This is a genomic window from Mesorhizobium oxytropidicola, from assembly GCF_056174625.1.
Map to the genome: position 1 here is coordinate 5,651,533 of NZ_CM149692.1, position 113,587 is coordinate 5,765,119.

At 62.7% G+C, this 113,587-nt stretch carries 101 protein-coding genes, 1 tRNA gene and 8 pseudogenes (2 of these 110 running past the window's edge); 46 read left to right on the forward strand and 64 right to left on the reverse strand.

Going from position 1 to position 113,587, the window contains the following annotated elements:
- A protein-coding gene (locus tag AC0V8S_RS28520; RefSeq protein ID WP_475434785.1) for a putative bifunctional diguanylate cyclase/phosphodiesterase crosses the window boundary here: on the forward strand, positions 1–1,296 show its 3' portion. Its footprint begins 846 nt before the window's first position; only the last 1,296 of its 2,142 coding nucleotides appear in the window; the start codon falls outside the window, past its left edge; the stop codon is at positions 1,294–1,296.
- Positions 1,297–1,319: 23 nt separating this feature from the next.
- Here the strand turns inward: AC0V8S_RS28520 and AC0V8S_RS28525 are convergent, their stop codons facing one another.
- Positions 1,320–2,240, reverse strand: a complete 921-nt coding sequence (locus AC0V8S_RS28525) for a LysR family transcriptional regulator (protein ID WP_183457812.1) — start codon at positions 2,238–2,240, stop codon at positions 1,320–1,322.
- Positions 2,241–2,334: 94 nt separating this feature from the next.
- On the opposite strand from AC0V8S_RS28525, the gene AC0V8S_RS28530 reads away from it, so the two are divergent.
- Positions 2,335–3,090, forward strand: a complete 756-nt coding sequence (locus AC0V8S_RS28530; protein WP_475438713.1) for an SDR family oxidoreductase — start codon at positions 2,335–2,337, stop codon at positions 3,088–3,090.
- Positions 3,091–3,149: 59 nt separating this feature from the next.
- On the opposite strand, the gene AC0V8S_RS28535 is transcribed toward AC0V8S_RS28530, so the two are convergent.
- Positions 3,150–4,040, reverse strand: a complete 891-nt coding sequence (locus AC0V8S_RS28535; protein WP_475434787.1) for a fatty acid desaturase family protein — start codon at positions 4,038–4,040, stop codon at positions 3,150–3,152.
- Positions 4,041–4,153: 113 nt separating this feature from the next.
- Between AC0V8S_RS28535 and AC0V8S_RS28540 the strand changes: the two genes are divergently transcribed.
- Positions 4,154–5,071: a LysR substrate-binding domain-containing protein gene (locus AC0V8S_RS28540; RefSeq protein WP_475434789.1), complete on the forward strand. Its 918-nt coding sequence runs from the start codon at positions 4,154–4,156 to the stop codon at positions 5,069–5,071.
- 18 nt (positions 5,072–5,089) lie between these two features.
- Here the strand turns inward: AC0V8S_RS28540 and AC0V8S_RS28545 are convergent, their stop codons facing one another.
- The 18 genes and pseudogenes from AC0V8S_RS28545 to rpoZ form a co-directional block, all read right to left on the reverse strand.
- Complete coding sequence (locus tag AC0V8S_RS28545; protein WP_475434790.1) at positions 5,090–5,362, reverse strand: DUF3303 domain-containing protein; 273 nt, start codon at positions 5,360–5,362, stop codon at positions 5,090–5,092.
- Positions 5,363–5,438: 76 nt separating this feature from the next.
- Positions 5,439–6,905: a RimK family protein gene (locus AC0V8S_RS28550; protein WP_475434791.1), complete on the reverse strand. Its 1,467-nt coding sequence runs from the start codon at positions 6,903–6,905 to the stop codon at positions 5,439–5,441.
- Positions 6,902–8,008 (reverse strand): peptidase C39 family protein, encoded by a 1,107-nt coding sequence (locus AC0V8S_RS28555; protein ID WP_475434792.1) that lies wholly within the window; start codon positions 8,006–8,008, stop codon positions 6,902–6,904. The genes AC0V8S_RS28550 and AC0V8S_RS28555 overlap by 4 nt, the downstream gene beginning before the upstream one ends.
- Positions 8,009–8,216: 208 nt before the next feature.
- Complete coding sequence (locus AC0V8S_RS28560; RefSeq protein ID WP_475434793.1) at positions 8,217–9,008, reverse strand: anti-sigma factor family protein; 792 nt, start codon at positions 9,006–9,008, stop codon at positions 8,217–8,219.
- A complete protein-coding gene (locus tag AC0V8S_RS28565; protein WP_056563409.1) occupies positions 9,005–9,523 on the reverse strand; it encodes an RNA polymerase sigma factor in 519 nt (172 codons plus the stop codon). Before AC0V8S_RS28565 ends, AC0V8S_RS28560 begins: the two co-directional genes overlap by 4 nt.
- A gap of 174 nt (positions 9,524–9,697) precedes the next feature.
- Positions 9,698–12,442, reverse strand: coding sequence for a DUF2339 domain-containing protein (locus AC0V8S_RS28570; RefSeq protein WP_475434795.1), 2,745 nt, complete (start codon positions 12,440–12,442; stop codon positions 9,698–9,700).
- Positions 12,443–12,642: 200 nt separating this feature from the next.
- Positions 12,643–13,404 carry a DNA repair protein RecO gene (recO, locus tag AC0V8S_RS28575; protein WP_183457804.1) on the reverse strand — a complete coding sequence of 254 codons (762 nt, stop codon included), beginning with the start codon at positions 13,402–13,404 and terminating at the stop codon, positions 12,643–12,645.
- Between the two features lie 132 nt (positions 13,405–13,536).
- Positions 13,537–14,715 carry a porin gene (locus AC0V8S_RS28580; protein ID WP_183457801.1) on the reverse strand — a complete coding sequence of 393 codons (1,179 nt, stop codon included), beginning with the start codon at positions 14,713–14,715 and terminating at the stop codon, positions 13,537–13,539.
- A gap of 598 nt (positions 14,716–15,313) precedes the next feature.
- Positions 15,314–16,205: pseudogene (locus tag AC0V8S_RS28585) on the reverse strand (aminoglycoside phosphotransferase family protein).
- A complete protein-coding gene (era, locus tag AC0V8S_RS28590; protein WP_096456325.1) occupies positions 16,206–17,138 on the reverse strand; it encodes a GTPase Era in 933 nt (310 codons plus the stop codon).
- The gene (gene rnc / locus AC0V8S_RS28595) at positions 17,123–17,836 is read right to left on the reverse strand and encodes a ribonuclease III (RefSeq protein WP_183457799.1); all 714 of its coding nucleotides are present in this window, start codon (positions 17,834–17,836) and stop codon (positions 17,123–17,125) included. The genes era and rnc overlap by 16 nt, the downstream gene beginning before the upstream one ends.
- Positions 17,837–17,838: 2 nt before the next feature.
- Positions 17,839–18,588, reverse strand: coding sequence for a signal peptidase I (gene lepB / locus AC0V8S_RS28600; RefSeq protein ID WP_475434796.1), 750 nt, complete (start codon positions 18,586–18,588; stop codon positions 17,839–17,841).
- A gap of 77 nt (positions 18,589–18,665) precedes the next feature.
- A complete protein-coding gene (gene acpS, locus AC0V8S_RS28605; RefSeq protein ID WP_172230668.1) occupies positions 18,666–19,079 on the reverse strand; it encodes a holo-ACP synthase in 414 nt (137 codons plus the stop codon).
- A complete protein-coding gene (locus AC0V8S_RS28610) occupies positions 19,076–19,675 on the reverse strand; it encodes a DUF2062 domain-containing protein (RefSeq protein WP_183457797.1) in 600 nt (199 codons plus the stop codon). The genes acpS and AC0V8S_RS28610 overlap by 4 nt, the downstream gene beginning before the upstream one ends.
- 263 nt (positions 19,676–19,938) lie before the next feature.
- Positions 19,939–20,319: a VOC family protein gene (locus AC0V8S_RS28615; protein WP_475434797.1), complete on the reverse strand. Its 381-nt coding sequence runs from the start codon at positions 20,317–20,319 to the stop codon at positions 19,939–19,941.
- Positions 20,320–20,332: 13 nt separating this feature from the next.
- Positions 20,333–20,911, reverse strand: coding sequence for an orotate phosphoribosyltransferase (pyrE, locus tag AC0V8S_RS28620; protein WP_183457795.1), 579 nt, complete (start codon positions 20,909–20,911; stop codon positions 20,333–20,335).
- A 30-nt stretch (positions 20,912–20,941) separates the two neighbouring features.
- On the reverse strand, positions 20,942–23,170 hold the full coding sequence (locus AC0V8S_RS28625; protein WP_183457794.1) for a RelA/SpoT family protein: 2,229 nt from the start codon (positions 23,168–23,170) through the stop codon (positions 20,942–20,944).
- A gap of 128 nt (positions 23,171–23,298) precedes the next feature.
- Positions 23,299–23,700 (reverse strand): DNA-directed RNA polymerase subunit omega, encoded by a 402-nt coding sequence (rpoZ, locus tag AC0V8S_RS28630; RefSeq protein WP_183457793.1) that lies wholly within the window; start codon positions 23,698–23,700, stop codon positions 23,299–23,301.
- A 325-nt stretch (positions 23,701–24,025) separates the two neighbouring features.
- Here rpoZ and AC0V8S_RS28635 point away from each other — a divergent pair, with 325 nt between their 5' ends.
- Together AC0V8S_RS28635 and AC0V8S_RS28640 are read left to right on the forward strand one after the other, a co-directional pair.
- A complete protein-coding gene (locus AC0V8S_RS28635; protein WP_056563452.1) occupies positions 24,026–24,607 on the forward strand; it encodes a LabA-like NYN domain-containing protein in 582 nt (193 codons plus the stop codon).
- An 11-nt stretch (positions 24,608–24,618) separates the two neighbouring features.
- On the forward strand, positions 24,619–25,275 hold the full coding sequence (locus AC0V8S_RS28640; protein ID WP_475434799.1) for a uracil-DNA glycosylase: 657 nt from the start codon (positions 24,619–24,621) through the stop codon (positions 25,273–25,275).
- A 7-nt stretch (positions 25,276–25,282) separates the two neighbouring features.
- Here the strand turns inward: AC0V8S_RS28640 and AC0V8S_RS28645 are convergent.
- Positions 25,283–26,297: pseudogene (locus AC0V8S_RS28645) on the reverse strand (zinc-binding alcohol dehydrogenase family protein).
- Between the two features lie 110 nt (positions 26,298–26,407).
- On the opposite strand from AC0V8S_RS28645, the gene AC0V8S_RS28650 reads away from it, so the two are divergent.
- Positions 26,408–26,770 carry a winged helix-turn-helix transcriptional regulator gene (locus tag AC0V8S_RS28650; RefSeq protein ID WP_183457790.1) on the forward strand — a complete coding sequence of 121 codons (363 nt, stop codon included), beginning with the start codon at positions 26,408–26,410 and terminating at the stop codon, positions 26,768–26,770.
- Positions 26,771–26,923: 153 nt separating this feature from the next.
- Here AC0V8S_RS28650 and AC0V8S_RS28655 read toward each other — a convergent pair whose 3' ends face one another.
- From AC0V8S_RS28655 to dapA, 3 genes are all read right to left on the reverse strand, one after another.
- Positions 26,924–27,634, reverse strand: coding sequence for a glycoside hydrolase family 25 protein (locus AC0V8S_RS28655; protein ID WP_475434801.1), 711 nt, complete (start codon positions 27,632–27,634; stop codon positions 26,924–26,926).
- Positions 27,635–27,720: 86 nt separating this feature from the next.
- Entirely contained in the window at positions 27,721–28,200 is a 480-nt protein-coding gene (gene smpB / locus AC0V8S_RS28660; protein WP_006202221.1) for an SsrA-binding protein SmpB, read from the reverse strand.
- A gap of 25 nt (positions 28,201–28,225) precedes the next feature.
- Positions 28,226–29,107, reverse strand: coding sequence for a 4-hydroxy-tetrahydrodipicolinate synthase (gene dapA, locus AC0V8S_RS28665; protein ID WP_202359458.1), 882 nt, complete (start codon positions 29,105–29,107; stop codon positions 28,226–28,228).
- Positions 29,108–29,355: 248 nt separating this feature from the next.
- Between dapA and AC0V8S_RS28670 the strand changes: the two genes are divergently transcribed.
- The gene (locus AC0V8S_RS28670) at positions 29,356–31,386 is read left to right on the forward strand and encodes a lytic transglycosylase domain-containing protein (protein WP_475434803.1); all 2,031 of its coding nucleotides are present in this window, start codon (positions 29,356–29,358) and stop codon (positions 31,384–31,386) included.
- Between the two features lie 108 nt (positions 31,387–31,494).
- A complete protein-coding gene (locus AC0V8S_RS28675) occupies positions 31,495–32,385 on the forward strand; it encodes an alpha/beta fold hydrolase (RefSeq protein WP_475434805.1) in 891 nt (296 codons plus the stop codon).
- A 144-nt stretch (positions 32,386–32,529) separates the two neighbouring features.
- Here the strand turns inward: AC0V8S_RS28675 and AC0V8S_RS28680 are convergent, their stop codons facing one another.
- The 3 genes from AC0V8S_RS28680 to AC0V8S_RS28690 form a co-directional block, all read right to left on the reverse strand.
- Entirely contained in the window at positions 32,530–32,895 is a 366-nt protein-coding gene (locus tag AC0V8S_RS28680) for a YbhB/YbcL family Raf kinase inhibitor-like protein (RefSeq protein ID WP_475434807.1), read from the reverse strand.
- Positions 32,896–32,993: 98 nt separating this feature from the next.
- On the reverse strand, positions 32,994–34,046 hold the full coding sequence (locus tag AC0V8S_RS28685; protein WP_475434808.1) for a tyrosine-type recombinase/integrase: 1,053 nt from the start codon (positions 34,044–34,046) through the stop codon (positions 32,994–32,996).
- Between the two features lie 240 nt (positions 34,047–34,286).
- Positions 34,287–35,468 (reverse strand): porin, encoded by a 1,182-nt coding sequence (locus AC0V8S_RS28690; RefSeq protein WP_475434810.1) that lies wholly within the window; start codon positions 35,466–35,468, stop codon positions 34,287–34,289.
- A 450-nt stretch (positions 35,469–35,918) separates the two neighbouring features.
- Here AC0V8S_RS28690 and AC0V8S_RS28695 point away from each other — a divergent pair.
- From AC0V8S_RS28695 to AC0V8S_RS28710, 4 genes and pseudogenes are all read left to right on the forward strand, one after another.
- Positions 35,919–36,008: transfer RNA gene (locus AC0V8S_RS28695), tRNA-Ser, on the forward strand.
- Positions 36,009–36,101: 93 nt separating this feature from the next.
- Positions 36,102–36,353, forward strand: a complete 252-nt coding sequence (locus AC0V8S_RS28700) for a GIY-YIG nuclease family protein (RefSeq protein ID WP_183457785.1) — start codon at positions 36,102–36,104, stop codon at positions 36,351–36,353.
- Between the two features lie 97 nt (positions 36,354–36,450).
- On the forward strand, positions 36,451–37,632 hold the full coding sequence (locus tag AC0V8S_RS28705) for a porin (RefSeq protein ID WP_475434812.1): 1,182 nt from the start codon (positions 36,451–36,453) through the stop codon (positions 37,630–37,632).
- A gap of 373 nt (positions 37,633–38,005) precedes the next feature.
- Positions 38,006–39,117, forward strand: a pseudogene (locus AC0V8S_RS28710) (pyridoxal phosphate-dependent aminotransferase).
- Here AC0V8S_RS28710 and AC0V8S_RS28715 read toward each other — a convergent pair.
- Positions 39,114–39,644 carry a MarR family winged helix-turn-helix transcriptional regulator gene (locus tag AC0V8S_RS28715; RefSeq protein WP_183457781.1) on the reverse strand — a complete coding sequence of 177 codons (531 nt, stop codon included), beginning with the start codon at positions 39,642–39,644 and terminating at the stop codon, positions 39,114–39,116. The pseudogene AC0V8S_RS28710 and the gene AC0V8S_RS28715 sit on opposite strands and share 4 nt — an antisense overlap.
- Before the next feature lie 182 nt (positions 39,645–39,826).
- Between AC0V8S_RS28715 and AC0V8S_RS28720 the strand changes: the two genes are divergently transcribed.
- From AC0V8S_RS28720 to AC0V8S_RS28770, 11 genes and pseudogenes are all read left to right on the forward strand, one after another.
- Entirely contained in the window at positions 39,827–40,111 is a 285-nt protein-coding gene (locus tag AC0V8S_RS28720; RefSeq protein ID WP_183457779.1) for an acylphosphatase, read from the forward strand.
- 82 nt (positions 40,112–40,193) lie between these two features.
- On the forward strand, positions 40,194–40,835 hold the full coding sequence (locus tag AC0V8S_RS28725) for a TetR/AcrR family transcriptional regulator (protein WP_183457777.1): 642 nt from the start codon (positions 40,194–40,196) through the stop codon (positions 40,833–40,835).
- Between the two features lie 73 nt (positions 40,836–40,908).
- Positions 40,909–42,073: pseudogene (locus AC0V8S_RS28730) on the forward strand (isovaleryl-CoA dehydrogenase).
- Between the two features lie 2 nt (positions 42,074–42,075).
- Positions 42,076–43,683: a carboxyl transferase domain-containing protein gene (locus tag AC0V8S_RS28735; RefSeq protein ID WP_475434815.1), complete on the forward strand. Its 1,608-nt coding sequence runs from the start codon at positions 42,076–42,078 to the stop codon at positions 43,681–43,683.
- 1 nt (position 43,684) lies between these two features.
- On the forward strand, positions 43,685–44,215 hold the full coding sequence (locus AC0V8S_RS28740) for an O-acetyl-ADP-ribose deacetylase (RefSeq protein ID WP_475434817.1): 531 nt from the start codon (positions 43,685–43,687) through the stop codon (positions 44,213–44,215).
- 231 nt (positions 44,216–44,446) lie between these two features.
- A complete protein-coding gene (locus AC0V8S_RS28745; RefSeq protein WP_348524629.1) occupies positions 44,447–44,713 on the forward strand; it encodes a hypothetical protein in 267 nt (88 codons plus the stop codon).
- A 323-nt stretch (positions 44,714–45,036) separates the two neighbouring features.
- Positions 45,037–47,001: an acetyl/propionyl/methylcrotonyl-CoA carboxylase subunit alpha gene (locus AC0V8S_RS28750; protein ID WP_475434820.1), complete on the forward strand. Its 1,965-nt coding sequence runs from the start codon at positions 45,037–45,039 to the stop codon at positions 46,999–47,001.
- Between the two features lie 382 nt (positions 47,002–47,383).
- Positions 47,384–47,880 (forward strand): annotated as a pseudogene (locus AC0V8S_RS28755) (Csu type fimbrial protein).
- Between the two features lie 25 nt (positions 47,881–47,905).
- Positions 47,906–48,622 carry a fimbrial biogenesis chaperone gene (locus tag AC0V8S_RS28760; RefSeq protein ID WP_183457763.1) on the forward strand — a complete coding sequence of 239 codons (717 nt, stop codon included), beginning with the start codon at positions 47,906–47,908 and terminating at the stop codon, positions 48,620–48,622.
- A pseudogene (locus tag AC0V8S_RS28765) lies at positions 48,594–51,015 on the forward strand (fimbria/pilus outer membrane usher protein). The gene AC0V8S_RS28760 and the pseudogene AC0V8S_RS28765 overlap by 29 nt, the downstream one beginning before the upstream one ends.
- Positions 51,016–51,029: 14 nt before the next feature.
- Positions 51,030–51,968 carry a Csu type fimbrial protein gene (locus AC0V8S_RS28770; protein WP_475434822.1) on the forward strand — a complete coding sequence of 313 codons (939 nt, stop codon included), beginning with the start codon at positions 51,030–51,032 and terminating at the stop codon, positions 51,966–51,968.
- 71 nt (positions 51,969–52,039) lie between these two features.
- Here AC0V8S_RS28770 and AC0V8S_RS28775 read toward each other — a convergent pair whose 3' ends face one another.
- Complete coding sequence (locus tag AC0V8S_RS28775; protein ID WP_475434824.1) at positions 52,040–53,161, reverse strand: branched-chain amino acid ABC transporter substrate-binding protein; 1,122 nt, start codon at positions 53,159–53,161, stop codon at positions 52,040–52,042.
- A 419-nt stretch (positions 53,162–53,580) separates the two neighbouring features.
- On the reverse strand, positions 53,581–53,847 hold the full coding sequence (locus AC0V8S_RS28780) for an SEL1-like repeat protein (RefSeq protein WP_010915070.1): 267 nt from the start codon (positions 53,845–53,847) through the stop codon (positions 53,581–53,583).
- Between the two features lie 438 nt (positions 53,848–54,285).
- Here AC0V8S_RS28780 and AC0V8S_RS28785 point away from each other — a divergent pair, with 438 nt between their 5' ends.
- The 5 genes from AC0V8S_RS28785 (at position 54,286) to AC0V8S_RS28805 (ending at position 57,957) form a co-directional block, all read left to right on the forward strand.
- Positions 54,286–54,627, forward strand: a complete 342-nt coding sequence (locus tag AC0V8S_RS28785; RefSeq protein WP_475434828.1) for a DUF2147 domain-containing protein — start codon at positions 54,286–54,288, stop codon at positions 54,625–54,627.
- A 223-nt stretch (positions 54,628–54,850) separates the two neighbouring features.
- Positions 54,851–55,003 carry a hypothetical protein gene (locus AC0V8S_RS28790; RefSeq protein WP_179298143.1) on the forward strand — a complete coding sequence of 51 codons (153 nt, stop codon included), beginning with the start codon at positions 54,851–54,853 and terminating at the stop codon, positions 55,001–55,003.
- A 39-nt stretch (positions 55,004–55,042) separates the two neighbouring features.
- On the forward strand, positions 55,043–55,237 hold the full coding sequence (locus tag AC0V8S_RS28795; RefSeq protein WP_095203188.1) for a hypothetical protein: 195 nt from the start codon (positions 55,043–55,045) through the stop codon (positions 55,235–55,237).
- Positions 55,238–55,353: 116 nt separating this feature from the next.
- Entirely contained in the window at positions 55,354–56,814 is a 1,461-nt protein-coding gene (locus AC0V8S_RS28800; RefSeq protein WP_475434831.1) for an AMP nucleosidase, read from the forward strand.
- A gap of 132 nt (positions 56,815–56,946) precedes the next feature.
- Entirely contained in the window at positions 56,947–57,957 is a 1,011-nt protein-coding gene (locus AC0V8S_RS28805) for an endonuclease/exonuclease/phosphatase family protein (RefSeq protein WP_475438714.1), read from the forward strand.
- Positions 57,958–57,987: 30 nt separating this feature from the next.
- Here AC0V8S_RS28805 and AC0V8S_RS28810 read toward each other — a convergent pair whose 3' ends face one another.
- Together AC0V8S_RS28810 and AC0V8S_RS28815 are read right to left on the reverse strand one after the other, a co-directional pair.
- On the reverse strand, positions 57,988–58,584 hold the full coding sequence (locus tag AC0V8S_RS28810) for a DUF922 domain-containing Zn-dependent protease (RefSeq protein ID WP_475434833.1): 597 nt from the start codon (positions 58,582–58,584) through the stop codon (positions 57,988–57,990).
- Positions 58,585–58,720: 136 nt separating this feature from the next.
- A complete protein-coding gene (locus tag AC0V8S_RS28815; protein ID WP_475434834.1) occupies positions 58,721–60,400 on the reverse strand; it encodes an electron transfer flavoprotein-ubiquinone oxidoreductase in 1,680 nt (559 codons plus the stop codon).
- A 219-nt stretch (positions 60,401–60,619) separates the two neighbouring features.
- On the opposite strand from AC0V8S_RS28815, the gene AC0V8S_RS28820 reads away from it, so the two are divergent.
- Genes AC0V8S_RS28820 through AC0V8S_RS28830 form a run of 3 tightly spaced genes read left to right on the forward strand, consistent with a single transcriptional unit; the run spans position 60,620 to position 63,054 of the window.
- Positions 60,620–61,264 (forward strand): hypothetical protein, encoded by a 645-nt coding sequence (locus tag AC0V8S_RS28820; protein ID WP_183457737.1) that lies wholly within the window; start codon positions 60,620–60,622, stop codon positions 61,262–61,264.
- Between the two features lie 51 nt (positions 61,265–61,315).
- Positions 61,316–62,188 carry a uracil-DNA glycosylase gene (locus AC0V8S_RS28825; RefSeq protein WP_475434836.1) on the forward strand — a complete coding sequence of 291 codons (873 nt, stop codon included), beginning with the start codon at positions 61,316–61,318 and terminating at the stop codon, positions 62,186–62,188.
- 53 nt (positions 62,189–62,241) lie between these two features.
- A complete protein-coding gene (locus AC0V8S_RS28830) occupies positions 62,242–63,054 on the forward strand; it encodes a helix-turn-helix domain-containing protein (RefSeq protein ID WP_475434838.1) in 813 nt (270 codons plus the stop codon).
- Here AC0V8S_RS28830 and AC0V8S_RS28835 read toward each other — a convergent pair whose 3' ends face one another.
- On the reverse strand, positions 63,055–64,020 hold the full coding sequence (locus AC0V8S_RS28835; protein ID WP_475434840.1) for a DMT family transporter: 966 nt from the start codon (positions 64,018–64,020) through the stop codon (positions 63,055–63,057).
- 194 nt (positions 64,021–64,214) lie between these two features.
- On the opposite strand from AC0V8S_RS28835, the gene pepN reads away from it, so the two are divergent.
- On the forward strand, positions 64,215–66,860 hold the full coding sequence (gene pepN, locus AC0V8S_RS28840; RefSeq protein WP_475434842.1) for an aminopeptidase N: 2,646 nt from the start codon (positions 64,215–64,217) through the stop codon (positions 66,858–66,860).
- A gap of 200 nt (positions 66,861–67,060) precedes the next feature.
- Entirely contained in the window at positions 67,061–69,382 is a 2,322-nt protein-coding gene (locus AC0V8S_RS28845; RefSeq protein ID WP_475434844.1) for a PAS domain-containing sensor histidine kinase, read from the forward strand.
- A gap of 45 nt (positions 69,383–69,427) precedes the next feature.
- Here AC0V8S_RS28845 and AC0V8S_RS28850 read toward each other — a convergent pair whose 3' ends face one another.
- The 19 genes and pseudogenes from AC0V8S_RS28850 to AC0V8S_RS28940 form a co-directional block, all read right to left on the reverse strand.
- Positions 69,428–69,904 carry an EF-hand domain-containing protein gene (locus AC0V8S_RS28850; protein WP_183457723.1) on the reverse strand — a complete coding sequence of 159 codons (477 nt, stop codon included), beginning with the start codon at positions 69,902–69,904 and terminating at the stop codon, positions 69,428–69,430.
- 50 nt (positions 69,905–69,954) lie between these two features.
- Positions 69,955–72,916, reverse strand: a pseudogene (locus AC0V8S_RS28855) (bifunctional [glutamine synthetase] adenylyltransferase/[glutamine synthetase]-adenylyl-L-tyrosine phosphorylase).
- A complete protein-coding gene (locus tag AC0V8S_RS28860) occupies positions 72,916–74,397 on the reverse strand; it encodes a sensor histidine kinase (RefSeq protein WP_475434846.1) in 1,482 nt (493 codons plus the stop codon). Before AC0V8S_RS28860 ends, AC0V8S_RS28855 begins: the two are co-directional and overlap by 1 nt.
- Before the next feature lie 8 nt (positions 74,398–74,405).
- A complete protein-coding gene (locus AC0V8S_RS28865) occupies positions 74,406–75,080 on the reverse strand; it encodes a response regulator transcription factor (protein WP_027041628.1) in 675 nt (224 codons plus the stop codon).
- 365 nt (positions 75,081–75,445) lie between these two features.
- Positions 75,446–76,999, reverse strand: a complete 1,554-nt coding sequence (locus tag AC0V8S_RS28870; protein ID WP_183457719.1) for a Do family serine endopeptidase — start codon at positions 76,997–76,999, stop codon at positions 75,446–75,448.
- A gap of 133 nt (positions 77,000–77,132) precedes the next feature.
- Entirely contained in the window at positions 77,133–77,600 is a 468-nt protein-coding gene (locus AC0V8S_RS28875; RefSeq protein ID WP_183457717.1) for a cytochrome c-type biogenesis protein, read from the reverse strand.
- The gene (locus AC0V8S_RS28880) at positions 77,597–79,588 is read right to left on the reverse strand and encodes a heme lyase CcmF/NrfE family subunit (RefSeq protein WP_475434849.1); all 1,992 of its coding nucleotides are present in this window, start codon (positions 79,586–79,588) and stop codon (positions 77,597–77,599) included. The genes AC0V8S_RS28875 and AC0V8S_RS28880 overlap by 4 nt, the downstream gene beginning before the upstream one ends.
- Positions 79,589–79,626: 38 nt before the next feature.
- Complete coding sequence (gene ccmE / locus AC0V8S_RS28885; RefSeq protein WP_475434851.1) at positions 79,627–80,070, reverse strand: cytochrome c maturation protein CcmE; 444 nt, start codon at positions 80,068–80,070, stop codon at positions 79,627–79,629.
- A gap of 2 nt (positions 80,071–80,072) precedes the next feature.
- Positions 80,073–81,212 (reverse strand): c-type cytochrome biogenesis protein CcmI, encoded by a 1,140-nt coding sequence (gene ccmI, locus AC0V8S_RS28890; protein ID WP_183457711.1) that lies wholly within the window; start codon positions 81,210–81,212, stop codon positions 80,073–80,075.
- Positions 81,213–81,329: 117 nt separating this feature from the next.
- Entirely contained in the window at positions 81,330–81,767 is a 438-nt protein-coding gene (locus AC0V8S_RS28895) for a hypothetical protein (RefSeq protein WP_183457709.1), read from the reverse strand.
- A gap of 209 nt (positions 81,768–81,976) precedes the next feature.
- The gene (locus tag AC0V8S_RS28900; protein WP_183465214.1) at positions 81,977–83,347 is read right to left on the reverse strand and encodes an ATP-binding protein; all 1,371 of its coding nucleotides are present in this window, start codon (positions 83,345–83,347) and stop codon (positions 81,977–81,979) included.
- Positions 83,348–83,387: 40 nt separating this feature from the next.
- A complete protein-coding gene (locus AC0V8S_RS28905) occupies positions 83,388–84,053 on the reverse strand; it encodes a response regulator transcription factor (protein WP_095203169.1) in 666 nt (221 codons plus the stop codon).
- Positions 84,054–84,160: 107 nt separating this feature from the next.
- On the reverse strand, positions 84,161–84,460 hold the full coding sequence (locus AC0V8S_RS28910) for a hypothetical protein (protein WP_475434854.1): 300 nt from the start codon (positions 84,458–84,460) through the stop codon (positions 84,161–84,163).
- A 173-nt stretch (positions 84,461–84,633) separates the two neighbouring features.
- Entirely contained in the window at positions 84,634–85,041 is a 408-nt protein-coding gene (locus tag AC0V8S_RS28915) for a DUF3168 domain-containing protein (RefSeq protein ID WP_475434855.1), read from the reverse strand.
- A gap of 365 nt (positions 85,042–85,406) precedes the next feature.
- Positions 85,407–86,213, reverse strand: coding sequence for an ABC transporter permease (locus AC0V8S_RS28920; protein ID WP_475434857.1), 807 nt, complete (start codon positions 86,211–86,213; stop codon positions 85,407–85,409).
- Entirely contained in the window at positions 86,213–87,046 is an 834-nt protein-coding gene (locus tag AC0V8S_RS28925; protein WP_095203164.1) for an ABC transporter permease, read from the reverse strand. The genes AC0V8S_RS28920 and AC0V8S_RS28925 overlap by 1 nt, the downstream gene beginning before the upstream one ends.
- A 22-nt stretch (positions 87,047–87,068) precedes the next feature.
- Entirely contained in the window at positions 87,069–88,181 is a 1,113-nt protein-coding gene (locus AC0V8S_RS28930; protein ID WP_475434858.1) for an ABC transporter substrate-binding protein, read from the reverse strand.
- Between the two features lie 69 nt (positions 88,182–88,250).
- Positions 88,251–89,345, reverse strand: a complete 1,095-nt coding sequence (locus tag AC0V8S_RS28935; RefSeq protein WP_010915037.1) for an ABC transporter ATP-binding protein — start codon at positions 89,343–89,345, stop codon at positions 88,251–88,253.
- A gap of 136 nt (positions 89,346–89,481) precedes the next feature.
- Positions 89,482–90,369 carry a LysR substrate-binding domain-containing protein gene (locus tag AC0V8S_RS28940; protein WP_095203162.1) on the reverse strand — a complete coding sequence of 296 codons (888 nt, stop codon included), beginning with the start codon at positions 90,367–90,369 and terminating at the stop codon, positions 89,482–89,484.
- A 75-nt stretch (positions 90,370–90,444) separates the two neighbouring features.
- On the opposite strand from AC0V8S_RS28940, the gene AC0V8S_RS28945 reads away from it, so the two are divergent.
- From AC0V8S_RS28945 to AC0V8S_RS28965, 5 genes are all read left to right on the forward strand, one after another.
- Positions 90,445–92,031: a zinc-binding metallopeptidase family protein gene (locus AC0V8S_RS28945; protein WP_475434860.1), complete on the forward strand. Its 1,587-nt coding sequence runs from the start codon at positions 90,445–90,447 to the stop codon at positions 92,029–92,031.
- A gap of 40 nt (positions 92,032–92,071) precedes the next feature.
- Positions 92,072–93,004 (forward strand): dimethylarginine dimethylaminohydrolase family protein, encoded by a 933-nt coding sequence (locus tag AC0V8S_RS28950; RefSeq protein WP_475434862.1) that lies wholly within the window; start codon positions 92,072–92,074, stop codon positions 93,002–93,004.
- Between the two features lie 222 nt (positions 93,005–93,226).
- A complete protein-coding gene (locus AC0V8S_RS28955; protein WP_183457693.1) occupies positions 93,227–95,380 on the forward strand; it encodes a transglycosylase domain-containing protein in 2,154 nt (717 codons plus the stop codon).
- 109 nt (positions 95,381–95,489) lie between these two features.
- The gene (locus AC0V8S_RS28960) at positions 95,490–96,074 is read left to right on the forward strand and encodes a DUF1214 domain-containing protein (RefSeq protein WP_183457691.1); all 585 of its coding nucleotides are present in this window, start codon (positions 95,490–95,492) and stop codon (positions 96,072–96,074) included.
- A complete protein-coding gene (locus AC0V8S_RS28965) occupies positions 96,067–96,636 on the forward strand; it encodes a DUF1254 domain-containing protein (protein WP_475434863.1) in 570 nt (189 codons plus the stop codon). The genes AC0V8S_RS28960 and AC0V8S_RS28965 overlap by 8 nt, the downstream gene beginning before the upstream one ends.
- Before the next feature lie 62 nt (positions 96,637–96,698).
- On the opposite strand, the gene AC0V8S_RS28970 is transcribed toward AC0V8S_RS28965, so the two are convergent.
- The gene (locus AC0V8S_RS28970; RefSeq protein WP_244661601.1) at positions 96,699–96,884 is read right to left on the reverse strand and encodes a hypothetical protein; all 186 of its coding nucleotides are present in this window, start codon (positions 96,882–96,884) and stop codon (positions 96,699–96,701) included.
- A 188-nt stretch (positions 96,885–97,072) separates the two neighbouring features.
- On the opposite strand from AC0V8S_RS28970, the gene AC0V8S_RS28975 reads away from it, so the two are divergent.
- Positions 97,073–98,107, forward strand: a complete 1,035-nt coding sequence (locus AC0V8S_RS28975) for a hypothetical protein (protein ID WP_475434865.1) — start codon at positions 97,073–97,075, stop codon at positions 98,105–98,107.
- Here AC0V8S_RS28975 and AC0V8S_RS28980 read toward each other — a convergent pair.
- The 3 genes and pseudogenes from AC0V8S_RS28980 to AC0V8S_RS28990 form a co-directional block, all read right to left on the reverse strand.
- Positions 98,085–98,430: pseudogene (locus tag AC0V8S_RS28980) on the reverse strand (DUF1491 family protein). The gene AC0V8S_RS28975 and the pseudogene AC0V8S_RS28980 sit on opposite strands and share 23 nt — an antisense overlap.
- Positions 98,431–98,500: 70 nt before the next feature.
- On the reverse strand, positions 98,501–99,301 hold the full coding sequence (locus AC0V8S_RS28985; protein ID WP_475434867.1) for a peptidoglycan-binding domain-containing protein: 801 nt from the start codon (positions 99,299–99,301) through the stop codon (positions 98,501–98,503).
- Positions 99,276–101,024: a sensor histidine kinase gene (locus AC0V8S_RS28990; RefSeq protein WP_475438715.1), complete on the reverse strand. Its 1,749-nt coding sequence runs from the start codon at positions 101,022–101,024 to the stop codon at positions 99,276–99,278. Before AC0V8S_RS28990 ends, AC0V8S_RS28985 begins: the two co-directional genes overlap by 26 nt.
- 533 nt (positions 101,025–101,557) lie before the next feature.
- Between AC0V8S_RS28990 and AC0V8S_RS28995 the strand changes: the two genes are divergently transcribed.
- Positions 101,558–101,908 (forward strand): DUF5330 domain-containing protein, encoded by a 351-nt coding sequence (locus tag AC0V8S_RS28995; RefSeq protein WP_095204286.1) that lies wholly within the window; start codon positions 101,558–101,560, stop codon positions 101,906–101,908.
- Between the two features lie 119 nt (positions 101,909–102,027).
- Positions 102,028–102,456 (forward strand): SufE family protein, encoded by a 429-nt coding sequence (locus AC0V8S_RS29000; RefSeq protein WP_322418504.1) that lies wholly within the window; start codon positions 102,028–102,030, stop codon positions 102,454–102,456.
- 90 nt (positions 102,457–102,546) lie between these two features.
- On the opposite strand, the gene AC0V8S_RS29005 is transcribed toward AC0V8S_RS29000, so the two are convergent.
- Positions 102,547–102,972: a Ros/MucR family transcriptional regulator gene (locus AC0V8S_RS29005; RefSeq protein WP_010915014.1), complete on the reverse strand. Its 426-nt coding sequence runs from the start codon at positions 102,970–102,972 to the stop codon at positions 102,547–102,549.
- Between the two features lie 443 nt (positions 102,973–103,415).
- Positions 103,416–103,784, reverse strand: a complete 369-nt coding sequence (locus tag AC0V8S_RS29010) for an SH3 domain-containing protein (RefSeq protein ID WP_202353810.1) — start codon at positions 103,782–103,784, stop codon at positions 103,416–103,418.
- A 112-nt stretch (positions 103,785–103,896) separates the two neighbouring features.
- On the opposite strand from AC0V8S_RS29010, the gene AC0V8S_RS29015 reads away from it, so the two are divergent.
- The 3 genes from AC0V8S_RS29015 to AC0V8S_RS29025 all read left to right on the forward strand — a co-directional run bounded on the left by AC0V8S_RS29015 (position 103,897) and on the right by AC0V8S_RS29025 (position 107,186).
- The gene (locus AC0V8S_RS29015) at positions 103,897–106,020 is read left to right on the forward strand and encodes a S9 family peptidase (protein WP_475434870.1); all 2,124 of its coding nucleotides are present in this window, start codon (positions 103,897–103,899) and stop codon (positions 106,018–106,020) included.
- Positions 106,017–106,643, forward strand: a complete 627-nt coding sequence (locus AC0V8S_RS29020) for a LysE family translocator (protein ID WP_183457679.1) — start codon at positions 106,017–106,019, stop codon at positions 106,641–106,643. Before AC0V8S_RS29015 ends, AC0V8S_RS29020 begins: the two co-directional genes overlap by 4 nt.
- Before the next feature lie 153 nt (positions 106,644–106,796).
- On the forward strand, positions 106,797–107,186 hold the full coding sequence (locus AC0V8S_RS29025) for an SET domain-containing protein (RefSeq protein WP_095204295.1): 390 nt from the start codon (positions 106,797–106,799) through the stop codon (positions 107,184–107,186).
- Between the two features lie 7 nt (positions 107,187–107,193).
- Here AC0V8S_RS29025 and AC0V8S_RS29030 read toward each other — a convergent pair whose 3' ends face one another.
- The 4 genes from AC0V8S_RS29030 to AC0V8S_RS29045 form a co-directional block, all read right to left on the reverse strand.
- Positions 107,194–108,138, reverse strand: a complete 945-nt coding sequence (locus AC0V8S_RS29030) for a cytochrome c (RefSeq protein ID WP_475438716.1) — start codon at positions 108,136–108,138, stop codon at positions 107,194–107,196.
- 9 nt (positions 108,139–108,147) lie between these two features.
- Positions 108,148–108,585, reverse strand: a complete 438-nt coding sequence (locus AC0V8S_RS29035; RefSeq protein WP_183457677.1) for a c-type cytochrome — start codon at positions 108,583–108,585, stop codon at positions 108,148–108,150.
- 161 nt (positions 108,586–108,746) lie between these two features.
- The gene (locus tag AC0V8S_RS29040) at positions 108,747–109,346 is read right to left on the reverse strand and encodes a superoxide dismutase (protein ID WP_475434872.1); all 600 of its coding nucleotides are present in this window, start codon (positions 109,344–109,346) and stop codon (positions 108,747–108,749) included.
- Between the two features lie 175 nt (positions 109,347–109,521).
- A complete protein-coding gene (locus tag AC0V8S_RS29045; RefSeq protein WP_475434874.1) occupies positions 109,522–110,400 on the reverse strand; it encodes a branched-chain amino acid aminotransferase in 879 nt (292 codons plus the stop codon).
- Positions 110,401–110,554: 154 nt separating this feature from the next.
- On the opposite strand from AC0V8S_RS29045, the gene AC0V8S_RS29050 reads away from it, so the two are divergent.
- Both AC0V8S_RS29050 and AC0V8S_RS29055 read left to right on the forward strand, forming a co-directional pair.
- Positions 110,555–111,217: a haloacid dehalogenase type II gene (locus tag AC0V8S_RS29050; protein WP_183457671.1), complete on the forward strand. Its 663-nt coding sequence runs from the start codon at positions 110,555–110,557 to the stop codon at positions 111,215–111,217.
- A gap of 168 nt (positions 111,218–111,385) precedes the next feature.
- A complete protein-coding gene (locus AC0V8S_RS29055) occupies positions 111,386–112,216 on the forward strand; it encodes a L,D-transpeptidase (RefSeq protein ID WP_183457669.1) in 831 nt (276 codons plus the stop codon).
- A gap of 83 nt (positions 112,217–112,299) precedes the next feature.
- Here the strand turns inward: AC0V8S_RS29055 and AC0V8S_RS29060 are convergent, their stop codons facing one another.
- Positions 112,300–113,112, reverse strand: a complete 813-nt coding sequence (locus AC0V8S_RS29060; RefSeq protein ID WP_183457667.1) for a 3-methyl-2-oxobutanoate hydroxymethyltransferase — start codon at positions 113,110–113,112, stop codon at positions 112,300–112,302.
- Between the two features lie 10 nt (positions 113,113–113,122).
- Positions 113,123–113,587, reverse strand: the 3' portion of a protein-coding gene (locus AC0V8S_RS29065) for a hydroxypyruvate isomerase family protein (protein ID WP_183457665.1). It continues 318 nt past the right edge of the window; only the last 465 of its 783 coding nucleotides appear in the window; its start codon lies beyond the right edge, outside the window; it ends in the stop codon at positions 113,123–113,125.

Here is a 113,587-nt window from a genome sequence, read left to right on the forward strand (position 1 = left end):
ATGATCCATCTTGCACATCATGACACGCTGACCGGACTGCCCAACCGCTCGATGTTCCGCGAACGGCTCGACCTGGCGCTGGAGGATGCGGCGGCTGCGCCATTGGCAATCTTCTCGCTCGATCTCGACCGCTTCAAGGCGATCAACGACACCTGGGGACATCCTGCCGGCGACTGGCTGTTGAAGAGCGTGGCCGAGAGGCTGCAGCGTTGTGTGCGCAATGAAATAGACATCGTCGCCCGCTTCGGTGGCGACGAGTTCGTCGTCATGCAGTTCAATTCCAGGGGCATTGCCGATGCTGAAAAACTGGCGAAACGCATCGTCGAGGCAATCGCAAAGCCATTTCGCGACAAGAGCCGGGACATGCATGTCGGCATCAGCCTGGGCATTGCCGTTTTCCCCGAAGACGGCAGGGACGTCGATACGCTGCTGAAAAATGCCGATACCGCGCTCTATCGGGCCAAGAGCGAAGGGCGCAACCTGTATCGCTTCTTCGAACCCGCAATGGACGCCATAGTGCAGGCCCGCCGGGCGCTCGAGGTTGACCTCGACGCGGCGCTGCCGCGCCAGGAGTTCGATCTCGATTTCCAGCCCATCATGAACATCGCCTCCGGCGAGATCATCGGCGCGGAGGCCTTGATGCGCTGGCATTCGCCAACGCGCGGCACGGTCGCGCCGGACGCTTTCATTCCGGTCGCCGAAGAAACCGGACTGATCGTGCCGCTTGGCGAGTGGGCGCTGAGGAAGGCCTGCACGGCGGCGGCAAGCTGGCCTCCCGGCTTGCGCATCGCGGTCAATGTCTCGGCCGTGCAGCTCAAAAGCGGTGGGTTTGCCCGCAGCGTCATCTCGGCTCTGGCCTTTTCCGGTGTGCCGGCCGGACAGCTGGAACTGGAAATCACCGAAACCGTGCTGATGGACGAAAGCAAAGCCGTGTTGAAGACGCTGCGCCAGCTGCGCGATCTCGGCATCCGCATCGCGCTGGACGATTTCGGCACCGGCTATTCCTCGCTCGGCTATCTCAGGCGTTTCCCGGTCGACAAGATCAAGATCGATCGCTCCTTCATTCACGACATGGGCAATCGCGACACGGCGGCGATCGTTCGCACCATTATCGGGCTCGGTACCGAGCTTGGCATTGTCGTCACTGCCGAAGGCGTCGAGACCGAGGTGCAACTTGACATGCTGCGCGACAATGGTTGTGCCGAGGCGCAAGGCTATCTGATCGGCGTGCCGTCGAAGGCTACGGACATCCAGCGCCTGCTGAAGTCGCGTGCGCTGCACAGCCACGCCGGCTGATTCGTCCGAGGGCGCCCTGCCCTCTATTGATGGATCGGTTGCCAGCTCGGTTTTGACAGGTGGGCAGCCATGAAACCGGCGACGGCCTCGACTTTGGCCGGGCGCGCGCGGGCCGACGGCGTTACAAAATACAGCGCGCCCCTGGGCAAAGTCCAATCGGTCAGGATCGCTTCCAGACGCCCGTCGGCAAGATACTCGCTGGCAATGAACTCCGGCAGTTCGGCGATCGCAGTTCCGGCCAGCACGGTCGGAACAAGGGCGTCGGAATTGGTGACCCGCAACGGTCCGGACGGTGTGACAACCTCTTCATCGCCCGCAGCATTGCTGAAATGCCAAACGTCCTGCCGCGGCCGATAGGCGTAGCCAAGACAGTGATGTGCGTCGAGTTCGCGTGGCGTGCTCGGCCGGCCATGCCTGGCAAGATAGGATGGCGCCGCAACGATGAACGGCGCAATGTTGCACAAGCGCCGGGCAACCAACGAGGAATCCGGCAACACGGCAATCCGCAAAGCTGCATCGAACCCCTCGCCGATCAGATCGACGACCGCATCGCTTAGATGCATGTCGATCGACACGTCAGGATAGAGCTTGAAGAAATCAGGAAGCAGCGGCGCCACCCACCTCAGCCCGAACGACATTGGAACGGCCAGACGTACAAGGCCGCGAGGACTGGCCGACAGTTCTCGCACCGCGTTCTCGGCATCCTCCGCGTCGCGGTAAAGGCGAGACGCACGCTCGGCGAGTCGATGACCGAAATCCGTGAGGGCCAGGCGGCGCGACGTCCGGTTGAAAAGCCGCGCGCCAAGCCGCTCCTCCAGGCGGCTGACGCCACGTGACACCGTCGCCACCGACAGGCCAAGCACACGTGCCGCGGCGGCAAAGGATCGCTCCTCCGCGACCTTGGCAAACATTGCCAAACCTTCAAAATCCGGGGCTTTCGACATTAGCAATCCTGCAATGATTGTTTGCAAGCATTGCTATTTCGAAAGGATCGACCTGTCCATATGTCTCTGTCACCCACAACAAGGAGTGACGAAAATGACAAACAAACTCGAAGGAAAGATCGCCGTGGTTACCGGCGGCAGCAGCGGTATCGGCCTTGGCATTGCCAAGCGCTTCGCCGCGGAAGGTGCGCATGTCTACATTACCGGACGGCGACAGGCCGAGATCGACAAGGCCGTCGCGGCAATCGGCAAAAACGCCACCGGTATCCAGGCCGACTCGACCAGTTTCACCGATCTCGACCGTCTCTACGCTCAGGTGAAAGCGCAAAGCGGCCGTATCGATGTGCTCTCGGTTAACGCCGGCGGTGGTTCCATGCTGCCGCTCGGCCAGATAACCGAACAGCACTTCGACGAGACATTCGACCGCAACGTCAAGGCGGTACTGTTCACGGTGCAGAAAGCGCTCGCACTGTTGGCCGACGGTGCCTCGGTGATCCTGACCGGTTCGACCGCCGGCTCAACCGGCGCGGCGGCGTTCAGCGTCTATAGCGCGTCGAAGGCTGCGCTGCGCAATTTTGCCCGAAGCTGGATAATCGACCTTAAGGAGCGACAGATCCGCGTCAACATCCTCAGCCCCGGTCCGACCCGTACGACAGGTCTCGCCGAGCTTGCCGGACCCGAAGCCGAACAGCAAAAGGGTTTGCTTGATTTCCTCGCTACCCAGGTGCCGATGGGGCGGCTCGGCGACCCTGACGAGATCGGCAAGGCGGCAGTGTTCCTGGCCTCTGATGATTCCAGCTTTGTCACCGGAGCCGAGCTGTTCGTCGACGGCGGCACCGCCCAGGTCTAGCCCATCACGCCGGTCGCGTCCTCAAGCGGGGGCGACCGGCTGCCGACTGCGCATCATCATCAACGCAGCGCTTCCAGATATTTCTCGTGGAAGCTGACATAGCCCGGCTCGACCACCTTCAGATGCCGCTCGATCAACGCGTGAAACTGCGGCAGTTGATGAAACGGCACGCCGGGATAGGCATGATGCTCGGCATGGAACGGCATGTTCCAGGCCAGCTTGCGCACCACCCAGTTGGTCAGCGTGGTTCTCGTGTTCTCCAGCATGTTGGCAACGAACGGACAGCGGCCATGCTCGGCCAGAAGATAGAGGCGCAGAAACGGCTGGCCGAGCAGAGCGGGAATGATCCAGACATAGAGAAGCACGGAGAGCCGGAAATAGGCGGCGAGCAGAAGGACGACGGCGTAGAAGGCGATCATGGCGCGCGCCTCGGCCCGCACCTTGGGCCGGCCTTTCGGCGGCACATAGCTTTCCTGGTTGTCACCAAAGGCATTGGCGTAGAGCGTCTTGAGATGGCCCCACCACAGCGGGATGCCGGAAACATGCACGAGGTACTGCCGCAGCGTTTCCGGTTTGGGAAAGGCCAGCTCCGGATCGCTTTCGGGATCCTGGGTGAAACGGTGATGGGCGAAATGAAAATAGCGGAACCAGTCGGCCGGGAGCGCCAGCGCCAGGCTGCAGACCCGCGCCACGGCGTCATTCAACCATTGCGTCTCGAAGGCCGTGCGATGAACCGTTTCGTGCAGCAGCGTGAACAAGAAGACGATCAGGATGCCTTGCGGCAGCATCAGCAGCGGCCAGAATGCCACTTTCGCGGCGATCAGCGATCCAATGATCACAATCGCACCCCAATGGGCGCCGAGTTGCACGAAACCCGCGACATCGGATTTGGCGGTCAGGCGACTGCGCTCTTCAGGGGTCAGTGACGCGATGATGTCGCGATGGTCCATCGGCTTCGATCCAGGCTGGCGATTTGATAAGGCCTACTCTAGTCGTTGAAAAAGCTTTCCAAAAACGACGATTCCTGCGATTTGGATAAGCTTATCTTATCTATCGGGCAATCATGGTCACATCTCCATCCCTGAAAGGACTTCAAGCTTTCGAGGCCGCGGCGCGCACGGGCAGCTTTGCCGCGGCGGCGGAAGAGCTTTCGGTCTCCGCCGCCGCCATCAGCCAGCTTATCCGCACCGTCGAGGAACAGATGGGGCGCAAGCTGTTTCATCGGGTCAACCGCAGGGTCGTGCTCACCGAGGCCGGCGTGGAAATGCTGCCGCGGCTGACCATGGCCTTCCAGGAAATCGGCAGTGTCTCGCGCGAGCTGGGCGGTGATGCCTTCCGCCCGCGCCTGGTGGTCTCGGTGCCGCCATCCATGGCCATGGGTTGGCTTTCGCAGTGTCTCGCCCGCTTCGTCGCCAGCCACGGCGCCGCCGATATATCGCTGCGGGGTGACGACGACCCGGTGCCGTTCGACCGCGAGCTGATCGACATCAGGCTCTCCTACGGTCCGCATTATCGTGAGCACCCGACCGAGGACATTGTCCGGGACGCCGTCTATCCCGTCTGCGCACCGGAGCTTGCCAGCGCAATCAAGGCAGACGGCGGTCCGCTCGCCGGGCTGCCGCTGATCCATACCGACTGGGGACCGACCGGCGCCTCGTTTCCGTCCTGGCGCAACTGGTTCGAAGCTGCCGGTGTCCAGCCCGACCGGGCGGCGCAGCGCGGCCTGTCGGCCAACTCGTCGCGTGCGGCCCTCGACCTCGCCGTTTCGGGGCTGGGTGTGGCGCTGGCGCAAGGGGTCTATTGTGCGCAAGCGGTGGAGGACGGCAGGCTGGTCCGCCCCGCCGTCAGGGCGATCGCGTTGCGCCAGCCCTATTGCCTGACGATTCCCGAGCGCAGCGCCAGGCGCGATGTCGTGGCGGCGTTCCGCGATTGGCTGATCAACGAATGCCAGCGCGCGGTGGGCTCGCCGGCGCTGCGTTGATCTGACAGACTGCGATGATCAGAGGTGCCCGCTCAAGGCTGTCACCATGTCCTTGTTCGTCGCCACGGGAATGATCTCGAACTCGACCAGATCAGCCCATTCGATGACCCAGCGCTGCAGCAGCGTGACGTCGTCCGTCTCCACCAGCAGGAAGCAGCGGCTCATATCCGCCGCGATCCAGCTGTGGTGCACGACAAGCTCCTCCGGCTTCAGGCGGCCCCGATCGCGGAAGCGGCGATAGATATCCTTGCGATCGCAGCTGGTGAAATCCTCAATCACGATGAACTGCATGTTTCTCCCCCGAGCAATTCCAGGAAAAGTGTGAAGCGGATTCCGCCCGGAATTGTTTCAAAACAAAGATATAGAACTATTGTCGTCCTGGCCGGTCGAGCCGCTCCAGGAACCACTGCGTCAACCGCACCCAGACCTCGTCCTTCTCGCCGGAATCCTCCCAGCCATGGTCGAGATTGGGGTTGTCGTTGACCTCGATGACGAAGACGCCGTCCTTGGTCTCCTTGAGGTCGACGCCGTAAAGGCCATCGCCGATGCAGCGTGCCGCCTTGACCGCGGTCTCGACGACATGGGGCGGCGTCTCCTTCAGCGTGAAGGTCTTGATACCGCCCTGATCGGGCTTGCCATTGGCCTTGTGGTTGACGATCTGCCAGTGCTTCTTGGCCATCAGATAGTGTACGGCAAACAGCGGCTGGCCGCCGAGCACGCCGACGCGCCAGTCATATTCGGTTGGAATGAATTTCTGGGCGATGAGGAGGTCGGAATCCTCCAGCCATTCGGTCGCAAGCCGTGTCAGTTCCTCGAGATTCTCGCATTTCTTGACGCCGCGCGAGAAGGAGGAGTCCGGGATCTTCAGCACCAGCGGGAAGCCGAGCGTCTGTGCCGCCAGTTCGAAGTCAGAGGTGCCAGCGATCATCACTGTCGGCGGCACCGGCACCTTGTTGTAGGACATCAGTTCGTTCAGATAGACCTTGTTGGTGCAACGGATCATCGACAGCGGATCGTCGATGACCGGCATGCCCTCCTGCTGGGCGCGGCGGGCGAAGCGATAGGTGTGGTTGGAGATCGAGGTGGTCTCGCGGATGAACAGCGCATCGTAGTTCGCGAGCTTGGCGAGATCCTTTTTGGTGATCGGCTCGATTTCGACGCCCATCTTTTCGGCGATCTTGGCCCAGTAGCGCAGCGATGAGATTTCCGACGGCGGCAATTCCTCATGCGGATCGACCAGCGTGGCGAAAGTGTAGCGCGCCGGCGTGCGCCCCTTGGTGTCGCGCCATTCGCGGTTGGTGTAGGTCTCCAGGCACTGGATGAAGTTCTTTTCTTCGTCCTCGGTCATGCGCGCCAGCGGATGGAAGCCGATCTTGCGGATCGAGGCCCATTCGGCGCTGTCCTTGATATGGACCTCGAGCGCCGGCGCCCGGAACCAATCAAACAGGAGCTTGGCGAAGCGGTCCCAGACCTTCGACGGCCCGATGCCGAAGAAGATACACACCTTGGCCGGAAAGGCGCCGCCGAGGTCCTTGCGGCATTTGTTGAGCGCCAGTTCCAGCTCCGGCAAAGCATGTTCGTAGAGCTTGCGCTCCGACAGGTCGATCATCGTCTCGACGGTCGGGATGACCTTGTGGCCGCGCGAGCTCGCCAGCAGCGAGGCATAGTAGCCGCGGCTCTGGTAGCCGTAGTTGTTCGACAGGTTGATGACCTTCGGCCGCTGGCCGCGGAACAGCGATGGATGCGCGAGATAGTCGCGATTGGTGATGATCTTGTGCGGTGTCGCCACCTGGTCGAGATCGCTCTGCCGGCCGGTAAGGATGACCCAGGTCATTGTGTGTCGCGCTTCCCCAAAGTTATGGCGGCACGCAGTCCGTCGCGGCCGAACTGCGCCATGTTCATGAAGATGCCGTAGGGCACGGGAATATTGGCGGCATCAAGGATGGTTTCCTGCCTTTCGTCCTCGACCCAGGGATCGTGGATCAGAATATGATCGCCATCATCGCCGATGGCCAGCACCCAGTGCGGCACCTTCTTGCCGAACATCAGGAAGCCGCTGATCAGCACCAGCACCAGTTTTCCCGCAGCGATCGCGGTTCGGATGTCATCGATGCTGAATGAGCGGTAGTTCACCGGGATGCCGTAACGTTCCGCGCGGCGGCGAAAGTCGACCTGGGCCAGTTCCATCACCCGGCGCTTGTCCTCGCTGCGCACCGACTGTAGGAACAGCGCGCCATAGAAGGAAACGAAGATTTCCGCCGCGAGGCCGCTTTCGTACCCCGACACAGCAAGGCCAAACGGTTCGCAGCCGCCCGGCCCCGACATCATGAAGACGGTCGTCGCCTCGCGCCAGAGGCGGATTTCCATCACCGGATCGGGCACGAAGGCGCGGTCGAAATTGGCCATGGCCATCATCAGGCAGCATGGGCCGCAGGTGAACTCGCAGGTCTGCTGATAGAACGGCACCCTGGTGGCGATCGGAACGTCGCCGCGCAAGGTTTTCTCATAGCGAAGTGCGGTCTCGCCATCCTCGTAGTAGCCTGGCTCACGGCCAATCTTGCGGTAGCCGGCCTGCTCGTAGATGCGGATGGCCCGGCTGTTGTCCTCACGCACTTCGAGACGCAGCATCATGCGGTCGTGTTCGAAGGCTGCGTCTTCCGCCGACGCGAGCAGCATGCGGCCGACACCCAGCCCGCCAAAAAACGGGCCCGTGGCTATAGAGTAAAGCCGCGCCACCCCACTGCCCTTGCGAAACAGCACGATCGCGTAGCCAGCGACTCGGCCATCGACTTCGGCGACCAGCGTCTCGGCGGTCTCGCGCTCGATGAACAGGCGAAAGGAGCGACGGGAAATGCGATCGCTCGAAAAAACGGCTTTCTCGATGGCGGCGAGATCATCGACGTCAGACGCGCGGGCCGTGCGGATCTCGGCAGGCATGCGACTTGAGAAAACCTCGATTGCGTTGCGGAAACGGCCCCGGTCAAAAGCGTCGCAAACACCGGCTGAAGCGCCGGTATTCATCAAGCGCTATCGCTCCTTGATTAGGGCCGAATTGTGACAGTTTCCGCGCCGGCAAGGAAGCCCGCGGGCTTTGAACAGGATCGCTGTTTTGATAGGCCACCGGTTGTGAACAATTGCGGCCAACTCAGCTTGCGAGGCCCGCCAGAAGCTGGCCATAGGCACTCTTGGCCACGACCGCCAATTGCTCGCGCGGCAACGAGCCGACGACAGCGCAGCCATAGCCCTTGTCCAGCCAGTAGACGGCCTGCGGGCCGTCCTGCGCCGAAGCATAGGTGCCCTTGGCATTCTCAGCCGATTCCGCGGTGACGAAGAGCGATATGCGCTCGCCCTTGTCGTCCTCGTAGAGCAGCATCGCGGCCTTGGCTTCGCCGGCCGGCAGCAACCTGCCGCCGACCAGTTGAAAACCGTTTGCGGTCAGATCCGGCGCCACCAGCTTCAGCCCGACCCGGTTGGACAGCCAGGTCTGCAAATGATCCTTGTCGCTGGCCGGCACTTCCACCGCATGCCGCTTCTCGGCGGCATAGATGACATGGGCGGCGATCGCCTGTTCGGCGAGCCGATCTTCCGCCGGATCCTCCTGTCCGATGCCGCCAATGCCGGCAAAGTAGCCGCCAAAGCCGCCCGTGGCCAAAAGCACGGCCGCGGCAGCGGCAAGCCACCAGCGCGAGTGCGGCACCGCGGCCTTAACAGGCGCTTCGCCGAGCACCACCTTGCGCAAGCGCGCGGGAACAGGCTCATCCAGCACGCCGGCAAAGGCTGAGCGCAGCGCCTCCCGATCGGCTGTGAAGCGGGCGCTTCTGGCCTTCATCTCGGGATTGGCGTCGAGCCAGGCATCATAGGCGGCGCGCTCGTCTGCCGGCAGTTCGCCGTCGAGCGCCATATGGATGTCACGTTCTGAAAAATCGCGGCGGATCATTTCTCGACGATCCTTATCGCGCGGCGGCGCGCCGTGTCATCCAGCAAGCCGCGCAGTTCCTCACGCCCGCGCGCAATGCGCGACATCAGCGTGCCGGCGGGCACGCCCAGAATGTTGGCGGCCTCGGCATAGGAAAAGCCTTCGATGGCGACCATGACAAGGGCGGCGCGGCGATCGGGGCTGATCGCCTGCAGCGCGTCGATGATCTCGCGTGAGGCGATGCCCTCCAGTTGCTCGGCAGGCTGGGCCACCGCCTCGCCGGCTTCGAGCGGCAGCATCGCCGCTTCGCCGCGACGGTTCACCTTGCGCATCTGGTCGATGAACAAATGATGCATGATCGTAAACAGCCACCTCCTGGGGCTTTCTCCCGTCTGCCAGTTGTCGAGCCGCATGAGCGCGCGCTCGAGGCAGTCCTGAACGAGGTCGTCAGCAGAATCGCGGTCGCGCAAAAGCGAGCGTGCGTAGCGGCGCAGGCGCGGTATTTCGCCAAGGATTGCTGCCTTCTTTTCGTCCATGACCGCTGGTTCTGAAATCGCCCTCATTGATCCCGATTCAACGCGCCTTCCGGGCGCGACGCAAGCGGCCAGCGCGAAGCGGTCCACCGCCCCGGTCACCCAAGCAATGAGACAACGCCGGCGGGTGCCGGTTTATTCCCGGTCGGACTGAAATCTTATTGTTCTTGTTTGCCTTTATCCGTTTTCCCTCGCTGCCCTGGTCAAAAGCCGCTGGTAGAACAGGCCGATGCCGATCAGCACGGCGCCCAGGCCGATGAAGGATAGCGCCCTGAGCACGCCTTCCAGTTCCGACATGTCGAAGAGGAAGACCTTCAGCACGGCGATCGCGATCAGCGCGGCCGAGGCAATGCGCAGCACCTGCGACTTCAGCCAGACGCCGGCGGTGAGCAGCGCCACGCCGATCACCAGCCAGAGCGCCGAATAGGTGTAAGTCTCCAATTGGCCGAGCCCGCTCCACAGGCCGATGAACTCGCCCTTGAACAGCCGCCTCACCGACAGCGTGGCATAGGCCAGGGCAAGCACGGCCGCCACCACCGCCAACATCTGCGCATACCATTTCGGCCGCTTGTCGCGGGCATACAGCGCCAGCCCGCCGGCAGCGATGGCCGGCAGGAGATAGGCGAGGAACAACAGGTTGAACACCGGGATCTGGCCTGTCGATTCGTCGGTGAGCAGCGGGTTCAGCACCACGAAATGCCGGATGACGATGAAGGCAACCGAAACCACGCCGGCGGCCATCGAACCATAGCGTAGCACCGAGCTTGGCGAGCGCATGTCGACGGCGACCAGGATGGCGCCGGCACCGATGGCAATCAGGGTGTAGATCGCCTGCTCGGCAAGCGTCATCGCCCCCGTGTCGATGACACCGCCATGCATGGCGTGACGCACCAGCATGGCAACGGCAAGCAGCGCAAACAGCGCGGCTGCCGCTTCCATGGCGAGGCGCGGCCGGCCGTTGGTGGTGCGGGCGAGCTGCCAGGCAGCGAAGCCGAAGGCCAGCGCCGGGACGCCATAGCCCGGCAGAAGCCAGTTGAACACCGGTGTTTTGGAGAGGAATTCGGCGCCGACGATGGTTGGATCGAAGGCAACGCGGCCAAGCACGGCGATCGCCGCGCCCACCGAAATCCAGCCAAGCACCGGGTAAGAGCGCCAACGCGTTGCCTGCGCCGGTACGATGGCAGCGGCACCGAGCAGGATGGTGGTCCAGCCGGAATTGAAGGCCATGTGCAGCATCAAGAGGCCGGCGATCGCCGCGCCACCGAGGGCAAACGACACGGCCATGCCGCCTTTGAGCGGCGGCTCTTCGGCACGCGCGATCCACTCGCCGCCGCCGGCGAAAACCACCACCAGCAGCGCTGCTGCGGCGGCGTAGACAAAGTCGCGGTCGAGATTGCCGTAGGTGAGCCACAGCGCCAGCAGGATGACCAGCGGCGCAGCGATGCCCCATGCCGCCCAGCATGCCGCGCGGATCTGCGCGACAGCGGCGAAACGGCGGGCGGCCCAGAAACCGGCGCCGACGAAGACCAGGCCGAGACCAATGCCGATGCGCAGCGTCAAGGGATTTCCGGCCGCCACCCGCAGGCCGTCAAAGCCTACATTGCCTTGGGACAAATCGGAGCCGATGGTGGTGGGCGGAATGATGCCGAGATAGATCATCACGCTCACCAGACCCGCGGCATGCAGAAGCGGCACCGCGCGCGGTCGGTAGAGCGCGGTGGCGACAAGGGCGACGATGACCAGGGCGCCCGGCAAGGCATCGCCGGCAGCGACAAGTGTGGGATCGACGGATAGGCCCAGCGCCGAAAACGCAACAAAAACGCCCGGCACGATCGACGGCCAGTCGAAACCCTTTTTTGCCGTTTCCTCTTCGCCGCCACGACTGCCCAGCCAGACAAGGGCAAGCACCGCAAGCGTCACGGCGTCGATGAACAGGATGACGGCAAGGTCGGCGCCGGGCGCGTTCGTCATGTAGGCGATGGTCCAGGCGCCGGTGCCGAAGAAAGCGGCCGCTATCAGGAATTTCCAGTCGCGCATGCGGGCGATCGCCGCTGTGGCGGCAAGCACGATCGCCAGATAGACGAACAGCGCCCATGGATTTGGCGCCTGCGAGGACACAAGCGCCGGCGTCGCCATGGAGCCTACGAGACCAATGCCGGCCAGGGCCTGACCGTGAACGAGAGCAGCGACGATCGTCGCGACGCCGATGGCGCCGAGCAGCGTGAAGGCAAGCGCCGGGCCGATGAAGCCGTAAATGCCATGGGCGGCATAGACGGTGCCGAACAGGATGAAGGCACCGGCCGCCGTCAGGATCGCCGGAATATAGGCGCCGGCAACACCTTGCACCGGCACCTTGAAGCCGGTGCGGCGAATGAACTCGCCGCCGGCGACCAGCACCAGCCCGAGCACCGCCGCCATGGTGAGCCGCACGCCAGGGCCGAAAATGCCGGCCTCGATGGTGTAGCGGATCAGGAACAGACCACCCAGCGCCAGTGCGATGCCGCCGACCCAGACCGCCCAGCGCGTGCCGAGCGCCGTTTCGATATCCGGCTTGCCGGGGGCCTTGGCCGCTGCAATCGGCTCGACAGGTTCTGCTGCCTTCGGAGCCTCGCCCGCGGACCAGGGGCCGGGCAAAGCCTCGCCGGCCGGAGCTTCCGTTTCTGTAGCTGGCGCCTGCGTGACCGGTTCGCTCACCACTGGCGAGGCGATATCGGCCGCTGCCGCAGCCATCGGCGCCGCGTCGGCCTTGGCATCGGCCGCTATCCGTTCTGCCGGCTTGGCTACCGGCGGCGCCGCGCCCGAAAGGACGAGACTGCGCAGTGCGCCAAGTTCGCGCTCGATAAGGCCGATGCGGCTCTGCTGGCGCGAAATGATGACGAACAAGGCGATGATGGCGACAAGCCCGATCAGGCTTTCAAACATGGCGGTTCCCCCAAACCAGGCCAGTTTTCACTGACGTTTCATCTCACTGACATCCAAATGCGGCGGCTAAACGGCTGGAAAACTCAACGTGCCGCCAGATTGGCGGCTGGAAATATCGAACATGTCTCGGTGCCGAAAGCCAAGAGCTTGCCTCCAGGGCAGAGCGGCGAGACCAACCCAGCCTGGATAGACGACTTCGCTCATGCAGCATTGTCTCCGGCAATAGCCTTGCGCGCTGCGTGATATTTGCGCAGTGCGGCGAGAAAGCCGGCGCGGGCATCGGGCTGGTCGATACCACGCGGTTCATAGACGTGGCGCGTGAAGAAAAACCCGGTCAGCCGGAAGGCGTCCTCGACCGCCGCAGGATCGGCGCGCAGGCCGGAGCCGCGCTGCAAAAAGGCCGGCAGTACCAGCATCTTGTCGCGCCACGGCGCACCGGCTTCGCGCGACACTGCGCGGCCCGACTTCGGCGAGACATAGGCCAGATCCTGCCTCGTGCCGGTGGCGGCACATTGGCTGAGATCGAGGCCGAAGCCGAGCTCATCGAGGATCAGAAGTTCGAAGCGCGCCACCAGTTCGCCTGCGGCATCGGCATCGTCGAGATGGGCGATCATCACGGCGAGCGCTTCGTAAAGGCCGCCATGGGCGTCACGCTCGGGCAAGAGGCGCAAATGCGCGGCCATGGTCTGCAGGCCATAGACGGCGACGGCGCTGTCCATCAGCCGAGCGGCATTCATCTCGATGGCCTCGGCCTGGAACGTGCCGAGATGCTCGTCAAGGCGCGCCCGCCATAACAGATCGACGCGATTGCCTGGCTGGAGAACGGGCTGCTGCTTGCGCGAACGACCGCCGCGCACGAGACCGAGATGGCGGCCATGCGCACGCGTCATCACCTCGAGGATGGCGCTGGTTTCGCCATGCTTGCGGGTGCCGAGAATGATTCCCTCGTCGCGCCATTCCATGCCGGAGCTTTTCACCGATCGGGTGACGAAATCAAGGTATGGGCCCGGCACCGGGGCCAACGCTCGCGAGAACACATAAAAAACCGCCCGCAGCGTATCGCTGCGGGCGGCCTGGTAAGGTCAGTCGATCGATTAGAAGTTGCGCTGGAAGCGGACGATGCCGCCGATACCGTCCTTCTTGTCGGCCTTGGACCAGTTGCCGTAGACGGAGGGGTTGCCGTAGTTGCCGTAGTGATCCCAGTCGACTTCGGTCGTGATCGTGAAGCCGGGGACGATGGTATAAGCTACGTTCGCAGCCAAGGCGTAGTTCTTGTCGTCGTCAGCCGAGGCCTGGACGTTGAACGCGGTCTTGTCGTTGAACTTGTAGGTGCCGCCGCCCCAGACGGCCCAGTTGCCGCCCCATGGCTTGTATTGGGTGCGGCCATGGATTTTGAGGAAGTTGGCAGCGTCGTCCTTGGAATTGTCGTCGGTGCCGTAGCCGCCCATGACGAAGAGCGACAGCTCCTTGGTGACGTTGACGTCCAGGCGAACCTTGCCGGACACTTCTTCATAGTTGCTGTCATAAGCGACGACGCCGGTGATCGCACCCCAGTCGCCCTTGTACTTCAAGCCGCCGACGACATGCGGAACATAGCTGTCGATCGTGCTGGTGCCGGTGCCTTCTTCGAGTGAGACCACGCCCGTGAAGCCGCTGCCAGCGTCGAAATAATACTGGACGACGTTGGTGTCCTTGATGCCATACGGGATGATCGTGTCCTGGATGACGTTGCCGGCGTAACCGATGAATGCATCGTATGCTGTTTCATCCTTACCGACGCGCAGGCCGCCGAGCTGGATCCAAGCGAAGTTCAGCGAAGTCTTGCTGGTTCCATCTGCCTTGGTATTGGCGGCCTGCCAGCCAGTGCTTGCGCTTCCATCATAGTCGCCGGAGGAATTGCCGAACTGCCAGCGGGTCTCGGTGAAGGTCTTCAACGTGCCGAGCTCGGTTTCCTGGCCGGTATAAGTCCTCAGCGTGAAACGCATGTTCTTGTACCAGGTGTCGTGGCTGCCGCCATCCATGTGATCGGCAACGTTATTGACACCATCGAACGTACCCGAATCGCCAACGCCCATGTCATAGCGGAGATAGCCGCCGATGCGCAGGCAGGTCTCGGTGCCCGGGATGTAGAAGTAGCCGGCGCCGTAGACGTCGCAGATCTTGACGTATTCGGCCGGTTCCGGCTCGGCGACGACAACCGCGTCCGCGGCGCGAGCGCCGGAGACCGCGATCAGTGCCGCGGCTGAGCCGAGAAGGAGGCTCTTGATGTTCATTTTCTGACCTCTCCAGTCATAGTTTAAATGGCTTCGGATTTGTGGCTGGCGGATATGTTTTCCCGCCTCACCCCCACAACGAAAAAGGCGCGCACCGCGTCCCCTTTTCGCGGCGAACATACCCATCAAACCTCCGTCTTCAATGACGGTTTTTGAAATAACGTTGATTCCGCGAACAGATTAATGCTGTGTTGCACAAATAACACTTACCAATCTAGCGGCTGGCACAATTGGCACAACGTCATATATTCAATATATATTCGGATAGTTTCTCGGCTAACTATGCGTTCAGCACGAGATATTTCCAATTAATAGGCTGAAAATGGTATTTTTTGGCTACTTAGATTAAAAAGTAACCGTTACATTGCCTGCCACAGATGTGAAGCAGGCGTCCTCTGCCCGCGATGACGCAAGGGAATTCCAACACCGCCTGCCAAGTCGGCCAAATCTCGCCAAGGCGGTCGAAACAGGCTGTCACACGCTCCAGCGTATCGATTGTGACAGCCACCCGCTCACCGTGAGCCGGCACGGGACCGCTTTCTCAAGCTCAATACGACAAACGCAGGCGAGCAGAAACAAGGACGATCAAGGAATCACATCACGTCCAGCGTCGGTAATCGGCCAGCACCGCGGCGATGACGCGCCAGGATTTGTCGACTTCAACCGGGTTGTCTATATGACCGGCGGCGGTGATCAGCGCCTTCCACAACGCCCAGCCACGTCCGCGTGCCCAGGCCGCGTCATCGACAGCGATGTCGGCGCGGAAAACCTCCCTGCTCTCGCCCTCGAACAGGGTCCAGGCGATCACGAAGTCGCATGCGGGATCGCCGACGCCAAAGGTGCCGAAGTCGATCACGGCCCTCAAGCGGCCGTCCTCGACGAGCAAATTTCCCGAGGCAACATCGCCATGAAACCAGACAGGCGGTCCCTGCCAGGTCGCGGCAAGGGCTTCTTCCCAAACGGCACTCGCCGCACTGGCATCGATACGGCCACAGAGTGCCGTGATTCGCTTGCCTTGCCTCACCGTCATAGACGCTCAGCGGTCCGCCGCGAAAGAAGTTATGCTGCCCTGGCGCCGGCCCGCCTGATGGGTCGACGCGTTTCAATGCAATCAGGAACTCGGCAAGGTCAGCCGCGAATTGCGACAGGTCGGCGATGTTCTCCCGCCTCGCGGTCTCACCTTCGATCCAGCCACAGACGGACCAATGCCAGGGATAATCCTCGGCTGGAACGCCCATCGCTAGCGGTACCGGGACGGGCAGCGGCAAAAGCGGCGCCAGCCTCGGCAGCCAGCGATGTTCCTTTTCCACTTGTAGGGAATAGGCGGCCGCGCTCGGCAGTCGCACGGTCATCTCATCGCCAAGATGAAAGGTCCTGTTATCCCAACCGCCAGGTTCGACCGGCCTGACGGTAAGATCCCTCCACTGGGGGAATTGCGCGGCGACCAACCGGCGGGCCAGAGCCGTGTCGATGGCGAGCTTGCCGTCCATTTAATGCGGGAATTCGAGCCCCATCTCGCGGTAACGCTCGGGATCATCGCCCCAGTTCTCACGCACCTTGACGAACAGGAACAGGTGCACCTTCTGCTCGAGGATGCCTGCAATCTCCATGCGTGCCGCCTGGCCGATGGCACGGATGGTTTCGCCCTTATGGCCAAGCACGATCTTCTTCTGGCTGTCGCGCTCGACATAGATGGTCTGGTCGATGCGCACCGAGCCGTCCGGCTTCTCTTCCCATTTCTCGGTTTCGATATGCGAGGAATAGGGCAGTTCCTGATGCAGCCTGAGATAGAGTTTTTCGCGGGTGATCTCGGCCGCCAACTGGCGCATCGGCAGGTCGGAAATCTGGTCTTCCGGATAGTACCAGGGGCCGGCCGGCAGCGCTTGCGCCAGATAATCGAGCAGGTCCTTGCAGCCGGAGCCGGTCAGCGCCGAGACCATGAAGGTGCGCTTGAACGGTACTTTCTCGTTCGCCGCGGCGGAAAGGGCCAGAAGCGTCTCGTGCTTGACCCGGTCGACCTTGTTGAGGATCAGCGCCATTGGCTGGCGCACATCCTTCAGCCGTTCGAGGATGGCGTCGGCATCGCCCCTTATGCCGCGCTCGGCATCGATCAGCAAAAGCACGATATCGGCATCCTTGGCGCCGCCCCATGCGGTGGTCACCATCGCGGTGTCGAGGCGCCGCTTCGGCTTGAAGATGCCCGGAGTGTCGACGAAGACGATCTGCGCATTGTCATGCGTGGCGATGCCACGCACGATCGCACGGGTCGTCTGCACCTTGTGGGTGACGATCGACACCTTGGCGCCGACCAATTGGTTGACCAGCGTCGACTTGCCGGCATTGGGCGCGCCGATCAGCGCGACGAAGCCGGAATGCGTGGCGGGAGCTTCAGCAGTTTCAATATCTGTCATGCCGCGTTCCATACACCTTCGCGCAGCAGAAGGGCAGCCGCAGCTGCCTGCTCCGCTTCACGTTTGGAACGGCCGCTGCCGGTCGCCGGCTGAAAAGCGCCAACCCTGACGCTGACGGTGAACAGCGGATCGTGGTCCGGTCCCTCGCGGCTGTCGATCTGGTAGGCCGGAACGGCACTCGCCGCCTGATGCGCCCATTCCTGCAATTCGGTCTTGGCGTCGCGCCGCGCCGCGCCGGAAGCCTGCGAACGCGGCTGCCAGTACTTATGGATGAAGGCGCGTGCCGCCTCCAGCCCACCGTCGAGATAGAGTACGGCGATCAGCGATTCCAAGGCGTCGGCGCGCAGATTGACGCGCTTGCGACCCTCGAGCCCGCGCACGTCCGATCCGGCGCGGATCAGGTCCGGCAGGCCGATATGTTCGGCGATCTCGGAGAGAGCCTCGGCATTGACCAGCGCATTGAGCCGCAGCGACAGTTCGCCTTCCGCCGCATCGGGAAACGCGGCCAGCAGCATGTCGGCAACGACCAGGCCGAGAACCCGGTCGCCGAGAAACTCGAAACGCTCATAGTCGGTGCCGGCATTGGCACCGCGGGCACTGGCATGGGTCAGCGCACGCTGCAGGCGCTGGCGGTCGGCAAAGGCATGGCCCGTGCGTTCCACAAGCGCTTCGGCGAGCGCGTCGGCGGTCAGCCGTTTTGCCGCTGCCATCCCTAGTTGACGAAATGGAACAGGCGCGAGACGCGCATCAGCGACGGCCATTTCCAGATTTCGAGAGGGCTTGCCTTGCCGGCGATCGAGAAGAAGACAAGGTTGGCGCGGCCAACCAGGTTCTCGGCCGGAACGTAGCCGACGGTGAACCGGCTGTCGGCGGAATTGTCCCTGTTGTCGCCCATCATGAAATAGTGGCCGGGCGGCACGTCGAATTCGCGCGTGTTGTCGCCGATCGAATTCGGATTGAGGTCGAGCGTGTCGTAGCTGACGCCGTTGGGCAGGGTTTCCCGGTAGACGTCGATCGGCTGAGGCATTTCGGTGATATCGGGATTGTCGATCTGGCCGGTCTTCACCCGCGGCACGCCGACGCCATTGATGAACAGCTGGCCGTTCTTCATCTGGATCTTGTCGCCGGGCAGGCCGACCACCCGCTTGATATAGTCGACGGACGGATCCGGCGGGAACTTGAACACCACCACGTCACCGCGCTTGGGCTCGGAACCCCAGATACGGCCCGAGAAAATGTCCGGTCCGAAAGGCAGCGAATAACGCGAATAGCCGTAGGACCATTTGGTGACGAACAGATAGTCGCCTTCCAGAAGCGTCGGCCGCATCGATCCCGACGGGATCGAAAAGGGCTGGAACAAGAGCGTGCGGATGACCAGGGCGAGCAAAAGCGCCTGGACGATGACGCTGACGGTTTCGCCAAGCCCGCCGGATTTCTTCTGGGATTTTTCAGCCACGCTCATGTCGTCCTCGATTGTGCGTTGGATGTATAGAGTCTCGGCGCGCGCTGGGCAACGTCAATGCCGGTCGTCAGATGCAATCAATGTGGCGCTTCTTCGACGGGCAACGCCTCGATGATCACAAAGGCTTGAGCGAGCGGAAAATCATCCGTGATGGTGAGGTGGATCGCCGCCCGATGGCCTTTCGGAAGGATCTTTTGCAGCCGCGCCAGCGCGCCGCCGGTCAGCGCCATGGTCGGCGCGCCGCTGGGCAGGTTGACGACGCCCATGTCGCGCCAGAAGACACCTTGCGCCAGGCCGGTGCCCAGCGCCTTGGCGCAGGCCTCCTTGGCGGCGAAGCGCTTGGCGTAAGAGGCGGCACGGGCACGGCGGTTCTCCGAACGCGCCTGTTCGACCTCGGTGTAGATCCTCTGGACGAAGCGCTGGCCGTGACGCTCAAGCGATTTCTCGATACGCCTGATATCGATCAGATCGCTGCCGATGCCGATGATCATCGTGCGGCGGAACCGATGCTCGCACCGGGATGAGGCGGCTGCTGACCACGGCTTGCGCGCTCAGCCAGCCGTTTGCGCCTTTGCTCGCGAAAGACGGTCATGCCCCAGCGCGTCACACCGTAGAACAGCAGGCCGAACACCAGCCCGAGCGGTACCGCGCCGATCAGCATGGGCTCCAGCACAGGATGCCATAGTTTCGCGAAGGAAAGCGTGTGCAACATCTCGCCCAGATGCGCTGGCGGACCATGCGCCGGCAGGCGATCGTGCAGGATGAGCTTGCCGGTCTCCCAGGATGCGCCCCACAGAATCGGAAAAGTCAGCGGATTGCCGAAGAAAACAGCGCCGAGCGCCGCCGCCACCAGATTGCCGGCGATCACCCAGCACAGAACGGCGGCAATGATGAAATGGAAGCCCACGGGAAAGAACGAAGCGAAGACACCGGCCGCGACACCAGCGGCCACCGCATGCGGCGTGGCCTTCAGCCGCAGGATGCGCTTGGAGAAATACTGAAGCGAGCGCGAAAACGACCGGCGCGGCCACAGATAGGTGCGCACCCGCTCAAAAAGGCCATCAGGCTTGCGGCGACGAAAAAGCACTCTTTTCCTATTCCCGACAACTTGCAGCTTACATGCCGACTGTTTCCAGCCAGGCTTCGACCGCCACATCTTGCGCTTTACGATCGCCCAAAGGCAATCGCCACTTTGATATAGCCATCTCCAACCCCCACAACAACCAAAGGCCAGCTGCTCAGCGACCGCACCGCCATAATTTTTGGTAAGGTTCCCTCTTCCAACACCGGACAATCACGGCGAATTTGAGAATGCCTTCGGCTTATTGTCGCAGCCGGATGCTTGAGACACTACCGCAAGTACTGGCTGACTTCGACAAGGTTGCCGTCCGGATCGCGGAAATAGACAGACATCATTGGACCCTGCGCCCCGATGCGTTCGACCGGTCCCAGCTCGAGCACAATGCCGTTAGCGTCGAGCCGGGCACGGATTTCGTCGAGCGGCCGTTCGGTGATCAGGCAGAAATCGCCTGACCCTGGCGTCGGCACCTTCGCCTTCGGCTCGAAAGTGCGGCTGATCTCATGGACATTGATCTTCTGGCTGCCAAAAGCCAGCGCGGTCGGCCGGCCCGGCGTGTCGATGCGCTCAAAGCCCAGCACGCGCTGGTAAAAGGCGCAGGTTGCTTCGAGCGACGCGACCGTCAACACGAAATGATCGATGCCAACGATCATTTCGACCTCCTCGTTAGATATTGCGGCTTCCTGGCTTGATCGCCGGTATCGCGGCAAGTTCCGGCGGCAGCCGGTCCGGCGGATAGGCCGGAACCTCATATTCGGCGAGTGCGATCAGCGGCACGCCGACATGGGTTTTCCCAGCCGAACGGTCGATGATGCAGGCGGCGGCCACCACCTCGGCGCCAAGCTCGCGCAGGCAGTCGATGGTTTCGCGGATCGAGAGCCCAGTAGTGACGATGTCCTCGACGATGACGACGCGCGCACCCCTGGCGATTTCGAAGCGGCGCAGGCGGAACTCGCCCCCTTCCCGCTCGACCCAGATCGCCGGTACGCCGAGATGACGCGAGGTTTCGTAGGCCGGGATCAGGCCGCCGATCGCCGGGCCGACGACATAGTCGATCTTGCCCGGCACCGCGGCGCGGATCTTTGTCGCCAGCGCCTTGCACAGCCGCTCGGTCTTGTCGGCATGCATGAACACCCTTGCCTTCTGCAGGAAGACCGGGCTGCGCAGGCCCGATGTCAGGATGAAATGCCCCTCCAGAACAGCACCGGCCTCGCGGAAAATGCCCAGCACTTCATCGGTCTTCATCTGCGCCTGCCCCCAGATAGATCAGCCATGTCAGCCATTCACGCGCCGTGCGTCGCTGACGCTCGAATTGTCCTTGAGCTGCGACAGCAGCCGGTTGAGATGCTTCAGATCCCAGACCTCGAGATCGATCAGCATTTCGGTGAAATCGGGCGCGGTGCGCACCATTGACAGCGTATGGATGTTGGCGTCGTTGGACGCAACGACCTGGGCGATGTCGGCGAGCGACCCCGGCGCATTGATGGCGGTGACTGAGACACGCGCCGGAAAGCGTTCCTTGGTGCGTTCGTCAATGTCCCAACGCACGTCGATCCAGCGCTCCGGCTGGTCGTCGAAAGCCTGCAGCGCCGGCGACTGGATCGGATAGATGGTGATGCCGGTGCCCGGCTGGACAATGCCGACGATACGGTCGCCCGGCACCGCGCCTTCCGGCGCGAAGCGCACCGGCAGGTCGCCGCGCACACCGCGGATCGGCACGGCGCCGTCGCGCGGCTGGTCCTTGTCCTTGCGCGCGGCGCGGCCCGGAATCTGGAACAGCATGCCGGCGGCGTTGCGGATCTTCGACCAGCCCTCCTCGCGCTGCTTGGGCGCTGCTGGCGTGACACGCTCGTCCTTGTAGTCTGGGAAGACCGCCTTCATGACGTCGGTTGAGGCCAGTTCGCCACGGCCGACCGACGCCAGCACGTCCTCGATATCCTTGCGCGCCAGCCGGTGCAGCACCGGCTTCAGGCTCTCCTTGGTGAAACTCTTGCCGGCCCGCTCGAAAGCGCGCTCCAGAATGCGCGCGCCGAGGCCCGAATACTGCTTGCGGATGGCGTTCTTGGTGGCCCGGCGGATGGCGGCGCGCGCCTTGCCGGTGACGACGACCGATTCCCAAGCGGCCGGCGGCACCTGCGCCTTGGAACGGATGATCTCGACCTCGTCACCATTCTTCAGTTCCGTCATCAGCGGCATGATGCGGCCGTTGACCTTGGCGCCGACGCAGGTGTCGCCGACATCGGTGTGCACCGCATAGGCGAAATCGATGGGCGTGGCGCCGCGCGGCAGAGCAATCAGCATGCCTTTCGGCGTGAAGCAGAACACCTGGTCCTGGAACAGTTCGAGCTTGGTGTTTTCGAGGAAATCCTCGGGATTGTCGCCCTCGGCGAGCTGCTCGATGGTACGCCGCAGCCAGGCATAGGCATTGGTTTCCTTCGAGATCGCATGGGCCGCGCCGTTCGTCTTGCCGCCGGTGTCCTTGTAGATCGAATGCGCCGCGACGCCGTATTCGGCGATCTTGTTCATCTCGCGGGTGCGGATCTGCAGTTCGACGCGCTGGCGCGACGGCCCGACGATGGTGGTGTGGATCGAGCGATAGTCGTTCTGCTTCGGCGTCGAGATGTAGTCCTTGAAGCGGCCAGGAACCATCGACCATGTGGTGTGGATGGCGCCGAGCGCGCGATAGCAGTCTTCGACCGTATCGACGACGACGCGGAAGCCGAAAATATCGGACAGCTGCTCGAAGGACAGCGCCTTGGCTTCCATCTTGCGGAACACCGACCAGGGCTTCTTCTGCCGACTTTTCACGCTGGCGTTGATGGCATGCTTTTCAAACAGCGCCGACAGCGCCTTTTCAATGTCGGTCAGCACGTCCTTGTTGCGCTCGAAAATCTCGGCAAGCCGCGCGGTGACGGCGCGGTAGGCTTCCGGATTGATGAAGCGGAAAGCGATCTCTTCCAGCTCCTCGCGCATGCCTTGCATGCCCATGCGCCCGGCCAGCGGCGCGTAGATGTCCATCGTCTCCTCGGCGATGCGCAAGCGTTTGGCCTCGGGCATGTGGTCGAGGGTGCGCATGTTGTGCAAGCGGTCGGCGAGCTTGACCAGCAGCACGCGCACATCTTCCGAGATCGCCAGCAGCAGCTTGCGCAGGTTCTCCGCCTGCTCGGCCTTCTTGGAGACGAGATCGAGCTTCTTCAGCTTGGTCAGGCCCTCGACCAGCTTGCCCATTTCAGGACCGAACAGATCGTCGATCTCGGCCCGCGTCGCGGTCGTGTCCTCGATGGTGTCGTGCAGCAGGGCGACAGCGATCGTCGCCTCATCCATGTGCATTTCGGTGAGGATGGCGGCGACTTCGAGCGGATGCGAGAAATAGGGGTCGCCGGAAGCGCGCTTCTGGTGGCCATGCTTCTGCATGGCATAGACATAGGCCTTGTTGAGCAACGCCTCGTTGACGTCAGGCTTGTAGCGCTGGACGCGCTCGACAAGCTCATACTGACGCATCATGGGCGGAATCTCGCGGTGCTGAAATGATTGATGCGCCGCACTAGCGTACGGCGCATCTCATAGATAGCCACGAAACTGACTGGACGGAAGTGCCGGAAACGTATTCCGGGCAGGTCCAGAGCGCTCGCTTAGTAGTCGTCGCTCTTTTCCGGGGGAACCAGACCCTCGATGCCGGCGAGCAGGTCTTCCTCGGTCATCCGATCGAACGTGACATTCTCCTCGGCGTCATCGGTGTCGGCGGCCGCAACGGCGGCGCCGGTCTGGTCGGCGATCACCTCGCCATCGGCTTCGGGCTCGTCGACCTCGACATGCTTCTGCAGCGAATGGATCAGATCTTCCTTGAGGTCGTCGGGCGACAGCGTCTCGTCGGCGATCTCGCGCAGTGCGATGACCGGGTTCTTGTCGTTGTCGCGAGGAACGGTAATCTGCGCGCCCTGGCTGATCTGGCGAGCACGGTGGCCGGCCAAAAGCACCAGCTCGAAGCGGTTGTCGACCTTGTCGATGCAATCTTCAACGGTTACGCGGGCCATGGACTGCCCCTTTCATGCCTGGATTTGATGGAAAACAGGCGCGGTCCATAACCCGAACGCCGCCAAAATACAAGCATCATGCCAAAGTCGGCGCTGCAGGACACGCAATCCTGTGGTCAAACACCCGATTGAAGCAAACGCCGTTGTGCCCATGGCGTCCGACGCCGCGATCACAATTGCTTGCATTGCCCCATCTCGCCTTGGATTGCCAGCAAACTGGCGTTATCTCGGATGGACAAGGTCAGCCGGTTTATTATGAGCCTGACCGATAGTCGCTACCGCATTTCGTTTAGACGGCCGCATTTTTCGAAAAGGAATATTTTCCATGTTCGACCCTCGTGAAAAAATCGCCCTGTTCATCGACGGCGCCAATCTCTATGCGACGTCGCGGGCGCTCGGCTTCGATATCGACTATCGCAAGCTCTTGTCGAGCTTCCAGAAGCGCGGCTATCTCTTGCGCGCCTATTATTACACCGCGCTGGTCGAGGATCAGGAATACTCCTCGATCCGCCCGCTGATCGACTGGCTCGATTACAACGGCTTCAAGGTGGTGACCAAGCCGGCCAAGGAATTCACCGACTCGACCGGCCGCCGCAAGATCAAGGGCAATATGGACATCGAGCTCACCGTCGATGCGCTGGAACTCGCCGATGTCGTCGACCACTATGTCATCTTCTCTGGCGACGGCGACTTCCGAACGCTGGTCGAGGCACTGCAGCGGCGTGGCCGCAAAGTGTCAATCGTCTCGACCATGGCCTCGCAGCCGCCGATGATCTCGGACGATCTGCGCCGCCAGGCCGACCATTTCATCGACCTGACGACGTTGAAGAACGAAGTCGGCCGCGATCCTTCCGAGCGGCCCGTGCGCCGGCCCGAACCGGCTGAAGTCGAGGAGGACGATTACTGAGGCCGGTCGCCTTGACCGCCCTCCCCACGTCCGAACCGAACCGCGATTGCCCACTCTGCCCGCGGCTGCATGATTTCATTGCGCAGTGGCGGCAGCGCGAGCCGTCCTGGTTCAACGCACCGGTGCCAACCTTCCTGCCGCCGCAGGGCGAGGACACCGTCCAGCTTCTGATCGTCGGGCTGGCGCCTGGCCTGCGCGGCGCCAATCGCACCGGGCGTCCCTTCACCGGCGACTATGCCGGCGATCTGCTCTACTCGACGCTAATCGCGCACGGCTTTGCTCGTGGCGAGTTCAAAGCGCGGCCAGATGACGGGCTGGAGCTCGTCGGCACGGCAATCACCAATGCCGTGCGCTGCGTGCCGCCGGAGAACAAGCCGGTCGGCGCCGAAATCTCCACCTGCCGGACATTCCTGGTGCCGACGATCGCCCGCTTCCCAAACCTGCGCGCCGTGCTGGCGCTGGGATCGATCGCGCACCAGTCCACCGTGCGCGCGCTCGGCGGGCGCGTTGCCGCCCATCCGTTCAAACATGGCGGGCAATTGCCGGCCGGCGGCATCACGCTGTTTTCGAGCTATCACTGCTCGCGCTACAACACCAACACCGGTGTCTTGACGGAGGAAATGTTCGTCAACGTGTTCGGCGAGATCGCGGCGTTCCTGCGGAAATAACGCTTGTTCAGAACCCTTCCAGCACGATCTTGCCCTTCGCCTTGCCGGTCTCGATCAGCGCATGGGCGCGCTTCAGATTGGCGGCATTGATCGGACCGAACGTCTCCCCCAGGGTGGTGCGGATGGTGCCGGCGTCGACAAGCCGCGACAGCTCGTTCAGATGCTCGCCCTGCGCGGCCATGTCCTGCGTCTCATACAGCGAGCGGGTGAACATCAGTTCCCAATGCACCGAAACGCTCTTGCGCTTGAACGGATTGATATCGAGCGTCTGGGGATCGTCGATCAACCCGAAATCGGCCTTGCGGCGCGATCAATTCGGCGATCTCGGCCAGGTGCCGGTCGGTGTTGGTTGTCGAGAACACGAAGGCTGGTGCGCCGATGCCGAGGGCAGCGACCTCGGCAGCCAACGGCCTGGAATGATCGACGACATGATGGGCGCCAAGATCCAGCACCCAGTCGCGTGTCTCTGGCCTTGACGCGGTGGCGATCACCGTCAGGTCGGTCAGTTGGCGCGCGAGCTGGACCGCAATCGAGCCGACGCCACCGGCGCCGCCGATGATCACGATGGCATTCGCGGCGCCCACGACCGGTTTCTTCACGTCAAGGCGGTCGAACAGCGCCTCAAAGGCGGTGATGGCCGTCAGCGGCAGCGCCGCCGCCGGCGCATAGTCGAGCGAGCCTGGCTTGCGGCCGACAAGACGCTCATCGACAAGGTGGAACTCGGCATTGGTGCCTTGCGGCGCGAGCGCACCGGAATAGAAGACATCGTCACCAGGCTTGAACAGGCTGGCATCGGAACCTGTCGCCGCGACCCGACCGGCGGCGTCCCAACCAAGCACCCGCCACGCTCCCGCTTCGGGTTTGGCACTTTTCCGGATTTTGGTGTCGACCGGATTGACCGAAATTGCCTTCACCTCGACCAGCAGTTGACGGCCTTTCGGCTCCGGCTTGGGCAGGTCGATGTCGACAAGGGAGGCCTCATCGGTGATGGGGGCTGGGATTTGATAGCCGACGGCGCGCATTCTGGTCTCCGCGATTGCTGTTGAGCGTTGTGTGGGGCAGAGATGCGGATTATGTACGCGAAGCGCAAGAATGCACATATAAAGCACATAGTGTCGAAAAGGATACCGTTATGCCGCGCATTCGCCATGAGCGATTCGACTGCAGCCCCGGCTGCACTGTCGAGGGAACGCTCCGTTATATCGACGGAAAGTGGAAAGGTGTCGTGCTCTACCATCTGTTCGAGGGCACGCTGCGTTTCAACGAGATCCGTCGGCGCATTCCAAACTGCACGCAGCGCATGCTGACCAACCAGTTGCGCGAACTAGAAGCCGATGGACTGATTGCCCGCAAGATCTATCCGGAAGTGCCGCCGAAGGTGGAGTACAGCCTGACGCCGCGCGGCAGGAGCCTGGAACCGGTGATCACAGCGTTGAAAGCGTGGGGCGATGCGAACGTGACGCTAGCGCCGGAGATATCCCAGGCCGCGGCTTGAAGCGGCGGCAGCTGCTCAGCAAGGGCGGGACGTGCAACCACGTGGTTTGACGATGCCGGCAGCAGCCGGATCGTCAATATTTGCAACAGCATAGTTCGATTTTCGAAGAAACTGATTCGGGCATGTGGCCCTGATCGCGTCGGCCGGAAGACCTCAATGTGCTGATGCAAACAGCGCCGCCAATTTCTCCGGCCCGCCCTGCAAAACGTTGAGGTCGACGTCACCCACAATACCGTCCACGCGCCCCCTGTTGTGGTATTGCCAATAGACCCAGTCGTGGCGGTCCGGCTCCATCAGCAGCGAGCGAAGCCAGAGCGGGCGAGCGGCGATCTGTCCGGCATAGGCGGCCTCAGCCTCATCGGTCAGATAGACGATTGCCGTCTTGCCGAACGCCGCCTCGACGGGGCCAAGGAAAGCCTGGAGTTCGGCATTCAACTGTTCGGGCGATGGACGTTGCGGACAGTTGCCGCCGAACTCGACGTCGACGACCGGCGGCAGCAAGGGCTGATCTTGCGGCACGACCGAGATGAAATTCTTCGCCTGGTCGGCGCCGGGCCGGCAAAAGGTGAAGAAGTGATAAGCGCCGACGGCAAGGCCGGCCGCACGGGCCTCACGCAGATTGGTGGCAAAGGCGCGATCGACATGATCGCCGCCCTCGGTCGCCTTGATGACGGCGAAGGCGACATCGTCGGCAGCAACGCGTTGCCAGTCGATCTGGCCCTGATGATGGGAGACGTCGATGCCCCTGACCGGATATTTGCCACGGTCGGGAGAATAGGTGTGGAAGTAGATGAAGCCACCGGCCACGGCCAGCGCTGCAAAAACCAAAGTGACCGATCCCCAGAGGATGATCCGGTTCTTCAAGGCTGCCCCCTCTGGCATCTGCCGACCGCGCTTGCACGAAACTTGAAAGCCAAGCAGGCTTTTCTAGGGCTACCGCGCGATGTTCCTCACCCGCGCTCCTTCAAGAGTCGGCCCTTCTCACGCGACCAGTCGCGCTGCTTCTCGGTTTCGCGCTTGTCGTGCAGCTTCTTGCCGCGGCCGACGGCGAGCAGCAGCTTGGCGCGGCCCTGATCGTTGAAATAGATTTTTAGCGGCACCAGCGTCATGCCTTCGCGGTCGACACTCTGCGACAGCTTGGCCATCTCGCGCTTGTTGAGCAGGAGTTTGCGGCGCCGCCTGGGCTCGTGGTTGAAGCGGTTGGCCTGCAGATATTCCGGCAGGTAGGAGTTGATCAGCCAGATTTCGCCGCCCTCGACCGAGGCATAGCTGTCCTGGATGTTGGCCTGGCCCTGGCGCAGCGACTTGACCTCGGTGCCGGTCAGCACCAAGCCGGCCTCGATCGTATCGAGCACCTCATAGGAAAACCGCGCCTTGCGGTTTTCCGCAACGGTCTTGTTGTTGGGATCGGCTTTTCTGACTTGATTCATGATGTGGAGAGGTGGCGCCTCATCCCTAGTTAATCAAGCCGGCGTGCTTCATGGCCGCATCGATCTTCGCCGCGGTCGCTTCCTCGACCGTGACAAGCGGCGACCGCAGCACATTCTCGACCTTGCCCAGCTTCGACAGCGCGTATTTGGCGCCGGACACGCCGGGCTCCAGGAAGATCGCCTTGTGCAGCGGCAGGAGACGGTCCTGCAATTCCAGCGCCTTGGCGCTGTCACCTGAAAGCGTGGCCTCCTGGAATTCGGCGCACAGCCGGGGCGCGACATTCGAGGTCACCGAAATGCAGCCGACACCGCCATGGGCGTTGAAGCCGAGAGCCGAGGCATCCTCGCCGGAAAGCTGGATGAAATCCTTGCCGCAGGTCATGCGTTGCTCGGACACACGCTCGACCTTGCCGGTGGCATCCTTGACGCCGACGATGTTCTTGAAGTCGTGCGCCAGCCGGCCCATCGTCTCCGGCATCATGTCGATCACCGAACGCGGCGGGATGTTATAGATGATGATTGGCAGCTTGGTCGCCCGGGCGACGGCAGCGAAATGCTCGTAGAGGCCGCGCTGCGTCGGCTTGTTGTAATAGGGCGTGACGACCAGGGCGGCATCGGCGCCAGCCTTTTCGGCATATTGGACGAGGCCGACGGCTTCCGCGGTGTTGTTGGAACCGGCGCCGGCAACGACCGGAGCGCGGCCCTTGGCCACCTCGATGCAGACCTTGACGACATGGCGGTGCTCATCGTGCGACAGCGTCGGCGACTCGCCGGTCGTGCCCACGGGAACCAAGCCTGTCGTGCCTTCTGCGAGCTGCCATTCGACAAACGCGCGAAAGGCTTTCTCGTCGAAACGCCCGCTCTTTTCGAACGGTGTCACGAGCGCAGTAAGCGAGCCTCTCAGCATGTCGTCCAACTCCTTGGGACTTCTTGGGTTTTGTCGGTCAGTTTATCGTGCGCGCCTTCTAACCGAAAGCGAAGCGGCGCACCATAGTCTCGACATGGTTGCGCGGCAAGCATTGCCATGGTGCCAGCAAGCGCAATTCGAACGGCCTCGATAACTCTTTGTTTACGAGCCCTTCACGACCTAAGTTTAGGCTTCGAGGCATCTTCGCCGGCTGGTAGAATGCTGGATTAGGGGAAAGACACGAGATCATGCCGACCCGTCGGCCCCACCTCTTCGCGCTGCTTGGCGCCATCGCCGCGCTGATGCCCGGCGTGGCGATCAGCGGCAGCGTCGATGCGCGGGTCACCTCGGCGATCCCGATGCCGAGCCCGCAGGACAATGCGCAGCAGGCCCCCTCGCTCAGCGTTGCGCTGTTGAAAAGCGGGCTGGATGCACTGGCGGCCGGAGACATTCCTGCCGCCTGTGGCGTGCGTGACACGCTTCCCGCTCAATCGCTCGACCAGCATATACTGGCCTGGGCGATCGCGCTTTACGGCGGCGACAAGGTGCCGAGCGGCGACATTGCCGCCGCTGCGAAGATGCTGCCCAACTGGCCGGGCACAATTGCCTTGCGCAAGAACAGCGAGCGGGCGCTCTATAGCGAGAACCCCGCCCCCGACATCGTCATTGCGGCATTCGACGGCAGCCAGCCGCAGACATTCGAAGGCGTCATGGTTCTCGCCCGCGCTTATGTGGCGACGGACAATGTCAAGGCGGCACGCTCGGTGCTGTCGCCGTTCTGGCGCACCACGATCCTGGAAACCAAGGACGAGACGGCGCTGATCAAGGAATTCGGCAGTCTGATCCCTGCCGCAGACCACCGTTTTCGCATGGACCGTATGTTCTATGCCGACCGGGTGAATTCCGCGCTTCGCGTCGCTGGCCTTGCCGGCGCCCAACAGTTTGCCGAGGCCTGGGCCGCGGCCGACAGAGGCGACAAGAATGCGTTGAAACAGCTGAAGGCGGTCCCGGCATCCCAGCGTTCGGCCGGCTATTTCTTCGCGCAGGCAGAATACCTGCGCAAACAGGAGGACTTTGCCGGCGCCGCCGCCGCTGTGATGAAGGCGCCGACGGACCGCGAGGCTCTGGTCGATCCGGACGCCTGGTGGGTCGAGCGCCGAGTGCTGTCGCGCGAATTGGTCGACCAGGGCGACATGAAGACGGCGTATAAAATTGTCGCCACGCATGCCGCCGAAAGTGCTGCCAATGCGGCGGAGGCCGAGTTCCATGCCGGCTGGTACGCGCTGCGCGGCCTCAACGACCCCAAGCTTGCCGCAACGCATTTTTCGCGCATCGCCGACCTTGCCCAGGGGCCCATGACCCTGTCGCGTGCCTATTACTGGCTCGGCCGTGCGGCGGAAGTCGGCGGCCCCGGCAATGCCAAGGACTATTTTGGGCGGGCCGCCACTTATGGCACGACCTTTTACGGCCAGCTTGCCGCCGAACGTGTCGGCCGGCAGGCACTCAACATCGTCTATCCCACGCCCAGTGCCGCCGACCGGCAGAATTTTGCCGGCCGCGAAGCCGTCAGCGCCATCAAGCGGCTGCAGGATGCAGGCTACGACCGCTATGCCGAAACGCTCTATCGCGACCTTGCCGGGCAGTTGACCAGCCCGGGCGAACTGGCGCTGCTCGCTGTCCTTGCCGAAAAGCAGGACAACCACTTCATGGCGCTGAAGGTCGGCAAGATCGCCGGCGCACGCGGCATCGATGTCGGCGCACTGTCGCACCCGCTCGGCGTCATCCCTGATTCGGCCAATATTTCCGGCTCGGGCAAGGCACTGGCCTATGCGATCGCCCGGCAAGAGAGCGAGTTCAATGTCGGCGCCGTATCAAGTGCCGGCGCGCGCGGGCTGCTGCAGTTGATGCCGGGAACCGCCAAGCAATTGGCGAAGAAGGCCGGATTGCAGTTTTCGCAGGCACGCCTGACCACCGACGCCGGCTATAACGCGACACTCGGTTCAGCCTTCCTTGGCGAGCAGCTCGATCGCTTCAACGGCTCCTATGTGCTGACCTTCGCCGGCTACAATGCCGGCCCCAACCGGGCCAGCCAGTGGGTGGCGAAATACGGCGACCCGCGCGGCAAGGACATCGATGCGGTGGTCGACTGGATCGAGCGGATTCCCTACACGGAAACAAGAAGTTACGTGCAGCGCGTGATGGAGAATTACGAGGTCTACAAGATGCGCATTTCCGGCAAATACGACATCGTCGGCGACCTCGTGAACGGACGCAGCTGAGGCCTTTTTGTCCTTCTCCCCTTGTGGGAGAAGGGAAGACCTTCATTTGACCATCTCTGCCCTCGTCTGTAGCAGTCGGAGACGATCCGGCCAGGGAGTCATTTCAGAATGTCGAGCACCGAAGTTTTTTCCGACTGCTTCTACAGCGCGCCGGATGGACTGAGACTTCATGCGCGCGTCTATGGCGAAGCGAATTCCGAACACTGGCCGGTCGTCTGCCTGCCTGGCCTGACCCGCAACGCACGGGATTTTCATGAGCTTGCACAGTATCTTTCGACGCGATCTCCGGTAGCGCGCAAGGTGGTTGCCTTCGACTATCGCGGACGCGGACAGTCGGCCCACGATCCCGATGTCAGCCACTACAATGTCGGCGTCGAGGCTGGCGACATCCTTGCCGGACTGGCCGCACTCGGCATCGAGGAGGCGGCTTTCATCGGCACCTCGCGCGGCGGGCTGATCATCCATGTCCTTGGCGCGCTGCAGCCGGCCGCGCTGAAAGCCGTTGTTCTCAACGACATCGGGCCGGTGATCGAAACGGCCGGCCTCGCCCACATCCAATCCTATCTCGAACGCGCGCCGAAGCCGAAAACCTTCTTCGAGGCGATGGATGCCCAGCGCAGCGTTCACGGCAAGGATTTTCCCGTGCTCAGCGACGTCGACTGGACACGGATGGTGTCGGCGCTCTACCACGAGACGGATCAAGGGCTGTTGCCGGATTTTGACCCGAAACTGGTCGACACGGTTGCCAATCTCGACCTGTCGCAGCCGTTGCCGGCTTTGTGGCCGCAATTCGACGCATTGGCCGCCACTCCCTTGCTCACCATCCGCGGCGCCAATTCCAGGCTCTTATCGGCTGAAACGCTGGATGAGATGCGACAGCGCCATCCGATGATGGAAACGATCACGGTCGACGGCCAAGGTCACGCGCCATTCCTCGAAACCGGCAGCCTGCCAGGCGATATAGCTGCCTTCCTTGATCGGGCAGAGATTCGCGTTTGATAACGGTTACGCCCAGCGAGGCACGGGTTTGGTTACAACCAACACCTGACCGAATCAATTCTGGGAAAGCGTGCAAAACGGTGGTTTCAAACATAGAGCAGTTCTGTGTTTCCGTGACGCCATGAACAGCTCCGGTTCTGGCAGTTACGGAAACCGCTTCCTTGCCTTTGCCGTCCCCACTGTTTTACCGCTGGCATCGAGCGCCTTGACGGTGAATTGATAGGTATGCGGCGTGGGGGGACATGGCCCCCTGTATGAAAATGCACCGTAAGGCAGGGAATTTCCGGAAAATGTCACCCTGCCGCCGCCATGAGTAAAATCGGGCGCATCCAAATCAGACATGCGAATGTCAAGTTTGGCCGTCCCGGCCGGGACACCACTCAATTTCATAGGTGGCGATTTGCTGTCGAAACACTTTTTGGTTGGCCCCCAGTCCACCGAAACTGACATCCCGGCATGAGCTGTCGCAACAGAGCAGCACAACAAAACCGCGGAAAGCAACAATTTCACGCAACCGCCCCCAAAAAATCAGGTTTTCCAGGATAACATTGTCCCAGCACTTCCAAGACAGTATAGATCGTCACCTAAAACCGCAAGACGGCCGTACTCTACTTGCTCTTTGAATGCTTCTTTGGTGCTCCAGCCACCGGTTTGCTCTCTTTGCCTGTGGCCACAGTGGGGGACGGCGCAGTCAAGGGAGAGGTAAAGAGCGAACTCTCCGGCGAACGTGTCGCCTCTTCGCTGCGCGGCTTCTCCAAGACAACGACACACCCGTCGAGATCATTGGTGGCGAGATGCGCATAGCGCATGGTCATCGAGAGAGTTTGATGGCCGAGCCACATCTGCACGCGCCTGATGTCGATGCCGCCCTGGACGAGGCGCGAAGCGCAGGTGTGGCGCAGAATGTGCGGCACGACCTGATCGTCGGCGCCTAGGCCGACTTCGGCTTTCGCCTCGTTCCAGATCGCACGAAACTGTGCCTGGCTCAATTTGGTGAACGGGCCTTCGGGCCGGCGGCCTTCGGTCGGAGGCAGCTTGATCACCTCCTTGACCCGTTCGGTCATCGGAATGGTGCGGCTGCGGCCGGATTTGGTAATCCAGAAGGAGACGCGATGTTCCTGGATGTCATTCCAGATCAGCCCGAGTGCTTCGCCGAGACGGCATCCGGTGTCGACCAGGAAGACGGAAAGCCTGTAGGCATCCTCGCTGCGGCTCCTGATGGCAGCGAACAGCCTTGCCTCTTCCTCCCTCTCGAGGAAGCGAATCCGTCCGGCCCGCTCCTTCTGGCGGCGGAACTCGGGCAGGCTGTGGATATCTCCCATCTTGTAAGCCTTGCGCAGCAGTTTGCTGAGGGCAGCCATCTTCCGATTGATGGTTGCGTTGCTGTTGCCGCGCTGGCGCAAGGTGCCGATACTTTGGTCAACGGCGCTGAAACGCTCCCCAAGGAGGATCTCGTCTATTTCGCCGATGAAAGAGCTGACATTGTATTTATGCCGCCCATCATCCCACAGTATGTCCCGGTAAACTGAAAAAAGCTCTCCGACCCTGTACGACTTTACTTCTCTTATCTTGTTGTAGGTGTACTTTATCTTTGAGTTCTGAGAAGAAAACATCGAAAACGGATCCGGGGCGCTACCCTCTTGAATCGCTTCGTTGGTCATAATTTATCACTCCCCCGAGTGGATAGATCAGCCCTATCCGCTTGGAGGCGTCCTTTCAAGAGATTTTAATCACGCGGTTGTGATCCCATCCGCCATCAACGGATCCCACGACATCATCCCGCGGATTTATTCAGCTACCGATTCCCCCTGTTCCTTCTGTTACGTTGACCCAGTCACGAAACAAAAACAGCCCGGGCGTTTGCGCGCCCGGGCTGGATTTCACCTGTAAGGAACCAGCCCTTAGAACGAGCGCTGGAAGCGGAGGATACCGCCGACGTTGCTCTTCTTGGTGGCACCGGTCCAGTTGGAGAAGTCGGCGTCGTCGAACTTGCCTGCATTGAGGTAGTCGACTTCGGCCGTGACCGTGAAGCCGGGAACGATGTCGTAGGCGATGTTCGCCGCGACGCCGAGGTTCTTCCACTGGTCATACGAGATCTGAGCGTTGAACGAGGTCTTCTCGTTGAACTTGTAGGTGCCACCGCCCCACACAGCCCAATTGCCGCCCCACTGCTTGTAGAAGCCGCGGCCGCCGGCGGGGCTACCAACGATGTTACCGAAGCCATCACGGTTAACATCATTGAGCTTGCCGTCAGAGCCGTAGCCGCCGATGATGAACAGAGACAGGGCGCTGGAGACGTTGACGTCCAAGCGAACCTTGCCGGCCACCGACTCATAGTTGCTGTCATAAGCAACGACGCCGCTGATGCCACCCCAGCCCTGCGTCCACTTCACACCACCGACGACATGCGGAACATAGCTGTCGATCGAACCGACGCCGTAGAAGCCAGGAGTGCCGGCGCCCGCACCTTCTTCCAGCGAGACCACTGCCGAGAAGCCGTTGCCGGCGTCGAAGTAGTACTGGATGACGTTGGTGTCGAAGTCGCCATAAGGAACCAGCGTATCGTTGATGACGTTGCCGGCATAGCCGATGAACGTGTTGAAGGCCGATTCGTCCTTACCGACGCGGAGACCACCGAGCTGGATCCAGGCGAAGTTCAGCGACGGCGTCTTGTTGTGAGCGGCATTAACTTCTTCGTCGGCGTTGTCGTTGCCGAAGTTCCAGCGGGTCTCGGTGTAGGTCTTCAGGGTGCCGAGCTCGGTTTCCTGACCGGTATAAGTCCTCAGCGTGAAGCGGGCGTTCTTGTGCCAGACACCCTGGTCCTTGCCGCTCGTCACGTCGTCGGTCCGCGAGCCATCGAACGAGCCGATATCGCCGCCGGCGATGTCGTAACGGACGTAGCCGGCGATGCGCAGGCAGGTCTCGGTGCCGGGGATGTAGAAGTAGCCAGCGCCGTAGACGTCGCAAATCTTGACGTATTCAGCGGGTTCCGGCTCGGCGACGACGACGGCGTCGGCGGCGCGCGCACCGGAAACTGCGATCAGGGCCGCAGCGGAGCCGAGAAGAAGGCTCTTGATGTTCATTTTCTGACCTCCAGTCAAAAGTTAAAAAACGGGTCTGGGTATTCTTTGCTGAAGGACAGCGTTCCCTGCCCCATCCCCACTACCGAAAAAGATGCGCACCGCGCCGCTCCTTCGAATTCGACATTACCCATGAGGCGGCGGCGTTCAACCATGATCGTACCGGCAAATGGGCTGTTCGGCTGCTATCCCCCAGCGTTGTTGCACAAATGACACGATTTGGCCTCACTCAGAAAGCTCTCGTTAACCATTGGCCCCGCCGCAGCAGCCTATTTCCAGCCGAATCCGGCAACCGGCCGACGGAATCATGGCAAGGCCGCGAGTCACCGGCCCGGGAATTGCCGCAGAACCGCCGCAGCTGGGAAAGCCGCGGTTCGGTGCGCTGTTATTTTTCCATATAATGACGCGGGCTTGTTGATTGTGCCGGCGCTTTTCTTTATCCAGCGGCGCAACGGAGAGGTGGCCGAGTGGTCGAAGGCGCTCCCCTGCTAAGGGAGTAGAGGTCAAAAGCTTCTCGTGGGTTCGATCCCATCCTCTCCGCCACCCTACGCCCTGCGGGCTTCGGGTGGCAGGCCACCCGAAGCCGCATTTGGGCGTGGGGTGTCGCCCGAAGCTACGAAGTAGCGTAGGGGGACTATGTGGTACGTTTATTTCCTGCAGCTCCATAATGGTGACGTCTATGTTGGGTCGACAAACGACCTTCGACGCCGGTTCGAATCACATCAGTCGGGCTATGTGACTTCGACCAAGGCTCATCTGCCTGTCGCCTTGAAGACGTATATTGCGGTCGAAACCGAGGCCAATGCACGGCAGCTCGAGCGGTATTTCAAGACCGGATCGGGCAAGGCTTTTGCGAGCAAGCGATTTTGGCGATCTGAGCCCCACTGATGGCCCATGACGCTATCTATCTGAGATAAAACGAGAAACGGCCATCCGATCTGCTTTTCGCTGACCTCCGATCTCGATTCTGACTGGAGGTCAGAAAATGAACATCAAGAGCCTTCTTCTCGGCTCCGCTGCGGCCCTGATCGCAGTTTCCGGTGCGCGCGCCGCCGACGCCGTCGTCGTCGCCGAGCCGGAACCCGCTGAATACGTCAAGATCTGCGACGTCTACGGCGCTGGCTACTTCTACATCCCCGGCACCGAGACCTGCCTGCGCATCGGCGGCTATGTCCGTTACGATGCCGCCGGCGGCGATATCGGCTCGTTCGATGGTGCTCGCACTGGTGACGTGACGAGCGGCAAGGACCAGGGCACCTGGTTCAAGAACACCCGCTTCACGCTGAAGACCTGGACCGGCCAGGAAACCGAGCTCGGCACGTTGAAGACCTACACCGAAATGCGCATGAATTTCGGTAATCATAACGCTGATGACGATGTCAATTCCGCCGGCATCAAGGACTTCGACTTGCACTTCGCCTGGGTGCAGCTCGGCGGTCTGCGCGTTGGTCTCGACGAATCGGCCTTCGATACGTTCATCGGCTACGCCGGCAACGTCATCAACGATACGCTGGTTCCTTATGGCGATTTCCAGACGAACGAGATCCAGTATTACTTCGACGCCGGCAACGGTTTCTCGGCCGTGGTTTCGCTGGAAGAAGGTGCGGGCGGCGGCACTCCTGGCTTCTACGGCGTGGGCACGATTGATAGCTATGTTCCGCATGTCGTCGGCGGCGTGAAGTGGACGCAGGGCTGGGGCGGCATCAGCGGCGTCGTTGCTTATGACAGCAACTATGAGTCGGTGGCCGGCAAGATTCGCTTGGACGTCAACGTCTCCAACGAACTGTCGCTGTTCGTCATCGGTGGTTACGGCTCTGACGGCAAGCTCAATGATGTTAATCGCGATAGCGGCGGTTTCATCGTTGGTAGCCCCGCGGGCGGCCGCGGCTTCTACAAACAGTGGGGCGGCAATTGGGCATTCTGGGCCGGCGGCACCTACAAGTTCAACGAGAAGACCTCGTTCAATCTCCAGGTGTCGGGTGATCAGTGGAAGAATTACGGGGTCGCGGCGAACGTTGCCTACACTCTCGTTCCGGGCTTCACGGTCACCGGCGAAGTTGACTACCTTCACGACGGCAAGTTCGACGAGGCCGACAACTCGAACTGGACCGGCGCCACCAAGAAGAACAGCGTCGGCGGTATCATCCGCTTCCAGCGCGACTTCTAAGACCAGATACTTTCGGAGACAAGAAACCCGGCGGGCAACCGCCGGGTTTTCGTTGCCGGCACGACCCTCGACCATCAGATGGTGGCATGGATATCGGGGAGAATAAATGTGAAGCGGGGCAGTCGAAGAACGCCTTGGTGGTGCGGCCTTCGCCCCTACCGTCTTGGCCGAGGGTTGGGACCTTCAGGTACATTGACCAGGCGAGCGGCTGCCCATCTTGTCTCGCCGGCAAAAGGGGCGGGAGAATCCGGCAAATCCGACGTGATGCTGACCTCCAAGGACACATCGCATTCCCTGCCGACGCCTCCTCCGGACTTGCACCACCCCCCCCGCCACGCTAGCAAGAAACTCCCTTTCCAAGCGAGCTCCCACCATGCGTCAGCGCCCTGCCCTCTCGCCGATCATTGCAGCACTCCCCTCAACCGTGCCGTTTGTCGGCCCGGAAGCACAGGAGCGCGAGCGCGGGCGGGCTTTCGTGCCCGCATCGGCGCCAATGAAAGCAGTTTTGGCCCTTCGCCACGCGTCATCGCCCGCATGGAGCGCGTTGCGCGCGACCAGTGGATGTATTGCGATCCCGATAATTACGAGTTGAAGGTGGCGGCGGCCGCGCATCACGGCGTGGCAATCGAGAATGTCGTTGTCGGCGAAGGCATCGATGGCCTGCTCAGCCTGGTGGCGCGCATGTATGTGGCGCCTGGCGATGCGGTGGTGACCTCGCTCGGCGCCTATCCGACCTTCAACTTCCATGTTGCCGGCGTCGGCGGGCGGCTGGTGGCCGTCCCCTACGTGAACGACCACGAAAGTCTGGATGGTTTGCTCGCGGCTGTCGTCAAGGAGAAGGCACCGTTGGTCTATCTGTCCAACCCGGACAATCCGATGGGCAGTTGGTGGGAAGCGGACGAGGTGATCCGCTTCATCGAAGCGTTGCCGCAGACCACCATGCTGGTGCTCGACGAGGCCTATGGCGAATTGGGGCCGGCCTCGGCTTTGCCGCCGATCGATGTCTCGCGGCCGAATGTCATCCGCATGCGAACCTTTTCAAAGGCTTACGGGCTTGCCGGCATACGCTGCGGCTATGCGATTGCGGAGACCCAGGTGATCCGCGACTTCGAGAAGATCCGCAACCACTATGGCGTCAGCCGCATGGCGCAGATCGCCGGCGTCGAGGCGCTTGCCGACCGGGCCTATCTCGAGACGGTGGTGGCGCGGGTGGCTGCCGGGCGCCGGCGCATCGCGGCGATCGCCGAGCAGAACGGGTTGCAGCCGCTGGCCTCGGCGACCAATTTCGTCACCATCGATTGTGGCCATGATGGTGCCTTCGCGCTGAAAGTGCTGCAGGGGCTGCTGTCGCGCGATGTGTTCATCCGCAAGCCGATGGCGCCAGGGCTCGACCGCTGCGTCCGCGTCAGCGTCGGCCTCGACCACGAGCTGGACATTTTTGCCGAGGAATTGCCCGGCGCCTTGGCGGCGGCGCGAGGGAACTAGCCAATTTCGCGGCGTTCGGATGCCGGCGCTCCGCCTAGCAGATCCCTGACGCGTGCCAGCATATCCGACAACTCGGCGGCCTCCTCGTCGCCCAGGCCCGCGGTCAGGCGGGTAAGATCGCGATCCGCCGCCGCCTGGAGTGCGGCAAGCGCGGCCTCACCGCGGACGGTGAGCGCAAGGACACGCCGGCGCAGAGCATCGGAGCCGGGGAGCGTTTCGATCAGGCCGGCGGAAGAGAATTTTCGAAGGATTCTCGTGACATAGGCAGGATCCAGCTGGAGCTCCCGGGCAATGTCGGACGCTGCCGGTCCGAAATCGATCTGAAGCGCCCGTGCGAGAAAGCCTGCCTTGCCGCCAGGGCTGGTCGCAATATAGCCGGGCCGACGGCCCAGTTCGAACAGCACCCGCGCCTCGGTCAACGTATAGGCACTGTGCGTCAAAGTTTCGTCGAGAAGCCCGATCAGGCCGGTATAGAACCGGTTGAAGCACCTGAGGTCGCGGACCAAGGCATTCCGATCGGTTGGCATGTCAAGCGTCCCAGACAATTTCCATGCTGCCGGATCATCGCGAAAAAGTTGACTTAGTCAATTATTTATTGGCGCAAGTCATCTATCTCAGGACAAGCGATGACTCAATTTGATAGCATCCTCCGTTCAAGCCAGTTGCCTTCGTTCGATCCTGCGCCAGACTCTGTGCAAGGGAGCGAGCGATGAACGATCGGAAACGGGCAGTGCAGGCCCGCATACACGGCAGAGTGCAAGGCGTCGGCTACAGGATCTGGGCGAGAGGCGAAGCGGCCGGGCTTGGGCTGGTGGGCTGGGTGCGCAACGAAAGAGACGGCTCGGTGACGGCATGGCTTGCCGGCGCCGACGCGGCGGTTTCGGCCATGATCGAACGGCTCTGGCAAGGCCCGGCAGGCGCTTCGGTCTCACGGGTCGACGTGGAGGAGTTCGAGACCTGGACCGCGCCTGGAGACTTCAGGATCGTCGCATAGGTGCATGCGCGTCTTGAATTCATCGGATGCCCTTGAATTAATTGAACGTTCGTTTTATTATCTTCGCCTTAACGAGGTGATCATGGCGCGCACCACAGGATCCGACGGCGGGCGAACTGAAGCGGCGGTCCGCGAAGCGGCGGTCAATTTGATCGCGCGCCACGGCTACGAGGCCATGTCGATGCGCCAGCTGGCCGCCGAGGTCGGCGTGCAGGCGGCCGCGCTCTACCGCTATTTCCCAACCAAGGAAGACCTGCTGTTCACCCTGATGCGCGAGCACATGGAAGGGCTTCGCGAGGCCTGGGAACATATCAGGCCAACCGGCGCCGATCCGACAGAGCAGCTTGCGGCCTATGTGCGCAACCATATCGCTTTCCACATCGAGCGCCGGCACGCCACGCATGTGTCGAACATGGAATTGCGCAGCCTGTCGCCCGACAGGCTGACACAAATGCTGCGCATGCGCACGGCCTACGAAAAGGAACTGCGCACCATCTTGCGCGATGGCGCCGAGACCGGCGCCTTCAGCATCGAGGACACCGGCCTGACGGCCATGGCGCTAATCCAGATGATGACCGGCGTCATCGTCTGGTATCGCCCTGGCGAGCGGCTGTCGGTTCCTGAAGTAACAGCGACATATCTTTCGATGACAATGCGCCTGGTTGGCGCGAGGATGGATACCTACAGCGCCGCACGCCCCTCGGACGTGCAAAGGACGCTGTAGCACTTGAATTTTGCGCATGATCCTTTCCGAAAATCGAAGTCGATTTTCGGGGTCATGCGGCAGGAGGAACGCCATGTACACGAACACGCTCAGCTTCGGGCATGACGAGGACATCGAGGCGTTGCGCGACCTGGTGCGGCGCTTCGCCCAGGACAGGATCGCGCCGATCGCCGGCGACATCGATCGCCAGAACGAATTTCCGGCGCATCTGTGGCGCGAGCTCGGAGAACTCGGCCTGCTCGGCATCACCGCCGATCCCGATTTCGGCGGCAGCGGCATGGGCTACCTCGCCCATGTGATCGCGGTGGAAGAGATTTCCCGCGCCTCGGCTTCAGTCGGCCTCTCCTACGGCGCCCATTCCAATCTTTGCGTCAACCAGATCAACCGCTGGGCAACGCCGGCGCAGAAGGGAAAGATTCCTGCCGCCGCTGTGTTCGGGCGAGCGCGTTGGCGCGCTGGCGATGTCGGAATCCGGCGCCGGCTCCGACGTCGTCTCGCTCAAGCTGCGTGCCGAAAAGCGCAACGACCGCTATGTGCTCAACGGCACCAAGATGTGGATCACCAACGGGCCGGACGCCGATACGCTGGTCGTCTACGCCAAGACCGATCCGGAGCGGAAATCGCGCGGCATCACCGCTTTCATCGTCGAGAAGGCGATGACGGGATTCTCCGTGGCGCAGAAACTCGACAAGCTCGGCATGCGCGGCTCCAACACCGGGGAGTTGGTGTTCGAGGATGTCGAGGTGCCGTTCGACAACGTGCTGCATGAAGAAGGACGTGGCGTCGAGGTGCTGATGTCGGGCCTCGACTACGAGCGCACGGTGCTTGCCGGCGGCCCGATCGGCCTGATGGCCGCCTGCCTCGATGTGGCGATCCCCTATGTGCACGACCGCAAGCAGTTCGGTCAGCCGATCGGCGAATTCCAGCTGGTGCAAGGCAAGCTGGCCGACATGTACACGGTGATGAACGCCGCGCGCGCTTACGTCTACGCCGTCGCGGCCGCCTGCGACCGCGGCCAGACGACCCGCAAGGATGCCGCCGGCTGCGTGCTGTTCGCCGCCGAGAAGGCGACGCAGATGGCGCTCGACGCGCTTCAGCTGCTGGGCGGCAATGGCTATATCAACGACTATCCGACCGGCCGCTTGCTGCGCGACGCCAAGCTCTACGAGATCGGCGCCGGCACCAGCGAAATCCGGCGCTGGTTGATCGGCCGCGAGATCATGGCGGAGGGGGTGTGAGCATGGCCGTCCTGCAAACCCAGATCTCCCCCTCCTCCGACACCTTTCGCGCCAATGCCGAACGCATGCGCGAACTGGTCGCTGATATCGCCGAAAAGGCTGCCACCGTTGAGCGCGGCGGCTCGGAGGAGGCACGCGAGCGCCATGTCGGCCGCGGCAAGCTGTTGCCGCGCGAACGGCTCGCGCAATTGCTCGACACCGGCTCGCCGTTCCTCGAGATCGGCCAGTTCGCGGCGTGGTCAATGTATGGCGAGGAGATTTCCTCGGCCGGCATGATCGCCGGCGTCGGCCGGGTCGAGGGCACCGAGGTGATGATCGTCGTCAACGACGCCACGGTGAAGGGTGGCACCTACTATCCGCTGACGGTGAAAAAGCACCTGCGCGCCCAGGAGATCGCGCTGCAGAACAATCTGCCCTGCATCTATCTGGTCGACAGCGGCGGCGCCAACCTGCCCAACCAGGACGAGGTGTTTCCCGACCGCGAGCATTTCGGCCGCATCTTCTACAACCAGGCCAACATGTCAGCTGCCGGCATTCCGCAGATCGCCTGCGTCATGGGGTCCTGCACGGCTGGCGGCGCCTATGTGCCGGCAATGTCGGACGAGACGATCATGGTGCGCAACCAGGCGACCATTTTTCTCGGCGGCCCGCCGCTGGTGAAGGCGGCCACTGGTGAAGACGTCAGCGCCGAGGATCTCGGCGGCGCGGATGTGCATACGCGGCTTTCCGGCGTCGCCGACCATTATGCGATGGACGACGAACATGCGCTCGCCATCTGCCGTCGCATCATCAAAAACCTGAATCGGAACAAGACCGTAAGCCTTAACTTACAGAGATCGATTCCGCCGCTTCATCCGGCGAGTGAACTCTACGGCGTCGTGCCGACCGACCTGCGCCAGCCCTATGATGTGCGCGACGTGATCGCGCGCCTTGTCGATGGTTCCGAATTCGACGAGTTCAAGCAGAATTACGGCACGACGCTGATCACCGGTTTTGCCCATCTCCACGGCATGCCGGTCGGCATCATCGCCAACAATGGTGTGCTGTTTTCCGAAAGCGCATTGAAGGGCGCGCACTTCATCGAATTGTGCTGCCAGCGCAGGATCCCGCTGGTCTTCCTGCAAAACATCACCGGCTTCATGGTCGGCCGGAAATACGAGGCCGGCGGCATCGCCAAGGACGGCGCCAAGCTGGTGATGGCGGTTGCCACCGCCAGGGTGCCGAAGGTGACCGTCATCATCGGCGGTTCGTTCGGTGCCGGCAATTACGGCATGTGCGGCCGGGCCTATTCGCCGCGCTTCCTGTGGATGTGGCCGAACGCCCGCATCTCGGTGATGGGCGGCGAGCAGGCGGCGACCGTGCTTGCCATGGTCAAGCGCGAGGGCATCGAGCGCAAGGGCGGGGAATGGAGCGCGGAGGAGGAGGCCAAATTCAAGAAGCCGATCCTGATGAAATACGAGCATGAGGGCCATCCGCTCTACTCGTCCGCCCGTCTCTGGGACGACGGCATCATCGATCCGGCGAAGACGCGCGAAGTGCTGGCGCTCAGCCTTTCCGCGGCGCTCAACGCCGAAATCGAGGACACGCGCTTCGGCGTGTTCAGGATGTGAGATGAGCAAGGCGCTGGACAGACTCCGCATCCACACCGGCGACATCACGAAACTGGATGTCGACGCTATCGTCAATGCCGCCAATTCGTCGCTGCTGGGCGGCGGCGGGGTCGATGGCGCCATCCATCGCGCGGCGGGCCGCGAGCTCGAGTTCGAATGCCGGATGCTGAACGGATGCAAGGTCGGCGACGCCAAGATCACCAAGGGTTATAAACTGCCGGCTCGGCACATCATCCACACGGTCGGACCAGTCTGGCTAGGCGGCGGCAAGGGCGAAGCCGAACTGCTGGCCTCGTGCTATCGCAGGTCGCTGGAACTCGCGGCCGCCAATGGCTGCCGCACGGTGGCGTTTCCGGCGATCTCGACCGGTGTTTATCGCTACCCGAAAGATGAGGCGACCGAGATCGCCGTCAGCACGGTCAGCATGGTCGTCGAAGAGAAAAACATGCCCGAAACCGTCATCTTCTGCTGCTTCGACGAGCAAACGGCGCAACTATACCGACGAACCGTTGCTGCGCTTGGGGAAGGCTGAACTGTATGGACCAATCGATTCATCAGCATAGGCAAACTCGAATCCCCGCCAACGAACTGGCGGCGGGGCAAAATATTCGCTACTGCTCGCCCTGTTCAGATCAATGGGGACAGGGTGGAAATGAACCTGAAATATTGCCGGATAGCTGCCGCTTCGATACTTTCCCTCCCTCTAATATTCTCGACAACGGGGTACAGCCAGGCCGGGTCGCTTTCAGGCAGCAAGGGAGACGTGCGTTTTCCGCCGACCATGGGCTCGGATCCGAAGAGCGAATGCAACGTTGCCTACAAGGCCTATGTCGCGGCGAGCGGTCATTCGGCCTACGCCACGACCTTTTATTCGCGCGTTGTCGACCTCTACATCATCTGCGGCACGAAGCTCAACGCGCCGTCCCAGAAGGCAGCGGAAGAAATGGCGCTGCGCGGCTGCCAGGCCGGCCTGTCGAAGTGGAAGGTCAAGACCGCAAGCGGCGGCTGCGCGATCTCGGCATCGAAGTAGGCAGGCGGGCGTCATTGGTAGAGCACTCCCTTGGTAAGGGAGTGCTCTACGCGCGGCGGACTGCAAAGCAGCATCCGGCGAGGGGAAAGCCTATCCATGTAGGTTTGCGGGACAGCGCCCCCCTCTGTCCTGCCGGACATCTCCCCCACTTGGGGGGAGATCGATCGGCGCCTCGGCTATCGCCAACTCCCACCATTGAAAGAAGAGCGGCAGCGCTGCAGCTGCCAATCTCCCCCCCTCGTGGGGGAGATGTCCGGCAGGACAGAGGGGGGCGCGAAGGAACGCCTGCATCGCTTTCAGCAAGCCCTGGCTATGGAGGCTCCATGTTCAGCAAAATCCTGATCGCCAATCGGGGCGAGATCGCGTGTCGTGTGATCCGCACGGCCCGCAAGCTTGGTGTGCGCACCGTCGCCGTCTATTCGGATGCCGACGCGAAATCGCTGCATGTCGAAATGGCCGACGAGGCTGTTCATATTGGCCCCTCGCCTGTCGGCGAGAGCTATCTGCGCGGCGACAAGATTGTCGCAGCGGCGCTTTCGACGGGGGCGCGGGCCATCCATCCCGGTTACGGCTTCCTGTCCGAAAATCCTGATTTCGTCGACCAGGTGGTGGCAGCGGGACTCACCTTCATCGGCCCGTCGGCGGCCTCGATCCGTGCCATGGGACTCAAGGACGCCGCCAAGCGGCTGATGGAAAAGGCCGGCGTGCCGGTGGTGCCGGGCTATCATGGCGAGGCGCAGGAGATCGTGCTGCTTGCGTCCAAGGCACGCGAAATCGGTTATCCCGTATTGATCAAGGCGCGCGCCGGCGGCGGCGGCAAGGGCATGCGGCGCGTCGAGCATCCCGATGATTTCTCCGAGGCGCTGTCTAGCGCCCGGCGCGAAGCGAAAGCCGCGTTCGGCGACGACCGCGTGCTGGTCGAAAAATATGTCGACAAGCCCCGGCACATCGAAGTGCAGGTGTTCGGCGACAATTTCGGCAATGCCGTGCATCTCTTCGAACGCGACTGCTCGGCGCAGCGCCGCCACCAGAAGGTGATCGAGGAAGCGCCCGCCCCCGGTATGACGCCGGCTTTGCGCAAGGCGATGACGGAAGCGGCGGTGAAGGCCGCCAAGGCGATCAACTATTCCGGCGCGGGCACCATCGAATTCATCGTCGATGCCTCGCAAGGCCTCCAGGCCGACCGCTTCTGGTTCATGGAAATGAACACGCGCCTGCAGGTCGAGCATCCCGTCACCGAAATGGTCACCGGCACCGATCTGGTCGAATGGCAGCTGCGGGTCGCCAGCGGCGAAAAGCTGCCGAAGACGCAGACCGAGATCGTGCTTGCCGGCCATGCCTTCGAGGCGCGCATCTATGCGGAGGACGCGGCAAAAGGGTTCCTGCCGGCAACGGGCACGCTGCACCATTTGAAGTTTCCGGAGGCTGCACCCGATGGTGCCGCGATGCGCATCGAAACCGGTGTACGGGCCGGCGATGCCATCTCGCCCTATTACGATCCGATGATCGCCAAGCTGGTCGTCCATGCAAAGGACCGGCAAACCGCTCTAGAGGCCCTCGGCGCGGCGCTGTCGCAGACCGAGATCGCCGGCTCCACCGTCAACACCGCCTTTCTTGCAGCCCTCGCCGGCGATCCGGACTTTTGCGCTGGTGACGTCGACACAGGCCTGATCGGCAGACATCAGGCAGCCCTGACCGAGTTCGCACCGCCGACCGGCGAAATCGTCGCGGCAGCCGCCCTTGCCGCCTCCGGTGCGGAAGCTTTGCCGCCATCGAACGAGCCATGGTCTTCGCTTTCCGGCTACGCGCATTTCCACGGCGTGGCGCGGCGCACGCGGCTGAAGTTCGGCGAGGCCGATATACTGGCAAAGGTGTCGGTGCGGCCGGACGGGCGCTTCCAGGTGGCGCTCGGCGCGCCCTATGACAGCGCCAATGCACATGATTTTCGCGCCGTTCCTCGCCTCGCCCGCTGGCCAGGCCACGTCACGGTGTTCGAAGGCGCCGTCGGCTATACATTCGCAGTGCCGGATCCCTTGGCCAGGAGCGACGACGCGGCGGCCGCCTCCGGCAGCCTGCGCGCACCGATGCCGGGCCTGGTCAAGCTGGTGCGCGTGGCGAAGGGCGACGCGGTGATCAAGGGACAACCTTTGCTGATCCTCGAGGCGATGAAGATGGAACACACCATCGCCGCCCCGCATGACGGGGTGGTTGCCGAGGTCGCCACGGAAGGTGCACAGGTCACCGACGGGACGGTGCTGGTGCGGTTCGTCGAGGAGCAGAACACGTAGAGCTCGATCCCGAAAACTGGATCCGGTTTTCGGAAATGATCTATCGCGACATCCCAAGGCGCATTGGAAGCGCCATGCCAAAATGAAAGCGGCCGCGACGAGATGGCCGCCGGCAGCGCTCAATCGTGATAAAATATAAAACGCAACCCCTTTTTATATGCCGATATTGTCAATCTCTCTCTTGGCTTATTCAGGGTCAATCAGGTAGAAAAACGGATATATAATATTTTACTTAAAGACCGTTTTACAATCCGCTGGCCTGAAATTTGCTTTAGTTTTATTTATAGCCTATACCTACTCTGGGTTTGATATCTGCAAATGATGGGTTTGCGCTAACGGGATCGGGCGGATTTCGTTACGCGCGCCTTTTCGAGGAAAACCCATGAAGACTTCCATCAAAGCGCTCGCTTTGACCACCGCGTTGACACTGCAGTGGTTCAGTCCCGTACAAGGAGCGACCGCCACCGGCAATATGACAGTCCGGATCACCATTCAGGCGGAGTGCAAGGTTCAGACCGCGACCGATATGGATTTCGGCACGAATGGTGTCATTGACGCCAATGTCGACCAGACCAGCACCATTTCGGTGCAATGCACCAACAGTACGCCCTACAATGTCGGCCTGAGCGCCGGTGTCGGCGCTGGGCAACGATCGCCGTCCGCAAGATGACCGGCCCAGCCGCCGCGGTCGTCAACTACTCGCTTTATCGCGACGTGGCGCGAGCCCAGCTATGGGGCACCACCATAGGCACCGACACGGTGGCAGGCACCGGTAATGGCGCCGCGCAACCACTTACGGTTTATGGCCGCGTGCCGCCGCAAACAACGCCTGGTGCGGGTGTCTACACAGACACGGTTGCGATCACCGTCACCTACTAAGCTGCTTTCAAACACGGAGGACGCCATGCGTTCCATGCTCAAAAGCATTAGCGCGATCGCGCTTTTGCTCCTCGCGGCCGGTTTGGCGCAAGCAGCGTCGCTTCGGGTGGCGCCGACCAGCATCGAGATGATCGCGCCGGACAGCGCGGCGGTCTTGACCCTGCGCAACGAGGCGAAACGGCCCATCAACGTACAGATAAGAGTGTTTCGCTGGACTCAAGAGGGCGGCATCGAACGGCTCGAGCCGACCAGTGATGTTGTTGCCAGTCCCCCGGCTGCGAAGCTTGGCCCCGGCGCCGACTATCTGGTGCGGGTTGTGCGGGCATCGAAATCAGCCGTTGCAGGCGAGGAAAGCTATCGTGTGATCATCGACGAACTTCCTGATCCGTCGAGAAAGAGGGCCGGTACCGTCAGTCTGGTCCTGCGCTATTCGGTTCCGGTGTTCTTTCGCAATCCCGACGCGGCTGCTCCAAATGTTTCCTGGAGCCTCTCCGGCAAGGGGCGCGGGCTGCTCCTGACAGCAAAAAACACCGGCGAAAGTCGCTTGAGATTGTCCGATTTGACGCTGACGCAGAGCGGGCGAAAACTCGGCAACCGCAACGGTCTTGTCGGCTATGTGCTCGGCGGTGCGACCATGCAATGGCCGATCGCGGGGAAGACGCTTTCGGGCGGAGCGGTTTCGCTGTCGGCCCAGAGCGATTTTGGACCGTTCGATGCCAACGTTTCGATCAAGGGCCAGTAGGGTCGCGATCGCCGCTGTCGTGGCCGCATTTTCCACCATGCAGGTCAAAGCACAAGATGTGTTGCCGACCCCCGCGGCAACAGGCTCCGCGGCGGCTCCAGCCGACGGCCGCGATCTGTATCTGGAAGTCTTCGTCAACGATGTCTCGACCGGGTTGATCGGCGCTTTCAGGCAGCTGTCGGATGGCGGCCTGGCTTCTACGCCAGACGAATTGCAGCAGGTTGGGCTGCAACCTGTCGAAAGTGCGATGGGTGCCGATCACCTAGTGCGGGTCGATCGGCTCCCTGACGTCTCCTATCGTATCGATGAAGCGACCCAACGTCTCTATGTGACGGCCACCAATGCGGCACGCTCCGCCCACGTCATCGACATCGCTCCGCGGGGTAAGCAGGACAGGCTCGAGCCGCAATCCGGCTTTGGCGGCGTGCTGAACTACTCCCTGTTCGCCAGCATCAACGATCTGAAGGATCCTACCTTGCAGCTCTTTAGTGGCGTCTCAGGCGGTTTCGATGCGCGGCTTTTCAGCCCTTATGGAACGTTGAGCCAAGGCTTTATCGTTAGCCTGTCAGACGGCGAACTTGACGGCTTCACCCGGCTGAACACGACCTGGAGTTATTCCGATCCCGAGCGGTTGCTGACCTACAAGGCGGGTGACTTCGTCTCGGGTGGGCTGGCATGGACAAGGCCGGTGTATCTCGGCGGCTTTCAGGTCCAGCGCAATTTTTCCTTGCGTTCCGATCTCGTCACCTTGCCGCTTCCGAGCTTCTCGGGAACAGCTGCTGTCCCCTCCACGCTCGAAGTCTATACGCAGAATGTGCGGACCTATACCAGCGACGTCCCGGCCGGGCCGTTTCAGGTGACAAACCTGCCAATATTCACCGGAGCTGGCCAAGCCCAAATTGTGCTGCGCGACAGCCTCGGCCGCGAAACCACCGTGACGTTGCCATTCTACAATTCCAGCATGCTTCTGAAACGGGGCCTGCTCGACTTCTCCGCCGAGGTCGGCTCTCCGCGGCGCAATTTCGGTGTCGAATCGTATGATTATGACGGCGGCATCTATGGCTCGGCAAGCGCGCGCTATGGGCTGACCAACCGGTTGACACTGGAAGGCCACGTCGAAGGCGGCGAAGATCTTGTGAATGGCGGCGCCGGCATAGCCTTTCCGCTCAGCTATTTCGGCGCAGCCTCCATTGCTGCGGCCGGCAGTCGTCACAATGGCCAGACGGGCGCGCTCATCAACGCCTCGCTTGAGCTGAGCTACGATGGGTGGTCGCTCTATGGCCGCATGCAGCGCGCGTTGGGGACTACGAGGACATTGCATCGGTCACCGCCGAAATCAATGCTGTACCGGGTCCGAACGAGTTCCCGATCTTCACAGCCGGCGTTCCTCGCGCGCTCGACCAGGTAACGCTGAGCGTGCCGATGCCGCTTGATTTTTCAAACCTCAACCTCTCCTACGCGCACCTTAAGAGCGCCGATGGAGAGAGCAGCCAGATCGTCGGCGTTTCGTACAGCCAGACAGTGTTCAAGGACAGCAGCTTCTATGCCACCGCCTTCACCGACCTTGACGACAAAAACAGCTTTGGCGTGTTTGCGGGCATCTCCGTGCCGCTCGGCCGTGATGTCACCGCCTCGACCGGGGTCGCAGGCGGCCCCGACGGCGTGTCGGTGGTCGCCGACATCGCCAAGTCCGAACGGCTGGAGAACGGCAGCATCGGCTGGCGTGCCAGGACGTCCGAGGGCGGCACACCCAACCGGTCTGCGGCCGTCAGCTACCGTTCACCATGGGCGCGCGTAGAGGCCGGCATCCAGCAATTCGACAAGAGCGTTCGCGGAACCGCAGAGGTCGATGGGGCAATCGCCGTCGCCGGCGGCGGCGTTTTGCCACCAACCACATCAACGACGCGTTCGCGGTTGTCGATGTCGGTGTTGCTGGCGTGGAAGTCCAGCACCAGAACAGGCGGGTCGGCGTCAGCAACCGGCAGGGAAAGATCCTGGTTCCCGATCTGAACTCCTACGAAGACAATACCATTTCCATTGATCCAAGGAACTTGCCGGTCGATGCCGATGTGCCGGAGACACGCAAAATCGTCGTGCCGGCTGGTCGAAGTGGCGTCGTCCTGGATTTCGGCGTCTCAAAGGCTGCCAATGCGGCGCTTGTCTCCCTGGTCGACAGCAAAGGCACGCCGATCGCCGTTGGCGCCAAGGGCCGTGTCGAGGGCGCCGACGAGGAATTCGTGATCGGCTATGACGGCGAGGCCTATATCCGCACCCTCCACCGACAAAATGCCGTGGCCATTGAATTGCCGGATGGCAGCTCGTGTCGAGCTGAATTCGCCTATCGAGCGGTACCCGGCCAACAGGTGGTCATAAAGCAGGTCATCTGTTCTTGAGGCGAGGACGAACAATGCTGCGTTTCGCTATGCTGTTGGCCGCCCTGCTCTTGCCGACCGTTGGCTGGGCCCAAAGCTGCAGCTTTGGCGTATCGGCGATGAATTTCGGATCGGTCGACACGCTTTCCGGTTCACCGACCAATTCAACAGCCACGCTCAGCGTAAACTGCTCCGGATTGTTGTTGCAGCGCATCCTCATCTGTCCAAATCTGGGTACGGGCAGCGGCGGCGCGACGGCTTCTGCTCGTCAAATGCTGAGCGGCGCCAATCATCTCGACTACCAGCTCTATTCGGATTCCGCGCGCTCGGTGGTGTGGGGCTCCTATGCGTGGCCGTATCCGCCGACGGCGCCGGGCTTTGCGCTGACGCTGAACGCGCTCGGCAGCGGTTCGGCCAGCCAGACGATCTATGGCGCGGTATCGGGTGGACAGGCGACCGCGGTGCCGTCGACCTATCTCTCCACATTTTCCGGGAGCCACGTCGAGTTCCGCTATCGAGCCACTCTCAGCAACGATTGCAGCACCAGTGCAGGCTCCGTCGACAGACCCACATTCACGATCAACGCGATCGTTCCGGCCAATTGTCTGCTGGCAATCCAGAACATCGATTTCGGATCAAACGGCATTCTGGGCGCCAATGTCGATGCGACTGGCGGGGTTTCCATCACCTGCACCCCGGGCACGCCCTATACAGTGTCGCTCAGCAACGGAACGACTGGTTCGGCCCCAACCGCGCGCAAGATGTCCAAGGGTGTGGAAACCGTAACCTACGGCCTCTACAAGGATAACGCACGCAGCCAGGTGTGGGGCGACGCAGCGACGCCAGGCAGTACGGTTGCGGGAAGCGGCAGCGGTGCGGCGCAAAATCTCACCATCTACGGCCGTGTTCCCGCGCAAATGACACCTTCGGCCGGCGTCTATACCGATACCGTTGTCGTTACCGTGACCTATTAGGCCGCTGCATCAGAGCGCCGCGCGTCCAGAAGAACGCGCGGCGCTGCAATGCCGCTAGATGATGTCGGCGATTACTGCGCGATCGGCGCGTATTTGCCGTCATGCCACTGGTTGATGTCGTAGCTGGCATTCTTGAGGTCACCCTTTTCGTCGAAGGTGACGTCGCCGACCACAGTGCTGATCGGCGTGCCGTTTTTCAACGCTTCGGCAACCTTGGCCGGATCGTCGCTGCCGGCGCGCTTGATGCCTTCAGCGAAAGCCTGGACCACGGCATAGGAGAACAGCGTGAAGCCTTCCGGCACGAAGCCGCCAGCCTTGATCTTCTCGACGGCGGCCTTGGCTTCCGGCTTTGCCTGCGGGTCCGACGGGAAGACGAACATGGTGCCTTCGCCGGCCGGGCCAGCAACCTGCCAGAATTCCGGCGAAGCGATCGAGTCCGGCATGATCAGCTGGAACTTCAGGTTCTGTTCGGCCGACTGACGCAGGATCAGGCCGGCCTCAGGATGGTAGCCGCCGAAATAGACGACGTCGGCCTTGAGATCCTTCAGCTTGGTGACGAGCGCCGAATAGTCCTTCTCGCCGGGATTGATGGCGTCATAGTAGACTTCCTTGAGGCCACCAGTGTTCATGGTTGCCCTGACGGCATCAGCGACGCCCTGACCGTAGGCGCTCTTGTCGTGCAGGATGACGACGTTCTTGCCGGCATACTTCTTGGCGATCCACGGGCCGATAAAGGCGCCCTGCGCGTCGTCACGCGTATAGAGGCGCATGATGGTCGGCCAGCCGGCCTTGGCGGCCGCGTCGGTCAGCACCGGGTTCGAGGACGCCGGGCTCATCATCAGCGAACCGGCTTCGGCATAGACCGCCGAGGCCGGAATGCTCGAGCCCGAGCAGGCATGACCGTCGATGAACTTGACGCCGTTGGCGACGATGCGGTCGGCGACCGACACGGCCTGTTTGGGGTCGCACTGGTCGTCCTCGATGTCGAGCTTGATCATCGAGCCGTTGACACCGCCCGCGGCGTTGATGGCATCGGCGGCGGCCTGCGCGCCCTGCTTGAACTGATCGCCGATGGTGGCGAGCTGTCCGGTCATCGGGCCGACCACCGAAACGGTGATGTCGTCGGCGAATGCGACCGGCGCACTCATCATCAGGCCGAAAATGGCCGCGCTCAAAATACTGATTTTTTTCATAGCAATAGAACTCCTCCACTCACGCGCGGCCGCCCGGCCGCGCTTCTTCCAGAGAGGCGGGACAATTTCATCCTTCATTGGGCCTGTCTAGGCGCATCGGCACCGCTCGATTGGGCCTGCGAGGCGCCATTCAAGCAAAAAGCCACGCCAGCCTTGTTCCGGCTGGTCGTGGCTTTTTTGCCTGTCGGGCTGTTTCCCCAGCGCCCCCGCGCTACGAACCCCAACGTCGCCTTCCCTGTCTTCCCTGCTGACGATGATTCCGATTCTCGGGATCATCGTCCGTCGTACGGCTTGGCCTTTCCGGCTGCCGCATTCTTGTCGTTGATGGCCTGTGGCCCGGCTGTCTGCGCAGCCTTATCCCGGTTTGGCCCGACCGTCTTCGAGCAGTCGTGGCCGGAGCGTCCCCGTCTGCCGGAACTTTAGTGCATGGTCATCCATTCGCGGGCTTCGCGCAGCGCCTTGGCGATCTCGACCTTCGACATGGCCGCCGACAGTTCCGAGCGCAGTTCCGCGGCGCGGGCCGAACCCTTGATGGCGGCGATGTTGAACCATTTGTGGGCGGCGACCACGTCGGTCTCGCAGTCGCGGCCGGTCGCATACATCATGCCCAGTTCGAAAAGAATGTCGGCCTGGGCAGTTGCCCCCATGGCGCCGAAACCTGCTTCAAGCATTTCAAAACGTGCCATTTTAGTCCCCTGTCTGGCTCCCGAGAGCTGCCTCCGTTTGTCTTGTCCGGGCCGCTCTTTCGATGCTTTCGAGAATGCCGGCGAGGCTTGAATCCGTCGTTAAATGGCGTGCTTAATTTGAAGAAAACAAAGCTAAAACAAGAGGTAAACGCCGAAATTCGTTAAGGATACGAAGCCAGCAATTCAGCCGATTTGCGCCAAATTTGACGAAAATTTTCGCGGGCGGAATCAACACTCCGCTAACCACGGGGAACAAACACGATGCACCGGTCGTTTTCATTTCCTTGTCGACAAGGCGGATTCGGGCGCTTTCAAAATCCCAAAGTCTTCCGTTGCGGCACGACTTTTGTTTTGCCGGGAGCTGGATTAGCTTACGTTTGCGTAAGCGGCAGACCGGCGAGGCGGAGAATTCGGCCGGCTATCCAAAGGGAGCAAGACATGTTTCGAAAAGTGAGCCTGGCTCTTGCAGCCACATTGATCATGGCGGGTGCGGCATGGGCCGATCCGATCGAGGGCAACTGGAAGACGCAAGCCGGCGACACCGCCGCCATTTCAGGCAGCGACTCGTTTTCCATCACGCTCAAATCGGGAAAATATGCCGGCAAGACCATCGGCTCGCTGAAGGCGACCGGCGACAACAAATATGCCGGCAGCATCACCGATCCGGCGAACGACAAGACCTATTCCGGCAAGGCGACATTGGCGGGCACCTCGCTCAAGATGAGCGGTTGCGTGCTCGGCGGACTGATCTGCAAGAGCCAGACCTGGCACAAGCTCTGATCGACCATATGCTTGTGACCTGACGACGGGGCCCAGCGGGCCCCGTTTCGTTTCAGCGGCACGTCGAGCCCTGGTGCTCTCGCCCCGCTGGCTGAGGCCGTCCAGGCTCGCGGCGACCCGGTCAGATCCCGTCAATCAATTTGAACCCCAGATGAACGCCGGCATCAGAGCCGGTTCAGAGGCGTTGCGGCATTCTCTCGCGTGTTGAAGGAGACACGACCCAATGCTTGCTCGCCGCTTCACCATCGTCTGCCTGCTGATGAGCCTGTTTGGAATGTTCTTCGCCATCCTCGTCGCTGAAGCGGGCCGTTCCCCCCGCTCCTGGGACCAAGCCAGTTCCTGCCAATTCGATTGCGTGAACCATTTTCGCCGCTGAAGCGACAAAGACACAGATCCAAAGAGAAAAGCAAAAGCCATGAACCGTATCGCCGCCAATACCCTCCAGACCCTTCGGCTCCTGCCGCGGGCTGCGCTCGTCCTGGTGGCTCTTTCAGCGCCGGTTCTGGCCGTACCGATGATGCGCGCCGACGCCGGCTCGACGATCGAGGCGCCGGCCCTGAGGAATTCAGGCGTGGGTTTCGTTCTTCTGGTCAGCCTGCAGCGCGGATAAAGAAAAATGGCGCTTTGGGCGCCTTCGACTGCGACACCCCTCCCAACCGCTCGTCCAACTCTCTATATTGAGACATGGAAAAGCGAATCTATCCCCAAGCCATCGAATCAGTCGTCATGCCGGAGCCTTTTGGCCGGCAAAGCTTTAACAGCGCCAAAAAAGCCGTTGCGGCGCTGCAGCTGCTTTACGACCGCAACACCAAATTCCTGCGTGACTCCTTTGGGGCGCTTGCCGCCGGCGGCGACAGCAGCAAACGCTACCGCGCCTTCTATCCCGAGATCGGCGTCACCACGAGTTCGTTCACCCAGGTCGACTCGCGCCAGGCCTATGGCCATATGCCGACGCCCGGCCATTTCGCCACCACGATCACGCAGCCGCGGCTGTTCGAGCGGTACCTGATCGAACAGCTGCGCCTGATCATGCGCAACCACGGTGTCGCGGTCACGGTTTCGGAGTCGACCACGCCCATTCCGCTGCATTTCGCCTTCCTGGAGGGAGCTTACGTCGACGGCGCCGCCGCCGAGCGCATCAAGCGGCCGATCCGCGACCTGTTCGACGTGCCGGATCTCGACGGCACCGACGACCAGATCGCCAATGGCACGTTCGAAGTGGCCTTCGGCGAACCAAGGCCGCTGGCGCCGTTCACGGCACAGCGCATCGACTATTCGCTGCACCGCATGACCCATTATACTGCCACCAGCCCGCAGCATTTCCAGAACTTCGTGCTGTTCACCAACTACCAGTTCTACATCGACGAGTTCGTCGCCCGCGCCCGCGACCTGATGGAGAAGGGCGGCGGCGGTTATGCGGAATTCGTCGAGCCGGGCAATGTCGTGACCAAGGCCGGACAGAGCACGCCCAGCGAAGGCGTCGGACCGCAGCGTCTGCCGCAGATGCCGGCCTATCACCTGAAAAAGCCGAACCATGGCGGCATCACCATGGTCAACATCGGTGTTGGCCCTTCCAACGCCAAGACGATCACCGACCATATCGCCGTGCTGAGGCCGCATGCCTGGGTGATGCTTGGCCATTGCGCCGGGCTGCGCAACACCCAGGCGCTCGGCGATTATGTGCTGGCGCATGCCTATGTGCGCGAAGACCACGTGCTGGACGACGACCTTCCGGTCTGGGTGCCGATCCCGCCGCTGGCCGAGATCCAGGTCGCGCTGCAGGAAGCGGTTGCCGAAGTCACCGGCCTGTCCGGCTACGATCTGAAGCGCATCATGCGTACCGGCACGGTCGCCACCATCGACAACCGCAACTGGGAACTGCGCGACCAGCGCGGACCGGTTCAGCGCCTGTCGCAGTCCCGCGCCATCGCGCTCGACATGGAATCGGCGACGATCGCCGCCAATGGCTTCCGCTTCCGCGTGCCCTACGGCACGCTGCTGTGCGTTTCCGACAAGCCACTGCATGGCGAGTTGAAACTGCCTGGCATGGCGACCGAGTTCTACAAGCGGCAGGTGGCGCAGCACCTGACCATCGGCATCAGGGCGATGGAGAAGCTGGCCGAGATGCCGATGGAGCGGCTGCATTCGCGCAAGCTCCGGAGCTTTTCGGAGACAGCGTTCCAGTAGGCGCTCGCCAAGCCTCGGCGAGGCAAATCGTCGTCTTGCTCAGGCCGCATTTTGGCCGATAAGCAGGTCGAACGGATCGTCAGGCGGCATTCGGCAGACACGACCTCAATGATGACAGGCGCGCGCTTGAATATGACGGCTGGGTTGGCATTCCTGGCGATGACGGCACTGTCGGCGGCGCTGTTGGCCGGGTTCTTCGGCACGCTGCATCCGGCGTTCGATTCCTTCTCGCATTTCCGCATGCACTTCAGCGTGCTCATGACGCTTCTGGCACTGCCGCTGCTCGCCAGTTCGTTTCGGCTGCAGGCGGCAGCGGGGCTGGTCTTTGCCATCGCCTGCCTGGCCACGACGGCAAGCGCCCTGCCGAGGCTTTGGCCGCAGCCGGCGGTTGCCAAGCCCGCAGATCAGGCTGTCTACAGCCTGCTGCAGATGAACCTGCGCTTCAACAACCCGACACCGAAGAAAGTGCTCTCCCTGATCGGCCGCACCAACCCGGACGTGATCACCCTCGACGAAGTGTCTGGCATGTGGACGACCGAGCTTGGCACCATCACCAGCGCCTACCCTTACCGTATCCTGTGCCCTTATCCGAACGGCATGTTCGGGGTGGCGCTGCTGTCGCGCCGGCCCTTTTTGGCCGGCACGACACCGCGCTGCGAACCGCGTGGCGCGATGGCGACCGCGACCGTCGACTTCGGCGGGATCGGCGTCGATGTCGCCGCGATCCATCTGAGCTGGCCGTGGCCAAAGGAGCAATACTGGCAGATCGGCGAACTGGCGCAAACATTGGCCGGACTTGGCGAGACCGCGATCATGGCCGGCGATTGCAACGCCGTGCCGTGGAGTGCTGCGGTGCGGCGGGTCGCGACGCTCGGCGGGCTGACACTTATGCCTTCGGCCGGCCCGACCTGGATCCACCGGACACTGCCCGACTTGCTGCGCCGCTATGCAGGCCTGCCGATCGACCAGGTGTTCAGCAAGGGCGGGCTGACAATCCTGTCTTCGACGCGGCTGGAGGATACCGGCTCAGACCATCTGCCGGTGCTGGTCGAGTTCACGCTTCGCCCTGACGACAAGCAGCCTGAGAATGACCACGCCACAGCGCTCGCGGCGAGCGACTTGTCAGCCAAGCCTCACGGCTGAGCGAAGCCCGCGCGCCAGCGGATCACTCGTTCATGGCTTTTTGATCAAGGCAGCGATCAGATGCTCGACATGGCCGCCGTTGCTGTGCTCGCGCCGATCGAAGGCGTTTTGTTTGCCCTCATATTCGGCATAGATAGCCCGGATGCGAAGCTGCGCTTCGCGGCGCGTCTTGTAGCAAGACGGGTCGTTGGCGATCCGCAGGCCGGTTATCGACCTTTCCGTAGCGCGCATCATCTCCCTGGCGATGCGCCCGTGTGTTTCCTCATGGGCGCGAACACCGGCGAAAAACCTGACCCAGCGCCTCTTCAGCTCCGGCGTCGCGGGCGAAGCAAGGCGAGGGAAGGTGTAGAAAAGGTTGAGCGTGCCATTGATCCGCCGCATCCGGCAGAAGCCGTCGCCTTCAGTGGCGTTGAGGTTCCAATCGACGGTATAGGCCGTGGTGGCGATGGCATGCGTCATGAAGCCGTGCCTGGGGCCTTTGCTATCCATCGCGTCGACGAGGGCGGCGCCCGAGCTTCCCGTAATGTCGTAGGTCCGAGTCTGGACGACAGCCCTGGTGCCGGCCAAAGCCTCTGGCGCACACAGCGCCCCGATGGCGACGAGGCATGTCAGAACCGTCCGGCGCATGGCCTTCTCCTTATCCCTGGAGATAGGAACCATAGACCGGTGGCCGTTTCAACGGTTCTACCGGCCTGCGTGACCTCACGGCCAGCCCTCACCTGCATTTTTACTGCAGAGACCTGAACCGCCCGGCCGCGCGAGGTCACATGCCCTGGTAGACCGGACCTTCGCCGCCCTGCGGCGGCACCCAGTTGATGTTCTGGTTTGGGTCCTTGATGTCGCAGGTCTTGCAGTGGACGCAGTTCTGCGCGTTGATGACGAAGCGCACATCCTTCGCCGCCGGATCAGCGGCGGCGTTGCCGTCCTTGTCGACCCATTCATAGACGCCAGCCGGGCAATAGCGTGTCGAAGGTCCGGCGAAGACATCGTGCTCGGAGCGCTGCTGCAAGGCCATGTCGCCGACCAGCAGATGGACCGGCTCGTTTTCCTCATGGTTGGTGTTGGACAGGAACACCGAGGACAGGCGGTCGAAGGTCAGCACACCATCGGGCTTCGGATAGGCTATCTTTTGGTGCTTGGCAGCTGGCTCGAGCGCCGCATAGTCGGCCTTGCCGTGCTTCAGTGTGCCGAAGGGCGAGACGCCGAACAGCGTGTTCAGCCACATATCGAGGCCGCCGAGGCCGACGCCGACGATGGTGCCGAAGCGCGACCACAACGGCTTGACGTTGCGCACCTTCTTCAAATCCTTGCCGATGTCGGTCGCGCGCCAGGCCGCCTCGTAGGAGGAAAGCTCGTCATTGGCGCGGCCAGCGCCGATCGCTTCGGCGACATGTTCGGCCGCCAGCATGCCGGAGAGCACCGCATTGTGCGAACCCTTGATGCGCGGCACGTTGACGAAGCCCGCCGCGCAGCCCATCAGCGCGCCGCCAGGGAAGGACAATTTCGGCACCGACTGCCAGCCTCCCTCGGTGATGGCGCGGGCGCCATAACCCAGGCGCTTGGCGCCTTCGAAGGTGCCGCGGATCGCCGGATGGGTCTTGAAGCGTTGGAATTCCTCGAAGGGCGACAGCCAGGGATTCTTGTAGTTGAGGTGGAGAACGAAGCCGACCGCCACCTGGTTGTCTTCGAGATGGTAGAGGAACGAGCCGCCGCCGGTCTTCATGTCGAGCGGCCAGCCGAAGGAATGCTGCACCAGACCCGGCCGGTGGTTCTCCGGCTTGACCTGCCAGAGTTCTTTCAGGCCGATGCCGTATTTGCCAGGCTCGCGGCCATCGGAAAGCTTGTATTTGGCGATCAGCTGCTTGGCGAGCGAGCCGCGCGCGCCTTCGCCGATCAGCACATATTTGCCCATCAGCGCCATGCCCGGCGCGAAGCCCGGGCCGTGCGTGCCGTCCTTCTCGACGCCCATATCGCCGGTGACGACGCCGGTGACGGCGCCTTCTTCATTGTAGAGCAGGCCTGCGGCGGCAAAGCCCGGATAGATTTCGACGCCAAGCGCCTCGGCCTTGGTGGCCAGCCAGCGGCAGACATTGCCGAGCGAGACGATGTAATTGCCGTGATTGTTCATCAGCGGCGGCATCAGAATGTTGGGCAGGCGGAACGAGCCGGCGGGGCCGAGGACCAGGAAATGATCCGCCGTGACCGGCGTCTTGAAAGGATGGCCCTCCTCCTCGCGCCAACCGGGCAGCAACCGGTCGATGCCGATCGGGTCGACGACGGCGCCGGAGAGAATATGAGCGCCGACCTCGCCGCCCTTTTCCAGCACGACGACGGAAAGCTCGGGATTGACCTGCTTGAGGCGGATGGCCGCGGCAAGGCCGGCCGGACCGGCACCGACGATGACCACGTCGAATTCCATGCTTTCGCGTTTGATATCGCTCATCAACCCCTCCGCACTGGCTTGCCGCTGTTGCGTATCTTGCTGGCTCCTGCGCTGCATAGCGCATCAATTGGCGACAGGAAACCGGCGCATACGTGACAATGCGGATTTGGCCAAAAAGTCGCGCATCCTGCGGCAGGGCAGCCGTTCGTGCCCGGCGAGACCGCCGCGCTTGCGTTTTTTAATTGTTCGGCGGCTTGCTTATCGGCCATACTTCCCGCCATGCGCATTCCTGGGCCAGCCGGCTTTCCTTCGACGCGCTTTCTTTTGTCGCCCGGCCGGGCCTGCCGGGCGATTCTTCTGGCCCTTATGACGTCGGCACCAGGGCACGCCGCCGCGGACGAGGTGAAGGTCTGGGCGACAGGCGCCTACTCCTTCTCCGACGAACTTGGCGGCTTCCGCATCACCGGAGCCTCCGGCATCGGAACCAAGGACGATCCGCTGGTCATCACCGAAGAATTGAATTCGGCGACACCCGTGACGCTGACCATCCGCACGACAAAGCCGATCGAGACATTCGGCAAGGCGGGCGAGTTCGCCAATGGCATAATGTATATGCGCATCGACGTGCTCAACAACAGCGGCCAGGCCTGGATCGAGTTCCAGTTCGAGCTTCAGGAGATACTCGATCAGCCCAGCGTTTTTGGAGACGGGCTTTCCTTCGACCAGCGCAACAAGACGCCCGAAAATATCTGGTCGAGCAATTTCGCCGACTTCGACCGCGACTTCGAACCCTATGACCGGCTGCTGTTCAAGAACGGCAAGGTCGACCCGCTGAAGACCGTTAGCTTCGAGTTCCTGATGACGGATTACACGCCACGATGGACCTTCTATCTGGTGCAGGATCCGCGCATCCCGACCGGATAGGGCAAGCAGCCGGTCTTGCAAATTGCAGCCGTGCGGACGAATGTGCGCGCCATGACTGCCGCCTCCCCCACAAGCCCGACCGATATTGCCGACATCCTGGCGTTCTATGCCAGCGCCGGCGTCGATGAGGCGCTGGAAGACGCCCCTGTCAACCGCTTCGCCGAGGCGGCGCCGAGGCCCGTCGAGCGTGCACCGGCAGCGGCGGCGCCGCCTCGCGAAGACAAGACGCCGGAGCGGCCCGCGGCATCGTCCGGGTTGGATGCGAGCCGGGTGCCGGACGCGCCAGCCCGTTCATCGGTCGCCGCCGTGCCAGACGAAGCTCAGGCAGCACTTGCGCGCCAGTTGGCGACAATGGCAACAACCCTGGACGAGTTGCGCCAGCACATGGCGGCATTCGACGGCTGCAATCTCAAGGCCACCGCCAAGAACCTGGTGTTCGCCGATGGCAACCCGGAGGCCGCGGTCATGCTGGTGGGCGAAGCGCCGGGCCGCGATGAGGACATTGAGGGGCTGCCCTTCGTCGGCCGCTCGGGCCGGCTGCTCGACCGCATGCTGGCCGCGATCGGGCTCGACCGCAGCTCGGTCTACATTGCCAACGTCATTCCCTGGCGGCCGCCGGGCAACCGCACGCCGACGCCGCACGAGACCGAAATCTGCCGGCCGTTCATCGAGCGGCAGATCGAGCTGGTCAATCCCAAGGTGCTGGTCAATCTCGGCGGGCCGTCGGCCAAGACCTTGCTCAACACCTCGGAAGGCATTTTGCGGCTGCGTGGCAACTGGCGTGCCCACACCACGGCCTCCGGCATCGCCATTCCGGCCATGCCGACGCTGCACCCGGCCTATCTCCTGCGGACGCCGGCGCACAAGAAGCTGGCATGGCGGGATTTTCTTGAGGTCAAGGCGAAGCTGCGGGCGCTCTCCTAGCGATAACCTCGCAGGTAATTGAAATGTCGTCCCCGTCAGCCTAACCATCCCCCATGACATCAGCCCAGACCTCCGCCGGCAGCCTCATCCGCGAATGGCGCACGCGCCGCCGCATGAGCCAGCTCGACCTCGCCATGGAGGCTGAGATTTCGCAGCGGCATCTCTCCTTCGTAGAAAGCGGGCGCGCCGCACCCTCGCGCGACATGGTCTTGCATCTGGCGGAGCAGCTTTCGATCCCGCTGAGGCAACGCAATCAGTTGCTGCTGGCGGCAGGCTTTGCGCCGAGCTTCAGCGAACGGCCGCTCTCCGACACGACGCTGGCGCCGGCGATGGCGGCGGTCGAGATCGTGCTCAAGGGACATGAGCCCTTCCCGGCGCTGGCGGTGGACCGGCACTGGAACCTGGTTTCGGCGAATGCCGCGATCGCTCCCTTCCTCGCCGATGTCAGCGAGGCTTCGCTGCTGGCGCCCCCGGTCAACGTGCTTCGCCTCAGCCTGCACCCCGGTGGCATCGCACCGCGCATCGTCAACCTCGCGGAATGGCGCACGCATCTGCTTGAACGTCTCAAGCACCAGAACGATGCCAGCGGCGATCCGGTGCTGGTCGAACTGGAGCGCGAGCTGCGCAGCTATCCGTCCGGCCTCAAGGGCAACAGGCCAACGCCCGTCGAGCCAAACGCCATCGTGCATCCGCTGCGTCTCGCGCATGGCGATCAGGTGCTGTCGTTCATCAGCACCATCACCGTGTTCGGCACACCGCTCGATGTGACTTTGTCGGAACTGGCGATTGAGTCATTTTTCCCGGCCGACGAGCAAACTCGCGCGGTGCTGGTGCGGCTGGCGAAGGAGCGGTCGGAACGGTCCTGATCAGCCTTGTGGCAGCGTCACCTTGCGCGTTCGGGTGCGCTCCAGGCCGAGTTGCCGCTCACGCCAGATGATGAAGACGCCGGCGGCCACCACGATCGCACCGCCAATCAGCGTGTTGAGCGAGGTCACGTCGCCGAAAACGAGATAGCCGACGACGACGCCGAGGATCATCGAGGTGTATTCGAACGGTGCCACCACCGAGGCCTCGGCATGGCGATAGGCCGAGGTCATCAGGATCTGGCCGAGGCCGCCGCAGAAGCCGGCCATGACGAGCAGCGCGGCTTGTGCCGGCGCCAGAGCTTGCCAACCGAAAGGCAGCGTCAGCAGCGAGAGCACGCTGGCGGTCGACGAAAACCATAACACGATGGTAGCCGTCTTCTCCGTCTGCACGAGATTGCGCACAAGCAGCATGGCGACTGCCGAGATCGCCGCGGCCACCAGCGCGGCCATGACGCCCAGGACTTCCTGGTCGTCGAGCGCTTCATCCGAGTTGAGCAGGGTCAGTTCCGGCCAGGAAATGATGAGCACGCCAATGAGACCGACGGCGACCGCGCTCCAGCGATAGACGCGGATCGTCTCGCCAAGGAAGACGGAGGAGAACACCACGACCAGCAGCGGCTGCGCGTAGTTCAGGGTGATCGCCTCCGGCAGCGGCAGCCTGGTCAGCGCGAAGAAGCCAAGCCCCATTGCGCCAACGCCGACGACGCCGCGCGCGACGTGGTTGAAGGGACGTTTCGTGACGAATGCCGTCGCCAGCTGTCCCTTCAATGCCAGGAAAGCAATGATCGGGAAGATGGCGAAGAAAGAGCGGAAGAATACGATCTGCCCGGCCGGCACGTCGCCGGCCGCCTTGATGCAGGTTTGCATGGCGACAAAGACCGCCACCGAGACGATCTTCAGCGCGATGCCCCTTAGCGTGCCGTGGCCGCTGGTCGTTTCTGGCTCGGTCCCCTTTCCTGACGTCACGTCGGCGATGGGCCCATGCCGAATTTCGGTGTGACGACGGTCATGACTGCCTCGTGAGGATGTGGAGAAGGAACGCCTGAAGGCATCGGCTGAGTTTTGTCGAGGGACTGTTTCGTGTAAAGAGCGCGGACTTCAAATTTCTTGGACCAGCGGGAACGTCCGCTTCCAACGCAATCGACAGGAAAACCCAGGGAATGCGCACGGACACCGGCCAGGTCTTCAAGCTCGAAGACTATCGCCCCAATGATTATCTCATTCCGCAGACCAACCTCACCTTCCGCCTTTCGCCAGAGGCCACAATTGTCACCGCAATACTGACGGTCGAACGCCGCGACGGCGTAGCAGCGGCGGCGCCATTGGTGCTCGACGGCGATGGGCTGACGCTCAAGCGCATCGAGATCGACGGCAAGAAGGCAAAACCCGCGGACCTGCTGGTAACCCCTGACCAGCTCACCCTTCTCGAGCCGCCTGCCGCGCGCCGTTTCCAGCTGCTGATCGAGACCGAACTGGCGCCGGCCGGCAACGAGGCCTTGATGGGGCTCTACCGCTCGAACAACGTCTATTGCACGCAATGCGAGGCCGAGGGCTTTCGCCGCATCACCTATTTCCTCGATCGGCCCGATATCCTGTCCGTCTACACGGTGCGGATCGAGGCGTTGCGCGACGAGGCGCCGCTGCTGCTGTCCAACGGCAATCCGGGAGACAGTGGCGATCTCGGCGACGGCTGGCACTATGCCATCTGGCACGACCCCTTCCCCAAGCCGTCCTATCTGTTCGCCCTGGTCGCCGGCAATCTCGGCCAGGTCGCCGACAGTTTCGTCACAATGTCCGGCCGCAAGGTCGAACTCGGCATCTATGTCGAGCCCGGCAAGGAGAAGCTCGCCGGCTACGCCATGGACGCGCTGAAGCGGTCGATGCAATGGGATGAGGAAGCGTTTGGCCGCGAATACGACCTCGACGTCTTCAACATCGTAGCCGTGTCCGACTTCAACATGGGCGCGATGGAGAACAAGGGCCTCAACATCTTCAACGACAAATATGTGCTGGCCGACGAGGAGACGGCGACCGATGCCGATTTCGCCAATATCGAGGCGATCATCGCGCACGAGTATTTCCACAATTGGACAGGCAACAGAATCACTTGCCGCGACTGGTTCCAGCTTTGCCTGAAGGAAGGGCTGACGGTCTTCCGCGACCACGAATTCTCCGCCGACCAGCGCTCCCGGCCGGTCAAGCGCATCGCCGAGGTACGCCTGCTGCGCGCGCATCAGTTTCCCGAGGACCAGGGTCCGCTGGCGCATCCGGTGCGGCCGCGCCGCTACCGCGAGATCAACAATTTCTACACGGCGACGGTCTACGAAAAAGGCTCGGAAGTGGTGCGCATGATCCGCACCATCCTCGGGGCTAAGGCCTTTCGCGCCGGCATGGACCTTTATTTCGAGCGGCACGACGGCGACGCGGCGACGATCGAGGATTTCATCAAGGTGTTCGAGGACGCCTCGGGCCGCGACCTATCGCAGTTCGCGCTTTGGTATCATCAGGCGGGCACGCCCAATCTGACGGTCAGTTCGACGCACAATGCGGCCGCGCAGGAATTCACGCTCGAGATCGAGCAGTCGGTGCCGCCGACCCCCTCCGAAAGCCGCAAGCGGCTGATGCATATTCCGCTCACCTTCGGCCTGATCGGCGCTGGCGGCAGGCCTGTCGCCTATAGCGGCGTCGAGGGCGCCAGCGTCGAGGATGGCGTCATCCATCTCCGCAAGCGCCGCCATATGGTGCGTTTCTCGGGCGTTGCCGAACGTCCCGCCGTGTCACTCAACCGCGGCTTTTCGGCGCCGGTGACGCTATCGGTCGAACAGAAGGCCGACGACCAGTTCTTCCTCGCCCGCCATGACAGCGACGCCTTCTCGCGCTGGCAAGCCTTCAACACGCTGCTCACCGATGCGCTGATCGCAGCCTTCCGCGAGATCCTTGGCGGCAAGCACCCGGTCTTCGCCACCCGGCTGACCGAGCTTGCCGGCAGCATCGCCGTCGATGAGACGCTGGAGCCAGCCTACCGGGCGCTGGCGCTGGCACTGCCGGGCGACGCCGACATCGCCCGCGACATCGGCAAGAATATCGATCCCGACGCCATCCACGCAGCCCGGCAGGCCCTTGCGCTGGCGATCGCCACGGCCAATGCCGAGGCATTTTCCAGCCTCTACCACAGGCTTGCCGACAAGACCGCCTTCAGCCCCGACGCGGCAAGCGCAGGACGGCGCGCCCTGCGCAACACTTTGCTGGACTATCTCTCGCTGCTGCCGGGCGGAGCCGCACTGGCCGCCGGGCATTTCCAATCGGCGACCAACATGACCGACCGCGCCGCCGCCCTTGCCGTGCTTGCATATCGCCACCATGGTTCGCCGGAGGCAAACCAAGCGCTGGCGGCGTTCGAAAAGACCTATGCATCCGACCCGCTGGTCATGGACAAATGGTTCCAGATCCAGGCCAGCGTGCCGGGGCCGCAGGCGATAGACACGGTTCGGGCGCTATCCGCTCATGCGGCCTTCTCGATGGCTAATCCGAACCGGGTGCGCTCGCTGATCGGCACATTCTCCAGCGCTAACCAGACCGGCTTCCACCGCGCCGACGGCGAAGGCTACCGGTTCTTCGCGCAAACTGTGCTCGAGGTCGAAAAGCGCAATCCGCAAGTGGCGGCAAGGCTGGCGACGGCGCTGAGATCATGGCGTTCGCTCGAACCGGGCCGGCAGGCCAAGGCCCGGGAAGCCCTGCTTTCGATCGCCAATGCCGAAAACCTGTCGGCGGATCTGCGCGATATTGTGGAGCGGACGTTGGCCTAGGCACCCCTTGCCTTCTCCCGTGCGGGGAGAAGGCCCGAGGCCGCCGCACCTCCAAAACCGATTATTTTAGTCGATTTTTAATCTTTTTTCGTCGGACCACTGGACAAGGCGAATCACCTTTGATTCTTTACTGACGATTCGGATGTGCGGCGTTTTGCCGGATCACCAAGCAGCATAGGCAAATTCGGGGAGTGCCATTTATGGCGAAGGCGGACGCGTGGGGCGCGCCCGGTGGGATGGCTTTTGCGCGTCGCGGGACGCGCAGCGACGGCCTTGCCGGGAATACGCGGCTCATTGCCGAACCGGCCTATAAGCGGCTTCTGGCCGCCGAGCCGCTGCTGCGCCGGTCGATACCGGCCCTCATCATCATCTTCCTGCTCGTCATCGCGGCGCTGCGCGTGCTGTCACTGATGAACGAACGCGACGACGTCGAGCGCGATGCCAAGGCGATCCTGACGCTGGCGGCGGGTCAGCTGGCCAGTTCGCTGGCCACCACCTCGGACACCGTGCCCGGCGCCGTCCAGGATCTGCTGGAGACCACCAGCCGCCAGGGCGCGATGGGCCGCAGCCACGTGCTCGTCATCACCGACAACGCCTTCAAGATCACCGCGGTGACGCCGCGCTCGATGCCATGGCAAGGCCATTCGCTCGACGGCCTCGTCGAGGGCGGCCAGCCGCTGTTCATGTTCGGCGACCGCGCCGGCGTCATGGAGGTCAGCATTGGCGGGCAGGACTGGTATGCGGCGGTCAGCGTGGCCAAGGATCGGAAGGGAGCGGCGGCGGCCCTGGTGCCGCAGCAAGCGGTCTTCGACACATGGCGCAAGACCGTCTCGCTCAACGTCACCCTGTTCGTGCTGACAGCCGGCGTGCTGATCATCATCCTCTACGCCTATTTCGGGCAAGCGGCACGCGCGCAGGCCGCCGACCGCATCTATCTCGAAGCGCATCAGCGCATCGACATGGCGCTGGTGCGCGGCCGCTGCGGCCTGTGGGACTGGGACATGGTGCGCGGCAAGATGTATTGGTCGCGCTCGATGTACGACATGCTGGGCTACGAGCCCTGCGAGACGATGCTGTCCTTCGGCGAGGTCGACGAGATCATCCATCCCGAGGACGGCGACCTGTTCGAGCTCGCCAACAGAATTGTCGCCCGCGAGATCGACCATATCGACCAGGTGTTTCGGATGCGGCATGCCGACGGCCAATGGGTGTGGATGCGCGCGCGTGCACAAGTCATGGATCCGGAGGCGCCGGAGATCCAGCTGATCGGCATCGCCGTCGACGTCACCGAGCAGCGCCATCTGGCGCTGCGCTCGGAAGCGGCCGATCTGCGGCTGAGGACCGCGATCGAGAACATCAATGGATCCTTCGTGCTGTGGGATTCGGCGCAGCGCCTGATCATGTGCAACTCCAAATACCAGCAGGACAACGGGCTGTCGGATCGCGACGTGATGCCGGGCGTGACGCGCGCTTCGCTGGAAGAACGGATGCTGGCCTTTGCTTCCGAGCGCCGGCTTGCCAATACCAATGGTCCGCAAGGCGGCGCCACCTTCGAGCGGCAGCTGGCCGACGGCCGCTGGCTGCAGGTCAATGAACTCCGGACCCGGGATGGCGGCATCGTCTCCGTCGGCTCCGACATCACCCAGATCAAGCTGCATCAGGAAAAGCTGGTCGACAGCGAACGCAGGCTGATGGCCACGATCCATGATCTCAGCCTCGCCAGGCGTTCCGAAGAGGAACGCTCCAGTGAGTTGGTTGACCTCAACCGCAAATACATGAAGGAAACCGAGCGCGCCGAAGCGGCGAACCGGGCCAAATCCGAATTCCTGGCCAACATGTCGCATGAATTGCGCACGCCGCTGAACGCCATCATCGGCTTCTCTGAACTGATGGAACAAGGGCTGTTCGGCCCGCTGGGGTCGGAGCGCTACGAGGAGTACGCCACCGATATCAACAGCAGCGGCAAATATCTGCTCGGCGTCATCAACGACATACTCGACATGTCCAAGATCGAAGCCGGCCAGTTCTCGCTGGACCGCGAACAGATCGACCTCGGTCCGCTGATCAGCGAGACGGTGCGCGTCGTCTCGCTGCAGGCGGCGCAGAAGGCGATCACCGTGGAAACACGCATCGCCGATGCGCTGACCTTGTTCGCCGACCGGCGGGCCATCAAGCAGATCGTCATCAACCTCCTGTCCAACGCGGTGAAGTTCACCGGCCAGGGCGGCCATATTTCGGTCCGCGCCCGCAACACGTCCGGCGCGCTGGTGCTGACGATCGAGGACAATGGCTGCGGCATACCGAAAGCGGCGCTGGGCAAGCTCGGGCGGCCCTTCGAACAGGTGCAGAACCAGTTCTCCAAGAACCATGCCGGGTCCGGGCTTGGCCTTGCCATCTCCCGCTCGCTGGCCGAGCTCCAGGGCGGTGCGTTGAAGATCCGTTCGACGGAGGGTGTCGGCACGATCGTGTCGGTGCGCATTCCGGTGAAAAAGGCGCCGCCGGCCGTCAAGGCCGCCGCTTGAGCGGCCGGGCTCCGGCTGATGTTGCCGGAGCCTGCCTCCTAAACTTCACTGCATGGTGTCGCCGTCGTCTTCATCCGATTGGCCATGATGGCCAAAGCGGCCACCCTTCGGCAGTTCGCTCTTCTCGATCTTGCCATCATTGTTCTTGTCGAGCATGGCGAACACCTTCTTCTCACGACCGGTGATGTCATCTGACGTCAGCGTGCCGTCGCCCTTGGTGTCGTAGCGGGCGATGATGCGCCTAGCTATCCGCTCGAAACGCGCCTTCTCCAGAGCATCGGCCAGTTGGGCGACGGTCAGCTTGCCGCCATTCTCGGCAACGAGCTTCTTCAGTCGGGCGTTCATGGCGTCGGAGAACTGGTCGAAGGTGATGGCGCCGTCTGAATCGCTCATCGCCTTGTTGAGGCGCATCATCGTGTCCTCGCGCATTTTCGCGCTGGCATTGTTTTCGGCATAGGCGGTGGTGCCGACGGCGCCAGCGAGCGCTGCGAAGGCTAGGGCAAGCTTGGTTGACTTTCTCATGGGTCTTCTCCTGTTGCATCGTCACCCCCGATGCGGCCGGACAAGCTCTTTCACGGTCGTCCGGCACGAAGCAAAAGGTCGAAGTCCTTCCTGACCTTTTGCGACGTCTCCTTGAGATGTGCTTCCAGCACACCGAAATCCGGCAGGTCGGTGACCGCCAGAAGCAGATCCGAAAGCCCCGGCGGGACGTCATCGCGCTCGAACGGGCCAGTGAGGCAGAGCCGCGTCATCTGAGTCAGCGCCAGATAGAGCGCGAAGGCGGCACCAAACTCCTGCCGGACTCCGGCATCGGCGAAGCCAGGCGTCAGCCGAGACAGAATCTCTGCCGTACCGGTGACACGCGGCCCGGCCTCGACCTGCCCGGTGATGACAGCCACCTGGGCGATGAATTCGAGATCGATCAGCCCGCCGGGGATCAGCTTGATGTCCCAGAGGTCACGCGCCGGCTTTTCCTTCTCGATCATGGCGCGCATGTCCGAGGCCTCGGTCTTCACCTTTGCCGCGTCGCGTGGCTGGCCAAGCACAGCGGCAACTTCCGCTTCGACCTCGGCGCACAGGCTGGTGTCGCCGCCAATGGCGCGCCCCCGCGACAGCGCCATGTGTTCCCAGGTCCAGGCCTCCTGGCGCTGGTATTTCTTGAAGGCATCGACGTGGGTGGCCACCGGCCCCTTGTTGCCGGACGGCCGCAGCCGCAGGTCGAGTTCGTAGAGTACCCCTTCCGCCGTCGGCGCCGACACGGCCGAGATCAGCCGCTGCGTCATGCGGGTGTAGTAGTGTGACGGCGCCAGCGGCTTGTCGCCGTCGGAGTCCTCAGCATCCGCGTCATGATCGTAGAGCAGGATGAGATCGACATCCGATCCCGCCGGTCAATTCGCGGCTGCCAAGCTTGCCCATGCCGAGCAGCGAAACCACGCCGCCGGCGATCGTGCCATGGCGCGCCGCGAATTCGGCGGTCACCGCCTGCAGCGCCGCCTCGATAGTGAGATCGGCGAGATCGGAAAAGGCGCGGCCGGCACGGGCCGGATCGATCGAACCGGCAAGCAGCCGCACACCAATCAGGAATTTTTGTTCCGAGGCAAAGATGCGCAGCCGGTCCAGCACCTCCTCATAGGCCCTGTCGCCTTCGAGGAAGGCCGAAAGCCGTGCCGAGAGATAGGCGCGGTCAGGCAGTTCACTCAGCAAGGCCGGGTCGAGCAGGCCGTCGAAGACATGCGGCCGGCGCGTGATGATCGCCGCCAGCCGGGGCGCGGCGCCCATGATCGTCGCCATCAGCTTGAGCAGCGCCGGATTTGATTGCAGCAGCGAGAACAGCTGGATGCCGGCGGGCAGGCCGGCAAGGAACTCGTCGAAGCGGATCAAGGCTTCGTCCGCCCGGCGCGTCTGGCCGAAAGAGCGCAGCAACGCCGGCGTCAATTCCGTCAGCCGCTCGCGCGCCTCCGCCGACCGGGTGACGCGATAGCGGCCGAAATGCCAGCCGCGAATGACGCGGCAGATGTCGCTCGGCCGTTGGAAGCCGAGGCCATGCAAAGTCCGCAGCGTGTCGGGATCGTCGACATCGCCGGTGAAGACCAGATCGCCGATGCCCGCCGAAAGCTCCGGAGCGGTTTCGAACAGTGCCGCATAGTGGCGTTCGACCTGCTGCAGCGAGGCGCGGAATGCCAGGGAAAACGCAGCCGCATCGGCAAAACCCAGCATGCGGGCGATGCGTTCCAGCCCTTCATCGTCTTCCGGCAGCGTATGCGTCTGCTCGTCGGCCACCATCTGGACGGCGTGCTCGACACGGCGCAGGAACCAGTACTGGCGGGCAAGCGCGTCACGCGCATCGGCGGTGATCCAGCCGCGGGCGGCGAGCTGGCCAAGCATCGGCACGGTTTCACGGCCGCGCAGTTCCGGAAAGCGGCCGCCGGCGATAAGCTGCTGTGTCTGGACGAAGAACTCGATCTCGCGGATGCCGCCGCGGCCGAGTTTGACGTTGTGGCCCTTCACGGCGATCTCGCCATGGCCCTTGTGAGCGTGGATCTGGCGTTTGATCGAATGGACGTCGGCAATCGCCGCGTAGTCCATGTATTTGCGCCAGATATAGGGCTGCAGCTCCTTGAGGAAGGCAGCACCCGCGGCCAGGTCGCCAGCCACCGGGCGCGCCTTGATCATCGCCGCACGTTCCCAGTTCTGGCCACGCGCTTCGTAGTAACGCAGCGCGGCTTCAACCGGGATCGCCAGCGGGGTCGAACCGGGATCCGGGCGCAGCCGCAGATCGGTGCGGAAGACATAGCCGTGCTCGGTGCGGTCCTGCAGGATACGCACCAGCCGTCGCGTCAGCCGCGAAAACAGCTCGGTGGCGTCGAGCGGGTCGACCACGGCGGGCGCTTCCGGATCGAAGAAGACGACAAGATCGATGTCGGAGGAGAAATTCAGCTCATGCGCGCCGAGCTTGCCCATGCCGAGCAGGATCCAGCCCGATTGCCGTGACGGATCGTCGATATCCGGCAGTTTGAGCTTGCCCTGGCCATGCGCGTCGCGCAGCAGGAAGTCGACGGCCGCACGGGTGCAGACATCGGCAAGATCGCTCAACCGCCGTACCGTCAGCGACGTTTCCGCCTCACCGGCGAGGTCAGCCAATGCGATCAGGAAATGCGCCTCGGCCTTGCACTGGCGCAGCTCCATCATCAGGCTGGATTCGGAAACCGTCTCGGCCAATGGCACCTGCTCGATCGCGGCGGTAGTCGCTTTCAGGCGCGCCTCGACCGGCTGGTCGAAAAGGGCATCCAGGATACGCGGCCGGCGCCGCGCCGTGTCACGCAAGAACGGCGAAAGGTCGAAGACGGCGGCCAGGAAATCCTGGCCCTCCCCCTTGCCGGCCAGGAATTTGGCCAGCCGCGCCAACCCTTCTTCGCGTGCCACCGTGGCGATCTCGGCCAGTGCCTGCCGCGCCCGGCCTTCGTCGAGAGGGGCAAGCCCAACCACCGGCTTCAGCAGCCAATGCGGGACCGTCCGTTTCGCAACCGCAGCCATCAGTGATCCTCCCGTGTAGGGAAACTCATGACCACGGATAGTCCCGGATTGCCAGGCAGGAGATCAAGCCGTCCATAGTGGAAGGTCATGACCGCCTTGGCGAGGCTGAGGCCAAGGCCGGAACCCGGCTGCGAACGGCTCTTCTCCAGCCGCACGAAACGTTCGGTCGCCCGAGCGCGATCGGCATCGTCCGGAATGCCCTGGCCGTTGTCGGCGACACAAAGCCTGATCTCGCCATGTGTCCGCTCGAGCGTGACACGAACCGCCGGCTTGGACGTGGAGTCCGTCGAATATTTGATCGCATTGTCAACGATGTTGGACAGCGCCTGGCCGATCAGCTCGCGGTTTCCGTCGACGAGAAAAGCACCATTCACTTCGGCTTCGAGCGAAACGCCAGCCTCTTCCGCCACCGGCTCGTAGAGCTCGGCGACATCACGAACGGCCGCCGCCAGATCGACGCGGTTGGTGTGCTCGGACGAATATCCGGCCTCCAGCCTAGAGATCATCAGGATGGCGTTGAAGGTCTTTATCAGCTGGTCGGACTCGGTGATGGTGCCTTCGAGCGCCTGACGATAATCGGCGGGCTTGTGCTTGCCGGAAAGCGTCGCCTCGGCCCGGTTGCGCAGCCGGGTCAGCGGCGTCTTCAGATCATGCGCGATGTTGTCGGAAACCTGCTTCAGGCCTTCGTTGAGCGTGGCGATCCTGGCCAGCATGGAATTGAGGTTTTCCGAAAGCCGGTCGAACTCGTCGCCGGCGCCGGTCACCGGCAGCCGGCCCGAGAGATCACCGCCCATGATGCGGCGGCTGGCCTCCGACACGCTGTCGATGCGCTTCAGCGCGGCGCGGCCGACAAAGAACCAGATCAGCAGCCCGCCGAGGCCCATCATGCCGAGCGCCAGCATCAGCGCACGGCGTATGACGGCACGAAAGCGTTCGGGTTCGCCAAGATCGCGGCCGACCAGCATGATCATCTGATTGGGCAGCCGCAGCACCAGCGCAATGGCGTTGTGACCTTTCTCGCCTTCGGCCGGCGGTGTCGCATTGTCGCTAGTTGCAGGAGACGGCGTCTGGTCGGACGTTCCGCTGCGCAGGCGGTCAAGCTCGCCTTCGCCGAAGCGCTTGTAGGAGAACGGCTCGGTCGTCCAACCCTCGGTGTCGATCACCCCCGGTTCCAGGCTCTGCACGTTGCCGGTCAGGATCTGGCCATTGGCATCGGCGATGAGATAGAGGTTGGCACCAGGCTGACGGGAGCGGTTTTCAACCACGCGCACCAGCACGGGCAGGCCACCGCGCTGATAGGCGCGGGCGAGGCCGAGCACTTCGTCGTTGATGGTCTCCTGCGTTTGCGCCGTCAGCATGCGCGCCGACAGCGAGGTCATGTAGAAGACAAGCAGCACGGCGCAGAGCGCGAAGAGCAAGAGGTAGAGCGCCGAAAGCCGCGCTGCCGTCGTCTTCATGATGGCGGGCACGGAAAGAGCCATGCTGTCGCCTAGCCGCCCTTCAGCATGTAGCCAGCGCCGCGAACCGTATGCAGGATCGGCTTGTCGAAGCCTTTTTCGATCTTGCCGCGCAAGCGCGAAACGTGGACGTCGATGACATTGGTCTGCGGATCGAAATGATAATCCCAGACATTTTCGAGCAGCATGGTGCGCGTCACCACCTGGCCGGCGTGGCGCATCAGATATTCGAGCAGGCGGAACTCGCGCGGTTGCAGCGTTATCTCGCGCGCCGCCCGGCGGACCGAATGCGACAGCCTGTCGAGCTCAAGGTCGCCAACCCGGTAGACGGTTTCGGCCTCCTTGGCGCTGGCGCGGCGGTTCAACACTTCGACGCGGGCCAGAAGCTCGGAAAACGCATAGGGCTTGGTCAGATAATCATCGCCGCCGGCGCGCAGCCCGGTAACCCGGTCATCGACCTCGCCCAGCGCCGACAGGATCAGCACCGGAGTGGTGTTGCCGCGGGAGCGAAGGCCGGCAATGACCGACAAGCCGTCGCGGCGCGGCATCATCCGGTCGATGACCATCACGTCATAGTCGCCGGCGTCGGCAAGCGCGAAACCGGTTTCGCCGTCACCGGCGACATGCGCGGTATGACCAGCCTCGGCGAAGGCTTTCTGCAGATAATCCGCAGCCTCCCGATCGTCTTCTATGACGAGAATCTTCATAAGGCCGTTATACGCGATTTCGCTGGAAGGTTGAGTAGCCGGCATCTGCATTTTAGCCTTTGCCAAAGCACGTCGCGATCAAGATGATCGAGATCGCGCGCGATAAAATCTTGTTCTCTGGTTGTCTTCATCCCCGACAAGCCTGTTTCGGGGCCTGTTTCGAGGCATGATCCTGCAATCACCACATCCTCCCGGCCCAGCCCGAAGGAGCGTTTTTGGGCGACTTTCAAAATGTGCGGCAGCGGGCGATGGGAGGCCCGCTGCCGCTGGAGGAGAGCACGATGACTGACTAACGTACCCGGCTCCATGCTTTCCCATGCGGCGGCTCGGGGGTGTTTGAAACCGCAGCACCGGAAAAGTCGTTGTCAGCCCTTGGCGACGGGCAGCGCGACGAAACGGTTGTTGTTGTCGCGGGTGATCTGCATCAGCACCGCCTTGCGGCCGGCCTTCACCGCGTCGGTCATCGCCTTGGTGACGTCGTCGGTGCCGTTCACCTCGTTCGAATTGACCGCGGTGATGATGTCGCCCGGCTGGATGCCGCGGTCGGCGGCAGCGCTGTCGGGATCGACATCGGTCACCACAAGACCCTTGCCGTTTTCGGACTTGGTGACGGTGAGGCCGAGATCGGCCAGCGTGTCGGGCTTGGCCGGAGCAGCGGGCTGCTGCTGCTGGTCGTTCGAGGCCTGCTTGTCGCTGGCCGGCAGCTTGCCGAGATCGACCTTGATCGTCTGGCTCTTGCCGTCGCGCCAGACGGTGACGTCAACGGGCTTGCCGGGCGAATAGGCGCCGATCAGGCGGGCGAGTTCCTTCGGCGAAGCGACATCCTTGCCCTCGACCTGGGTGATGACGTCGCCCGCCGTGATGCCGGCCTTCTTGCCGGGGCCATCGTCCTGGGCGCTCGACACCAAGGCGCCGTTGTTGGACTTCAGACCGAGCGATTCGGCGATGTCCGAGGTAACCGGCTGGATTTCGACGCCGAGCCAGCCGCGCTGCACCGCACCGTTCTTCATCAGGTCTTCGACAACCTGCTTGGCGGTCGAGGCAGGAATGTCGAAGGCGATACCGACGCTGCCGCCCGAGGGCGAGAAGATCGCCGTGTTGATGCCGACCACCTGGCCGTTGAGATTGAAGGTCGGGCCACCCGAATTGCCGCGATTGACCGAGGCATCGATCTGCAGGAAATCATCATAGGGGCCGGCGCCGATGTCACGGCCACGCGCCGAGACGATACCGGCGGTGACGGTGCCGCCGAGGCCGAACGGATTGCCGACGGCCACGACCCAGTCGCCGACGCGAACCTTGGAATCGTCGGCGAAATCGACATAGGTGAACTTGCCACCACCGTCGACCTTGAGCACGGCAAGGTCGGTGCGCGGATCGGTGCCGACAAGCTTGGCGTCGAGTTCTTTGCCGTCACTGGTCACCACGGTGAAAGCGGTGCCTTCCTCGACGACATGGTTGTTGGTGACGAGGTAGCCGTCCTCGGAGATGAAGAAGCCGGAACCCTGCGCCACCGGGCGCGGCTGGTCGTTGTTGCCGCGGTCGCGGTGACCGAAGCGGCGATGGCCGTCATCGTTCTGGCCGTTCTGGTCACCGAAGCCGCGGAACTCCTTGAAGAAGCGGCGCAGCTGCGGATTGTTGGGAAGATTGTCGAGACCGTCCTGGTCATCGGAGCCATCATCGGCGGTCGGCTGGATCTTGGCCTTCACCTTGACGCTGACCACGGCCGGCGAAACGCGCTCGACGACATCGGCGAAGCCCTGCACCTGCGGCGCCTCGACACGTACGGCATCGGCAAGAACGGGGCTGGTTCCGCTGGTCAGTGCGCCAACGCCGATCGCGCCGGCAATGGCGACGGAAGCGGCGGCAGCCAGAAGACGCTTGCGGGTGCGGGAATATGAATTGGGGGCAATATTCATGGGTCTCTTATCCTCTTTCAAACGGACGCTGCTTGATCGGCATCCTCGGGGAGAGAGACTTAGAGAGGCGCACATTACAGCGCCATTTCCGACACATGAAACTTTGGTAATGTTGGCTGGGCAGTCGCGGGCGTCAGTCGCGGTGCAGGATGGCGTCCAATGCCGCCTGTTCATCTGAAGACAGGGACTTTGTCGCCAGGGTCCGACGCGACCGCGCGGTCCGCACAATGAATACGCCTCCGACCAGCAGCAACAGCACAGGCGTGCCCCAAAGCAACGCATTGCGCAGGTCGAAACGTGGCTTTAGCAGCACGAACTCGCCGTAACGGGAAACGACATAGTCCATCACCTGCTGGTCGGTATCGCCGGCGACCAGGCGCTGGCGCACCAGGATGCGCAGGTCGCGGGCAAGGTCGGCATCGGATTCGTCGATCGACTGGTTCTGGCAGACCATGCAGCGCAGGCCTTCCGACAGCGCCCGCGCCCTCGCCTCGAGCGCCGGATCGGCCAGCATTTCGTCAGGCTTCACCGCCAGCGCGGTGCCGGCAAAGCCGAGCGCCAGCATCAGGACGAGCAACGCGGCGGAGAACCTTGCCTTCATGGCAGGACCGCGGGCGCCGCGGCGCCCGCCTGCTTGCGCCGGCGTGAGGGCGCGCCGACCCGCAGGCGCCTGTCCATCAGCGACATGGCAGCGCCCGCCATCATCACCAGCCCACCGCCCCAGATCAGCGTCACCAGCGGTTTCCACCACAGGCGCACGACGACCGAGCCGTCCTTGGCTTCATCGCCGAGTGAAATGTAGAGCTGGGAAAGACCAAGGGTCTTGATGCCGGACTCCGTCGTCGTCGTCTGCCGCACCGGATAGAAACGCTTGGCGGAACTGATTTCGCCGACAGGACTGCCGCTGACACCGATCAGTTCGAAGCGGCCACGGTCCTCGCTGTAATTTGGCCCCTGCGCCGGATAAAGCCCGACGAAACGCAGCGTATGGCCTGACAATTCCACCGTCTCGCCGGCGCGCATGGCGAGGATTTTCTCGGTGCCGAAGGAGAGCGTGGCGACGATGCCGAGCAAGGTCAGGCCGAGGCCGAGATGGGCCAATGCCGTACCGAAGACCGAGCGCGGCAGGCCGGCAAAGCGCCTGACCATGACGGAGGGCGCAACCGATCCGACGCCCGACTTGACGGCAAGGTCGGTGAGCGCGCCGGCGATCAGCCAGACCGCAAGGCCGATGCCGAGGGCGGCGAAAACCGAGGAGCCGTCGATAAACAGGCCGGTGACCAGCATCGCCGCCAGCGCCACAGCGAAGGCGGCCATCAGGCGTTGCGATGCGGCGAAGACATCGCCACGCTTCCAGGCCAGCAGCGGGCCGAACGGCACGAGGACCAGAAGCGGCAGCATCAAGGGGCCGAAGGTCAGGTCGAAGAACGGTGCTCCGACCGAGATCTTGTCGCCGGTGAGCGCCTCCAACGCCAGCGGATAGAGCGTGCCGACGAGCACCGTGGCGGTCGCCGTGGTCAGGAACAGATTGTTGAGGACAAGCGCGCCTTCACGCGAAATCGGATGGAACAGGCCGCCGGCCGTCAGCCTCGAGGCGCGCAACGCAAACAGCGCCAGCGAGCCGCCGATGAACAGCGTCAGGATGCACAGGATGAAGACACCGCGCGTCGGATCGGTGGCAAAGGCGTGCACCGAGGTGAGCACGCCCGAGCGCACCAGGAAAGTACCGAGCAGCGACAGCGAGAAGGTCAGGATGGCGAGCAGCAAGGTCCAGATCTTCAGCGCCGAGCGCTTTTCCATGACGATGGCCGAATGCAGCAGCGCGGTGCCCGCCAGCCACGGCATGAAGGAAGCGTTCTCGACCGGATCCCAGAACCAGAAACCGCCCCAGCCGAGTTCGTAATAGGCCCAGTATGACCCCATCGCGATGCCGCCGGTCAGGAACATCCAGGCGACCAGCGTCCATGGCCGCACCCAGCGCGCCCAGGAGGCGTCGATGCGGCCCTCGATCAAGGCGGCGACTGAGAAGGAAAAGCAGATCGAGAAGCCGACATAACCGAGATAGAGCAGCGGCGGATGAATGGCGAGGCCGAGATCCTGCAGGACCGGGTTGAGGTCGCGGCCTTCGATCGGCGCCGGATTGAGCCGGATGAAGGGGTTCGACGTCGCCAGGATGAACAGGAAGAACGCAGCGCCAATGGCGCCCTGCACGGCCAGCACATTGGCACGCAGCGTCGCCGGCAGGTTGGAGCCGAAAGCCGCGACCAGCGCGCCGAAGAAGGTCAGGATCAGCACCCAGAGCAGCACCGAGCCTTCGTGATTGCCCCAGGTTCCGGTGATCTTGTAGATCATCGGCTGCAGCGAATGCGAGTTTTCCCAGACGCTCGCCACGGAGAAATCGGAGTTCGCGTAGGCACTCGCCAGCGCGACAAAGGACAGCGCCGTCAGCGCGAAGCCGGTCACCGCGACAGGGCCGCCGACGGCCATCAGGCGCTGGTTGTTGAGGCGCGCGCCGAACAGCGGCACGATCATCTGCACCAGTGAGAGCGCAAACGCCAGGACCAGGGCGAAATGTCCGGTCTCAACCATGGTGGTTCCCGCAATTCACTCTTGCTCTCCCACCAGAGTTATTCACTCTTGCTCTCCTGCCAGACGCCCTTGGCCTTCAGCCCGTCGGCCACTTCCTTGGGCATGTAGCGCTCATCATGCTTGGCCAGCACGCTGTCGGCAACAAAGACGCCGTCCGGGCCGAAACTGCCCTCGGTGATGACGCCCTGCTCCTCGCGGAAAAGGTCGGGCAGGATGCCGGTATAGGTGACCTTGACCGATTTGTGCGTGTCGGTGACCGAAAAGGCGACCGTCGCCCCCTGCCCGCGCTGGATCGTGCCTTTTTCGACCAAACCGCCGAGCTTGATGCGCTGGCCGGGCTGGAGGCTCGCCGTGGTGAGGTCGGCCGGCATGTAGAAATAGGAGGCCTTCTGGCCAAGCGCGTAGAAGGTCAGCCCGGTGGCGGCGCCCAGGAAAGCCAACCCGCCGACAATGACCGACAACCGTTTCTGCTTGCGCGTCATGTCTACTCCGTCGCCGTCAGGCCGAGCGAGGCGGCAAAGGCGGTGAATTTCTTGGCTTCGTCACTGCCGGCGCCAAAGACGGCGATAGCACGACCGAGCGCCTCGCGCGCCTGATCGGCCTTGCCCAGCACGACATAGGAACGAACGAGCCGCATCCATCCTTCCGGGTCGCGCGGATTTTGCCGCAGTTTTTCGTCGAGGCCGGCGACCATCGTGTTGATCATGGCTTCGCGGTCCTGCGGCGACAGGGAGGACGCGGCGTCGATATCCGCGGCGTCTGGCCCCTTCGCGGCGGCACCGGAAGCGACTTCGGGGCTGGCGGATTTGGCCAATGCCTGCTCGACGGCGCCGCGCCACGGTGAATCCGGTGGCAACGTGCCCAGCATTGCCTGCCAAGCCGCGACCGCTTCCTTGTTTCGTCCCTCCTGCGCCAAGGCCATGGCCAGATAGAAGCTGGCTTTCGCATTGGCTGGATCAAGCCTCAGCGCCGCCTCGAAGGCATCTTGGGAATCGGCGGAAACAATGCCGCCTGCCGCACCGGCGATCGCCTCGCCGAGGCCGGCCTGGCGAACAGCGCTGTCGCCGTCGAGGCGGATGGCATTGCGATAGGCGGTCACCGCGTCGGAAAAGCGCTGCATGCGCAGATAGACCGGGGCCAGCACGTCCCATCCCCTGCCATCGGACGGGTTGGCGGCAAGGTGGGCCTCGGCCCGTGCCACCAATTCGTCGACCGAACTGTCGGCCGGGTTCTTGGCCAGCCTTTCGCTGAGCGGCTGAGCCGGCAGGTCGGGCGAGCCGATCCGGCTGTAAACACCCCAACTGATCAGCGGCACCGCCAGCACGGCCACGGTCGCGACAAGCCGTGCCGTGACCGAAGCTTGCCTGGCCGACGCCTTGCCGGCCGTATCCGCATTGTCGAGGCGAAGGATGCGGCGCGCGATTTCGGCGCGGGCCTCGGCCGCTTCCGCCGGCTGGATCAGGCCTCGCGCGGCGTCGCGGTCAAGCTCGGACAGTTGATCGCGATAGACTTCCAGATCATGCTCGCCGCTCGACGACGCGCCCTTGGCGCCCCCGGCCAGCGGCAGCAGCACCGCCAGGCTCGCGCCGAGCGTCAGTAATGCGGCTATGACCCAGAACAGCATGGTTCTTCCAATAACGGCAGAGCCCTGCCCTGCCAACACAGGCATCCTGCGACGCTTTGACGGTCGGCGCGCCGAACGTCCTTGATCGACATCAACCGGCCGGATCCGGTCTGAATCTCAGGTCAGCGGCGTCCAGCTGCCGTCGGCATTGCGGCACGCGGTTCCGCGCGCCGTTACCCCGGCGCCGCCGGTGAACACCGTCTGCGTATACTGGCGGCAGTCTTGCGAACCGACGCGATAGGGTTGGGCCGGAACCACCTCGCCATAGTGGGATGCCTGATCGCCCTTCCACGCCACCTTCTGGCCGCTCGTCGTATATTCGAGCGCCTTGTATTCCGCCTCGAGCGCGTTGCGTTTTTCCGATTCGCTGAGGCCGTTGCCGATCGAGCCGCCAATGAGGCCGCCGTCCATTGCCGAAATGATCGACTTGGTGACCTTGCCGGCTGATGGAGGCGTCGAGGCCGGTGTCGGCGCGAGCGTTGGGCCCTTGCCGCTCAACGTGGAGCAGCCGGACAGGGCCAGCAGGGCGGAAACAAGCGCGACGCGAATCTTCATGCCAACAACCGGTTTTCTTGAGTTGGAGCCTGCCATGGATGCGCCGGGGGCCGCGTCATCGGAGAAGTAGGCGTGGCCATAGTATTGATATTTGTCGGAAATTTGGCCGCCGCCAGCCGCTTCTGGAGCAATCGGTATTGCTCCGGGATCAATCGATAGATCGCCATACCATACGCCGTCCACCGCTGTCGATTGGCCCCGAGAAAGCGTCACTGAAGGCTCCGCAATCGCACCACCGCCTTCAATCCGCCCATGCCGGACCGTTCGAGCGCGAGAACGCCTCCATACTCGTTGACGAGGTCGGCGACAATGGCAAGCCCCAGACCTGTTCCCGGTTTTGTCTCGTCCAGGCGCCTTCCGCGCTTCAGCGCGTCGCGTGCCTTGTCCTCGGGAATGCCGGGACCGTCGTCGTCAATGCTGATCTCGAACAGATTGTCATCCTTGCCGGCCGACGGCGCCACTGTGACCGACACTGCGCTTTTTGCCCATTTCATCGCATTTTCGAGAAGATTGCCGAGCAGTTCCTCGAGGTCCTCGCGCTCGCCGGCAAAGACGATCTCGGTGGCCGGCAGCGACAGCGACAGGCTGGTCTGCGGGTTGAGCTTCTGCAAGACCCGCACCATGCGCTGCACCAGCGGCGCCACCGGCGTGCGGTAGACGACGCTGTCGCGTTGCGCCGCGACGCGGGCGCGCTGCAAATAATGGTCGACCTGTTTCTGCATCGAGGCGGCCTGCTCGGCGATCAATTGTCCCTTGGCGCCGCCAAGCGCCCTGCCTTCGTTAAGCAGCACGGCCAGCGGCGTCTTCAGCGAATGGGCGAGATTGCCGACCTGGGTTCGCGAGCGCTCGACAATGCGTTTGTTGTTTTCGATCAAGGCGTTGGTTTCGTTGGCTAATGGTTCGATCTCGGCCGGGAAGCGGCCGTCTAGCCTCTGTGCGGTGCCTTCGCGCACCATGGCAAGGGCGTTGCGAACCCGGCGCAACGGCTGCAGGCCGAGCAGGATGGCAATGGCGTTGATGGCAATCATGCCGACGCCGAACAGGCTGAGATAGGTCAGCAGGCGGCGCTGGAAGGTGGCGATTTCCTGCTCCAGTTCGCTCTGGTTGCCCATGACACGGAAACGCGCGGCGCGGTTCTTGGCGTCGAGCACGAATTCGCTCTCGAACACTTCGAGCTGCTCACCGTCGATGCCTTCGGCCGAATAGCTGCGCTGGAAGCTGGCATTGAAGGGCACCTCGGCGACGCTGGGCGACGGGATTTTGCTCGTCATCGACGACGAATGAAGGTCGCCATGCACGCCTTCCGAGGCCGGCTCCACCGACCAGTACCAGCCCGAATTCGGCTCCGAGAAGCGCAGGTCGCCAAGGTCGGGAGCGCCGGTGAGCGCTCCCGTGTCGGAAATGCCGATGGACCCGATCAGGTTGAACAGATGCGCGGACAACAGGCTGTCAAAGCCGCGCTCGCTGGCCTGGCGATAGAGCGTGGTGATCAAGGTGAAGATGACGACAAGGGTCAGGATCGCCCAGACCGTGGAAAAGGCGATGACGCGGAACGTCAGCGAACGCGGCCACAAACGCAGCGAAAGCGGCGCCCTTACGGTTGGTTTGAGCGGTTCCGAGTTACGCCTCCGGCTCGCGCATGCGGTAGCCCATGCCACGCACGGTTTCGATCATGTCGATGCCCATCTTCTTGCGCAGCCGCCCGACAAACACCTCGATGGTGTTGGAATCGCGGTCGAAATCCTGGTCGTAGAGATGCTCGACCAGTTCGGTGCGCGAGACCACTTCGCCCATATGGTGCATCAGATAGGCAAGCAGGCGGAATTCGTGCGAGGTCAGCTTCAGCGGCACGCCGTTGACGTCGGCCTTCGAGGCCTTGGTGTCGAGGCGCAGCGGCCCGCAGGAGAGTTCCGACGAGGCATGGCCGGCGGCGCGGCGGATCAGCGCCCTGACCCTGGCGAGCACCTCCTCGATGTGGAACGGCTTGGTGACATAGTCGTCCGCGCCGGCATCGATGCCGGAGACCTTGTCGCTCCAGCGGTCGCGCGCCGTCAGGATCAGCACCGGCATCTTGCGACCGCCACGGCGCCAGCGCTCGACCACGCTGATGCCGTCCATCTGCGGCAGGCCGATATCGAGCACGACGGCGTCGTAAGGCTCGGTGTCGCCGAGGAAATGGCCTTCCTCGCCGTCAAAGGCACGGTCGACGACATAGCCGGCGTCGACCAGCGCATCCGCTATCTGCCGGTTGAGATCCTTGTCATCCTCGACGACGAGTACGCGCATGCGGAGATCGACACCTGTTGAAGAGTTCAGTCAGACTGAAGACTGGGTCAGATATAGGCCGATTCCGGCGGCCTGGGAAACGTAGCCCTGTAAGATGGAAGACTGGGTCAGTTCTGCGGAACGACGATCTCGGAACGGCGCGGACGCTGCCCGTCCTTGCCCGGCACCAGCACGACGATGACGCAGACCGGCTGGCCACCGCGTGTCGACTGCGAGGCCTTGGCCAGCGTTCCGCCATTCTGCTCGGCCACCTGCTGGCCGATCGCGTAGCAGTCATTCCCGGCGACGACGACCGGATCGTCCTGGTCGGACGCCGCGACCGACGCAGCGCTTGCCTGCGACGCGAACAGCCCGGCGGCACAGAGCGCCAGGGTCGCGATTCGAAAGTGGGAGCGAAGCGTTTTCATGGTCGGCGTTGTAACGCATCGGTGCTGAACGTGAAATGAACGGTGATCGATGCGAAAACCATGTTCGCTACACCTCTGAAACGCGAGACGACCGACGGTCATTTCGTCGCCCCAATCCGACGAAATCCCGCAAATGCCAGTCTAGACTCCGTTTCAGTCAGATTGAAAGCGTGTCAGGCACTTTCCTGCGTCAGCGCACGAAACCGCAGCAATCCATGGTGCACGAGGAGGTCTTCGTCATAACGGGCCTCGGTGAATTCGAGCGTTAGCCGCGTCTGGCCACGCGGGCCGATCACCAGCGCCGCGTCGGCGAGGCGGGCCTTGATGGCATCCATGATGGCAAGTGTCTCGACATCGCCATTGGCTTTCGACCAGACATGCAGCGTGATCAGTTGATCGTCATTGTTGTCGGCGCCGGTGTTCCAGTCAAAGGCGCTGGTCTGGCCACAGGTCACATAGGGAAAGGCGGCATTGTCGGCTGCCTGTTCGAGCAGGCCAGCGCCACCCAGCAACGCCGACAGCGACGCATCGCTTTTGAGCCTTAGAAAAAGTGCCTGCAGCAAATCGCCGGGCGCGGTCATTTGTCGTCCCCCTCGCCTGTCACGCCTTGTGCAAGCCGTTCGCCATACCGGCAAATTCGCGCGTAGCGTAGCCGGCTCGACAAGTCCGCGCCATACCGCGTGATTCGTCTCATGGCGATCATGATCGCCGATCATCTCGAAAATACGACTCTGTTATGAACAGATTGCCATGCCGTGCAAGTTTGGAGAGCCGATTTGCTCAGCCAGCATGTTGCCCGAGCGTCTTGCGGCAAAGGGACAGCAGAGCCATGTCGGAATTCCAAGGACCAAGGAGCGAAATTCCGAACGGCAGCCCCTCGGCCCAGTCGAAGCGTTGAGTGAAGCGAGGAGACTGGCCGGTTCGGCCGCGTCTCGGTGCGGTTTGTCTAGTGCCCGGCGCGCTGCCTGGTGACCACACTGCGCACCGCCAAGACCAGCACGGTGATGATGATCAGGATCACCGAGAGCGCGGCGATCGCCGGGTCGATGTTGTCGCGCAGGCCCATCCACATCAGACGCGGCAGCGTGATGGCGTTGACCGAGGTGATGAACAGGGTGACGCCGATCTCTTCCCAGGACAGCACGAAGGACAAAAGCGCCGCGGTTACGATGCCGAACTTGATGTTGGGCATGATGATGCGGATGGCGCGCTCCCAGACAGTTGCGCCAAGCCCCCTCGCCGCAAGGTCGATGCGCCGATCGAGCTGGCTGAGCGAGACCAGGATCAGCACCGTGGCGAAGGGCACCGTCATCACCGAATGCGCCATGGCGACGCCGAGCCAGGTGTCGTAGCCGAAGAAAGAACTCATGCCCGATACCGAGGTCAGCAGGAAGTAGAGCGTGATTGCCGAGACCACTGGTGGCACCACCATCGGCAGTAACACGAAACCGACGAGCGCGGCAGTAAAGCGCGGCTGGAACATCCAGACGCCGAGGCTGAAGCACAGCGCCAGCACGGTGGAAAGGGCGCTGCTGACGACGCCGATGCGGATCGAGAGCAGGATCGAGTCGATCCAGCGCGGATCCTCGATCAATGCCCTGTAATGGCGCAGCGACAGTTCGCCTGATGGCATCGCCAACATGCGGCTCGGCGTCAGCGAGACCGGGATGACGGCAAGCAACGGCATCAGCAGGAACAGCGCCACCAGGGCGGCGATGACCAGCGAGACGGGACCGGGGCGATAGGTCGGCATCAGATCAACTGCTTCGGTTTGACGTAGCGGAACAGCAGTGCCATCAGCGCGCCGACGAACAACACCAGCACGACGCTGATCGCCGCCCCCAGCCCCCAGTCCGGGCTCTGAAAAATCCTGAGATAGATCAGTTCGGCGATCATGACGCTGCGGCCGCCGCCAAGGATCGCTGGCGTGACGAAGAAGCCGAGCGAGAAGACGAAGACGATCAGGGCCGAGCCGATGATGCCGGAGCGTGTCATCGGCACGAACACCGTCCAGAAGGTGCGCATGCGGCTGGAGCCCAGCCCTCGCGCCGCTAGCAGCACGCGGTCGTCGAGGCTGCGCATGGCGGACGCCAGCGGGAAGACCGCGAACGGAATGAGGAAATGCGTCATGCCGACGACGACGCCGAATTCGTTGCGCACCAGCGTCAGCGGTTCGGAGATGAAGCCGATCGATTGCAGCCAGGTGTTGATCAGGCCGCGATTCGACAAAAGCGCCACCCAGCCGAAGGCGCGCGTCAGCACCGATATCCAGAACGGCACCAGGATGCAGAATTCGGCGATGAGGCGCTGCGCCGGGCTGCCGCGCACCCAGACGACCGTGATGGCATAGGCGGCGGCGACGGATACAACAGTGACGATGGCCGCGATGCGCAGCGTGCGGATGAACACCGACTGCACCAGATCGTCGGTGAGCAACGCCTGGTACTGGCCAAGCCCTGGCGTTGGCAGAGTAAAACTCCACTTCACCACGCCGAGAAACGGCCAGGCATAGGCCAGGATGAGGAACAGGAGCAGCGGCGCCATCAACAGCGCCGCGCCCATCCTGTCGGAGAGAACGCCTCTCATCTCAGATCAGCATCGCCGCCGGTCAGGCGGAGATGATCTTGGTGTATTCGTCGAGCGCCGCGCCGTAATTCTTGGCGTACCAATCCATATCGAGCGCGATCTGCTTCTTCATGTTCTCGGGATCGACCGGGTTGATGCGCTTCTTGTCGGCTGGGATCAGCGCGTCGGTGGCCGGATTGGCCGGGCCCTGACCGAGCTTGTCGAACATGACCAGCTGCTTTTGCGGATCCTGGGCGCTGGCGATGAACTTCATCGCCGCGTCCTTGCCGCCGGGGTTGTTCTTGAGCACGGCCAGCGCGCCGGGCGAGATCAGGCCCTGGTCCCAGATGAACTTGATCTTGCCGACGGAATCCTGCTCGATCAGCGAAGCGCGGGTCGACCAGACGATGGCCATCGAGGCTTCGCCATTGAGCAGCACGCTCTGGCTCTCGGCGCCGCCACCCCAATAGGCGACGACGTTTTCCTTGAAGGCGGCGATCTTGTCATGGGCCCGCTTGAGGTCGAGCGGGTAGAGCGACGCCGGCGCGATGCCGTCGGCCAGAAGCGCCGCTTCCCAGCTCGACACGCCCCATTTGTAGAGCGACCGCTTGCCGGGGAACTTCTTCACGTCGAAGAAGTCGGCCATGCCGGTCGGTGCGTCCTTGCCGTACTTTTCGGAATCATAGGCGATGACATAGGAGAAGAAATAGGTCGAAGCGGCATACTCCCAGCCGAAGCCGGGGCGCATCTTCGTCTTGTCGACGATCTTATAGTCGATCGGCTCCAGTGCGCCCTGAGCGCCGAGCGTAATGGCCGAGAACGGGTCGACGTCGACCAGATCCCAGGTCGGCGCGCCGCTCTTGAACTGCGCCGAGATGGCGCCTTCGGTCGGGCCTGAGCCATCCATCTTGACGGTGATGCCGGTGTCCTTGGTGAAAGCCTGGCCGTAGGCGGCATCATAGGCGGTGATGGCATCGCCACCCCAATTGACCAGCACCAGTTCCTTGGCCGCGGCAAAGGCACCGGTCGAGCGCAGCAGCATCGGCGTGCCGGCAAGCACGAGGGCCGCAAGCTGCGTGAACTGGCGGCGCGAGATCTCGCCGCGTCTCGTCCTTTCGGACAGCGTTTCGATGGCCTGTTTCTTGGTGTCGTTCATGTCAGTTCCCCTTTGTTTTCGTTGATTTCAGTCCGGAAGCCGGTGCGGCAGATCAGGCCGCGCCGGTGCTCATTGTCCTCCGTCCGGAAGGAGGAAACCCTTTTCCGCCGGCCAGGTCAGCCAGACGGAATTGCCTTTGCTCAGTGCTGCGGCGGCGACTTCGTTCGGCACCGAGACGGTCACCTTGGCGCCCTGGCGTGTCGTAAGATCAAGCTTGGTCGCCGCACCCAGATAGGTGGAGGCGATGGCTGTCGCCGCGATGCCATTCTCGCCGGCGGCCGCTTCGCGCGCGATCGACATGTGTTCGGGCCGGATCGCCAGGATGGCGTCGCCACGGACTTTCTCGGCCTTGCAGTGCATATTGACCGCGCGGTCCTCGCAAAGGCCCGTCGAGCCATTGTCGGCGGGTTTGACCCCTTTCAGCGGCAGCATGTTGATCTCGCCGAGGAACTCGGCGACGAAGCGGTTGTCCGGCCGGTCGTAGACCTCGTCCGGTGCGCCGACCTGCAGCAGCTTGCCGTGATTGAAGATGGCGACGCGTGACGACAGCGCCAGCGCCTCGCTCTGGTCGTGGGTGACGAAGACGAAGGTGGTGCCGGTTTCCTGGTGCAGGCGCTTCATCTCGGCCTGCATCTGGCCGCGCAGGCTCTTGTCCAGCGCCGAGAACGGCTCGTCGAGCAACAACACACCCGGCTCGAACACCAGCGCACGGGCCAGCGCCACGCGCTGCTGTTGGCCGCCGGAGAGCTGCGAGGGCAATTTCTTCTCATGCCCGATCAGCCCGACGCGCTCGATCATCTCGCCGACGCGCTTCTTGATGTCGGCGGCCGATTTCTTGCGCACCTTGAGCGGGAAGGCGATGTTGGCCTCGACGCTCATATGCGGGAACAGCGCATAGCCCTGGAACACCATGCCGGCGGCGCGCTGTTCGGCCGGGCGGTCGGTGATGTCGGTGCCGTCGCTGAAAAGCTTGCCTTCGGTCGGCTGCACGAAGCCGGCCAGGATCATCAGGAAGGTGGTCTTGCCCGAACCGGAGGGGCCGAGCAGCGTCAGGAACTCGCCGCGGCCGATATTGAGCGACAGATTGTCCAACGCACGGAACGAGCCGAAGCTCTTGCCGATTCCGATTGCCTTGATCTCTGCGGCCCGGCCGGGTTGCTGCATCCTGCCTCTTCCTCAGTCCCGAGTGAAATCGTAGGCAGGGTCGCGGCTCACCGCAACCGAATAGTTTTCGCCTGATCGGCAAATTTGATTCACGTCTGGAAGGTGGGGCGCGTCTAATCTCTCCATCGAGGGGAGATTAGAGTCTGTTCTCCGACAGCTTCGCCCTCAGCCAGTCACTGAAGGCGTTGAGCACGGGATGGCCGGCCTTGGCATGCTCGAAGACCAGGAAATATGAGCGTGGCGAAGGCACGGACGCTTCAAACGGCTTGACCAGCCGGCCTTCGCTCAAGGCCCGGCGGCCGGTCAGTTCGTCGCCCATGGCAATTCCCTGTCCGGCGACCGCCGCCGAGAAGACGAGGTTCATGTCGGAAAAGAAGATACCACCTTCGGTATCGGGGTTTTCCACCTTGGACAGCGCCAGCCAGCGCGCCCAGTCCTCGGTATCGCCGAGATGCAGCAGGTTGGCGCGCAACACGTCGGCGGGTTTGGAAAATCCGCCCACCTTGTTGAGCAGTGTCGGGCTGCAGAGCGGCGTGAAGTGGACTTCGCAAAGCAGTTCCACCGCCCGGTTCGGCCAGTTGCCGACGCCAAAGGCGATGAAGGCATCGGCGTCCGGATTCGAGACGTCGTCGAGCCGGCGCGGCGTCAGCACCGACAGCGCCACGTCAGGGTACATCTGCTGGAATTCACCGATATGGCTGCACAGGAACATCGAGGCGAAGCCGGGAGGGCAGGAGATGGCGAAGGAGCCGCCGACGCCGGCGCCGCTGTTTTGCGCCCCCGCGTCGCCGAGCACGGTCAGCGCCTTCCTGACATCGGCCGCGTAGCGCTGGCCGCGCGGCGTCAGCGCCACCCCCTTGCCGATGCGTTGCAAGAGATCGAAGCCGAGATCGCGCTCCAACAGCCGCAACTGATGGCTCACCGCGCTGCGGGTGAGGTGCAGTTCGTCGGCGGCACGCCAGACGCTGCCGTGGCGGGCGAAACTGTCGAGGGCGCGCAGCGCCTGTGTGGATGGAATTCTCAAGAGGTGAACCGAATTTGCACGAACCGGGAAAACATATCACTTTTTAGCGAACCGCTTCACTGCTTTCTTTGAGGCATGGACAAACCGGTGACGACATCGGCGCAAGAGACGGCCCTTGCCTGCCTCGACGGCATCCAGCCGCTGCTGTCGGCGTGGACGCGCACCATTTTCGATTTCGGCGAGACTGCCTGGCGCGAATATCAGTCGGCCGCCTGGTATGTGGAGCGACTGAAGCGCGAGGGTTTTGCCGTCGAGGAAGGTTCCGGCGGCATGCCGACCGCCTTTTGCGCCCACTGGACGAATGGCGACGGGCCGACCATCGGCATGTATGCCGAATATGACGCGGTGCCCGGCAACTGCCAGGATGCGGTGACGGTGAAGCAGCCGCGGCCCGGCCTTGGCGTCGAGGCCGGCGGCCACACCGATCCGCATTCGGGGTTGGGCATGGCAAGCCTGGGCGGCCTGCTCGCCACCAAGGCGGCGATGCAGCGGCACGGCATTCCAGGCACGCTGCGCTTCACCGGCGAACCCGCAGAAAAGGTGCGTGGCTCGAAGCCGATCCATGCGGCGAAGGGCTATTATGACGGCCTTGCCGGCATGATCTCGTTCCATCCCTTCTACATGCTGCCGCTCTGCAACACGGCGCGCTGGGACACGCATTGCGGTGCCGCCTACGCATTGATCTACCGCTTCATCTGCGACGAACCCGAAAACTGGGTTCGCGCAGGCGACGGCGCGCCGATCCCGCAGGCGCATTCGGCGGTCCGCGCGCCTGGCGCCAACGACGCGCTGATGATGACGTACATGGCGTCCAAGGCGCTGCGCGATTCCATGCTGCCGCATCAGGGCGGCTGGTCGATCAGCGAAGCAATCCTGACCGCCGGCCAGGCGACCGCTGACAATCTGCCGGCGGGGTTGGCCGAGATCCAATACATGATCCGCGTGCCGACCATCGGCATGGCCGAGCAGGTGACCGCCGTGCTCGACCGCAATGCGGCGGCGGCTGCCACGATGAGTGGCTGCCGATACGAGCGCCACTGGGTGTCGAAGTCGCGCCCCGGCTTGGCCAATCACGCCATGGCCGAGATCGCCTATGAAGCACTGTCGACGGTCGGCCCACCCCATTGGGACGAGGCCGCCAGGGCGATCGGGCGCGAAATCCAGGTCAATGCCGGGGCTGCCGCGACCGAAAACCCGTTCATCGACGAGTTGGAGCGGCTGATTTCGCCAAAGGAAGCGGAAGCAATCCTGCGTCGCGATCTGCCGCCGTCGCAGGTGAATTCAACCTCCGACGACTATACCGACATGAGCTGGCATGCGCCGACCGCGCGCTTCTATGTCGCCCGTCCCGCGCTGCGCTCGGCGAATGGCCACGCCTATCCGTCCTGGGTGATGAATGCGCTGGGCGGCATTTCCGCGACGATCGATCCGATGGTCATCTGCGCGGCCAAGACCGTTGCGCTGGCGGCGCTGCGCCTGCTCGAGGACAAGACCGCTCGCGATGCGGCGATGGACGAGTTCACCACCCGCACCGGCGGCGGCGTTGGCGGCACGAACTGGATCGCGCCGCTCTGCGACTACGAGCCGCCGATCAACTTCCGCTGGCCGGAATATGTCACCACGGCGCGCGGCCGCGACTGGTGGATCCCGAGCCATGCATGACCAGACCAACTCTTGAGAACAAGCCCACGAGGAGAACCCCATGACCGTTCATGATCGCATCGTCGCCGAGCCGTTTTCGCTGCAGCGCCGCAATCCGGCCGGCGGCACCAAGCCGCTGACCGCCTGGGGCTTCGCCAACGAAACCGATGTGTTGACCGACGTGCTGTTGGGATCGCCGAATTTCCTGCGCCATCTGTCGACCAGTTCGCTGTCGCGCAAGCATCTGCGCGAGGCGCCCTGCAACGTCCAGATCGCCCAGGCGCAGCACAAGGACCTGGTCGCCGCCTACGAGCATTTCGGCGTCAACATCCACTGGCACGAGCCGACGCCGGAACTGCCGATGCAGGTCTATTCCCGCGATTCCAGCGTCATGACGCCCTACGGCGCCTTCATCACCGCCATGGCCAACTGGTGGCGGCGCGGTGAGAATTACGCGGCGATCCGCACCTATGAAAAACTCGGCATCCCGATCTACGACATGGTCACCGCCGGCACGTTCGAAGGCGGCGACTTCAACGTCATCGAAGAAGGCGTGGTGCTGATCGGCTGCGGCGGCGCCCGCACCCAGGAAGAAGGCGCCCGCCAGGTCCAGGCCTGGTTCGACAAGGAAGGCTGGGAAACGCGGCTCGCCTTCATCGACGAATATTATGTCCATATCGACCTGATGGTGGTGCCGATCGCGGAAAAGCTCACGGCCGTCTGCCTCGCCTGCACCGAACCCGGCATCGTCGACTGGCTGAAGGGCAAGGGTCACGAGATCATCGATGTCCCCTTCCAGGACACGATGGCGCTCGGGTGCAACTTCATGTCGCTCGGCAAGGACAGGGTGATCGCCCCGACCTCCAGCCAGACGCTCATCGGTCAGCTCAAGGCGCGCGGCTTCGAGGTTGCGGCTGTCGACATGAGCGAGATCTCCAAGACCGGCGGCGGCATCCACTGCATGGCGCAGGCGCTGAAGCGCGAAGCGGCCTGATTGGCCAAGAACGGCAAACCACCCTCGCCCGCCGGATCGGAAATCTGGTGGGCGAGCGACCATCTCGCCAGTTGCCTGCCTTTTCCATCGACAAACCTTGCGGCTGTGTCCTTGCCGCCCTTGTGAGCATCCACAAATGGATGAATAGTCGGGACAGGGCGCCGCCCTGAAATTGCCGGCTTGCGGTTTTCAGGTCACGCCACAGTCGAGCCGGGTTTTTGAATGGTCAGCCCTGAACCGCGCAAGAGAAGAGGTCCGATCGCGTCGCGCCTTCTGGCGCTGGACGCCTGGATCGATTCCTCGCTCTACGAGATCGGGTTCAAGGCGCGGCAGTTCTGGGAGGCCGCGACGATCTTCTCGCGGCGCTTTCGTCTCAAGGGCTGGCGGCGCGGCATCATCGAGATTTTGAGCGAAGGTTTCACGCTGGGCGCCGGCGGCATCGTAGTGATGCTGGCGCTGGCCATTCCGGCTTTCCAGGATACGGCCGGCGACTGGCGCGCCCAGGGCGATTTCGCCGTCACCTTCCTCGACCGCTATGGCAACGAGATCGGCCAGCGCGGCATCATCCAGCGCGATTCGGTGCCGGTCGACGAGATGCCGGACCATGTCATCAAGGCGGTGCTGGCCACCGAGGATCGGCGTTTCTTCGACCATTACGGCATCGACGTGCTCGGCCTTTCGCGCGCCATCTTCGAGAATGTGCGGGCGAATTCCGTCGTTCAGGGCGGCTCCAGCATCACCCAGCAATTGGCCAAGAACCTGTTCCTGACCAATGAGCGAACGTTCGAGCGCAAGATCAAGGAAGCCTTCCTGTCGCTGTGGCTCGAAGCCAATCTGTCGAAGAAGGAAATCCTGCAGCTCTATCTCGACCGCGCCTATATGGGCGGCGGCACGTTCGGCATCGAGGCGGCGGCGGATTTCTATTTCGGCAAGAGCGTCAAGGATCTCAACCTTGCCGAGGCGGCGATGCTGGCCGGCCTGTTCAAGGCGCCGACCAAATACGCCCCCCACATCAACCTGCCGGCGGCGCGTGCGCGCGCCAATGTGGTGCTGTCCAATCTGGTCGATTCCGGCTTCATGACCGAGGGCCAGGTGTTGCAGGCAAGGTTGCATCCGGCTGACGTCGTCGACCGCGGCGAACAGAAGAGCCCAGACTATTTCCTCGATTGGGCCTTCGACGAGGTCAAGAAGATCGCCAAGCCCGGCCAGCACTCGCTGGTCGCCCACACCACCTTCGACGCCAACATCCAGAAGGCGGCGGAAGAGTCCGTCGAGTTCCACCTGCGCCAGTTCGGCAAGGAGTACAACGTCACCGAAGGCGCCGTGGTGGTCATCGAGACCAATGGCGCGGTGCGGGCGATCGTCGGCGGCCGCGACTACGGCGCCAGCCAGTTCAACCGCGCCACCAAGGCGCTCCGCCAGACCGGTTCGTCCTTCAAACCCTATGTCTACGCCACGGCGATGGAACACGGTTTTACGCCGAACTCGATCATATCAGGCGGCCCGATCAGCTGGGGCAACTGGTCACCGCACAACTACAGTGGCGAATCAGCCGGCAACATCACGCTGATCATGGCGATGGCCAAGTCGATCAACACCGTACCGGTGCGGCTGGCCAAGGACCATCTCGGCATCGCGCCGATCAAGGCTATGGCCGAGGCGATGGGCGTGGAATCGCCGCTCGAGGCGCACAAGACGATGGTGCTCGGCACTTCGGGCATGACCGTGATGGACCAGGCGACGGGCTACAGCGTGTTCGCCCAGAACGGCTTCGTCGGTTCCAGGCACGGCATCACCCAGCTCGTCACCCGCACCGGCGACGTGGTGTATGACTGGACCAAGGATGCGCCGCCGCCGCACCGGGTGCTCTCCGAGCAGGCGCTGAAATCCATGAACACCATGCTGGCGGCCGTGCCGGTGATGGGCACGGCACGGCGGGCGCAAATTCCCAACATCGTCGTCGCCGGCAAGACCGGCACGACGCAATCCTATCGCGATGCCTGGTTCGTCGGCTTCACCGGCAACTACACGGCGGCCGTGTGGCTGGGCAACGATGATTTCACCCCGACCAAGAACATGACGGGCGGCTCGCTGCCGGCGATGGTTTGGCAGCGCCTGATGGTCTACGCGCACCAGAACATCGACTTGAAGCCGATCCCCGGCATCGACAAACCCTTCGTCGACGAGGAGATCGCGGCCAAGGCCGCGGAAGCGCAGAAGAAGAGCGATGAACAGGCCGCGACCGACGCGGCCGCCGAACGCCCGGCGGTGCTGTCCAGCCGGACCACGCAGACGCTGAGGGACATGACGCAGCTGTTCCAGTCCGCCCCCAAACTCAACGCCCCCACCCCGCCCGAAACGCTTTCGGCGCTTTGACATCTGTCCGGCGCGGGCCAGGCCAATACGCAAATCCATCACGCCCGCTTGCCACAAGGCCCCGCGCCGCGATATCCCCGAGCCGCACTCCTTCATTCACCGGCCCTTCATGCTCAAGAATGCCTTCCTGATGCTGCTTTCGCTTGCCATAGCCATTGGCGGCGGCGGCGCCAGCGTCTGGTATGCGCTGAAGATCCAGGACGGCGTCGGCGCAATCCGCATCGGCCAATGGACCGCCTTTCCCGACATCGGCACGCCGGCCGCCGACCCCTACTCCAAGGCGCGCGTGGCGCGCGAGGGCGTGCTTGCGCTCGGCCGCGCCGAAGGCCTGTCCTTCGTCGCGGAAAATGACGCTGCCGGCGACCAGCTCAAGCGGGAATGCAGCTACAGAATAGAGGGCGGATTTCCGACCGCCCGCTTCTGGACGCTCTATGCCGCCGATCAGTCGCTTGGCGTCGTCGAGACCGGTAAGCCGCGACTTGCAGCACTTCAGTCCTACGAGGTGCTGCGCCAGGCCGACAATTCGGTGATCATTTCGGTCGGCCATCACCCAATGTCCGGCAACTGGCTTCTGACCGACGGTTCCGGGCGGATGTATTTCGTCCTGACCTTCTACGACACGCCGATCGCCAGCAGCACCGGCCTGTCGGACGTGTCGCTGCCCAGGATCCTGAAGGCCGGCTGCGATGCGTAGTGTCCTGGCCGCGCTGCGCAGGCTTTTCCATGCCGTCCTGCTCGGCCTGGTCGGTGCCGGCATCGTGCATATCGTCGTGCTGCTTCTGGTGCCGGAATTTTCGGAACGCGACGCCTGGTCGCGGCTGTCGATGGCATCCGATCTCTACCGGATGAACCGGCTCGATGCCGAGGCGGGTGGCGCGCCGGTGGTGAAATCGGTCGACCCGCTGTTCTATGCCACGGCCTGCCGTTTCGACCTCGAGGAAGGCATGGTCCGCATCAAGGCGCCGGGCAATGTCCCCTTCTGGTCGGTGTCGGTCTATGACCGCAACGGCCACAACATCTATTCCTTCAACGACCATACGGCGACCGGCGGCAAGCTCGATGCGGTCGTGCTGACGCCGGCGCAGATGATCGACGTGCGCAAGGACTTGCCCGAGGATTTGCAAGGAGCGATCTTCGTCGAAGCGCCGATCGACGAGGGCATCTTCGTCATCCGCAGCTTCGTGCCGGACGACAGCTGGAAGCCGATCGTGTCGCGCTTTCTCGATCAGAGTTCCTGCGAGCTGCAGGATTTCTAGGTCAGTTCATCAGAGCCCAAGGCCAAACGGCCTGACGGATCAGGTCGCGGCTTCAGCAAGGCTCAGTGGTGCGGCACCGGTGTCCGTGGCGATCCCGGCTTATCGGGCCCGACAGGCCGCGCCTCGCCGGTGCTGGACCGCTCATAGCGGATGCCGGGAAAGATGATCACCGCCGCCGGTATTTCGGTGGTTTGCTTGGCTCGATTGGTCGGTGCCGCACGCGGCACGAAAGACAGTACCATGCCCATGATTCGCGCATTCCTCTCGGTTTCCCCGGAGCACAACGCAACGCCTCCAAATATCATTAAGGCAGGCAGAGGGTTAACGGAGCGCTAACGGATCGTCGCTAACTTGATCTTTGTTCTTGGCGATCGCGAAACCGACGTAGTCCGGTTGAGCATGATCAAGGCTGTGTATCGAGTATCGGGTATCCTTCGTGTCATCTTCGGACTTCAGGCAAATCGCGATACGAACGGAATCGGGCAAGGCCGAAAGGCTGTTCCGCGCCGCGGTGTCGGCGTTCTGCTCGCTGACCCGTCCGTCGCGCCGCGAGATCGGCCAGCTCGAAGACCTGACGCTGCCCCTGTTCGACGATGTGTCCGTCGAATCACGGCGCTACGTGGCCGCCGCCCTGTCCGAATGCGAATATGCCCCCGCGGCACTCGTGCGCCGCCTTTGCGAAGAACCGGTCGACATTGCCGCGCCGCTGCTGATCCGCTCGCGCGCGGTCAGCGATATCGACCTGATCGCACTGATTGGCCGCCATGGGCTGCCGCATGCGCGCGCCATAGCGCGCCGCAAGGACCTGAACCCGACCATCGCCGATCTGATCAGGGTGCTCGAACGGCCGACACTGGTGCGGGTGCGCGATCCGGAGGTGCAAGCCCCCGCGGCACCAACCGTCGCGGTCGCAAAAGCTGAAGCGGCCGAAGCCAGTGCGACAGGGCAACAGTCCGCCGGCACTGCCGCCGAGAATGCGCGGCGCAGGCTGCGTTCCATGATGCGCACCGGCGACGAAGCATCGGCGGCGAAGGTCGATGCGTTCCCTGGCGCGGATACCTATGTCAAACTGCGCGAGACGGCGCTGACGGGAAACGCCGCTTTCTTCCAGACCGCGCTTGCCGACGCTCTCGACATTGATTTCTCGACCGCGCGCACGCTGACCGCCAACCAGAACTATGCCCCCCTGCTTGCAGCACTGCGCTCGCTCGACTTCAGCGAGGACCGGGCCTTCCTGATCACGGTCGCCATCTATCCCAGCCTGTTCCCACATCCGCAGGCCATCCGCACCTATCTCGACCGCTACCGCCTACTGCATCGCGATGTGGCTCTGGACCGGGTGCGGGGCTGGAAGGCCGAGACCTTGTCCAGGATGGTTCGTGACGCTTCGCCCGCAAACAGCGACGGCCGCAAGGCCTCGAACAGCGACGAAGCCGCGGCTCCCGGCCTCAGGGCGTCTTCACGGAAATAAGCTCCTCGACGGGAACGGTGCCAGCCTCGATCTCGACCACCCAGATGTCGGGATCGAACTTCTTTCCTCTCAAGACGAATATCGAGCACGGCAGGATCATCGCCGGTGGCGAGAAGGCTGAAGAAGCGGTCGTCGGGCTTGGCCGAATCGTAACTTGTCTGCGGCGCCGGCCCGTAGAGGGTAACGTCACCCAGCCTGCCCCGCGCCAGCACGAAGACGGCACCGGCCTCGGTGGCGCCACGGTTGACCACGGCGGCAAAGCCGCCGGCGCCGAAAACCCGGCGCACCAAGGCAGAGACCCACAGATCCGATGTGACGCGCATGAGACAACTCCGAAAGCGTGCGGCTATCTAGCGATATTTCCGCCGCTCCGCGAGCCGTCGGTTTCAGGCCTCAGTTGGTCAGGCCGATCTCGCGCATCTTGACGTAGACGATCTCGTCGGGCTCGCCGGTCTGCGGCAGTCCGAACAGCGACTGGAATTCCTTGATCGCCGCCTTGGTGCGCGCGCCGACGACACCATCCAGCTGCATGTCGTCATTGCCGAAGGCCTTGAGACCGGCCTGGATCTTGACGATGCGGGGGTCGGGTCCCTGGGTCGGAGCGGCATCCGTCTGCCCGGAATTTGTCTGCCCAGAATTTGTCTGCAAGGACACCGGAACGGCGGCCGGCGCCACGTCAGGACGAGGCTGCGGTTTCGGCACGGCAGCGGTCTTCGGCGTTGCGCCAAGCTGATCCAGCAGTAGCGCGTCGATCTCGCCGGAAGCGTTGAGCCCGACCTTCTGCTGATAGGCTTGGATGGCCTTGCGCGTGTTGGGGCCGGAAATGCCGTCGACCGTGCCGGAATAGAAGTCGAGATCCTTCAATATGCCTTGCACCTGCTCGACCACCGGATCGCCCTTCATCGGGGCGGGCGCCGTATTGGGTCGTACGATGTTGATCGTGGTCTCCGGCTCGTCGGCAGCCGTGTGCGGAAAACCCTGGAAGTGGCGGGTGGCGAAGAATGCCCCGGCATGCGGGAAGGGCTGATACCACAGCGCATTGGCCGAGACATAGAACAGCGTCACCAGGAATGCCGTCGACCCGCCGACCAGCACGGGATTGCGCGAAATCATCCCGCCGACGGCGATGGCGCCGTCCTGAAAGGCATTGCTGCGGCGTTTGACCGCCTTAGGCTGTTTTGCGGAGCGAGCCATTTCTGTCCCCTTTCGCCCTCGTCACCGGCATCGTCAGCACCCCTACCTGGTTCGCCGGGCGCCCCTTCGGCCCGTTGACCGGCAGGCTGATGGTCACCGTGGTGCCCTCGCCCGGCATGCTTTCGATCGACATGGTGCCTTCGTGCAGTGCCACCAGCCCCTTCACCAGTGACAGGCCAAGGCCGGTCCCCTCGAAACGGCGGGTATAGTCGTTGTGGATCTGCGTGAAGGGCTTGCCGAGATTGGCGAAATCCTCCTCGGCAATGCCGATGCCGGTATCCCTGACCCAGAAATGCAGGCGCGAACCGATCCGCTTGGCGCCGACGACGACATCGCCGCCGTCGGGCGTGAACTTGATCGCATTGGAGACGAGGTTGATCAGGATCTGCTGCACGGCGCGGCGATCGGCATTGATGTCGCCGGCGTCGGGTGCGATCTGCGTCTGCAGGTCGATATTCTTGGCCTGAGCCTGCAGCCGCATCATCGACTGGCACATGTCAACGGCTTCCATGAACCGGAACGGCTCCGGTTCCGCCGTGTAGGCGCCCGATTCGATCCTCGATACGTCGAGTATGGATGTCACGACGGCCAAAAGATGCTGGCCGGAATCCCGCACCAAGGTGACATATTCCTTCTGGCGCGGATCCTTGAAGGCGCCGAACATCTCATGCAGCAGCATGTCCGAGAAGCCGATGATGGCGTTCAGCGGCGTGCGCAGTTCATGGCTGACCACCGCCAGGAACCGGCCCTTGGCCACTTCGGCGGCAGCCGCCGTCTCATTGGCCTGCGCGAGGTCCTCACGCAGCCGGGCCGTCTCGTCATTCTCACGCAGGACCAGCGTGAAGACGTCGCTCTGTTCCTCGCCACGCAGCAGCTCGAGCAGGAACGGCCGATAATTGTCGGCCATCGAGCGCGTGTCATTCTGGCCATTGCCGCTCTGCGGCAGCCTGATGCGCAATTCGAGGCGGCGCGAGGCAGCACCGTCGCGCATGTCGGCCAGGGCGCTGAGATAGGAGACACGGTCCGACAGGTGGACGCGGTCGAAGAGGCCGGTTCCGGAAAGCAGTTCCGGCGGCAATTTCAAAAGCGTGCGCGCCTTGGCGGAGGCGTCCAGGACTTCACCATGGCGAGCGATCCGCAGGACCACCGCGTCGATAATGTCTTCCAGCCGGTCGCCGGTATCCAGCGTATCAGCCGCACCGGCGCTATCGCGAAACGCCGACAGGCGCGGGATCAGCGTCAGCGCCCAGGCCAACGGCACCAGCCAATGCCAGGCGGCGATCTGCGCGCCCGCGAAGGGCAGGAAGGCCGCAGCCAGAGGCTGAAGGACAATGGCGACAATGGCCGAGACCGCTCCCCACAGGGCCGCGCGCCGCGAGCCGCCGATCCACCAGGCTTCGAAGGGCAGCGCCACGGCAAGCATGGCGACAGGAGAACTCAACCCGCCGGCGGCGGCGATCAGCCCGCCAAGCGCAACAGCCGCCATCGCCAGGGCGATCGGTGCCGCCGCGGCCATCTTGCCGGTCGCTGCCACCAGCAAGGCGACGAACCAGCACAGACCGAAGGCCGCGAAGATGGCGGCCACGGTCACCGCGGCACCCATGCCTGATGTCACCAGCGTGACCGCGGCACCGGCGGCAAAGAACGGCGCCGCCAGCATGACGCCGATGAAGCGGCGCTGACGCTCGCGGCCGCTCTGCCCGAGAATCGAGGGATGGACCATACGTTCGCAGCCGGCGGCAATCGCGCCAGGCAATTCAGCGTATCTGGCCTTGATCGGCATCAACTCAACGCACTCGCACTCGTCGTGAACAGCTCTGCTTTTGCAGATTGTTTTGATTGGCTCTGAAACTCTCATCCAGCGTTTAAGGAATGGATAAGGCAGCGCCGACCAAAGCCCGGCCTGTGGCAAATATCGGGATGGCAGGGGCCGAAAACCCGGGCAAATGCCGCCATAGTAAATGGAGGGTTATCTCCGGACGCCTGCCGGGAGCGGACCATGGACGGAGGGAGAACCGCCCAAATTTCAGAAAACCGCAATAGAAACAATCCAATAGATGGTTATCAAAAGGTGTCGAAAATCGTCCCGATATGAAACAAATCCACGGCAAAACGCTTCGTTTCGAATTTGCCTAAAATTTGAGGAAAATTCTCTGCGAACGTGCAAGCCGTCCTTTGTGCCTGTGTGCCAACATCCTGCCCATAAAAGAGGTCATGCCATGTGATGCATGATCCGGTCACGACGAGAGGCAAGGCATGTTCTTCCTGATAAGAATGGCTTTCTGGTTTTCACTGGTGCTGCTGGCGCTGCCGCTGAGCGTCGGTTCCGACGAGCCGGGCCAGGAAAGCGTCGGGCCGATCCAGGCCCTGTTCGCGGCACGCGACGCGGTGGGCGACATTGCCGGCATCTGCGAGCGCAAGCCCGATGTCTGTGAAACCGGCAAGTCGGCGATGCACACCATCACCGCCCGCGCCAAGGAAACCGCCAAGATCGCGGCCGCCATGCTGGACGACAAGTCGGCTGGCCCCGACACCTCGACAATGACGGGCAGCGTGCCGCAAGAGGTTGTCCTGCCCGAGACCGTCAACCTGCCGATAAAGAACTAGGCTGCCGATAAAGAATTAAGCCGTTTCGACGGCGCACCGCGGGTCGTCTGCCCTCTCGACGCCCGCGGTGTCCTTGTTTTTTCCGTGACGCGGCGCCGCTGCGTGACTATATCCGGGTTATGACGACCACGATCCAGACGATCCGCGACGACTTTTCGTTCCTTGACGAATGGGAAGACCGCTACCGCTATGTGATCGAACTGGGCGAGGCTCTGCCGCCGTTTCCAGATGAGGAGCGCAATGCCGCCAACAAGGTACCGGGTTGCGTAAGCCAGGTCTGGCTGACCACCGAACGGGGACCGGGCAGCGATCCGGTCATCACCTTCACGGGCGATTCGGACGCCCATATCGTGCGCGGGCTGGTCGCCATCATGCTGGCGCTGTTTTCGGGAAGGACCGCCAGCGAAATCCAGAAAACCGATGCGGAAGCAACGCTGAAAGCACTCGGCCTGGACGAGCACCTGTCGCCGCAGCGCGCCAATGGTCTTCGCTCGATGGTCAAGCGCATCAAGCGCGATGCCGAGATGGCACTCAAGCAGACGGCCTGACGCCCCACCGGTCGGCCGATAACCCTGTCTCCAAAATCAAACGGCGCCCGAAGGCGCCGTTGATGTCGGTTCGACCTGACAAAGCAGCGATTACCGCGCCTTGCGCTTGCGGCCGAGGCCCATCTTCTTGGCGAGCTGCGAGCGGGCTGCCGCATAGTTCGGAGCAACCATCGGATAGCTCGGGTCGAGATTCCACTTTTCGCGATACTGGTCAGGCGTCAGATCATAGTGGGTCATCAGGTGACGCTTGAGCGACTTGAACTTCTTGCCGTCTTCAAGACAGACAATGTAGTCGTCATGAACCGAACGCTTCGGGTTGACAGCCGGCTTCTGCTTGTCGGCAGGAGGCTGTTCGGCGGTTCCGCCCACACGCCCGAGAGCGGCATGGACATCGGATATGAGGTTCGGCAGTTCGCCGACCGGTACGGGATTGTTGCTGACATAGGCGGCCACCACATCGGCGGTCAGCTCGATCAGCGCATCGTTGTTTCTGGAAGGTGTTTCGACAATATCCATGGTCTTCAGGCCCCAACTAGAGTTACGTCGGTATGCGCCCTTTTTTACAGGCAGGGCATTGCGCGAATTTTGCGCAGGCAGAGCTTTCGCGATTCGCGTCGCGGGCACATCAATGAGCCCACATGTCAAGTAAGTCAATTCTCTCACTGCACTATATTGAAGAAAGTCGATCAACTATTCGCGGATTAGCTTCAACCTTTCGTGCACTATGTAATTTTTCGATATTTCGCTTGCCAGAGCAGGGATCGGTGACGTTACGTCAGCTCGTCGTTACATTCGCGATAGCTCACAAATCGGGTTTCAATGCTTCATTTTGCTTGACCACAGTACCGCCAATCTTGGTTGTTCACACCTGTCCACAAAACCGCAGGTTGCCGCGCACGCAAGCAAGCCGGCGACATGGCCGCCGGCCGCCCGCTGCAGCGCTAATCGTCGGTGGTCAATCAATACGGGGTGATGTACTTGCCGTAGGCCCAGCCGGTGACGAAGGCGCCGTTCTTGGCCGGGTCGTGCCAGACCTCGCACCAGCGATAGCGAACCGTCTGCTGTTGCTTCCATGCCGGTTGGTTGGCGATGTCGAGCAGGTTTATGCCGCCGGTGCATCGCCCGGTCATCTGCAGGACGGTCCCGTTCGGGTATGCGGCCTGTTTCTGCGATGTGCCGGACGGATATTTACGAACATTGAGCGTGTCGCCGAACGGCACATTGGCCACTTGCCAAGCCGCGAATACGGTCGCATGAGACTGGCCAACAAAGACCAGAGTCAGCGAAGCAACGGCGAAAGTCGCGGCAATCCGAGATCGAACAGTCATCATCTTTCCTCCCGGCCCATCTCCCGGAGCCGACACCACCTCTAGGCCGCGGTCCTTGAACCCACCCTGATCGGCGTGTTCATTCACCAAGATATTCCCCAAGCGAGACGCAATGACCAAGACTTCCCGATTTCCGATCGTCAGCCCGCCAACACCGCAGAAGCGGCCGGTTTTCGACACGCATCACGGCATCACGCGAACCGACGAATATGCCTGGCTGCGGGCCGACAACTGGCAGGAGATGTTCAGGGATCCGTCCCTGCTCGATGCGGGCATCCGCGCCGAACTCGAAGCCGAAAACGCCTACCAGTCGAAGCTGATGGCCGACACGGTCGAGCTCCAGAAGCAGCTTTTCAAAGAGATGAAAGGCCGCATCAAGGAAGATGATTCTTCGGTTCCGATGAAGGACGGGCCGTATGCCTATGGGTCTTCCTTCAAGCTCGGCGGCGAGCAGCCGCGCTATTTCCGTATGCCGCGCGATGGCGGAGCTGAGCAGATCCTGCTCGATGGTGACCTGGAGGCACAAGGCAAGGCCTATTTCCGGCTCGGCGGCGTCGATCATTCGGCCGATCATCGCAAGCTGTTGTGGGCATTCGACGACAAGGGTTCCGAGTTCTACACGCTGCGCGTGCGCGACCTTGCCGATGGCAAGGAACTGGCGGACCAGATTCCCGCCACCGGCGGTTCAGGCGTGTGGGACGCGGGCAATGACGGGTTCTTCTATACGCGTCTCGACCCCAACCACCGGCCGTCGAAGGTGCTGTTCCACGCGCTGGGACAAGACCCTGAAAACGACCGCCTGATCTATGAGGAAACCGATCCCGGCTTCTTCATGAATGTCGATGGCACCCGCAACAACCAATGGATCATGATCGGCATCAACGATCACGAGACCTCGGAATATCGCCTGCTGAGCGCCAGCGATCCGTTTGCCGAACCCAGACTGGTTTCGCCGCGCGAGATCGGCCTGCAATATGAGCTGGAGGAAGGCGGCGACATCTTCTTCATCCTGACCAATGCGGACGGGGCGAAGGACTTCAAGATCATGACGGCGCCGGCAAGCGATCCGGTCCGCGCCAACTGGCAGGAACTGGTGGCGCATGAGCCGGGCCGGCTGATCCTGTCGGTGATCGGCTTCAAGGACCATATGGTCCGGCTCGAGCGCAAGGAGGGTCTGCCGCGCATCGTCGTGCGCGATCGCGCCAATGGCGAAGAGCATCTACTGTCGCTCGATGAGGAGGCTTTCTCGCTCGGCCTGTCGGGTTCCTATGAATACGACACCGAGATCATGCGCTTTTCCTATTCGTCGATGACGACGCCGGCGCAAGTGTTCGACTACAATATGCGCACCCGCGAACGGGTCTTGCTCAAGACCCAGGAAGTGCCATCCGGCCATGATGCGGACCATTACGTCACAAGGCGGCTGATGGCGCCCGCCTCCGATGGCGAGCTGGTGCCGATCTCACTTCTGCACCATCGCGACACGCCGCTCGATGGATCGGCACCTTGCCTGCTCTACGGCTACGGCTCCTACGGCATCACCGTGCCGGCGGCCTTCAACACCAACTGCCTGTCGCTGGTCGACCGCGGCTTCGTCTACGCCATCGCCCATGTCCGTGGCGGCAAGGACAAGGGTTACGGCTGGTACGATGACGGCAAGCGGGCGCACAAGATGAACACGTTTACGGATTTCATCGCCTGTGCGCGCCACCTCGTTGCCGAGCGCTATACCGCGCATGACCGCATGGTCGCGCAAGGCGGCTCGGCCGGCGGCATGCTGATGGGCGCCATCGCCAACATGGCGCCGGAGTGCTTTGGCGGCATCGTCGCCGAGGTTCCGTTCGTCGACGTTCTCACCACCATGCTCGACGCGACCCTGCCGCTGACGCCGCCGGAATGGCCGGAATGGGGCAATCCGATCGCGTCGGCCGACGATTACCGCACCATCGCCGCCTACTCGCCCTACGACAATGTCGCGGCCCTCGACTATCCGCCGATCTTGGCGCTTGCCGGCCTCACCGATCCACGCGTCACCTATTGGGAACCGGCCAAATGGGTGGCGCGGCTGCGCGACCGCAAGAGCGGCGACAATCCGGTGCTGTTCAAGATCAACATGGATTCCGGCCATGCCGGCGCGTCCGGCCGGTTCTCAAGGCTTGAGGAAATCGCTTATACCTACTCCTTCGCGCTGAAGGTGACGGGCAAGGCGCAGCTCGCCGAGGAGACGCTCAAATGATCGATCTGTCCACGTTGATTGCCTATGTCGCCGTCGTGCTCGGCTTTGTCTTTATCCCGGGTCCGGCCACACTGTTGACGATCGCCCGGGCAACGAGTTCGGGAACGAAGGTCGGAATCGCGACCGGCGCCGGGATCGCGGCCGGCGACATATTTCACACAGTCATGGCGATGGTCGGCATCTCGGCGATCATCGCCACGTCGGCGACACTGTTCAGCATCGTAAAATACATCGGCGCGGCCTATCTCGTTTACCTCGGCATCCGCGCGATCATCGAGAAGGCGCCGACCAATCCAACTGCCGGCGCGCTTGCGATCTCCGCCGGCAAGGCGTTTCGACAGGCTGTCCTGACCGAAGTGCTCAACCCCAAGACCGCGCTGTTTTTCCTGGCATTTCTGCCTCAGTTCGTGCGGCCCGAAAACGGAACGGTGATGCTTCAATTGGCCGTATTGGGAATTGTCTTCGTGGTGCTCGGTCTTTTCAGCACGGTCGTCTTTGCCGTGAGCGCCGGTCGCCTCGGCGCTTTCCTGCGCCGAAATCCGACCGTGCTGAAATGGCAGGGCAAGGTTGTCGGCGGCATCTACTGTGCCTTGGGTGTGCGTCTGGCGCTGCAGCAACGCTGAGCGCTCCGGGCAGCACGTTCACTTTTGGATTTGGCGATCATGACTTTTTGAATTCCGCATCGCTTATTTCCACTCGCAATTGCGATGGTCGCGCGTTACCCAATGCACGACTTTCCCGGGGCCACGAAGCCCACACGCGCACAAGGGTCCATCATGCTGCTCGTCGACGTCTATCTCGACAAATCGCCGATCCAGGGCATCGGTGTCTTTGCCAAGCACCACATCCCCAAGGGCACGCTGATCTGGAAGCTCGACCCCCGCTTCGACCGGATCATCGACGTCGAGACCTATGAGGGCGAGACCGGGCCGGTGAAAAACTACCTCGACCGCTATTCCTACCCAGACCGGCGCGATCCGTCCTACATCGTCTTCGAAGCCGACGACGCCCGCTACATGAACCATGACGACGAGCCGAATTGCGATGTCTCCTCGCCCGAGGAAACCTACGCCTTGCGCGACATCGCACCCGGCGAGGAACTGACCTGCAACTACAATCATTTCTTCGAGACGGGCTTCGATTTCCTGGGTGATCGCCACCTCTAGTCGATAATCAGCTTGCCGGTTTGCGCGCGGGATAGCCGTTCGGGTACGGCGGCACGGCCTTGAGATAAGCGGCGATCGCAGCACGATCCTCTTGTGTCAGCTCAGCCATGTTGCGCTGCACGTCGACCATCGCGCCGCCAACGGAATCGAAATCCGGCGTGAAACCGGTTTCGAGATAGTTGGCGATGTCGGCTTCCGACCAGTTGCCGAGGCCGCCGCCCGATGTGATGTTGGGCACGATGCCCGAGCCTTCGGCGGCCACCGCACCGGCCAGCCATTCATTTTTCTCGATGCCGCCTGCGAAGTCGCGCGGCGTGTGGCATTCGCCGCAGTGACCCGGGCCCTCGACCAGATAGCGGCCGGCCACCACCTGATCGCGCGTACCATCGACCAAGGCGACAACCGGCTGGTCGCCGAGATAGAGCCGTTTCCACAGGCCGATGCCGCGACGGATGTTGAAGGGGAACCCGAGCGAATTGGCCGGCGCCTTGCCGGCGACCGCGGGCAGCGTCTTCAGGAAGGCGTAGAGATCGGCAATGTCCGATGGCTTCATGCGCGCGTAGGACGCGTAGGGAAAGGCCGGATAGAAATGCTCACCGGACGGCGACACGCCCTTGAGCATGGCGTTGGCAAGATCCTCGACCGACCACGCACCGATGCCGTCCTTGGGGTCTTGCGAAATGTTGGGCGGAACGAAAGTGCCGAACGGCGTCTTGAGTTCGAGGCCGCCGACCAGTCGAAGCCGCGCATCGCCCTGCGAGCCCGGCTTGGCGTGGCAGGAGGTGCAGCCGCCGGCATAGAAAATGCGCTTGCCCCTGCCCGCATCGCCCGGCCCGAGTTGTGCCAGGGCTGCCGCATCCAGCTTCACCGGTGCCGACAAAAGCCAACCGGCAGCCGCGCCGGCGCCGCCCAGGATGAGGGCCGCGCCGACGAGCGTCTTCACCCATGCCATGTCAGGCAATCAGCCCTTCTTGACCCGGTAGGTCTGGTGACAGGTGCCGCAATCGCCACCGAGGGTGTTGATCTGCCCCTTAAGCGCATCAACGTCGGCGGGAGCAGCAGCGGTCGCGGCCTTGACGTCGGCGAGATATTTGTCCTCGGTAGCCTTGAAGCCTGCCATGTCTTGCCAGATCTTCGGACCCGCCGTGGTGTCGCCGGCATCGCTGCCTGCAGGGAACAACGCGTCCACGTCGAGCTTCTCAGCATTCGCCTGCAACGCCTGGAGTTGTGTCAGCACGGCTGCAGCATCAAAGGGATCCTCGCCCTTGGCCACTTTCGCCAAGCCGCCGACGATCTTTCCGCGCTCCTTCATCAGAGCCTGCCGGTCGAGGATCGGATCGGCAAAGGCCGCCGAACCGGCGAAGGCAAGCATTGAGATGGCGATGACAAGCTTTCTCATTCATTTGGCTCCACGATGAAGGTATTGGGGGACAGGACGTCAACGGAAGTGGCGGACGGAATATTCCCTTCCCTCGGGCGATTTTTGCCGGGCCTTCGCAGCCACCGACATCGCTACAGAAAAAGAAAGGCCCCGGTTGCCGGGGCCTTTCTGTCGATCGATCACTTCGCCTTTTCGTAGAGTTCCAGCACGTGATCCCAGTTGATCAGGCTGTCGACGAACGCCTCGAGATATTTCGGGCGGGCGTTGCGGTAGTCGATGTAATAGGAATGTTCCCAGACGTCGACGCCGAGGATCGGCGAGGCACCATGAACGAGCGGGTTTTCGCCGTTCGGGGTCTTCGAAATCGCCAGCTTGCCGTCCTTGACGGAAACCCAGGCCCAGCCCGAACCGAACTGCGTCGTGCCGGCAGCGATGAAATCAGCCTTGAACTTGTCATAGCCGCCGAGATCGCTGTCGAAGGCCTTCTGCAGTGCGCCAGGCAGCTTGTTGCCGCCGCCGCCCTTCTTCATCCACTTCCAGAAGTGGATGTGGTTGTAGTGCTGCGCGGCATTGTTGAAGAGACCGGCATTCTTGCCGAACGACTGTTTGACCACCTCTTCGACCGACAGGTCGCCAAGGCCCGCCTCGGCGGCCAGCTTGTTGCCGTTGTCGACATAGGCCTTATGGTGCTTGTCGTGGTGATACTCCAGCGTCTCTTTCGACATGTAAGGCTGCAAGGCCTCATAGTCGTAGGGCAGAGCGGGCAATTCAAAAGCCATGGGTAGTACTCCCTCGTGGAAAAATCCGGTGTGGATACCGGATAACATAGGTCTGGATTGAGCTGGGACAACTCCGGAAGTGAAGCGCCGGTCCCCTTTCTAAGCGGGTTCCGGAAAACTGTCACACGGTTTTCCTGCGGCCAAGCAGGCAGCGACAAAAAGGCCGGCTAGCGCGTCAACCGGCCGATTTCGAATGCGCCCAATCCCAATAGAGCTCGCGCGCCTTCTTGGCTACTGGCCCGGGTTGCAGATTGCGGTCCTCGATGCGTGTGATCGGCACCACCTTGGAATGGTTGCCGGTCGAGAAAATCTCATCCGCTTCCAGGAAATCGCGCACCGACAGCGTCTTTTCCGTCGTCTTGAAGCCGTACTCGCCGAGCAGCGTCATCGTGCGCGAGCGGGTGATGCCGGACAGGAAGGTGCCGTTCGGCGCCGGCGTCAGCACGTGGCCATCCTTGACCAGGAAAATGTTGGAGCTTCCGGTCTCGGCGACGTTGCCCAGCATATCCAGCACCAGCGCATTGTCGAAGCCGCGCATCTTGGCTTCGAGAATGGCACGGCCATTGTTGGGATAGAGGCATCCGGCCTTGGCGTTGGTCGGCATGGTTTCGATGGTCGGGCGCCGGAACGGCGACACCGTCACCGAAAACCCGGTCGGCGAGATCATCGGCGATTCATAGAGGCAGAGGCAGAAACGCGTCGAGGCGGGATCGGCCGGCACACCCATGTAGCCGCCATGCTCGGCCCAGTACATCGGCCTGATATAGACCGCCGTCTTGCCGTCGAATTTCTTCAATCCGTCCCAGGTCAGGCCGACGATCTGTTCGGGCGACATGTTCGGCTTGAGGCCAAGCGCGATTGCCGAGGCGTTGACCCTCCTGGCATGGAGGTCGAGGTCTGGCGCCACGCCTTCGAACCAGCGCCCCCCGTCGAACACGCTGGTGCCCAACCACATGGCGTGGCTGCGCGGGCCCAGAATGGCGACATTGCCCTCGTACCAGTCGCCGTCGACGAAAGTCCATGTCGCGGATTGCGCCGCTGCCGCCAGTGTCATTGCGTTGTCCCGTCCGATCAATCTTGTGTGACAACATTGGATGATGCTTTGGCCGCTGCCGTCAACGGGCATCGGGGAGTTTTGTTGAGGCCAGCGTCGGGCGCGATGCAATCAACGCTTGCACCTTGCCCCGCCTCGCCTCAAAACTGTTGCCATGCAATACGCCGCCTATGTTTTCGACGCCTACGGCACACTGTTCGACGTGCATGCCGCCGTGCGCCGCCATGCCGATCAGATCGGGCCCGACGGCCAGTTGCTGTCCGAAATCTGGCGCGCCAAGCAGCTCGAATATTCCTGGGTGCGCACGCTGATGGGCGCCTATGCGGATTTCTGGCAACTGACCGAACAGGCGCTCGACTTCGCCTTGCGCAAGGTCCCCTCGGCAGATCCCGGTCTCAGAGCAAAATTGCTGGAAGCCTACTGGCGGCTGGATTGCTACCCGGAAGTGCCGGCCGTGTTGAAGGCGCTCAAGGCTTCGGGAGCCAGGCTGGCGATCCTTTCCAACGGCTCGCCCGAAATGCTGGAAGCGGCGGTCAAATCCGCAGCGCTCGACCAGGTTCTGGACGACATCTATTCCGTCGATGCGGTGCGGCGTTTCAAGACAGATCCGGCGGTCTACGACATGGTTGCCACCGGCTGGCGGCTCTATCCCGGCGCGGTGTCCTTCCAGTCCTCCAACCGCTGGGACATTGCGGGCGCCACCAAATTCGGCTTCCGCACGGTGTGGATCAACCGCTCCAATCAGCCCGAGGAGTACCGGGACTTCCCGCCGGCCCTGATCCTGCCGACCCTCGAAGCTTTGGTGCCCGGCAGCTAGGCCTGTGTCCCAGGCGCCACAGTGGCGGCGCAGTCACAGCTTCGCCTTTGTTTGTCCACGTTCGGGCCAGAATCGGAACCGCCTATCGCGCCAGGTGTTGTCAGGCACCTGCAACGGTCGTCGGCGTATTGACGCTTTGTTGCAATTTGAGTCTTAAAGAAGGCAGTCATGTCCATAACCGAAATCGAATCCTATCGCCTGAGCCGTCGCGGCTTCCTCAACGCCGCAGCATTGGGCGCCGCATCGATCGCGGTTTCCGCATGCGCCACCACCGGCCCCGAGCCAGTCGAGCCGCCGCCGCCAACCTATGTCGAGCCGCCTCTTGCCGACTATGCGTCGATGTACGCGGCCGTCAGCGATGGCGGCTTCGACCTGCCGGCCATCCCCGTCGACAGGATCGATCCGCAGTTCCTGCGCCAGATCGTTCCCGACCCGACCGGGCAGAAGCCGGGAACCATCGTCGTCGATACGACAGGCCATTTCCTCTATCTGGTTCGTCCAGGTGGCCAGGCGATCCGCTATGGCGTCGGCCTCGGCCGCGCCGGCTTCGAATGGTCCGGCGACGCCGTCGTGCAGTGGAAGCAGAAATGGCCGAAATGGACGCCGCCGGATGAAATGGTTGCCCGGCAGCCGGAATTGAAGCAGTACAGCGCCGACAATGGCGGCATGCCTGGTGGGCTGAAGAATCCGCTCGGCGCCCGCGCGCTCTATCTCTTCCAGGGCAATGTGGATACGCTTTACCGCCTGCACGGCTCGCCGGAATGGAAGTCGATCGGCAAGTCGGTCTCATCAGGCTGCGTGCGCCTGATCAACCAGGACATCATCGACCTCTACGACCGCGTGCCGTCGAAAACCCCTGTCATCGTGACCAGCGATGCCAGCCAGCCGCAGGTGGCGGCAGCGACGGCGAACCACAAGGCCATCCCGATCGACGCCGGCGTGCCGGACGGATCGGTGCTGCTCGGGCCGGTCAAGGCGGTCACGAACGCGATCTTCTGAGTTTGTCGAAGGAGCGGCGGACAACCGTCGCTCCCTCCATGCGTGCCGGCGCCCACAGCCTACGATTTCGGGGACGGCATCCGTCAGAGGCCAAGCGGAGCCCTGAACGCCGCAAGCTCCTCGTCGGTGATGGCGACCACGTGCTGCGGCTCGGGATAGGCGCCGGTCTTCACGTCGGAGATGAACTCGCGATAGGCGGCGATGCGCTCGCGCTGCAGTCGCTCATACTCGGCGGCGAAGTTGCGGTAGGTCTTGGCGTGGCGCGGTCTGTGGCCTGATGTGTGGCCGAGCACGTCCTCGCTGAACAGATACTGCGCGTCGGCATGCGGTCCGGCGCCCATGCCAAGCATGATCATCGGCGTGGTCCTGGTGATCAGTTCGGCAATCCGGTCCGGCACCACCTCCAGCTCGGCGCCGAAGCAGCCGATGGTCTCGAGACGTTTGACGTGGTCCCACACGGCACGCGCGCTCTCGGCCGTCCTGCCGACGGCCTTGAAACCGCCGGTCCAGGTGCATTGCGAGGGGATCAGCCCGACATGGGCGACGACCGGCACGGCGTTGTCGCAGAGCGTCTTCTGGATATCGAGCGAGGCTGCGCAGTAGAAGCAATCGCCGCCGATGCGCATGAAGTGGTAGGCGGTTTTCAGATAGTCCTCCGCCGTGACCAGATTGCCGGCAGGGCCGTAGGGAAGCCCGACCTGGACGAAGCAGCGGCCGGCCGCCTCGCGCATTTCGGGCGAGAAGAAGCGGCCCTCGATCGAAAGCATGTCGACGCCGGCCGCGTCCGCCGCCGCCGCCTCTTCGAGCGAGGTGACGTAAAGCATGGAAATCTTCTGTCCGCGGCCCTTCATGGCTCGGATGTCGGCGACGGTCGGTCGGCTGTTCTTGGTAACCATTCTTTTTCCCTCAGACAGTGAAAGCTTCGCGGAAGGCCTGCAGGGCGGCGTCGGGATCGCCGGAGGCAAACGCCTCCATGCCCACTGGCCCGCGATAGCCCATCTCCTTCAAGGCACGGGCGATGCCCCGGTAATTGATCTCGCCGCTGCCCGGCTCCATGCGTCCGGGCACGTCGGCCACCTGGACCTCGCCGATCCAGGGCAAGCAGGCGCGGCACAGCTCGATCAAATTCCCTTCGCCGATCTGCGCATGGTAGAGATCGAGGTTGAGGCGCAGGCCAGGCCGGTTGACGCTCGAGACCAGCGCCAGCGTGTCTTGCGCGCGCCCGAACGGCACGCCGGGATGGTCGACCGGCAGGTTCAAATTCTCCAGCGTGAAGGTCACGCCTTCCGCCTCGGCAAGGTCGGCGATGCGGTTCAGCGTGTCGCGCGCCTTGAGCCACATGGCGCCGGTGACGGTCTCGCAAGGCGTGAC

Coding starts and splice junctions, on each gene's coding strand:
- AC0V8S_RS28565 (WP_056563409.1), bottom strand. CDS start 9,523: ATGGACGAAAAGAAGGCAGCAATCCTTGGCGAAATACCGCGCCTGCGC.
- AC0V8S_RS28615 (WP_475434797.1), bottom strand. CDS start 20,319: ATGATCGTTGGCATCGATCATTTCGTGTTGACGGTCGCGTCGCTCGAA.
- AC0V8S_RS29030 (WP_475438716.1), bottom strand. CDS start 108,138: ATGGCATGGGTGAAGACGCTCGTCGGCGCGGCCCTCATCCTGGGCGGC.
- AC0V8S_RS28795 (WP_095203188.1), top strand. CDS start 55,043: ATGAACCGTATCGCCGCCAATACCCTCCAGACCCTTCGGCTCCTGCCG.
- AC0V8S_RS28910 (WP_475434854.1), bottom strand. CDS start 84,460: ATGAAAACGCTTCGCTCCCACTTTCGAATCGCGACCCTGGCGCTCTGT.
- AC0V8S_RS29060 (WP_183457667.1), bottom strand. CDS start 113,112: ATGGTTACCAAGAACAGCCGACCGACCGTCGCCGACATCCGAGCCATG.
- AC0V8S_RS28930 (WP_475434858.1), bottom strand. CDS start 88,181: ATGAACGACACCAAGAAACAGGCCATCGAAACGCTGTCCGAAAGGACG.
- AC0V8S_RS28750 (WP_475434820.1), top strand. CDS start 45,037: ATGTTCAGCAAAATCCTGATCGCCAATCGGGGCGAGATCGCGTGTCGT.
- AC0V8S_RS28790 (WP_179298143.1), top strand. CDS start 54,851: ATGCTTGCTCGCCGCTTCACCATCGTCTGCCTGCTGATGAGCCTGTTT.
- AC0V8S_RS29020 (WP_183457679.1), top strand. CDS start 106,017: ATGATCGATCTGTCCACGTTGATTGCCTATGTCGCCGTCGTGCTCGGC.
- AC0V8S_RS28995 (WP_095204286.1), top strand. CDS start 101,558: ATGTTCTTCCTGATAAGAATGGCTTTCTGGTTTTCACTGGTGCTGCTG.
- AC0V8S_RS28560 (WP_475434793.1), bottom strand. CDS start 9,008: ATGATCCGCCGCGATTTTTCAGAACGTGACATCCATATGGCGCTCGAC.
- AC0V8S_RS28740 (WP_475434817.1), top strand. CDS start 43,685: ATGAGCAAGGCGCTGGACAGACTCCGCATCCACACCGGCGACATCACG.
- AC0V8S_RS28960 (WP_183457691.1), top strand. CDS start 95,490: ATGCTCAAGAATGCCTTCCTGATGCTGCTTTCGCTTGCCATAGCCATT.
- AC0V8S_RS28950 (WP_475434862.1), top strand. CDS start 92,072: ATGACCGTTCATGATCGCATCGTCGCCGAGCCGTTTTCGCTGCAGCGC.
- AC0V8S_RS28545 (WP_475434790.1), bottom strand. CDS start 5,362: ATGCAGTTCATCGTGATTGAGGATTTCACCAGCTGCGATCGCAAGGAT.
- AC0V8S_RS28865 (WP_027041628.1), bottom strand. CDS start 75,080: ATGAAGATTCTCGTCATAGAAGACGATCGGGAGGCTGCGGATTATCTG.
- AC0V8S_RS28800 (WP_475434831.1), top strand. CDS start 55,354: ATGCCGGAGCCTTTTGGCCGGCAAAGCTTTAACAGCGCCAAAAAAGCC.
- AC0V8S_RS28775 (WP_475434824.1), bottom strand. CDS start 53,161: ATGAAAAAAATCAGTATTTTGAGCGCGGCCATTTTCGGCCTGATGATG.
- AC0V8S_RS28895 (WP_183457709.1), bottom strand. CDS start 81,767: ATGAAGATTCGCGTCGCGCTTGTTTCCGCCCTGCTGGCCCTGTCCGGC.
- acpS (WP_172230668.1), bottom strand. CDS start 19,079: ATGATCATCGGCATCGGCAGCGATCTGATCGATATCAGGCGTATCGAG.
- AC0V8S_RS28850 (WP_183457723.1), bottom strand. CDS start 69,904: ATGAGAAAGTCAACCAAGCTTGCCCTAGCCTTCGCAGCGCTCGCTGGC.
- AC0V8S_RS28985 (WP_475434867.1), bottom strand. CDS start 99,301: ATGGCTCGCTCCGCAAAACAGCCTAAGGCGGTCAAACGCCGCAGCAAT.
- AC0V8S_RS28550 (WP_475434791.1), bottom strand. CDS start 6,905: ATGACCTGGGTCATCCTTACCGGCCGGCAGAGCGATCTCGACCAGGTG.
- AC0V8S_RS28920 (WP_475434857.1), bottom strand. CDS start 86,213: ATGCCGACCTATCGCCCCGGTCCCGTCTCGCTGGTCATCGCCGCCCTG.
- AC0V8S_RS29015 (WP_475434870.1), top strand. CDS start 103,897: ATGACCAAGACTTCCCGATTTCCGATCGTCAGCCCGCCAACACCGCAG.
- AC0V8S_RS28675 (WP_475434805.1), top strand. CDS start 31,495: ATGTCGAGCACCGAAGTTTTTTCCGACTGCTTCTACAGCGCGCCGGAT.
- AC0V8S_RS29000 (WP_322418504.1), top strand. CDS start 102,028: ATGACGACCACGATCCAGACGATCCGCGACGACTTTTCGTTCCTTGAC.
- AC0V8S_RS28690 (WP_475434810.1), bottom strand. CDS start 35,468: ATGAACATCAAGAGCCTTCTTCTCGGCTCCGCTGCGGCCCTGATCGCA.
- dapA (WP_202359458.1), bottom strand. CDS start 29,107: ATGCTGAGAGGCTCGCTTACTGCGCTCGTGACACCGTTCGAAAAGAGC.
- AC0V8S_RS28700 (WP_183457785.1), top strand. CDS start 36,102: ATGTGGTACGTTTATTTCCTGCAGCTCCATAATGGTGACGTCTATGTT.
- AC0V8S_RS28725 (WP_183457777.1), top strand. CDS start 40,194: ATGGCGCGCACCACAGGATCCGACGGCGGGCGAACTGAAGCGGCGGTC.
- AC0V8S_RS28955 (WP_183457693.1), top strand. CDS start 93,227: ATGGTCAGCCCTGAACCGCGCAAGAGAAGAGGTCCGATCGCGTCGCGC.
- AC0V8S_RS28845 (WP_475434844.1), top strand. CDS start 67,061: ATGGCGAAGGCGGACGCGTGGGGCGCGCCCGGTGGGATGGCTTTTGCG.
- AC0V8S_RS28905 (WP_095203169.1), bottom strand. CDS start 84,053: ATGCGCGTACTCGTCGTCGAGGATGACAAGGATCTCAACCGGCAGATA.
- AC0V8S_RS28635 (WP_056563452.1), top strand. CDS start 24,026: ATGTTCGACCCTCGTGAAAAAATCGCCCTGTTCATCGACGGCGCCAAT.
- era (WP_096456325.1), bottom strand. CDS start 17,138: ATGGAACGCGGCATGACAGATATTGAAACTGCTGAAGCTCCCGCCACG.
- AC0V8S_RS28525 (WP_183457812.1), bottom strand. CDS start 2,240: ATGTCGAAAGCCCCGGATTTTGAAGGTTTGGCAATGTTTGCCAAGGTC.
- pepN (WP_475434842.1), top strand. CDS start 64,215: ATGCGCACGGACACCGGCCAGGTCTTCAAGCTCGAAGACTATCGCCCC.
- AC0V8S_RS28880 (WP_475434849.1), bottom strand. CDS start 79,588: ATGGTTGAGACCGGACATTTCGCCCTGGTCCTGGCGTTTGCGCTCTCA.
- AC0V8S_RS28530 (WP_475438713.1), top strand. CDS start 2,335: ATGACAAACAAACTCGAAGGAAAGATCGCCGTGGTTACCGGCGGCAGC.
- AC0V8S_RS28580 (WP_183457801.1), bottom strand. CDS start 14,715: ATGAACATCAAGAGCCTCCTTCTCGGCTCAGCCGCGGCACTGATCGCG.
- AC0V8S_RS28925 (WP_095203164.1), bottom strand. CDS start 87,046: ATGAGAGGCGTTCTCTCCGACAGGATGGGCGCGGCGCTGTTGATGGCG.
- AC0V8S_RS28875 (WP_183457717.1), bottom strand. CDS start 77,600: ATGAAGGCAAGGTTCTCCGCCGCGTTGCTCGTCCTGATGCTGGCGCTC.
- AC0V8S_RS28770 (WP_475434822.1), top strand. CDS start 51,030: ATGCTGCGTTTCGCTATGCTGTTGGCCGCCCTGCTCTTGCCGACCGTT.
- AC0V8S_RS28815 (WP_475434834.1), bottom strand. CDS start 60,400: ATGAGCGATATCAAACGCGAAAGCATGGAATTCGACGTGGTCATCGTC.
- AC0V8S_RS28780 (WP_010915070.1), bottom strand. CDS start 53,847: ATGGCACGTTTTGAAATGCTTGAAGCAGGTTTCGGCGCCATGGGGGCA.
- AC0V8S_RS28965 (WP_475434863.1), top strand. CDS start 96,067: ATGCGTAGTGTCCTGGCCGCGCTGCGCAGGCTTTTCCATGCCGTCCTG.
- AC0V8S_RS28860 (WP_475434846.1), bottom strand. CDS start 74,397: ATGGCTCTTTCCGTGCCCGCCATCATGAAGACGACGGCAGCGCGGCTT.
- AC0V8S_RS28555 (WP_475434792.1), bottom strand. CDS start 8,008: ATGCCTGCCGAGATCCGCACGGCCCGCGCGTCTGACGTCGATGATCTC.
- AC0V8S_RS29025 (WP_095204295.1), top strand. CDS start 106,797: ATGCTGCTCGTCGACGTCTATCTCGACAAATCGCCGATCCAGGGCATC.
- AC0V8S_RS28570 (WP_475434795.1), bottom strand. CDS start 12,442: ATGTTTGAAAGCCTGATCGGGCTTGTCGCCATCATCGCCTTGTTCGTC.
- AC0V8S_RS28830 (WP_475434838.1), top strand. CDS start 62,242: ATGACATCAGCCCAGACCTCCGCCGGCAGCCTCATCCGCGAATGGCGC.
- AC0V8S_RS28705 (WP_475434812.1), top strand. CDS start 36,451: ATGAACATCAAGAGCCTTCTTCTCGGCTCCGCTGCGGCCCTGATCGCA.
- AC0V8S_RS28720 (WP_183457779.1), top strand. CDS start 39,827: ATGAACGATCGGAAACGGGCAGTGCAGGCCCGCATACACGGCAGAGTG.
- AC0V8S_RS29010 (WP_202353810.1), bottom strand. CDS start 103,784: ATGACTGTTCGATCTCGGATTGCCGCGACTTTCGCCGTTGCTTCGCTG.
- recO (WP_183457804.1), bottom strand. CDS start 13,404: ATGGAATGGCGCGACGAGGGAATCATTCTCGGCACCCGCAAGCATGGC.
- AC0V8S_RS28535 (WP_475434787.1), bottom strand. CDS start 4,040: ATGGACCATCGCGACATCATCGCGTCACTGACCCCTGAAGAGCGCAGT.
- AC0V8S_RS29035 (WP_183457677.1), bottom strand. CDS start 108,585: ATGAGAAAGCTTGTCATCGCCATCTCAATGCTTGCCTTCGCCGGTTCG.
- rpoZ (WP_183457793.1), bottom strand. CDS start 23,700: ATGGCCCGCGTAACCGTTGAAGATTGCATCGACAAGGTCGACAACCGC.
- AC0V8S_RS28805 (WP_475438714.1), top strand. CDS start 56,947: ATGACGGCTGGGTTGGCATTCCTGGCGATGACGGCACTGTCGGCGGCG.
- AC0V8S_RS28735 (WP_475434815.1), top strand. CDS start 42,076: ATGGCCGTCCTGCAAACCCAGATCTCCCCCTCCTCCGACACCTTTCGC.
- ccmE (WP_475434851.1), bottom strand. CDS start 80,070: ATGACGCGCAAGCAGAAACGGTTGTCGGTCATTGTCGGCGGGTTGGCT.
- ccmI (WP_183457711.1), bottom strand. CDS start 81,212: ATGCTGTTCTGGGTCATAGCCGCATTACTGACGCTCGGCGCGAGCCTG.
- AC0V8S_RS28870 (WP_183457719.1), bottom strand. CDS start 76,999: ATGAATATTGCCCCCAATTCATATTCCCGCACCCGCAAGCGTCTTCTG.
- rnc (WP_183457799.1), bottom strand. CDS start 17,836: ATGGCAGCGGCAAAACGGCTGACCGCCGACGCGCTCGCCGAAGCGCTT.
- AC0V8S_RS28625 (WP_183457794.1), bottom strand. CDS start 23,170: ATGATGCGTCAGTATGAGCTTGTCGAGCGCGTCCAGCGCTACAAGCCT.
- AC0V8S_RS29050 (WP_183457671.1), top strand. CDS start 110,555: ATGCAATACGCCGCCTATGTTTTCGACGCCTACGGCACACTGTTCGAC.
- AC0V8S_RS28540 (WP_475434789.1), top strand. CDS start 4,154: ATGGTCACATCTCCATCCCTGAAAGGACTTCAAGCTTTCGAGGCCGCG.
- AC0V8S_RS28785 (WP_475434828.1), top strand. CDS start 54,286: ATGTTTCGAAAAGTGAGCCTGGCTCTTGCAGCCACATTGATCATGGCG.
- AC0V8S_RS28685 (WP_475434808.1), bottom strand. CDS start 34,046: ATGACCAACGAAGCGATTCAAGAGGGTAGCGCCCCGGATCCGTTTTCG.
- AC0V8S_RS28935 (WP_010915037.1), bottom strand. CDS start 89,345: ATGCAGCAACCCGGCCGGGCCGCAGAGATCAAGGCAATCGGAATCGGC.
- AC0V8S_RS29040 (WP_475434872.1), bottom strand. CDS start 109,346: ATGGCTTTTGAATTGCCCGCTCTGCCCTACGACTATGAGGCCTTGCAG.
- AC0V8S_RS28945 (WP_475434860.1), top strand. CDS start 90,445: ATGGACAAACCGGTGACGACATCGGCGCAAGAGACGGCCCTTGCCTGC.
- AC0V8S_RS28810 (WP_475434833.1), bottom strand. CDS start 58,584: ATGCGCCGGACGGTTCTGACATGCCTCGTCGCCATCGGGGCGCTGTGT.
- AC0V8S_RS28990 (WP_475438715.1), bottom strand. CDS start 101,024: ATGGTCCATCCCTCGATTCTCGGGCAGAGCGGCCGCGAGCGTCAGCGC.
- lepB (WP_475434796.1), bottom strand. CDS start 18,588: ATGAGCGTGGCTGAAAAATCCCAGAAGAAATCCGGCGGGCTTGGCGAA.
- AC0V8S_RS28915 (WP_475434855.1), bottom strand. CDS start 85,041: ATGACCGCGCCCGGCGATTTGCTGCAGGCACTTTTTCTAAGGCTCAAA.
- AC0V8S_RS29045 (WP_475434874.1), bottom strand. CDS start 110,400: ATGACACTGGCGGCAGCGGCGCAATCCGCGACATGGACTTTCGTCGAC.
- pyrE (WP_183457795.1), bottom strand. CDS start 20,911: ATGAAGACCGATGAAGTGCTGGGCATTTTCCGCGAGGCCGGTGCTGTT.
- AC0V8S_RS28825 (WP_475434836.1), top strand. CDS start 61,316: ATGACTGCCGCCTCCCCCACAAGCCCGACCGATATTGCCGACATCCTG.
- AC0V8S_RS28650 (WP_183457790.1), top strand. CDS start 26,408: ATGCCGCGCATTCGCCATGAGCGATTCGACTGCAGCCCCGGCTGCACT.
- AC0V8S_RS29055 (WP_183457669.1), top strand. CDS start 111,386: ATGTCCATAACCGAAATCGAATCCTATCGCCTGAGCCGTCGCGGCTTC.
- AC0V8S_RS28820 (WP_183457737.1), top strand. CDS start 60,620: ATGCGCATTCCTGGGCCAGCCGGCTTTCCTTCGACGCGCTTTCTTTTG.
- AC0V8S_RS29005 (WP_010915014.1), bottom strand. CDS start 102,972: ATGGATATTGTCGAAACACCTTCCAGAAACAACGATGCGCTGATCGAG.
- smpB (WP_006202221.1), bottom strand. CDS start 28,200: ATGAATCAAGTCAGAAAAGCCGATCCCAACAACAAGACCGTTGCGGAA.
- AC0V8S_RS28715 (WP_183457781.1), bottom strand. CDS start 39,644: ATGCCAACCGATCGGAATGCCTTGGTCCGCGACCTCAGGTGCTTCAAC.
- AC0V8S_RS28970 (WP_244661601.1), bottom strand. CDS start 96,884: ATGGGCATGGTACTGTCTTTCGTGCCGCGTGCGGCACCGACCAATCGA.
- AC0V8S_RS28760 (WP_183457763.1), top strand. CDS start 47,906: ATGCGTTCCATGCTCAAAAGCATTAGCGCGATCGCGCTTTTGCTCCTC.
- AC0V8S_RS28670 (WP_475434803.1), top strand. CDS start 29,356: ATGCCGACCCGTCGGCCCCACCTCTTCGCGCTGCTTGGCGCCATCGCC.